General features: G+C 72.7%; 106 protein-coding genes and 1 riboswitch (1 of these 107 running past the window's edge). Of the genes, 78 read left to right on the top strand and 28 right to left on the bottom strand.

Annotation, left to right across the window (positions count from 1 at the left end):
- From G514_RS27075 to G514_RS0115550, 7 genes are all read left to right on the top strand, one after another.
- On the top strand, positions 1–672 hold the 3' portion of the coding sequence (locus tag G514_RS27075) for a lipase family alpha/beta hydrolase (RefSeq protein WP_051247528.1). 462 nt of this gene lie to the left of the window's left edge; the window shows 672 of its 1134 coding nt (coding positions 463–1134); the start codon falls outside the window, past its left edge; the stop codon is at positions 670–672.
- A 25-nt stretch (positions 673–697) separates the two neighbouring features.
- Positions 698–1183, top strand: coding sequence for an SRPBCC family protein (locus tag G514_RS0115575; protein ID WP_028652513.1), 486 nt, complete (start codon positions 698–700; stop codon positions 1181–1183).
- Between the two features lie 89 nt (positions 1184–1272).
- On the top strand, positions 1273–1914 hold the full coding sequence (locus G514_RS0115570; RefSeq protein WP_028652512.1) for an ATP-dependent Clp protease proteolytic subunit: 642 nt from the start codon (positions 1273–1275) through the stop codon (positions 1912–1914).
- A gap of 20 nt (positions 1915–1934) precedes the next feature.
- Positions 1935–2570 carry an ATP-dependent Clp protease proteolytic subunit gene (locus tag G514_RS0115565; RefSeq protein WP_084152141.1) on the top strand — a complete coding sequence of 212 codons (636 nt, stop codon included), beginning with the start codon at positions 1935–1937 and terminating at the stop codon, positions 2568–2570.
- Positions 2571–2663: 93 nt separating this feature from the next.
- Positions 2664–3947, top strand: a complete 1284-nt coding sequence (gene clpX, locus G514_RS0115560; protein WP_028652510.1) for an ATP-dependent Clp protease ATP-binding subunit ClpX — start codon at positions 2664–2666, stop codon at positions 3945–3947.
- A gap of 166 nt (positions 3948–4113) precedes the next feature.
- A complete protein-coding gene (locus G514_RS0115555) occupies positions 4114–4647 on the top strand; it encodes a hypothetical protein (RefSeq protein WP_028652509.1) in 534 nt (177 codons plus the stop codon).
- Positions 4647–7358, top strand: coding sequence for an ATP-binding protein (locus G514_RS0115550; protein WP_028652508.1), 2712 nt, complete (start codon positions 4647–4649; stop codon positions 7356–7358). Before G514_RS0115555 ends, G514_RS0115550 begins: the two co-directional genes overlap by 1 nt.
- Positions 7359–7397: 39 nt before the next feature.
- Here G514_RS0115550 and G514_RS0115545 read toward each other — a convergent pair whose 3' ends face one another.
- Both G514_RS0115545 and valS read right to left on the bottom strand, forming a co-directional pair.
- Entirely contained in the window at positions 7398–7649 is a 252-nt protein-coding gene (locus G514_RS0115545; protein WP_028652507.1) for a DUF4242 domain-containing protein, read from the bottom strand.
- 119 nt (positions 7650–7768) lie between these two features.
- Complete coding sequence (valS, locus tag G514_RS0115540) at positions 7769–10399, bottom strand: valine--tRNA ligase (RefSeq protein ID WP_028652506.1); 2631 nt, start codon at positions 10397–10399, stop codon at positions 7769–7771.
- Between the two features lie 117 nt (positions 10400–10516).
- On the opposite strand from valS, the gene G514_RS27070 reads away from it, so the two are divergent.
- From G514_RS27070 to G514_RS27050, 8 genes are all read left to right on the top strand, one after another.
- Positions 10517–10960 carry a holo-ACP synthase gene (locus tag G514_RS27070; RefSeq protein ID WP_051247527.1) on the top strand — a complete coding sequence of 148 codons (444 nt, stop codon included), beginning with the start codon at positions 10517–10519 and terminating at the stop codon, positions 10958–10960.
- Positions 10957–11229, top strand: a complete 273-nt coding sequence (locus G514_RS0115530; protein ID WP_036565017.1) for an acyl carrier protein — start codon at positions 10957–10959, stop codon at positions 11227–11229. Before G514_RS27070 ends, G514_RS0115530 begins: the two co-directional genes overlap by 4 nt.
- Positions 11229–12389, top strand: coding sequence for an acyl-CoA dehydrogenase family protein (locus G514_RS0115525; RefSeq protein WP_036565015.1), 1161 nt, complete (start codon positions 11229–11231; stop codon positions 12387–12389). The genes G514_RS0115530 and G514_RS0115525 overlap by 1 nt, the downstream gene beginning before the upstream one ends.
- Complete coding sequence (locus tag G514_RS27065; protein WP_051247526.1) at positions 12389–13330, top strand: amino acid--[acyl-carrier-protein] ligase; 942 nt, start codon at positions 12389–12391, stop codon at positions 13328–13330. The genes G514_RS0115525 and G514_RS27065 overlap by 1 nt, the downstream gene beginning before the upstream one ends.
- A gap of 9 nt (positions 13331–13339) precedes the next feature.
- A complete protein-coding gene (locus G514_RS0115515; protein WP_028652503.1) occupies positions 13340–15082 on the top strand; it encodes an alpha/beta hydrolase family protein in 1743 nt (580 codons plus the stop codon).
- A complete protein-coding gene (locus G514_RS27060) occupies positions 15075–16031 on the top strand; it encodes a DUF1839 family protein (RefSeq protein ID WP_036565010.1) in 957 nt (318 codons plus the stop codon). The genes G514_RS0115515 and G514_RS27060 overlap by 8 nt, the downstream gene beginning before the upstream one ends.
- A 174-nt stretch (positions 16032–16205) precedes the next feature.
- Positions 16206–18062, top strand: coding sequence for a glycoside hydrolase family 2 protein (locus G514_RS27055; RefSeq protein WP_051247525.1), 1857 nt, complete (start codon positions 16206–16208; stop codon positions 18060–18062).
- Positions 18059–18985 carry a GNAT family N-acetyltransferase gene (locus G514_RS27050; RefSeq protein ID WP_036565008.1) on the top strand — a complete coding sequence of 309 codons (927 nt, stop codon included), beginning with the start codon at positions 18059–18061 and terminating at the stop codon, positions 18983–18985. Before G514_RS27055 ends, G514_RS27050 begins: the two co-directional genes overlap by 4 nt.
- On the opposite strand, the gene G514_RS0115495 is transcribed toward G514_RS27050, so the two are convergent.
- Positions 18963–20060 (bottom strand): NAD(P)-dependent alcohol dehydrogenase, encoded by a 1098-nt coding sequence (locus tag G514_RS0115495; RefSeq protein ID WP_028652502.1) that lies wholly within the window; start codon positions 20058–20060, stop codon positions 18963–18965. The two genes, G514_RS27050 and G514_RS0115495, sit on opposite strands and share 23 nt — an antisense overlap.
- Positions 20061–20124: 64 nt before the next feature.
- Between G514_RS0115495 and folC the strand changes: the two genes are divergently transcribed.
- From folC to G514_RS0115445, 10 genes are all read left to right on the top strand, one after another.
- The gene (gene folC, locus G514_RS0115490) at positions 20125–21507 is read left to right on the top strand and encodes a bifunctional tetrahydrofolate synthase/dihydrofolate synthase (RefSeq protein ID WP_051247524.1); all 1383 of its coding nucleotides are present in this window, start codon (positions 20125–20127) and stop codon (positions 21505–21507) included.
- Complete coding sequence (locus G514_RS0115485) at positions 21504–21881, top strand: DUF4233 domain-containing protein (RefSeq protein WP_028652500.1); 378 nt, start codon at positions 21504–21506, stop codon at positions 21879–21881. Before folC ends, G514_RS0115485 begins: the two co-directional genes overlap by 4 nt.
- Entirely contained in the window at positions 21878–22519 is a 642-nt protein-coding gene (locus G514_RS0115480; protein ID WP_028652499.1) for a pyridoxamine 5'-phosphate oxidase family protein, read from the top strand. Before G514_RS0115485 ends, G514_RS0115480 begins: the two co-directional genes overlap by 4 nt.
- A 26-nt stretch (positions 22520–22545) precedes the next feature.
- Positions 22546–22953, top strand: a complete 408-nt coding sequence (gene ndk, locus G514_RS0115475) for a nucleoside-diphosphate kinase (protein WP_028652498.1) — start codon at positions 22546–22548, stop codon at positions 22951–22953.
- 156 nt (positions 22954–23109) lie between these two features.
- Complete coding sequence (locus G514_RS0115470; RefSeq protein ID WP_036565004.1) at positions 23110–24162, top strand: rod shape-determining protein; 1053 nt, start codon at positions 23110–23112, stop codon at positions 24160–24162.
- A 7-nt stretch (positions 24163–24169) separates the two neighbouring features.
- A complete protein-coding gene (gene mreC / locus G514_RS27045) occupies positions 24170–25138 on the top strand; it encodes a rod shape-determining protein MreC (RefSeq protein ID WP_036565001.1) in 969 nt (322 codons plus the stop codon).
- The gene (gene mreD / locus G514_RS0115460; RefSeq protein ID WP_051247523.1) at positions 25135–25659 is read left to right on the top strand and encodes a rod shape-determining protein MreD; all 525 of its coding nucleotides are present in this window, start codon (positions 25135–25137) and stop codon (positions 25657–25659) included. Before mreC ends, mreD begins: the two co-directional genes overlap by 4 nt.
- Positions 25660–25675: 16 nt before the next feature.
- The gene (mrdA, locus tag G514_RS30380) at positions 25676–27790 is read left to right on the top strand and encodes a penicillin-binding protein 2 (protein ID WP_028652495.1); all 2115 of its coding nucleotides are present in this window, start codon (positions 25676–25678) and stop codon (positions 27788–27790) included.
- Between the two features lie 3 nt (positions 27791–27793).
- A complete protein-coding gene (gene rodA / locus G514_RS30375) occupies positions 27794–28957 on the top strand; it encodes a rod shape-determining protein RodA (RefSeq protein ID WP_051247522.1) in 1164 nt (387 codons plus the stop codon).
- Positions 28958–28966: 9 nt separating this feature from the next.
- The gene (locus G514_RS0115445; RefSeq protein WP_028652494.1) at positions 28967–29404 is read left to right on the top strand and encodes an SRPBCC family protein; all 438 of its coding nucleotides are present in this window, start codon (positions 28967–28969) and stop codon (positions 29402–29404) included.
- 620 nt (positions 29405–30024) lie between these two features.
- Here G514_RS0115445 and G514_RS0115440 read toward each other — a convergent pair.
- Entirely contained in the window at positions 30025–30504 is a 480-nt protein-coding gene (locus G514_RS0115440) for a DUF4188 domain-containing protein (RefSeq protein ID WP_028652493.1), read from the bottom strand.
- Between the two features lie 58 nt (positions 30505–30562).
- Here G514_RS0115440 and G514_RS0115435 point away from each other — a divergent pair, with 58 nt between their 5' ends.
- Positions 30563–31336: a LamB/YcsF family protein gene (locus G514_RS0115435; RefSeq protein ID WP_028652492.1), complete on the top strand. Its 774-nt coding sequence runs from the start codon at positions 30563–30565 to the stop codon at positions 31334–31336.
- A 21-nt stretch (positions 31337–31357) separates the two neighbouring features.
- Here the strand turns inward: G514_RS0115435 and G514_RS0115430 are convergent, their stop codons facing one another.
- Positions 31358–32455: a calcium:cation antiporter gene (locus G514_RS0115430; protein ID WP_028652491.1), complete on the bottom strand. Its 1098-nt coding sequence runs from the start codon at positions 32453–32455 to the stop codon at positions 31358–31360.
- Positions 32456–32589: 134 nt separating this feature from the next.
- On the opposite strand from G514_RS0115430, the gene G514_RS0115425 reads away from it, so the two are divergent.
- From G514_RS0115425 to G514_RS0115415, 3 genes are all read left to right on the top strand, one after another.
- Entirely contained in the window at positions 32590–34587 is a 1998-nt protein-coding gene (locus tag G514_RS0115425; protein WP_051247521.1) for a TIGR03960 family B12-binding radical SAM protein, read from the top strand.
- A gap of 86 nt (positions 34588–34673) precedes the next feature.
- A complete protein-coding gene (locus G514_RS0115420; RefSeq protein WP_028652489.1) occupies positions 34674–35516 on the top strand; it encodes a hypothetical protein in 843 nt (280 codons plus the stop codon).
- Entirely contained in the window at positions 35513–36217 is a 705-nt protein-coding gene (locus G514_RS0115415; RefSeq protein ID WP_028652488.1) for a hypothetical protein, read from the top strand. Before G514_RS0115420 ends, G514_RS0115415 begins: the two co-directional genes overlap by 4 nt.
- 64 nt (positions 36218–36281) lie before the next feature.
- On the opposite strand, the gene G514_RS0115410 is transcribed toward G514_RS0115415, so the two are convergent.
- The 3 genes from G514_RS0115410 to G514_RS0115400 form a co-directional block, all read right to left on the bottom strand.
- Complete coding sequence (locus G514_RS0115410; protein ID WP_028652487.1) at positions 36282–36725, bottom strand: hypothetical protein; 444 nt, start codon at positions 36723–36725, stop codon at positions 36282–36284.
- Between the two features lie 4 nt (positions 36726–36729).
- On the bottom strand, positions 36730–37605 hold the full coding sequence (locus tag G514_RS29360; protein ID WP_051247520.1) for a DUF4190 domain-containing protein: 876 nt from the start codon (positions 37603–37605) through the stop codon (positions 36730–36732).
- A gap of 97 nt (positions 37606–37702) precedes the next feature.
- Complete coding sequence (locus G514_RS0115400; RefSeq protein ID WP_281167623.1) at positions 37703–38836, bottom strand: MFS transporter; 1134 nt, start codon at positions 38834–38836, stop codon at positions 37703–37705.
- Positions 38837–39145: 309 nt separating this feature from the next.
- On the opposite strand from G514_RS0115400, the gene G514_RS0115395 reads away from it, so the two are divergent.
- The 16 genes from G514_RS0115395 to G514_RS0115320 all read left to right on the top strand — a co-directional run bounded on the left by G514_RS0115395 (position 39146) and on the right by G514_RS0115320 (position 55882).
- Positions 39146–40279: a winged helix DNA-binding domain-containing protein gene (locus G514_RS0115395; protein WP_245582232.1), complete on the top strand. Its 1134-nt coding sequence runs from the start codon at positions 39146–39148 to the stop codon at positions 40277–40279.
- A gap of 10 nt (positions 40280–40289) precedes the next feature.
- Entirely contained in the window at positions 40290–41006 is a 717-nt protein-coding gene (locus G514_RS0115390) for a TIGR03936 family radical SAM-associated protein (protein WP_028652484.1), read from the top strand.
- Between the two features lie 278 nt (positions 41007–41284).
- The gene (locus tag G514_RS27025) at positions 41285–44218 is read left to right on the top strand and encodes an Rne/Rng family ribonuclease (protein ID WP_051247519.1); all 2934 of its coding nucleotides are present in this window, start codon (positions 41285–41287) and stop codon (positions 44216–44218) included.
- A gap of 150 nt (positions 44219–44368) precedes the next feature.
- Positions 44369–44677: a 50S ribosomal protein L21 gene (gene rplU, locus G514_RS0115380; RefSeq protein WP_028652483.1), complete on the top strand. Its 309-nt coding sequence runs from the start codon at positions 44369–44371 to the stop codon at positions 44675–44677.
- 38 nt (positions 44678–44715) lie between these two features.
- Positions 44716–44976 carry a 50S ribosomal protein L27 gene (gene rpmA, locus G514_RS0115375; RefSeq protein ID WP_028652482.1) on the top strand — a complete coding sequence of 87 codons (261 nt, stop codon included), beginning with the start codon at positions 44716–44718 and terminating at the stop codon, positions 44974–44976.
- Positions 44977–45091: 115 nt separating this feature from the next.
- On the top strand, positions 45092–46729 hold the full coding sequence (gene obgE / locus G514_RS0115370) for a GTPase ObgE (RefSeq protein ID WP_028652481.1): 1638 nt from the start codon (positions 45092–45094) through the stop codon (positions 46727–46729).
- A complete protein-coding gene (gene proB / locus G514_RS0115365) occupies positions 46719–47828 on the top strand; it encodes a glutamate 5-kinase (protein WP_028652480.1) in 1110 nt (369 codons plus the stop codon). Before obgE ends, proB begins: the two co-directional genes overlap by 11 nt.
- A complete protein-coding gene (locus tag G514_RS0115360) occupies positions 47828–48790 on the top strand; it encodes an endonuclease/exonuclease/phosphatase family protein (RefSeq protein ID WP_028652479.1) in 963 nt (320 codons plus the stop codon). The genes proB and G514_RS0115360 overlap by 1 nt, the downstream gene beginning before the upstream one ends.
- A 4-nt stretch (positions 48791–48794) precedes the next feature.
- Positions 48795–49475 carry a nucleotidyltransferase domain-containing protein gene (locus tag G514_RS27020; protein WP_211222160.1) on the top strand — a complete coding sequence of 227 codons (681 nt, stop codon included), beginning with the start codon at positions 48795–48797 and terminating at the stop codon, positions 49473–49475.
- A 69-nt stretch (positions 49476–49544) separates the two neighbouring features.
- Complete coding sequence (locus G514_RS0115350; RefSeq protein WP_028652478.1) at positions 49545–50744, top strand: cysteine desulfurase family protein; 1200 nt, start codon at positions 49545–49547, stop codon at positions 50742–50744.
- Positions 50745–50749: 5 nt separating this feature from the next.
- The gene (mnmA, locus tag G514_RS0115345) at positions 50750–51880 is read left to right on the top strand and encodes a tRNA 2-thiouridine(34) synthase MnmA (RefSeq protein ID WP_211222177.1); all 1131 of its coding nucleotides are present in this window, start codon (positions 50750–50752) and stop codon (positions 51878–51880) included.
- 151 nt (positions 51881–52031) lie between these two features.
- The gene (locus G514_RS27015; protein ID WP_051247518.1) at positions 52032–52748 is read left to right on the top strand and encodes a serine hydrolase; all 717 of its coding nucleotides are present in this window, start codon (positions 52032–52034) and stop codon (positions 52746–52748) included.
- Complete coding sequence (locus G514_RS0115335; RefSeq protein WP_084152139.1) at positions 52745–53767, top strand: dipeptide epimerase; 1023 nt, start codon at positions 52745–52747, stop codon at positions 53765–53767. Before G514_RS27015 ends, G514_RS0115335 begins: the two co-directional genes overlap by 4 nt.
- Complete coding sequence (locus tag G514_RS29355; protein ID WP_051247517.1) at positions 53764–54306, top strand: C40 family peptidase; 543 nt, start codon at positions 53764–53766, stop codon at positions 54304–54306. The genes G514_RS0115335 and G514_RS29355 overlap by 4 nt, the downstream gene beginning before the upstream one ends.
- On the top strand, positions 54303–55307 hold the full coding sequence (locus G514_RS0115325) for a uroporphyrinogen decarboxylase/cobalamine-independent methonine synthase family protein (protein WP_028652475.1): 1005 nt from the start codon (positions 54303–54305) through the stop codon (positions 55305–55307). Before G514_RS29355 ends, G514_RS0115325 begins: the two co-directional genes overlap by 4 nt.
- Positions 55308–55342: 35 nt before the next feature.
- Entirely contained in the window at positions 55343–55882 is a 540-nt protein-coding gene (locus tag G514_RS0115320) for a type 1 glutamine amidotransferase domain-containing protein (protein ID WP_028652474.1), read from the top strand.
- On the opposite strand, the gene G514_RS0115315 is transcribed toward G514_RS0115320, so the two are convergent.
- The 4 genes from G514_RS0115315 to G514_RS0115300 form a co-directional block, all read right to left on the bottom strand.
- Positions 55879–57510: an MFS transporter gene (locus G514_RS0115315; RefSeq protein ID WP_036564996.1), complete on the bottom strand. Its 1632-nt coding sequence runs from the start codon at positions 57508–57510 to the stop codon at positions 55879–55881. The genes G514_RS0115320 and G514_RS0115315 overlap by 4 nt on opposite strands.
- A gap of 41 nt (positions 57511–57551) precedes the next feature.
- A complete protein-coding gene (locus G514_RS0115310; protein WP_028652472.1) occupies positions 57552–58169 on the bottom strand; it encodes a TetR/AcrR family transcriptional regulator in 618 nt (205 codons plus the stop codon).
- Positions 58170–58326: 157 nt separating this feature from the next.
- Complete coding sequence (locus tag G514_RS0115305; RefSeq protein WP_028652471.1) at positions 58327–59934, bottom strand: MFS transporter; 1608 nt, start codon at positions 59932–59934, stop codon at positions 58327–58329.
- Positions 59935–59966: 32 nt separating this feature from the next.
- A complete protein-coding gene (locus G514_RS0115300; protein ID WP_028652470.1) occupies positions 59967–60569 on the bottom strand; it encodes a TetR/AcrR family transcriptional regulator in 603 nt (200 codons plus the stop codon).
- A gap of 163 nt (positions 60570–60732) precedes the next feature.
- Between G514_RS0115300 and ligA the strand changes: the two genes are divergently transcribed.
- On the top strand, positions 60733–62811 hold the full coding sequence (ligA, locus tag G514_RS0115295; protein WP_028652469.1) for an NAD-dependent DNA ligase LigA: 2079 nt from the start codon (positions 60733–60735) through the stop codon (positions 62809–62811).
- A complete protein-coding gene (locus G514_RS0115290; RefSeq protein ID WP_036564994.1) occupies positions 62811–63938 on the top strand; it encodes a phytanoyl-CoA dioxygenase family protein in 1128 nt (375 codons plus the stop codon). The genes ligA and G514_RS0115290 overlap by 1 nt, the downstream gene beginning before the upstream one ends.
- A 12-nt stretch (positions 63939–63950) precedes the next feature.
- Here G514_RS0115290 and G514_RS0115285 read toward each other — a convergent pair whose 3' ends face one another.
- Positions 63951–64958 (bottom strand): LacI family DNA-binding transcriptional regulator, encoded by a 1008-nt coding sequence (locus G514_RS0115285; protein ID WP_028652467.1) that lies wholly within the window; start codon positions 64956–64958, stop codon positions 63951–63953.
- 170 nt (positions 64959–65128) lie between these two features.
- Between G514_RS0115285 and G514_RS0115280 the strand changes: the two genes are divergently transcribed.
- The 6 genes from G514_RS0115280 to G514_RS0115255 all read left to right on the top strand — a co-directional run bounded on the left by G514_RS0115280 (position 65129) and on the right by G514_RS0115255 (position 71243).
- Entirely contained in the window at positions 65129–66109 is a 981-nt protein-coding gene (locus G514_RS0115280) for a substrate-binding domain-containing protein (RefSeq protein ID WP_028652466.1), read from the top strand.
- A 74-nt stretch (positions 66110–66183) separates the two neighbouring features.
- Positions 66184–67233: an ABC transporter permease gene (locus tag G514_RS0115275; RefSeq protein ID WP_245582231.1), complete on the top strand. Its 1050-nt coding sequence runs from the start codon at positions 66184–66186 to the stop codon at positions 67231–67233.
- Positions 67230–68069 (top strand): ATP-binding cassette domain-containing protein, encoded by an 840-nt coding sequence (locus tag G514_RS0115270; protein WP_084152137.1) that lies wholly within the window; start codon positions 67230–67232, stop codon positions 68067–68069. Before G514_RS0115275 ends, G514_RS0115270 begins: the two co-directional genes overlap by 4 nt.
- 2 nt (positions 68070–68071) lie before the next feature.
- Positions 68072–69238, top strand: a complete 1167-nt coding sequence (locus tag G514_RS0115265; RefSeq protein ID WP_028652463.1) for a Gfo/Idh/MocA family protein — start codon at positions 68072–68074, stop codon at positions 69236–69238.
- Positions 69235–70296: an inositol 2-dehydrogenase gene (gene iolG, locus G514_RS0115260; RefSeq protein WP_084152136.1), complete on the top strand. Its 1062-nt coding sequence runs from the start codon at positions 69235–69237 to the stop codon at positions 70294–70296. The genes G514_RS0115265 and iolG overlap by 4 nt, the downstream gene beginning before the upstream one ends.
- A complete protein-coding gene (locus tag G514_RS0115255) occupies positions 70293–71243 on the top strand; it encodes an SDR family oxidoreductase (RefSeq protein WP_028652461.1) in 951 nt (316 codons plus the stop codon). The genes iolG and G514_RS0115255 overlap by 4 nt, the downstream gene beginning before the upstream one ends.
- 13 nt (positions 71244–71256) lie before the next feature.
- On the opposite strand, the gene G514_RS0115250 is transcribed toward G514_RS0115255, so the two are convergent.
- The gene (locus tag G514_RS0115250) at positions 71257–72018 is read right to left on the bottom strand and encodes a GntR family transcriptional regulator (protein WP_036564992.1); all 762 of its coding nucleotides are present in this window, start codon (positions 72016–72018) and stop codon (positions 71257–71259) included.
- A gap of 73 nt (positions 72019–72091) precedes the next feature.
- Between G514_RS0115250 and G514_RS0115245 the strand changes: the two genes are divergently transcribed.
- The 7 genes from G514_RS0115245 to G514_RS0115215 are packed head-to-tail and all read left to right on the top strand — an operon-like array spanning position 72092 to position 79399.
- Positions 72092–72973 (top strand): TIM barrel protein, encoded by an 882-nt coding sequence (locus G514_RS0115245; RefSeq protein WP_028652459.1) that lies wholly within the window; start codon positions 72092–72094, stop codon positions 72971–72973.
- A complete protein-coding gene (locus G514_RS0115240; protein WP_028652458.1) occupies positions 72970–74478 on the top strand; it encodes a CoA-acylating methylmalonate-semialdehyde dehydrogenase in 1509 nt (502 codons plus the stop codon). The genes G514_RS0115245 and G514_RS0115240 overlap by 4 nt, the downstream gene beginning before the upstream one ends.
- Positions 74478–75455, top strand: a complete 978-nt coding sequence (iolC, locus tag G514_RS0115235; protein WP_028652457.1) for a 5-dehydro-2-deoxygluconokinase — start codon at positions 74478–74480, stop codon at positions 75453–75455. The genes G514_RS0115240 and iolC overlap by 1 nt, the downstream gene beginning before the upstream one ends.
- Complete coding sequence (locus G514_RS0115230) at positions 75452–76366, top strand: Cgl0159 family (beta/alpha)8-fold protein (RefSeq protein ID WP_245582230.1); 915 nt, start codon at positions 75452–75454, stop codon at positions 76364–76366. The genes iolC and G514_RS0115230 overlap by 4 nt, the downstream gene beginning before the upstream one ends.
- On the top strand, positions 76363–77256 hold the full coding sequence (iolB, locus tag G514_RS0115225; RefSeq protein ID WP_051247513.1) for a 5-deoxy-glucuronate isomerase: 894 nt from the start codon (positions 76363–76365) through the stop codon (positions 77254–77256). Before G514_RS0115230 ends, iolB begins: the two co-directional genes overlap by 4 nt.
- Complete coding sequence (iolD, locus tag G514_RS0115220; RefSeq protein ID WP_036564988.1) at positions 77256–79136, top strand: 3D-(3,5/4)-trihydroxycyclohexane-1,2-dione acylhydrolase (decyclizing); 1881 nt, start codon at positions 77256–77258, stop codon at positions 79134–79136. Before iolB ends, iolD begins: the two co-directional genes overlap by 1 nt.
- A gap of 26 nt (positions 79137–79162) precedes the next feature.
- Positions 79163–79399: a DUF1272 domain-containing protein gene (locus tag G514_RS0115215; protein ID WP_028652453.1), complete on the top strand. Its 237-nt coding sequence runs from the start codon at positions 79163–79165 to the stop codon at positions 79397–79399.
- A 3-nt stretch (positions 79400–79402) separates the two neighbouring features.
- Here the strand turns inward: G514_RS0115215 and G514_RS0115210 are convergent, their stop codons facing one another.
- Entirely contained in the window at positions 79403–79906 is a 504-nt protein-coding gene (locus G514_RS0115210; RefSeq protein WP_036564986.1) for a DinB family protein, read from the bottom strand.
- Between the two features lie 110 nt (positions 79907–80016).
- Here G514_RS0115210 and G514_RS0115205 point away from each other — a divergent pair, with 110 nt between their 5' ends.
- Entirely contained in the window at positions 80017–80292 is a 276-nt protein-coding gene (locus G514_RS0115205; protein WP_028652451.1) for an HU family DNA-binding protein, read from the top strand.
- Positions 80293–80749: 457 nt separating this feature from the next.
- Here the strand turns inward: G514_RS0115205 and G514_RS0115200 are convergent, their stop codons facing one another.
- From G514_RS0115200 to G514_RS26995, 6 genes are all read right to left on the bottom strand, one after another.
- Positions 80750–81850, bottom strand: a complete 1101-nt coding sequence (locus G514_RS0115200) for a hypothetical protein (protein WP_028652450.1) — start codon at positions 81848–81850, stop codon at positions 80750–80752.
- Positions 81843–82358, bottom strand: a complete 516-nt coding sequence (locus G514_RS27005; protein ID WP_036564984.1) for a SigE family RNA polymerase sigma factor — start codon at positions 82356–82358, stop codon at positions 81843–81845. Before G514_RS27005 ends, G514_RS0115200 begins: the two co-directional genes overlap by 8 nt.
- 85 nt (positions 82359–82443) lie before the next feature.
- Positions 82444–83880, bottom strand: coding sequence for a PepSY-associated TM helix domain-containing protein (locus G514_RS0115190; RefSeq protein ID WP_036564982.1), 1437 nt, complete (start codon positions 83878–83880; stop codon positions 82444–82446).
- Between the two features lie 82 nt (positions 83881–83962).
- Entirely contained in the window at positions 83963–84658 is a 696-nt protein-coding gene (locus tag G514_RS29350; protein WP_051247512.1) for a hypothetical protein, read from the bottom strand.
- A gap of 36 nt (positions 84659–84694) precedes the next feature.
- Positions 84695–85726: a ribonucleotide-diphosphate reductase subunit beta gene (locus G514_RS0115180; RefSeq protein WP_028652448.1), complete on the bottom strand. Its 1032-nt coding sequence runs from the start codon at positions 85724–85726 to the stop codon at positions 84695–84697.
- Positions 85723–88071, bottom strand: coding sequence for a ribonucleoside-diphosphate reductase subunit alpha (locus G514_RS26995; RefSeq protein WP_036564980.1), 2349 nt, complete (start codon positions 88069–88071; stop codon positions 85723–85725). The genes G514_RS0115180 and G514_RS26995 overlap by 4 nt, the downstream gene beginning before the upstream one ends.
- Positions 88072–88200: 129 nt before the next feature.
- A riboswitch (cobalamin riboswitch) is annotated at positions 88201–88427 on the bottom strand.
- A 282-nt stretch (positions 88428–88709) separates the two neighbouring features.
- Between G514_RS26995 and gatC the strand changes: the two genes are divergently transcribed.
- From gatC to G514_RS0115125, 9 genes are all read left to right on the top strand, one after another.
- Positions 88710–89012, top strand: coding sequence for an Asp-tRNA(Asn)/Glu-tRNA(Gln) amidotransferase subunit GatC (gene gatC / locus G514_RS0115170; RefSeq protein ID WP_028652447.1), 303 nt, complete (start codon positions 88710–88712; stop codon positions 89010–89012).
- Positions 89009–90532 carry an Asp-tRNA(Asn)/Glu-tRNA(Gln) amidotransferase subunit GatA gene (gene gatA, locus G514_RS0115165; protein WP_028652446.1) on the top strand — a complete coding sequence of 508 codons (1524 nt, stop codon included), beginning with the start codon at positions 89009–89011 and terminating at the stop codon, positions 90530–90532. Before gatC ends, gatA begins: the two co-directional genes overlap by 4 nt.
- Entirely contained in the window at positions 90529–92031 is a 1503-nt protein-coding gene (gatB, locus tag G514_RS0115160) for an Asp-tRNA(Asn)/Glu-tRNA(Gln) amidotransferase subunit GatB (protein ID WP_028652445.1), read from the top strand. The genes gatA and gatB overlap by 4 nt, the downstream gene beginning before the upstream one ends.
- A 326-nt stretch (positions 92032–92357) precedes the next feature.
- Entirely contained in the window at positions 92358–93968 is a 1611-nt protein-coding gene (locus G514_RS0115155) for a prenyltransferase/squalene oxidase repeat-containing protein (RefSeq protein ID WP_028652444.1), read from the top strand.
- Positions 93965–94951 carry a hypothetical protein gene (locus G514_RS0115150; RefSeq protein ID WP_028652443.1) on the top strand — a complete coding sequence of 329 codons (987 nt, stop codon included), beginning with the start codon at positions 93965–93967 and terminating at the stop codon, positions 94949–94951. The genes G514_RS0115155 and G514_RS0115150 overlap by 4 nt, the downstream gene beginning before the upstream one ends.
- A 90-nt stretch (positions 94952–95041) precedes the next feature.
- Entirely contained in the window at positions 95042–95806 is a 765-nt protein-coding gene (locus tag G514_RS0115140) for a hypothetical protein (RefSeq protein WP_157544845.1), read from the top strand.
- Between the two features lie 40 nt (positions 95807–95846).
- The gene (locus tag G514_RS26990; protein WP_036564979.1) at positions 95847–96929 is read left to right on the top strand and encodes an energy-coupling factor transporter transmembrane component T; all 1083 of its coding nucleotides are present in this window, start codon (positions 95847–95849) and stop codon (positions 96927–96929) included.
- Positions 96930–96931: 2 nt separating this feature from the next.
- A complete protein-coding gene (locus G514_RS0115130; protein ID WP_028652440.1) occupies positions 96932–98497 on the top strand; it encodes an ABC transporter ATP-binding protein in 1566 nt (521 codons plus the stop codon).
- The gene (locus G514_RS0115125) at positions 98494–99327 is read left to right on the top strand and encodes an ECF transporter S component (protein ID WP_028652439.1); all 834 of its coding nucleotides are present in this window, start codon (positions 98494–98496) and stop codon (positions 99325–99327) included. Before G514_RS0115130 ends, G514_RS0115125 begins: the two co-directional genes overlap by 4 nt.
- 4 nt (positions 99328–99331) lie before the next feature.
- Here G514_RS0115125 and G514_RS26985 read toward each other — a convergent pair whose 3' ends face one another.
- The 3 genes from G514_RS26985 to G514_RS0115110 are packed head-to-tail and all read right to left on the bottom strand — an operon-like array spanning position 99332 to position 102316.
- Positions 99332–100471 carry a PQQ-dependent sugar dehydrogenase gene (locus G514_RS26985; protein ID WP_036564978.1) on the bottom strand — a complete coding sequence of 380 codons (1140 nt, stop codon included), beginning with the start codon at positions 100469–100471 and terminating at the stop codon, positions 99332–99334.
- On the bottom strand, positions 100471–101385 hold the full coding sequence (locus G514_RS0115115; RefSeq protein ID WP_028652438.1) for an alpha/beta fold hydrolase: 915 nt from the start codon (positions 101383–101385) through the stop codon (positions 100471–100473). The genes G514_RS26985 and G514_RS0115115 overlap by 1 nt, the downstream gene beginning before the upstream one ends.
- A gap of 28 nt (positions 101386–101413) precedes the next feature.
- Positions 101414–102316, bottom strand: coding sequence for an EamA family transporter (locus G514_RS0115110; RefSeq protein ID WP_028652437.1), 903 nt, complete (start codon positions 102314–102316; stop codon positions 101414–101416).
- Positions 102317–102365: 49 nt separating this feature from the next.
- Here G514_RS0115110 and G514_RS0115105 point away from each other — a divergent pair, with 49 nt between their 5' ends.
- Entirely contained in the window at positions 102366–103451 is a 1086-nt protein-coding gene (locus G514_RS0115105) for a WD40/YVTN/BNR-like repeat-containing protein (RefSeq protein ID WP_028652436.1), read from the top strand.
- 16 nt (positions 103452–103467) lie between these two features.
- Here the strand turns inward: G514_RS0115105 and G514_RS0115100 are convergent, their stop codons facing one another.
- The gene (locus G514_RS0115100; protein ID WP_028652435.1) at positions 103468–105153 is read right to left on the bottom strand and encodes an APC family permease; all 1686 of its coding nucleotides are present in this window, start codon (positions 105151–105153) and stop codon (positions 103468–103470) included.
- A gap of 137 nt (positions 105154–105290) precedes the next feature.
- Here G514_RS0115100 and ilvD point away from each other — a divergent pair, with 137 nt between their 5' ends.
- From ilvD to G514_RS26980, 4 genes are all read left to right on the top strand, one after another.
- Positions 105291–106982 carry a dihydroxy-acid dehydratase gene (gene ilvD, locus G514_RS0115095; protein ID WP_028652434.1) on the top strand — a complete coding sequence of 564 codons (1692 nt, stop codon included), beginning with the start codon at positions 105291–105293 and terminating at the stop codon, positions 106980–106982.
- A 221-nt stretch (positions 106983–107203) separates the two neighbouring features.
- Positions 107204–107569, top strand: a complete 366-nt coding sequence (locus tag G514_RS0115090) for an ArsR/SmtB family transcription factor (protein WP_036564977.1) — start codon at positions 107204–107206, stop codon at positions 107567–107569.
- Positions 107566–108063 (top strand): SRPBCC family protein, encoded by a 498-nt coding sequence (locus G514_RS0115085; RefSeq protein WP_028652432.1) that lies wholly within the window; start codon positions 107566–107568, stop codon positions 108061–108063. Before G514_RS0115090 ends, G514_RS0115085 begins: the two co-directional genes overlap by 4 nt.
- Positions 108064–108129: 66 nt before the next feature.
- On the top strand, positions 108130–109212 hold the full coding sequence (locus tag G514_RS26980) for a PT domain-containing protein (RefSeq protein WP_051247511.1): 1083 nt from the start codon (positions 108130–108132) through the stop codon (positions 109210–109212).
- 44 nt (positions 109213–109256) lie between these two features.
- Here G514_RS26980 and G514_RS0115075 read toward each other — a convergent pair whose 3' ends face one another.
- A complete protein-coding gene (locus tag G514_RS0115075) occupies positions 109257–109913 on the bottom strand; it encodes an ABC transporter substrate-binding protein (RefSeq protein ID WP_157544843.1) in 657 nt (218 codons plus the stop codon).
- Positions 109914–110060: 147 nt separating this feature from the next.
- Between G514_RS0115075 and G514_RS0115070 the strand changes: the two genes are divergently transcribed.
- Positions 110061–111302 carry a kynureninase gene (locus G514_RS0115070; protein ID WP_028652430.1) on the top strand — a complete coding sequence of 414 codons (1242 nt, stop codon included), beginning with the start codon at positions 110061–110063 and terminating at the stop codon, positions 111300–111302.
- A 4-nt stretch (positions 111303–111306) separates the two neighbouring features.
- Positions 111307–112317 carry a S66 family peptidase gene (locus tag G514_RS0115065; protein ID WP_028652429.1) on the top strand — a complete coding sequence of 337 codons (1011 nt, stop codon included), beginning with the start codon at positions 111307–111309 and terminating at the stop codon, positions 112315–112317.
- 818 nt (positions 112318–113135) lie between these two features.
- Here G514_RS0115065 and G514_RS0115055 read toward each other — a convergent pair.
- Entirely contained in the window at positions 113136–113486 is a 351-nt protein-coding gene (locus tag G514_RS0115055; RefSeq protein ID WP_028652428.1) for a UBP-type zinc finger domain-containing protein, read from the bottom strand.
- Positions 113483–114166 carry a Pr6Pr family membrane protein gene (locus tag G514_RS26975; protein ID WP_051247509.1) on the bottom strand — a complete coding sequence of 228 codons (684 nt, stop codon included), beginning with the start codon at positions 114164–114166 and terminating at the stop codon, positions 113483–113485. The genes G514_RS0115055 and G514_RS26975 overlap by 4 nt, the downstream gene beginning before the upstream one ends.
- A 107-nt stretch (positions 114167–114273) precedes the next feature.
- Between G514_RS26975 and G514_RS30715 the strand changes: the two genes are divergently transcribed.
- A partial coding sequence (locus G514_RS30715) for a hypothetical protein (protein ID WP_211222158.1) occupies positions 114274–115343 on the top strand: 1070 nt, incomplete at its 3' end.

Genomic DNA, 115343 nt, shown 5'->3' with positions numbered 1-115343 from the left:
CGGCGCCACCGCGACCGAACCGGCACGACGTACGCCGAGATGCTGGCCGAGCGCGGCTGGACGCCGCTGATGCTGCGGGCCAACACCGGCCTGCCGCTGCGCGAGAACGGCGCCGCGCTCACCGCCCTGATGCAGCGGGTGGTCGAGGCGTGGCCGGTCCCGGTCACCCGGATCGCGCTGGTCGGCCACTCCCTGGGCGGCCTGGTGGTGCGCGCCGCCGGCGCGGTCGCGAGCGAGGTGGAGGAGCCGTGGAGCGGCCGTGTCACCGACGTCGTCACGCTCGGCACGCCCCACCTCGGAGCCCCGATCGCGTGGGGGATCGGGCACGGCAGCCGGGGGCTGCAGGCGCTGCAGGAGACGGCGGCGTTCGGCCGGGTCCTCGACTGGCGCTCACGCGGTGTGCACGACCTGGTCGCCGGGCTGGCCGAGGACGTCCCGCCGCTGCCGCACGCGCGCTACCACCTGGTGGCGGCGACGCTGACGCGCAGCCGGCGCCACCCGGTCGGCAGCCTCGTCGGCGACCTGCTCGTGCGGCCGCAGTCGGCGTACGGCCGCAGTCGTGGACGCACGCTGTTCCCCGACGCCGACGTGCTCCACGTCGGCCGCACCGACCACTTCGGGCTGCTCAACCACCCCGAGGTCCACGCGGCGCTGCAGCGCTGGCTCGCCTGACAGTCCGGCTGCCAGACTGCCGCCCGTGACCAAGGCTGCCCCGAACGAGACAGCCGAGCGTGAGCTGCGCGTCGAGACCACGATCGACGCACCGCCGGAGGTGGTGTGGGAGGTGCTCGGCGACGTACGCCGGATGCCCGAGCTCTCGCCCGAGCTGGTGCGGATGATCCCGCTCAAGCGGGGCGGGCTGCGGCCCGGCCAGTGGTACGTCGGCGTCAACCGGCGCAAGGGCGTGGTCTGGCCGACGCGCAACGTGGTGGCGGACGTGGAGGCCGGCCGCACGGTCGCCTGGGACACGACGTCGAGCGGGGCGCGGTGGATCTGGGAGATCGCCCCGGAGGGGACCGGCACCCGGGTCGTGCACCGCCGGCCGGTGCCGCGCCGGCTCACGCCGCTCAGCAAGGTGTTCGCGTCGGCGTTCCTCGGCGGCGTCGGCGGGCACGCCGACGAGCTCGAGGAGGGCATGGCCGAGTCGGTCGCCCGCCTCAAGCGCGCAGTGGAAGGGCGCTGACCTCACGCGCGCCCGGCGTTCATCTGCCCTGAGCGAACATCGCGGGACACGCCGTGGATGTGCCACCCGCCCCGGCTAAGGTCGACGACGTGACTGCTCAGACTTCCGGGCTGCCCGACCCGACCGCCGGTGGCGGCGCGGGGATCGCCGTCCTCGACGACCACATCTACCAGCGGCTGCTCCGCGAGCGCATCGTGTTCCTCGGCTCCGAGGTCCGCGACCAGAACGCCAACGCGATCTGCGCCCAGCTGCTGCTGCTCTCGGCGGAGGACCCCGAGACCGACATCTTCCTGCACATCAACAGCCCCGGCGGCTCGGTCGACGCCGGCATGGCGATCTACGACACGATGAACTACATCCCCAACGACGTGGCCACCGTCGGCATGGGGCTGGCGGCCTCGATGGGGCAGTTCCTGCTCTGCGCCGGCGCCAAGGGCAAGCGCTACGCCCTGCCCCACTCGCGGATCATGATGCACCAGCCGTCCTCCGGCATGGGTGGTTCGGCGTCCGACATCAAGATCCAGGCCCAGCAGTCCCTGCACATCAAGAAGGTGCTGCTCGAGCTGATCGCCCAGCACACCGGCCAGAGCGTCGAGCAGATCGAGGCCGACGCCGACCGTGACCGCTGGTTCACCGCGGAGCAGGCCAAGGACTACGGCCTGGTCGACCAGGTCATCACCAACGCTCGTGAGGCCGCCGACGACGGCCGCCCCGCGCGGAAGAAGGACTGACCCCTCCCATGAGTGAGCACATGAGCGACCCGAGCCCGTCGATGAACTACTACATCCCCCAGTGGGAGGAGCGGACGTCGTACGGCTTCCGCCGCATCGACCCCTACGCCAAGCTCTTCGAGGACCGCATCATCTACCTCGGCACCCCGATCTCCGACGACGTCGCCAACGCCGTCATCGCGCAGCTGCTGTGCCTGCAGTCGATGAACCCCGACCAGGACATCAGCATCTACATCAACAGCCCCGGTGGCTCCTTCACCGCGCTGACCGCGATCTACGACACGATGAAGTTCATCAAGCCCGACGTCCAGACCGTGTGCATCGGTCAGGCCGCCTCGGCTGCTGCGATCCTGCTGGCGGCCGGCACCGCGGGCAAGCGCCTCGCGCTGCCCAACAGCCGGATCCTCATCCACCAGCCCTACACCGAGGGCACCTTCGGCCAGACCTCCGACATCGAGATCCAGGCCAACGAGATCCTCCGGATGCGCGAGCTGCTCGAGAAGATGATCAGCGACCACTCCGGCAAGACGATCGAGGAGGTCAGCCGCGACATCGAGCGCGACAAGATCCTCACCGCCGAGGGCGCGGTCGAGTACGGTCTGATAGACGCCGTGCTGCAGTCGCTCAAGACCACTCCGGCGCTCACGGCCGGCTGACAGACACTCCGTGTCCCGCCACCGAATGGGGGGACGACGGGGTACCGTTCGGGACGCGCTGGGTTATCTGCGCGGTTGAGGAGGAGGAACCTCGTGGCACGCATCGGTGACGGTGGCGACCTGCTGAAGTGCTCCTTCTGCGGCAAGAGCCAGAAGCAGGTCAAGAAGCTCATCGCCGGTCCCGGCGTCTACATCTGCGACGAGTGCATCGACCTGTGCAACGAGATCATCGAGGAGGAGCTGAGCGAGGGCACCGAGGTCAGCCTCGACGAGCTGCCCAAGCCCAAGGAGATCTTCGAGTTCCTCAACTCCTACGTCATCGGCCAGGAGAACGCCAAGAAGTCCCTCGCGGTGGCGGTCTACAACCACTACAAGCGGGTCCAGGCCGGCCTCCAGCCCGTCACCGGGCGGCACAGCAAGGAGGAGGTCGTCGAGGTCGCGAAGTCCAACATCCTCGTGATCGGCCCCACCGGCTGCGGCAAGACCTACCTCGCCCAGACGCTGGCCCGCATGCTCAACGTCCCGTTCGCGATCGCCGACGCCACGGCCCTGACCGAGGCCGGCTACGTCGGCGAGGACGTCGAGAACATCCTCCTCAAGCTGATCCAGGCCGCCGACTACGACGTCAAGAAGGCCGAGACCGGCATCATCTACATCGACGAGATCGACAAGGTGGCCCGCAAGGCGGAGAACCCCTCGATCACGCGCGACGTCTCCGGCGAGGGCGTCCAGCAGGCGCTGCTGAAGATCATCGAGGGCACCACCGCCTCGGTGCCGCCGCAGGGGGGCCGCAAGCACCCCCACCAGGAGTTCATCCAGATCGACACCACCAACATCCTCTTCGTGGTGGGTGGTGCCTTCTCCGGGCTCGAGCACATCATCGAGCAGCGGGTCGGCAAGAAGACCCTGGGCTTCACCGCGGAGGTCCGCGGCAAGGAGGAGCGCGACGCCGACGACCTGCTCCTGCAGGTGCGTCCCGAGGACCTCACGAAGTTCGGCCTGATCCCCGAGTTCATCGGCCGCCTCCCGCTGATCGCGAGCGTCTCCAAGCTCGACCAGGAGGCGCTGGTCCAGATCCTCACCGTGCCGCGCAACGCGCTCATCAAGCAGTACCAGAAGCTCTTCGAGCTCGACGGTGTCGAGCTCGAGTTCACCGACGACGCCGTCAAGGCGATCGCCGACAACGCCATGGAGCGCGGCACCGGCGCCCGCGGCCTGCGCGCGATCATCGAGGAGGTCCTCCTCCACGTGATGTACGACGTCCCCTCCCGCGGCGACATCGCCAAGGTGATCGTGACCGGCGAGGTCGTCACCGACGACGTCGCGCCCACCCTCGTCCCGCGCGAGACCGAGGCGAAGAAGAAGAAGAGCGCCTGAGCCTCCGGACCCTCGAGTCCGCCCTCGAGGATCCGGCGGTCTCGTCCTGCGGGTGACGGCACGCTCTCTGGGGTCGGCGCGGTCGACGGACCGACGCCGTGTCCCGAGCAGGACGTACTCAATGCAGGCGACGGCATGCGAGGCGCCGCGAAATACGCTGCCCATCATGGACGCAGCGACGGTCGGCCTGCTCAGCGGCGGGATCGGCGTCGGCGGGACCCTGCTCGGCACGGTCTTCACCCAGATCCGCTCCGACGCTCGCGACCGGGTCCGGCTGGCGTCCGAGGAACGCCGCGAGGAGCAGCGGATGGCGGTCGACGCGCGGCGAGAACGGGAAGCGCGCCTCTTCGACCACCGTCGCGCCGCGTTGCTCGCCGTCATCGAGAAGTACCACGGACATGCCGAGCTGGCGTGGCAGCTGGAGCACCACCAGGCAGACCACCAGCCCGGCGACGAGGAGCTCGAGCCCTTCTGGCAGCTGCTGAGCGAGGTCGACCTCTACTGCGGCGCGGAGCCGGCGAAGATCGCTCGCGCGCTCTACTCGGCCGTCTCGGCGTGGCTGCACGGGACCGGGGCCGGGTCGTTCGTGACACGGCAGGAACGGGCCGAGCAGCTCTTCCAGGCGTTTCTCGCAGCTGCCCGCGCTGAGCTCGGGGTGCCGGTAACCGTCGCGGATGTCGGAGCCGTCGGGGCCGGCTGATGGGTGGCAGGGACGACTGGCCGGAGTCGACGACCTTGCTCGCCGTCGAGCTCGAGAACGTCGCGGCTCTGCAGTCGCGACCCGCCGAGGACTGGCACACCGTGCGCGACCGCGCCCGCCGCGTGTGTCGTGAGGTGTGGACATCCTTCGGTGCGGACCAGGCGCCTGACAGCGATGGCTCGTTCGCAGTGTTCCGCAGCCCGGGCGTGGCGGTGCAGGCGGCGATAGAAGCGCTGCGCAGGCTCTCCTCGGAGGTCCACTCCTCCGGACATGGAGGAGTGGCCCCCCGGGTCGGTCTGCACTGCTGCGCGCCTCGTCGGCACGAGGCCGGCTACGCCAGGCTCGACAAGCACACGGTTGCTCAGGTGGCATCGGCGGCTCACGGCGGGCAGGTGCTCGCCTCGGAGATCGCAGCCCGTGTCCTCGAGTCGGGTGGCTCGCCCGTCGAGCTGCGAGACCTCGGGCTGCACCAGCTGCCCGATCTGCCCGACCGCGTCCGGCTCTTCCAGGTGCTGACGCCCGGCTTGGCCGACGTCCATGGACCACCGCGGACCCAGGGTGGCGCGGGCCGGCTACCGACGATGCTCACGCCGACCGTGGGACGCGACGGCGAGCTCGAGGAGCTCGCTGCCGCACTCAGCGAGGAGGGTGTCCGGCTGGTGACGCTCACAGGCCCGGGCGGGAGCGGCAAGACGCGCCTCGCCACCGCGCTCGCGGCCAAGGTCGCGCCAGCGTTCCCAGACGGCGTGCACTTCGTACCTCTCGCGGCGGTGACCGGTGCCTACGCGATGTGGGCGACGATGGCGCAGGTGTTGGACGTCCCCCCGGACGGACACATACCGCCGGGATTCTTCGACTACGTCGGCGAGCGGCAGGCGCTGGTGATCCTGGACAACGTGGAGCAGATCCCGGACGCGGACGTGGTCGTGCGGACCCTTCTGGCGTCGGCTCCACACCTGAGCCTCCTGCTCACGTCCCGACGACCCCTGCACGTCACCGGCGAGCACGAGCACAAGGTTCCCCCGCTGCTGCTCCCTACCGGGTCCTCGTTCGAGGCTGTCGCGGCCTCTGGGGCGGTCCGGATGCTCGTGGATTCCGCTCAGCGAGTGCGCAAGGACTTCGGCCTCACCCCGGACAACGCCTCCGACGTCGCGGCCCTCGTCGTCGCCCTCGACGGTCTCCCGCTGGCCATCGAGCTCGTGGCGGCGCGGCTGAAGGTCTTCTCACCCAAGGCGATCCTCGGCCGCATCGACAGCGCGCTGGATCTCCGGTCCGCCGACCGGTCGGTCCCAGAGCGGCAGCAGACGATCCGCGACACGATCGCGTGGAGCTGTGCCCTCCTCACCACCGCGGAACAGACGGTCCTCGACCACCTGGGTGTCTTCGACGGCGGTGCCGACCTGCCGGCCGTCGAGGCCGTCGTACCCCGGGACGAGCTTGGCGGCGCCGACGTGGTCGACCTCGTCCTGAGCCTCGTTGACGCGAGTCTCGTGGTCGTCAGCGAGTCGTGGGACGGCGAGCCGAGATTCACCCTGCTGGAGACGATCAGACGCTTCGCCCTCGATCGCCTGGAGGCAAGAGGTGAGCTCGCGTCGGCGGCCCAAGCGCACGCCCAGCACTACTTCGAGGTCGTGCACTCGTTGAACAAGGCCATCGGTGCCGGCGAGCGGGCCTCGGTGAGGCGGCGGTTCACACTCGACGTCGACAACCTGACGGCGACCGTCGCACGAGGCGCGGCGGGCATCAAGGACCTGGGGTTCGAGGGGACTGAGGGCATGCCTGCAGTGCGCGTCATCGATCGCTTCCTCCGGCTGGCGGTCGAGTGCAGGCGTTTCCAGCTCGGACTCGAATGGGCGGAGAGGGCCTCGCGTGACGCATCCTGGGCTACCGATCCGCTCGGCGCCGCGGCGTGTCTCCAGGTCTTGGCCGAGATCAAGGAACGTCTAGGCGAGGTGGACGCGGCCATCGAGCACGCGCGGACCAGTGTGGCGCTGCTGCGGGACTCCGCCGGTCCGGAGGAGGACTGGCCCCGGGCCACCCCGGGTCGCCTCAGCCCACCCGACCTCCTTGTCATCGACCTGTTCCTGATCACGTCGGGCGAGATCGAACGACGCGACCTGGACGGTGCGCAGCAAGCGGCGCAGGAGTGCCTGGAGGTCAGCACCCGGCTGCTCGCCGCCGGGAAGATCAGCGGCGGCATGCACTCGGACGCACTCAGGCAGCTCGCCTTCGTCGCGCTCGAACGCGAGGACTTCGAGACCGCCGAGCGCTACCTCACGGAGGTCGGGGCACTGCTGCGCGAAGCCGGGAACGACTTCTGGCTCACCATGTGGGCCTATGAGTTCGCGCAGCTCGAGGCGTTCCGCGGAGACACCGCGGCCGCCCATGCGCGACTGAGGGACATCACGGAGCCGATCCTGGCCTACGACGAGCCGGAGACCACCGTGCTGATCGCCGAGCTCCTTGCGGACGTGGTCGGCCGGAGCTATCCGCTCCTGGCCGCCCGCGCCTTCGGCGCATCGTCGATGGTCCGCTTCGTCGAGGGCATGCCCGCCATGGCTTCGGAAGCGCGCTACAACGCCCGCGCGATCGAGCGTGCCCGCGAGCTGGTCCCGGACGAGTGGGACGCCGCCTTCACGCAGGGGCGCACCGAGGATCTCGGGGGGCTGATGCGGGAGATGGCAGCCCTCCCCGTCGTGGAGCCGAGCTGACTGCTGACTGGGCCGCGACCGGGGCCGCCGGCCGGGCCGTCAGTGGCCTTCCTGGACCGGGATCACGGCGTCGGCGACCAGACCGTGCGCCTCGCGGTGCACCCGGGTCGCGGTCTCGGCGTCGGGTGCCTCGACCAGGCAGAACACCTTCCCCGACGCCTCGTCGAACCAGTACTGCTTGTAGTTGACGCCGTAGGCGCCCTGGGTCTCGAGGTCGGCCTTGTGCGCGCCCGCCACCGCCTCGGCGGTGAGCCCCTCGACCTTCTCGTGCACGTCCATGAACAGCGGCATTGTCGTGCCCTTCTCTCGGTGGTGCGTCCACCACACAGCAGCCGCCCGCCGGGCGCCGCGGAGGTACGTGGAACCACCCAGATCTCGGTACGGCGACCAGCCAGGTGTCAGGGCGTGCCCTACTGAGGCTGCTCGACCGGCGCCAGGTCGGCCTCGACGGCCAGCTCGGTGGCCGACTCGTCGACCGCGAACGTCAGGTCACCGGTGACCCGGCCGGTCTTGCGCAGGTCGTCGGCGGCGAGCTCGGCGGCCCGCACCAGCGCCTCGGGACCGCTGATGCGGACCCCGGTGAGCTCGTGGCGCATCGAGACCTTCGCCTGCGACTTGGCGCCCCGGATGCCGATGAGCGCGGCCGCGACCGCGTCGAGGCTGGAGGCGTCGGCGGCCGCGGCGGCGCCGAGGTCGGTCTCGGTCGGCCAGGCGGCGCGGTGGATCGAGCCCTCCTGCCACCACGACCAGACCTCCTCGGTCACGTAGGGCAGGAACGGCGCGAGCAGGCGCAGCTGGACCTGGAGCGCGATCGCGAGCGTGGCCCGCGCCGAGGCGGTCGCGTGACCGCCCTCGGCGTCGTAGGCCCGCTCCTTGACCAGCTCGAGGTAGTCGTCGCAGAACTCCCAGAAGAACCGCTCCGTCGTCTCCAGCGCGGTCGAGTAGTCGTAGGCCTCGAACGCCTCGGTGGCGGCGCTGACGACCGTGGCGAGCCGCGCCAGGAGGGCGCAGTCGACGGGCTCGGAGACCTCGAACGCGTTGAGCTCGGTGGCGCCGACGTTGCCGAGCACGAACTTGGAGGCGTTGAGCACCTTCATGGCGAGCCGGCGACCCACCTTCATCTGGGCCTCGTCGAACGGCGAGTCCATGCCGGGGCGCACGGCGGCGGCCCGCCAGCGGACGGCGTCGGCGCCGTACTTGTCGAGGATCTCGGTCGGCACGACCACGTTGCCCTTGGACTTCGACATCTTCTTGCGGTCGGGGTCGAGGATCCAGCCCGACAGCATCGCGTGGGTCCACGGCGTCGCGTGGTTCTCGTAGTGGGCGCGGACGACGCGCGAGAACAGCCAGGTGCGGATGATCTCGTGCGCCTGGGTGCACAGGTCCATCGGGAAGACGCGCGAGAACAGGTCGTCGTCGACGCTCCAGCCGCCCGCGATCTGCGGCGTCAGGGAGGACGTGGCCCAGGTGTCCATGACGTCGGGGTCGCCGAGGAAGCCGTGGGGCTTGCCGCGCTGCTCCTCGGTGTAGCCGCGCGGGGCGTCGGTCGAGGGGTCGACCGGGAGCTCCGCCTCGGACGGCATCAGGGGGTGGGCGTAGTCGGGCTCACCGTCGCCGTCGAGGGGGTACCAGACCGGGAACGGGATGCCGAAGAACCGCTGCCGCGAGATCAGCCAGTCGCCGGTGAGCCCGGAGACCCAGTTGTCGAAGCGGATCTTCATGTGCGCCGGCAGCCAGGTGATGTCGGCGCCGTGCTGGAGCATCTCGGCACGCACGTCGGCGTCGCGCCCGCCGTTGCGGATGTACCACTGCCTCGTCGCGACGATCTCGAGCGGCTTGTCGCCGCGCTCGTAGAAGTTCGCCATGCGGGTCGTCGGCTTGGGCTCGCCGTCGAGGTCGCCGGTCTCGCGCAGCATCGCGACCATCTCCTCGCGCGCCGAGAAGACGGTCTTGCCCGCGAGCCGCTCGTACGCCGCGGCCGAGCCCCCGCCCGCGGCGCCCTCCTCGAGCCACGCAGGCGTCTCGCGGGCCAGGCGGCCGTCGCGGCCGATGACGGTGCGGACCGGCAGGTCGAGCTCGCGCCACCACACCACGTCGGTCAGATCGCCGAAGGTGCAGCACATGGCGATGCCGGCGCCCTTGTCCATCTCGGCCAGGTGGTGCGCGACGACCGGGATCTCCACGCCGAAGACCGGCGAGGTGACGGTGGTGCCGAACAGCGGCTGGTAGCGCTCGTCGTCGGGGTGCGCGATCAGCGCGACCGCGGATGGGATCAGCTCGGGACGGGTGGTCTCGACGTGGACCGGGGTGCCGTCGGGGCGGTGGTAGGCGACACGGTGGTAGGCGCCGGGGTACTCCCGCGCCTCGATCTCGGCCTGCGCGACGGCGGTGCGGTCGGTGACGTCCCAGACCGTGGGGGCCTCGGCGAGGTAGGCCTCGCCACGGGCGAAGTTGCGCAGGAACGCGCGCTGGCTGACCGTGCGGGCGTGGGTGCCGGCGGTCGTGTAGGTGAGCGACCAGTCGACCGACAGACCGAGCGTGCGCCACAGCGACTCGAAGACCTTCTCGTCCTCCTCGACGAGCTGCTCGCAGAGCTCGACGAAGTTGGGCCGGCTGATAGGCATCTGGCGCTTCGGGTCGGGCTTCTCCGGCGGCGTGAAGTCGGCCTGGTAGGGCAGCGACGGGTCGCAGCGGACGCCGAAGTAGTTCTGCACCCGCCGCTCGGTCGGCAGCCCGTTGTCGTCCCAGCCCATGGGGTAGAACACGGACTTGCCGCGCATCCGCTGGAACCGCGCGACGAGGTCGGTGTGGGTGTAGGAGAAGACGTGGCCCACGTGCAGCGACCCGCTGACGGTCGGCGGGGGCGTGTCGATCGCGTAGACGTTCTCCCGCGGCTGGGTGCGGTCGAAGGCGTAGGTCTGGTCGGACTGCCAGCGCTGTGTCCACTTCGCCTCGAGCCCCTCGAGGGCCGGGCGGTCGGGTACGGCGACGGCGCGCGGTGCCGTCGACGTCTCCACCTGGTCCTGCTGGGTCTCGGTCATGACCAAATGTTAGGTGTCAGCGCGCCTGCCCCGGAAAACGAGAAAGCTCACCACCTGCACCGTTAGCATTTCCAGCGCGCATCATGGGGTGCGACAGATCGGGGGTTGGAACCACCCATGCGGGCACCCATCACTGCGCCCCGAGCTCGGACGGGGTGTGACCTGCAGCGGATCGACGACGTCACGGACGCGATCCGCGACTTCGGCGACCGCTACCTCGACCGCGTCTACACCCCCGTCGAGCAGGAGGCCGGCCGCCTCGGCGGCGCCGCCTCGCTGGCGGCCCGCTTCGCCGCGAAGGAGGCGGTGCTCAAGGTGATCGGCACCGCTGACGGGGTCGACCCGCGCGAGGTCGAGATCGCCACCGCCGCCGGCCGGCCCGTCGTCCACCTCTCCGGCCTGGCGGCCACCCTGGCCGCGGCCGCGGGCATCGGCCCGATCGACGTCAGCCTGAGCCACACCGGCGACTGCGCGCTGGCGGTCGCCGTCGCCCTCACCGATCCAGCCCAGCCCACCGAACCCACCCCGGCACCCACCACCGAACCGAGAGACGCACCATGACGCAGTCAGTGACCGACACCATCCGCGGGCTCCTCGCCGAGCACGCCCGGCTCGGTGTCGACGTCTCGTCCCTGTCCGACACCGACGACCTGTACGGCGCGGGCATGACCTCGCACGCCTCGGTCACGGTGATGCTGGCCTGCGAGGACGAGTGGGACCTGGAGTTCCCCCAGCAGATGCTGAAGAAGAGCACCTTCGCCTCCATCGCCAACATCCGCGACGCCCTGAGCGAGCTCGGGGTCGACGGCGCGTCCGTGGCGAGCGCGTGATGGCCCAGGCGTCGCTCGAGGAGGTCACCGCCCTCGCCCACCGCATCGGCAGGGAGACCGCGGCAATCCACGCAGCGGACGTCGACGTCCAGGCGCGGTTCCCGAAGGAGACCATCGACGCCTTCCGGGCCGAGGGGCTGCTCGGCGCGCTGGTGCCGACCGACCTCGGCGGCCTCGGCCACGACCTGCGCACCGCGGCCGCGGTGGTCCGCACCGTCGGCCGCTACTGCGCCTCCTCGGCGATGATCCTGGCGATGCACCACATCCAGGTGGCGTGCCTGGTCCGGCACGGCCGCTCGGAGGCGCTGCGCGACTACGCCCGCCGGGTCGCCGCCGACCAGCTGCTGCTCGCGTCGGCGACGACCGAGATCGGCATCGGCGGCAACACCCGCAGCTCCAGCTGCTACGTCGAGCGCGACGACGCCGGCGGGTTCACGCTGACCAAGCAGGCGCCGGTCATCTCCTACGGGCAGTACGCCGACGCGATCTTCACGACCGCGCGCCGCGACGCCGACAGCCCGCCCAGCGACCAGGTGCTCGCGGTCTGCGAGAGCAACGCGGTGACCCTCGAGCCGCTCAGCGGCTGGGACACGATGGGGTTCCGTGGCACGTGCTCGCTCGGCTTCACGCTCACGGCCTCGGGCGACGCGATGCTGATCCTCGACGACCCGTTCGGCGACGTCTCGGCCCAGACGATGCTCCCGACCGCCCACCTGCTGTGGTCGTCGCTGTGGCTCGGCCTGGCCGAGGAGGCCTCGTGGCGGGCCCAGCGCTTCGTCCAGAAGGCCGCGCGCAAGGACCCCGGCACGGTGCCGCCGGGCGCGACCCGGCTGGCGGCGCTGATGGTCACCCGCCAGGAGTTCGCGGCGACCGTCGACTCCCTGATGACCCGCTACCTCTCGATCATGGACGACCCCGAGGCGACCAGCGCGATCGACTTCATGGTGGCGATCAACACCTTGAAGATCTCGGCGTCCACCGAGGTGGTCGACGTCGTCAACCAGGCCCTGCTGATCTGCGGCATCCAGGGGTACCGCGAGGACTCCGAGTACTCGCTGGGCCGCATCCTGCGCGACGCGCACGGTGCCGCCGTGATGGTCAACAACGACCGGATCGCCGGCAACACCGCCCAGCTCGCGCTCATGCAACGGGAGTCCTGATGTCGGTGGCGGGGGAGCAGGTCGAGCGCACGCCCGCGCCGTACGCCACGCCCGACGACCTGCGCGAGGCGCTGGTCGACGGCGGCGTCATCCACCTCACGGCCGTCGACGGCGTCCACCACCGCTCCTGGGCGTGGGAGCGGGTGCTGCGCGGGGTCGAGGGCCACGTGATGGGCAAGCGGGTCGCCACCCACGCGACGCAGCGCTGGTTCCCGCCGATCATGCCGCGCGAGGAGTTCCTCAAGACCGACTACGTCCGCTCGTTCCCCGACCTGGTCGGGTCGATCGACGTGTTCACCGGCGGCGACAAGGAGCACCGCGCGCTGCTCGAGGTGCTCGAGCAGGGTGGCGACTGGACGGCCCACCTGACGCCGGCCGAGGTGGTGCTGCCGTCGTCGGTGTGCCACCCGCTCTACGGCACGCTGGCCCAGGACGTGCCGGCCGAGGGGGTCGACGAGGAGTGCAGCGGCTGGTCCTTCCGCCACGAGCCGAGCCTCGACCCGGCCCGCATGCAGATCTTCCGGATCTACGAGTTCGTCCGGATCGGCACGCCCGAGCAGTCGCTCGCCCACCGCGACGACTGGCTGCAGCGCGGCCTCGCGGCGCTGACCGAGCTCGGGCTCCCGGTGCGCTCCGAGGCCGCCAACGACCCGTTCTTCGGGCGGGTGGGCCGCATGCTCGCCGCCAACCAGCTCGAGTCCGCGCTGAAGTACGAGATGTGCGTCGACCTCACCGAGGTGCGGCCGACCGCTATCGGGTCGTCGAACTACCACGAGGACCACTTCGGGCACACCTTCGGCCTGCACCTGGCCGACGGGACGCCGGCGCACAGCGCGTGCATCGGCTTCGGCCTCGACCGGATCACGCTGGCCCTGTTCGCCGTGCACGGCACCGACCTCGACGCCTGGCCCGAGGAGGTGCGGTCCGCGCTGGCTCTCTAGCGCGCCGCGATGCCCATGGGGGGACACGAGCAGGACGCCGACGGACCCGAGCACACCCAGGTCTGGTTCGGGCCGGAGTCGCGCCCGCTCCACGGCTGGGTCTCGCGCCCGGCCGGCGGTCTCGCCCGCGGCGGGGCGGTCCTGTGCCCACCGATGGGGGAGGAGGGGCGCGCCGCGCACCGCACCTTCCGGCGCCTGGCCGAGCAGCTCGCCGAGGCGGGCATCGTCGCGCTGCGCTTCGACTACGACGGCACGGGCGACTCCGCCGGACTGCAGGACGACCCCGACCGGGTGCCGGCCTGGCTGGCGAGCATCGAGGCGGCCCGGCAGTACCTCCTCGACCTCGGCGCGCCCGGCGTGGCCGCGGTCGGCATGCGGCTCGGCGCGACCCTGGCGGCGGTGCAGGCCGCGGCGTCGGCGCCCTTCTCGTCGCTGGTCTGCTGGGACCCGTGCCTGTCCGGCCGCACCTTCCTCCGCGAGGGCGAGGCACTCCACGGCTTCGGCGAGACCGCCCTCGAGGCACCCGACGACGGGCTCCGTCACACCCCCGGCTTCCAGTACGACGCCGCGACCGCCGCACAGCTGCGTGACGTCGACCTCGGAAAGCTCACCAGCGAGCGTCAGCTGGCCGACCGGGTGCTGCTGCTGGCCCGCACCGACCGGCCGGCGCCCCCGGCGATCGTCGCGCGTCTCGAGCAGGAGCGGCTCGAGACCGGTGCGGCGACCGCCCAGGGCCAGCTGCTCGACGTACCTCCCGAGCTCAGCGTGGTGCCCCAGGACGCCCTGCGGCAGGTGGTCGGGTGGCTGACCGCCGGCGTCCAGGACGAGCCCGCGGTGCCGGTCAAGGCGCCCGACGGCGAGCACGCCGTGCTGGTCGGCTCCGGGCCCGACGGCTCCGTGCCCGTCCGCGAGCGCCTCGTCCGGCTCGGACCCGACCGCATCGTCGGGTTCGCGGACGAGCCGGCAGACCTGCGCCCCGAGGCCGGGCCGGCGCCCTGGGTGGTGCTCGTCAACGTGGCGGCCGAGCACCACATCGGCCCGGGTCGGCGCTGGGTCGAGTGGGGACGCCGGTGGGCGGCGCTGGGCTACCGCGTCGTCCGGATCGACCAGAGCGGTGTGGGCGACAGCCCGACCCGGCCGGGGGCGGTCGACGACCGCGCCTTCGCGCCGGAGTGGATCGACGACATGCGCCACGTCGTCACCGAGCTCGCGGGCGACGGCGCGCAGGTCGGCATCGTCGGGCTGTGCTCGGGCTCCTACTCGGCGTTCGAGGTCGCCATGTGGGAGCACGTCGACGCGGTCTTCGCGATCAACCCGCGGCTGACCCTCTACCCCGCGGCCAAGGGATCCCCGGTCTACACCGACCGGCGGCGCGCGGCGATGCTGCCCAACCGGCCGTTCGCCGCGCTCGCGCGCCGGCGGCGGATCCTCGCCGGCGGGCTGTGGCGGATCTACCGCGAGGTCGCGCTCTGGCACGCTCCGCTGCTGGTGCCGTGGCGAGTGCTGAGCCGCGGCACCGCGGTCGAGATCATCGCCTGCCCCGACGACGCGCAGCACTTCACCGAGGTCTACGCGCTGCGTCCGCTGCTGTGGTGGATGCGGCGCCGGCGGGGCTTCGGATTCGAGTCCCGGCGCGACCTCGACCACTCCCTGCTGACCAGACCCGCGCAGCTCGTGGGCTACGAGAAGGCGACGATGTTCCTCCACCGATCCCTGACCGGCCACCGCACCGAGGACGCCCGCCGTGGGTGAGCGCGTCAGCCTCCTCGACCTCGACCCGGCGACCTATGTCGGGCACCCGATCCACGGCGACGAGCGCACCTACTCCGAGACCAACTGCTACGTCGACTGCCTCGTCGAGCTCGTGCACGCCGCCGGTCTCGAGGCCGACGCGATGATGGGCGGCGCGGTCGCCGCCGACTTCGAGCTCGACCAGTGGACGTTCTTCAAGCCGACGCCCGACGACCTCTTCCGGCTCTACGGCATCGACCTGCACGAGGTGCAGCCCTATCGCGGCTTCCCGACGCTGATCGCCACCCGGCTGGCGGCCGGGCAGACCGTGATGCCCGAGGTCGACTCGTTCTACCTGCCCGACGTGGCCGCGACGGCGTACCGCACCGAGCACGTGAAGTCGACGATCATCGCGGAGTCGATCGACGATGAGGCGCGCGTGCTGCGCTACTTCCACAACACCGGCTACCACGAGCTCTCCGGCGAGGACTACGACAAGCTCTTCGCGACCTACTCCGGCGACGGCCACCTGCCGACGTACGTCGAGCTGCTCCGCCTCGGCGCGGGGCCGGTGCCGACCGGCGGCGCGCTGCGCGACGTCGCGCGCGAGGTGCTGGCGGGCTACCTCGCCCGCCGGCCGGCGGACAACCCGTTCGCCCGCTTCAGCGCCCGGCTCGAGGCGGACCTGCCGGCCCTGATCGAGGGCACCACCGCCGACTACAACGCCTACGCGTTCCACAACCCGCGGATGGTCGGCGCCTCGATGGAGCTGCTGGCCGGGCACGTGCGCTGGCTGTTCGGTCCGGACGGCGAGAAGGCCGCCGCCCAGCTCGACGACGTCGTCGGCGGCTCGAAGATGCTGCTGTTCCGGCTGGCCCGCCAGCGCGCCTTCGACGTGGCCGGCGTGGTCGGCCCGATGGCCGAGGCGTACGACGCCGCGGTGCGTGAGCTCGACTCGCTCGTGGGCTGACCCGTTCCACGACAGTGCAGCATCTGGGCGCCCTGGACGCCCCAATGCGGTGCAGTCGTGGCCTGGCGGAGGCCTCGCGTGCCTCGTCACGGATCTGCACCACATCTGAGCCGTGGAGGGTGTCGGATGCGGTGCAAACCGGCGGTGGGGGAGCAAGCGTGGTTTCCTGCTCACGTGCGGCAGGAGCTCCGGTTCGAACGGCTGACCCCCGAGCCGGGGCCGGACGCCGACGCGGTCAGGCACGAGTACGTCGCCCGGATCACGCTGGACGCCGAGCCGGCGAGGCTCGAGGTCGACGGCATCGCAACCGTGTGGGAGCTGCTCGTCGACGGGATGCCCGTGGCCGAGGGCCGCTCGATGTTCGAGCGCCAGGTGGTCGCCCTGAGCGGGCTCGGGCCCGGGGAGCACGAGGTGCGCATCGTCGTGCACCCGCTCACCGAGGTGCTCGACGCGCTGCCCGCCAAGCCGCGCCAGCGCTGGCGGACCATGCTGGTCGAGGACGCCCGGTTGCGCTGGGTCCGCACCCAGCTGCTCGGCCGCGCGCCCGGGTTCTCACCCGGCCCGCCGGTGGTCGGTCCCCACCGCCCGGTCACCCTCGTCACCGGACCGCCCGCTCCCAGGCTCCGCTCCTGGCTCGAGGGCACGACGGGGGTGGTCGAGGTCGGCGGACGGGACCGGATCGCGATCCCCGACGCGGAGCTCTGGTGGCCCCACACCCACGGCACCCCGAAGCTGCACGACGTGGTGGTGGACGGCGAGGTCGTCGGCCGCGTCGGGTTCCGCACCGTCGAGAACCGATCGGAGGACTCGCTCGACCTGTGGGTCAACGGGGTCCGCATCTTCTGTCGCGGCGCGATCTGGACGCCGGGTCCGCTCGACGCGCTCGACTCCGCGGTCGACCTCGGGCTCAACCTGGTCCGCGTGCCCGGCGTCGCGGCGTACGAGTCCGACGCCTTCCACGACCGCTGCGACGAGCTGGGGCTGCTCGTGTGGCAGGACCTGATGTTCGCGACGTTCGACTACCCGCTCGCCGACGAGACCTTCGCCGCGACCGCGTGCGACGAGGTGCGCGACCAGTGCGGACGGCTGGAGCGCCACCCGTCGACGGTCGTGGTCTGTGGCTCGGCCGAGCACGAGCAGCAGGCGGCGATGTTCGGGGTGAGCCCGTCGACCGGGTACGCCGCGGAGCTGGCCGGGCTGCTGCGGCCGGTCGTCGAGGCGTCGGGTCTCGACGCGGTCTGGGTCGACTCGTCGCCGTCCGGTGGCGACCCGGTGACCCGGGTGGACACCGGGATCGGGCAGTACTTCGGTGTCGGCGCCTACCTGCGCGACCTGCCCGACGTCCGGCACAGCCGCGTCGGGTTCGCCGCCGAGTGCCTCGCCTTCAGCAACCTCACCGACCCGGTGGTCGAGGGCGGCGTGCCTCGCGACAACGGCGCCGACTGGGACTTCGCCGACGTGCGCGAGCACTACCTGCGACAGCGCTACGGCGCGGACGTCGACCCCGACGGCCCCCAGGCGCAGCGGGTCAGCGGCGAGGTGATGGCGGACGTATTCGGCGAGTGGCGGCGCCCCGACTCCGGCTGCGGCGGCGGCATCGTGCTGTGGTTGCGCGATGTGGTGCCGGGCGCCGGCTGGGGACTCCTCGACGCCGATGGCAGACCGAAGCCGGCCGCCCTCGCCCTCGCGCCGACGTTGCAGCCGACCGCGGTGTGGCTCGTCGACGAGGGCCTCAACGGGCTCGACGTCCACGTCGCCCACGACGGCTGCGAACCCGACGAGGCGACGCTGCTCGTCGAGCTGCTCCGCGACGACGGCTCGGCGGGGGAGTCGGCCGAGGAGGCCTGGGAGCTCGCGCCGCACAGCCACCGGGTGCGCTCGGTCGAGGCGCTGCTCGGACGGTTCGCCGACGTGACCTACGCCTACCGCTTCGGTCCGCCGCAGCACGCGGGCGTGCGGGCGCGGCTGACCACCGCGAGCGGGATCACCCGCGAAGCCGTCTGGACGATTCCACTAACGTCGCCCGGGTGACGTTCGCCCTCGAGTTCACCGAGGACCCGCGCACCTTCCTCCTCCGCTCGGGCGGGCTGCTGGAGCGTGACCCGGTGCTCAGCACGGTGGTCTCCACCGTCACGGCGCACGCCGTCGAGGCGGTCGAGCGCGCCGACGAGCCGCCCGCACACCCGCGCTGGTGGCTGACCGTCGTGGACGAGGGGTCGGGGCAGCCGGTCGGGGTGGTGATGCGGACCGCGTCGTTCGCGCCGCACCCCCTCTTCGTGCTGCCGCTGCCCGAGCCCGCCGTCGAGCTCGTCGCGGCCGCGTTGGTCGAGCGGGGTGACGACGTGAGCGCCATCAACGGCGCGCTGCCCGCGGCCCGGCTGCTCGCAACCGAGCTGGCCCGGCGCACCGGTCGCCGCGCGCACGTCCACGAGCACACCCGGCTGCACGTGCTGGAGCGGCTCGTGGAGCCGCGGGTGGCGCCCGACGGACGGGCCCGGGTCGCGCTGCCGGGCGACGCCGAGCTCGCCCTCGCGTGGTTCCGCGCGTTCCACACCGACGCGGCCGCGCAGGCGGGCCGGCTGGCGCCCGAGGGCGGCGGCGAGGTGTTCGTGGAGGCCGACATCGACGAGCGGATCGCCGGCGGCCGGATCTGGCTGTGGGAGGACATGCTCGGCACGCCGGTCAGCCTGGTCGGCTTCAACGCGCCGAGCTTCGGCGTCGCGCGGGTGGGTCCGGTCTACACGCCGGGGCCGCAGCGCGGGCGGGGCTACGGCAGCGCGCTCACCGCCCACGTCTCGCGGCTGCTGCGCGACGCCGGGTCGCGGGTCTGCCTCTTCACCGACCAGGCCAACCCGACGTCCAACAAGATCTACGCCGCCATCGGCTACCAGCCGGTCGTCGACATGGCCAACCTGGTGATCACCCGGACCGTCACCACAGCAGCACGGGCTTGACGACCGCGCCACTGGTCACGTCAGAGACGGCCTGGTTGACCTGGTCGGCCGGGTAGGTCGTGACGAGGTCGTCCATCGGGAACGTGCCGGCGGCGCGCATCGCGAGCAGCCGCGGCACCATCTCCTGCGGGTCGGCGTCGCCCTCGATCGACGACATCACCCGCTTGCCGCCTTGGAGCAGGTCGATCGCGTCAAGGACGTACTCCTCGGCCCCGAGGCCCAGCGCGACCAGCGTCCCGCGCGCGGCCAGCGACTGCTGCGCCTGCTTGACGACCGCCGGGAGCGCGGTGGTGTCGATCGCGTACGCCGCGCCGCCGCCGGTCAGCTCCTTCACCCGGTCGACCACGGTCTGCTCGCCGGTGTCGGTGGGGTCCACCGCGGTCGCCCCGAGCCGGGCCGCGACCTCGCGCCGGCTCGCCAGGGGGTCGACGGCGACGATCGACTCCACGCCCTCGGCCACCGCCGCGGCGATCGCCGCGAGGCCGACCGCCCCCACGCCGTAGACGACCAGGCTGTCGTCGGTGCGGGGCCGGAGCACGTTGAGCACCGTGCCGGCGCCGGTCTGGAAGCCGCAGCCGTACGGCGCGACCAGGGTCAGGTCGAGCTTCGGGTCGACCTTCACGCAGTTGTCGGCGTACGCCAGCGCGTGCGCGGCGAGGCTGGACTGGCCGAAGAAGCTGCCGAACACCGGGGCGCCGTCGCGCGAGATCGGCATCGAGCCGTCCATCCGCATGCCCATGTAGTTGAGCAGGAGGGTCTGGTCGCAGTAGCCCACCAGCCCGGCCCGGCACTTCGCGCAGGCGCGGCAGGACCGGAAGCTCATCACGACGTGGTCGCCGGGCTCCAGCCCGCGCACGCCGTCGCCGACCTGCTCGACCACGCCGGCGCCCTCGTGGCCGAAGACGTTGGGGAACATCTCCGGCGGCAGGAAGCTGCCCATCGTGATGTCGGTGTGGCACAGGCCGGTCGCCACCATCCGCACCAGCACCTCGTCGTCGCGGGGGTCCTCGAGCTCGACGTCCGCCATCGTGAACGGTTGGCTCTGGCTCTCGACGACGGCGGCTCTGGTCTGCATGGCGTCAACCTAGAACCTGTTCTAGAAGTTGTCACCGCGGCTCGGCCCATAGGCTGGACGCCTCATGACCGACCAGCCGAACGCCGACACCTCCACGCCGCCCGCCCCACGACTGGCGGAGACCTTCGACGAGGCCGAGGACGCGCTGCTGTCGCGCTGGCCCGAGACCCGCCTCGAGCCGTCGCTCGAGCGGATCACCGCGCTGCTCGACGTGCTGGGCAACCCGCAGGCGGGCTACCCGCTCGTCCACCTGACCGGCACCAACGGCAAGACCTCGACGTCGCGGATGATCGACACCCTGCTGCGGGCCCTCGACCTGCGCACCGGGCGCTTCACCAGCCCGCACGTCGAGCGGATGACCGAGCGCATCTCGGTCGACGGCGAGCCGCTGAGCGACGAGGAGTTCGTGGCGGCGTTCAACGACGTGGCGCCGTACCTCGCGATCGTCGACGCCGAGCAGGAGCACCCGCTGTCGTTCTTCGAGACCGTCGTGGCGATGGCCTACGCACGGTTCGCGGAGGCACCGGTGGACGTGGCCGTGGTCGAGGTCGGCATGGGTGGCTCGTGGGACGCGACGAACGTCGCCGACGGCGCGGTCGCGGTCGTGCTCCCGATCGCGGTCGACCACACCCGCTACCTCGGCACCTCGCCGGCGGAGATCGCGGTCGAGAAGGCCGGCATCATCAAGCCCGGTGCGGTGGCGGTGCTGGCCGAGCAGCAGCCGGACGTGGCCGAGGTGCTGCTCGCGCGGGTGGCCGAGACCGGCGCGAGCGTGGTGCGGGAGGGCCTGGACTTCGGCGTGGTGACGCGGGTGCCGGCGGTGGGCGGTCAGGTGGTGTCGCTGCAGGGGCTGCGCGGGCGCTACGACGAGGTGTTCCTGCCGCTGTACGGCGCGCACCAGGCGCAGAACGCCGCGATCGCGCTCGCCGCGGTCGAGGCCTTCGTCGGCGGCAGCGACGCGCTCGACGACGAGCTCGTGCGGGCGGCGTTCGCCCAGGTCAGCTCGCCGGGACGGCTCGAGATCGTGCGCACCGGCCCGACGATCCTGCTCGACGCGGCCCACAACCCGCACGGCGCCGAGGCCGTCGCGGCCGCGCTCGAGGACTCCTTCACCCTCGATCCGCTCATCGGCGTGATCGGGGTGATGGGCGACAAGGACGCCGAGGGGCTGCTGGCGGCGTTCGAGCCGCACCTGGCCTCCGTCGTCTGCACCCAGAACTCCACCGTGCGCGCGATGCCCGCCGCCGAGCTCGCGCAGATCGCGGTCGAGGTCTTCGGCGAGGACCGCGTGGTCGTCGAGCCGCGGCTGGCCGACGCCATCGACCTGGCCGCCGGGCTCGCCGAGGCCGAGTCGGGCTCCTCGATCGGCGCGGGCGGGGTGCTGGTCACCGGCTCGGTCGTCACGGTGGGCGAGGCCCGGGCGATGCTGCGGCGGGGGCGCTCGTGAGCGCGCCGACGCCGGAGCGGTCGCCGCGGCGCGGGATGTGCGCCGCGGTGCTCTCGCTCGAGGCCGTGACGCTGGGGCTGACCACGCCGGTGATGATCAAGGTGGCCGACGTGCCGACCGGCGTGGCCGTGGGGGTCGGGCTGGGGCTCGCCGTGCTCTGCCTGCTCATCGCCGGGCTGCTGCGCTCGGAGTGGGCCTACGCGCTCGGGTGGCTGGTGCAGCTCGGCGCCATCGGGCTGGGCTTCGTCATCGGCCTGATGTTCTTCCTCGGCACCGTCTTCGCGCTGCTCTGGGCGACCGCCTACCTCCTCGGCCGCAAGATCGAGCGCGAACGGGCGGCGGCGTACGCGGCGTACGACGAGGAGGGGTCGTGAGCGACCGGACCCGGCTGACGCGGCTCCGCGAGCGCGGGGTCGAGAACCGCGAGGAGCTGCTCGACTTCCTCGCGGGGCAGTTCATCGCGCACCTCGCGGTCGACGCCGGCGGCTACCCGGTCGCGCTGCCGGTGGCCTACGCGCTCGACCGCGAGGGCGACCAGCTCTACGTGCACGGCTCGGTCGGCGCGGGCTGGATGCGCAGCGCTCCCGGGTCGCCGGTGTGCGTCACGGTCACGTCGGTCGACGGGCTGGTGCTGGCGCGGTCGGGGTTCCACCACTCGATGAACTACCGCTGCGCGGTCGTCATCGGTGACGCGCGGCTGGTGGAGCCGGAGGAGGAGCGGGCCCGGGCGCTCGACCTGGTCGTCGACCAGATCGTGCCCGGCCGGGTGTCGACCCTGCGCGCGAACACCCGCAAGGAGCTCGCCGCGACCTCGGTGCTCGCCGTACCGCTGGCTGAGGCGTCGCTGAAGAGGCGCGAGGGCGGGGTCGGCGACGAGCCCGAGGACGTCGAGGCCGGCACGTGGGCCGGGGTCCTCCCGCTGCGGCTGGCCGCGGGCGAGGTCGAGACCGACCCCCTGACCTCGCGACCGGTGCCCGAGGACGTCGCGCGTCGGGCCGCGGAGCTGCGCTGACGGCGCGGTCAGTAGGGTCTGGGGCCATGTCACGCACGCTGGTCCTGCTCAAGCCCGACACCGTCCGCCGCGGGCTGGTGGGAGAGGTCCTGTCGCGGTTCGAGGCCAAGGGGCTCACCATCGTGGCGATGGAGCACCGCACCATCGACGCCTCGCTCGCCGACCAGCACTACGCCGAGCACGTCGACAAGGACTTCTACCCGCCGCTGCGCGACTTCGTGACCAGCGGCCCGCTCGTCTCGCTGGTCCTCGAGGGCGACGAGGCGGTCGAGGTTGTCCGCGCGCTCAACGGCGCGACCGACGGCCGCAAGGCCGCCCCCGGCACGATCCGCGGCGACCTGTCGCTCTCCAACCGCGAGAACCTCGTGCACGGCTCCGACTCGGCCGAGTCGGCCGACCGGGAGATCGCGATCTGGTTCCCCGGCCTGGGCTGACGGCCTCCGCCGCCGGAGAGCGACGAGATCTCCTGAGTCACATCAGTCACATCAGCCCCGGCGTGCCTGCCGGGGTATGACGCGGTCCTTCCTTAGCCTCGAGGTGCCGAGACCGGTGGTCCGCCGGTCTTCTTCCCCGCGCAAGGACTAGGACGGATGGCGACTGCATTCCCCGCTGGCCTCGTCGGCCGCGACATGGCCGTGGACCTCGGCACCGCCAACACGCTCGTCTACGTGCGCGGGCGGGGTGTGCTGGTCGACGAGCCGAGCGTCGTCGCCGTCAACGAGAAGACCGGTGAGCTGGTCGCGGTCGGCCACGACGCCAAGCGGATGGTCGGGCGCACGCCGGAGGACATCACCGCGATCCGGCCGCTCCAGGACGGTGTGATCGCGGACTTCGAGGCCACCGAGCAGATGCTGCGCCACTTCATCGCGCTGGTGCACCGCCGCCGCTACCTCGCCAAGCCACGGATGGTCGTCTGCGTGCCGAGCGGGATCACCGCGGTGGAGCAGCGGGCGGTCAAGGAGGCGGGCTACCAGGCCGGCGCGCGCCGGGTCTACATCATCGAGGAGCCGATGGCGGCGGCGATCGGCGCCGGGCTGCCGGTCCACAAGGCCACCGGCAACATGGTCGTCGACGTCGGCGGCGGCACCACCGAGGTCGCCGTCATCAGCCTCGGCGGCATCGTCACGAGCCTGAGCGTCCGCACCGCCGGCGACGAGCTCGACCGCGCGATCACGAGCTGGATGAAGAAGGAGCACGCGCTGCTCCTGGGCGAGGCCACCGCCGAGGAGGTCAAGACGACCCTCGGGTCGGCGTTCCCCGGCCCCGCCGACCGCGAGGCCGAGATCCGCGGCCGCGACCTCGTCTCGGGGCTGCCCCGCACCGTGGTGCTGACCAGCGCCGACGTGCGCACGGCGATCGAGGAGCCGCTGCACGCGATCATCGACGCCGTCCGTGTCACCCTCGATCAGACCCCGCCCGAGCTCGCCGGCGACATCATGGACCGCGGCATCGTGCTCACCGGCGGTGGCGCCCTGCTCCGCGGGCTCGACGACCGGCTGCGCCACGAGACCGGCATGCCCGTGCACGTCGCTGAGGACCCGCTCCGGTCGGTCGCGCTCGGCGCGGGCCGCTGTGTGGAGGAGTTCGAGGCGCTCCAGCAGGTCCTCGTGACCGAACGCCGCGGGATGGCGCGGACCGCGTGATCGAGCCATGACCGACCTCCTCAGCAGACCGGCCCCGCGGCGTACGCCCGCGCGCCCGGCTGAGGACCGGCTCAACCGCCGCGGGAGCCTCGAGCCGCGCGAGCCCGGCCGGCCCCGACGCTCGCTGGTGGTGGCCCTCGTCCTCGCCTGCGTGACGCTGATGACGCTCGACCACGTCAACGACGGCGCCGCGGTCGACCCGCTCCGGCGCCTGGTCGGCGAGGTCTACGGCCCGGTCGAGTCCGGCGTCAGCGCCGTCGTCGACCCGGTCGTCGCGGTCCCGCACTGGCTGCGCAGCCGCCACGACCTGGCGTCCGACCTCGACCGGCTCCAGACCGAGAACGACCAGCTCCGCTCCGAGCTCGGCACCGTCGACTACGACCGCAACCGGCTGCAGGAGTACGACGACCTCACCGCGACCGCCGAGTCGATCGGCTACGCGTTGGTGCCGGCGCGGGTGATCGGCATCGGGCCGGCGCAGTCCTTCTCGCGGACGGTCACCATCGACGCCGGCGCGCGGGCCGGGCTGGCCCCGGACATGACCGTCGTCAACGGTCGCGGCCTGGTGGGCAGGGTGCTGCGGGTCACCTCGAGCACCGCGACGGTGCTGCTGGTCGTCGACGCCGACTCCACGGTCGGCGGCCGGGTCGGCCGCAGCATGAAGGTCGGCTTCCTGCACGGTCGCGGCGACCTCGGCCAAGGCGCGCGGCTCGACCTCGAGCTGGTCGACCAGACCTACGTCCCGGCCGCAGGCGAGTCCGTGGTGACCTGGGGCAGCCAGGACGGCGCGCCGTACGTCTCCGGCATCCCGGTCGGCCGCGTCGACTCGGTCTACTCCAGCCTCCGCGAGACCACGCAGCGCGCCGTGATCGAGCCGTACGTCGACTTCTCGGCCCTCGACGTCGTCGGCGTGGTGGTGCCGTCCGGCACGACCAGCGACCGTGGCATCATCGAGGCCGACGGGAGCCTGCGATGACCCCTCTCCTCACGATGCCGCGCGCGCTGGCCGCGCTGCTGGCGGTCTCGACCGCGCTGGTGCTGCAGGCCTCGGTGTTCCCGCACGTCGCGGTGGGCGGAGTGGTGCCCGACCTGGTGCTGCTCGTCGTCGTCGCCGCCGGGCTGGCCCACGGCTCGGAGGCCGGGCTGGTGCTCGGCTTCGGCTCCGGGCTGCTGCTCGACCTCGCGCCGCCGGCCGACCACTACGCCGGTCGCTGGGCGCTCGCGCTCCTCGTCGTGGGCTACGTCGCCGGGCGGCTCGCGTCGGCGGGTCGCCCGCGCGTGGCTCAGTGGCTGCCGGTCGCGGCCGCGGCGGCGTTCGTCGGCACGTCGGTCTTCGCGCTCACCGGGCTGCTCCTGAGCGACCCGGCCGTCGGTGTCGGCGAGCTGCTGCGGGTCGAGGTCGTGTCCCTCGTCTGGGACGTCGCGCTCGCGCTGGTCGTCGTGCCCCTCACCCTCGGGCTGTTCGCGAGGGTCGAGCCCGACCGGGCGTTCGCATGACCACCCCACGAGACGCATGAGCGCCGCGACGGGCGAGCGCCGCAGCCGCCTGCGGCTCGTGGTGATCCAGGCGCTGGTGTTCTCGCTGTTCGCGACGCTGATGGTGCGGCTCTACTACCTCCAGGTCGTGAGCGGCGACGAGTACGCCGCCCAGGCGGCGTCGCAGTCGGTCCGCGAGATCGTCGTGCAGCCCCAGCGCGGGCTGATCGTCGACGACGAGGGCCGGCCGCTTGTCGCCAACCGCACCTCGTGGGTCGTCTCGATCGACCGCGGAACCCTCGCCAAGCTCTCCGACCACGAGCAGCGCGCGCTGCTGCACCGCGTTGCGCGGGTCACCGACGTCGCGGTGCCGCGCATCCACCGGCTGCTGACCACGTGCGGCGAGGAGAAAGCGGTGCAGGGCGACTGCTGGAACGGCTCGCCGTTCCAGCCGGTGCCGGTGGCCGTCGACGTGCCCCAGCCGATGGCGCTGCGGGTGCTCGAGCAGCCCGAGGACTTCCCCGGCGTCACCGCCGAGCAGCAGAGCCTGCGTGCCTACCCCGCGCCGTACGGCATCAACGCCGCGCACCTGCTCGGCTACCTCAGCCCGATCACGGGCGAGGAGTACGACGCCGCCAAGCGCGACGGCGACCGGTCCGTCAACGGCGCCTCGGTGGTGGGCCGCGCCGGCGTCGAGAAGGAGTACGACGCGTGGCTGCGCGGCATGCCGGGCTACCAGCAGGTCGCGGTCGACTCGATGGGCCGGGTGATCGGCGACGAGGCGGAGGTGTCCGCGCAGCCCGGCGACACGCTCGTGACCTCGATCGACGCGCGCGTGCAGTCCATCGTCGAGCAGCAGCTCGCCACCACCATCCAGACCGCGCGGCAGACCTACGACAAGGTCACCCACAAGAACTACGTCGCCGACTCCGGCGCCGCGATCGTGATGGAGGCGAAGACCGGGCGGATCGTCGCGATGGCGAGCCAGCCGACGTACGACCCCTCGGTGTGGGTCGGCGGCATCTCGAAGAAGGAGCTCGCCCGCCTCTACTCCGAGAAGGCCGGCACGCCCCTGCTCGGGCGCGCGATGCAGGGGCAGTTCGCGCCCGGATCGACGTGGAAGCCGATCATGACCGTCGGTGCCCTCAACAACGGGTTCTCGACCGACACCCGGCTCGACTGCTCCTCGGGGCTCCAGGTCGGCAACCGGCTGTTCAAGAACTACGAGTCGGCGGCGTTCGGCTTCATCGGGTTCGACCAGGCCCTGCAGATCTCGTGCGACACGTTCTTCTACCGGGTCGGGCTGAAGTACTGGCAGCAGTACGGCAGCGACGAGACCGACGTCGACGCCAAGGACCCGCTGGTCGAGGAGGCCAAGGCCTTCGGCTTCGGGTCGCGCACCGGCGTGGACCTGCCGGGGGAGGCCCCCGGGCGGATCGCGGACCGCGAGTGGAAGTTGGCGTACTGGAAGTCGATGCGGTCCTACTACTGCAAGATCGACCGCGAGAAGTCGGCGAAGAACGACTACCTGCAGCTGTTCGCCCACGAGTTCTGCCTCGACGGCAACCGCTACCGGGCCGGCGACGCGGTCAACTTCGCGATCGGCCAGGGCGACACGATCGTGACCCCGCTGCAGCTCGCTCGCGCGTACGCCGCGCTCTCCAACGGCGGCACGCTCTACGAGCCGCGCGTCGCGAAGGCGATCGTGTCTCCCGACGGCACCGTCCTCAAGCGCATCCCGCCGAAGGTGGCCGGCAAGGTGCCGTCGACCAAGGCAGCGCTGGACTACGTCGACACCGCGCTCCAGGGCACGCCGAGGATCGGCACGCTCGCCTGGAAGTTCACCGACTTCCCGCTCGACAAGGTGCACGTCCGCGGCAAGACCGGGTCGGCCGAGGTCTACGGCAAGCAGTCGACGTCGTGGGTCGCGACCTACGACGAGAACTACGTGGTCGTGATGATGGTGTCGCAGGCCGGCACCGGCTCGGGCACGTCGGGTCCCGCCGTCCGCGCGATCTGGGAGTCGCTCTACGGCATCGACGGCGAGGACGTCGTACCTGCCGACTCGGCCATCCGCGGCGTCACCCCGCCCGCCTCGCTGCCGACGTTCATGGACGACGGCTCGATCCTGCCGCCCGGCCGGAAGGACTGACCCGTGACCCTCTCGCTGCGCCGGCTCGACTGGATCCTGCTGCTCGCCGTGCTCGCGCTCGTCGCGCTGTCGGCGCTGCTGGTGTGGTCGGCCACCTCCCACCGCGTGGACCTGACCGACGGCGACTCGACGGCCTACCTGCGCAAGCAGCTGGTCAACATCGTCATCGGGCTGGTGCTGATGCTCGGCGTCACCGTCGCCGACCACCGGTGGGTGCGGATCGTGGCGCCGTTCGTCTACCTGCTCTCGGTCTCGGGGCTGGTGCTCGTGCTGACGATGGGGTCGACCATCAACGGGTCGCGCTCGTGGCTGCGGGTGCTCGGGCTCTCGATCCAGCCCTCGGAGCTCGCCAAGCTCGCGGTCGTCATCGGCATGGCGCTGGTGCTGGCCGAGCGCTCCTCGGCCCGGTGGCAGCGCCGGGTCGGCACCGTCGACGTGCTGCTCATGCTGCTGATCGCCGGTGTGCCGGCCGTGCTGATCCTGCTCCAGCCCGACCTCGGCACGATGCTGGTGCTCTCGGCCACGGTGTTCGGCGTCCTCGCCGTGTCGGGCGCCCGGCGGCGCTGGCTCGTGCTGGTGCTGCTCTCCGCGGGGTCGGTCGCCGCGCTCGCGCTCGCCGGAGGGGTGCTCAAGGCCTACCAGGTCGACCGGTTCCTGGCCTTCGTGAACCCCGACCTCGACCCGCGCGGCGCCGGCTACAACGTCGAGCAGGCGCGGATCGCGATCGGCAATGGCGGACTGTTCGGGCAAGGGCTCTTCCACGGCTCGCAGACCCGCTCCGGCTTCGTGCCCGAGCAGCAGACCGACTTCGTGTTCACGGTCGCGGGGGAGGAGCTCGGCCTGCTCGGCGCGGGCGTCCTGATCGCGCTGCTGGCGCTGGTCATCTGGCGGGCCCTGGTGATCGCGCGACGTGCCGAGGACGTCTTCGGCCGGGTCGCTGCCGCCGGCATCGCCTGCTGGTTCGGCTTCCAGGCGTTCCAGAACATCGGCATGTGCCTCGGCATCATGCCGGTGACCGGCGTGCCCCTGCCGTTCGTGTCCTACGGCGGCTCGTCACTCTTCGCCGGCATGCTCGCCGTCGGCCTGCTGCAGAACATCCACGTGCGCTCGCAGGCGCCGTCGTACGTCGTACCGCTGGCGGAGCGGCGGGTGCTCGTCGGGCGGTAGCGTCCGGCCATGGTGTCGACACGGTTCACCGTCCACACGACCTTGTCGCCGGACGACGTGCTGTCGCTGCTCACCGACTTCGGGCCCGGTCGCGCCGAGCGGTGGCCGAACGTCTCCGAGAGCCACTTCGAGGTCCACGAGGTCGGCCCGGACTGGGCGGAGGTGACCGAGGGCAACTCGATGGGCTGGGAGCGCGAGCGCTACTCCTGGGACGCCGCGGCCGGCACCGTGTCGATCGACACCCTCGACTCGAACCTCTGGGACACCGGCAGCGGCTGGCGCTACGAGCTCGAGGCCACCGACGGTGGCACCGACGTGCACGTCGCGCTGACCCGCGTGGGCAAGGGCCTCCGCGGTCGCCTGGTCGGCGCGCTCATCCCCGTCGCGGGCTCGCGCCTGCTCGCCTCGCAGCTCCGGTCGCTGCTCGCCAAGGCCGAGGCTCGCTGACGTCGGCGGTGGAGGAGGTTGCGCAGCAACCGTCTCGAGACCTCTGAAGCCCGCGCTGGGACTGGACCACCGCTCATCGAGCTTGTCGAGATGGCCGCAGCCAGCGCAGGGCCCGCTCGGCTCGGGTGCCTTCGCTGCGGTGGTCTCGACAGGCTCGACCAGCGGTGGTCCAGCGGGTGCCTTCGCTGCGGTGGTCTCGACAGGCTCGACCAGCGGTGGGTCCGGTTGGGTGCCTTCGCTGCCCCTTGAAGCCCGCGCTGGGACTGGACGACCGCTCGTCGAGCTTGTCGAGATGGCCGCGGCCTGCGTGGGGGTCGCTTGGCTCGGGTGCCTTCGCTGCGGTGGTCTCGACAGGCTCGACCAGCGGTGGTCCAGCGGGTGCCTTCGCTGCGGTCCGGTCGGTGGTTGAGGAGAGCGGCGACCACGAATTCACCTGTTGGGGGAAGGATCCGGGCGCGCGGGGCCGGTCACCGCTTTGGTGATGGGTGCGCACACATCGCGCACGCGTCTCGGGGGTTGCGTTTCGGGGGATTCGTGACTCCGGGGGATCGCGGCAGCAATCCTGCCGTGAGGTGAGTGAGCTGTCGCGGTCCCCACCAGCGCCTCGGCGCGGACCCGGGTCAGCGAGCGAGGCGCTTGAGGCGCCCGCGGGCGGAGGAGTCCGCGCCGATCGGCACCACCTCGCTCGCGCGGCCGAGGCCGTGGGGTGGCATGTTGCCGTAGACCGCTTCGTACTCACCGGCGCGGACGAGGAAGGTCTCGTGCCAGATGCCCGAGCGCGGGTCGCGACCGACCCGTTTCCAGTAGCGACGCCACACGCTCAGGTGCGGATCCGACTCATCCTTGGCGAAGCGCTCGAGGTGCCCGAAGGAACGCCAGTACTGCACGTTCATGAACAGCCCGTAGGTCTCGTAACCCAGCAGCCCCTTCTCCGGGTGCTCGGTGAGGTAGTCGAGCATGTGCGGCATCCCCCGCATCGCGCCGTAGTCGCGGAAGGACCGGATCGGGTGCAGCGTGTCCGGCCGGGCGCCGATCAGGAAGACGACGAAGTCGCCCTCGATCCGCGCACCGCGCCGGCCCTGGTTCACCTGGCTCGCCATGCCCGGAGTGTGCGTCAGGACCGGCCGCCGCGCCAGAGTCGTGCGTGATACTCGACGCGTGGCTGGACAGGCGGCGGCACGGGTGGCGCTGGCGACCGACGTCGGAGAGGGGCTCGGTCCGTGGCGGATCGCGGACGACGAGGCCTTGCTCGGGATCGTCACCAGCGCGAACGTCGCCTGCGGGTTCCACGCCGGCGACCCGGTGATCATGCGGCGTACGTGCGAGCAGGCGGTGGCGAACGGCGTCGCGATCGGCGCCCAGGTGAGCTATCGCGACCTGCACGGGTTCGGGCGGCGGTACGTCGCCGTGCCCAGCTCCGAGCTGACCGCCGACCTGGTCTACCAGCTCGGGGCGCTCCAGGCGTTCGCGCGGCTGGCCGGTGGCGGGGTGGGCTACGTCCGCGCGCACGGCGCGCTCTACAACGCCTCCGCGACCGACACCGAGCACGCCCGGGCGATCGTCGACGCGACGCTCGGGTTCGGCCCCGAGCTGCCCGTGCTCTGCCAGGCGGGCACCGAGGTGCACCGGCTGGGCGAGGCGGCCGGACTGCGGATGGTCTCCGAGGCGTTCGTCGACCGGGGCTACACCGCTGGGGGCCTGCTCCAGCCGCGCAGCGAGCCGGGCGCGCTGCTGACGGACCCGGACGAGGCGGCCGCACGTGCGGTCCGGATGGTCACCGAGGGCCGGGTCGCCGCCGTCGACGGCACCGAGGTGGAGGTGCGGGCCGACGTGCTCACGGTGCACTCCGACACCGACGGCGCGGTGGAGATCGCCCGGGCGACGAGGGCGGCGCTCGAGGACGCCGGCGTCGAGCTGGTCCCGCTGCGGTGACGCACCACGCGCCGCGAACGCTCAGGGCTTGAGCGACAGGAACACGAAGGTCGCCAGCAGCACGAGGTGCACGCCGCCGTTGAGCGGCTTGGCCCGGCCGGGCACGACGGTGAGCACCGAGACGACAGCCGTGATCGCGAGCAGCACCATCTGCATCGGCTCGAGCCCCAGCTCGAGCGGGTCGTCCAGCCAGATCGTGGCCACCGCGATGGTCGGGATCGTGAGGCCGATGGACGCCATGGCGGAGCCGTAGGCGAGGTTGAACGACGTCTGCGCGTCGTCGCGCCCGGCCGCCCGCACGGCGGCGATCGACTCGGGAAGCAGCACGAGCAGCGCGATCACGACGCCGACCGAGGCGGCCGGGAAGCCGAGGGCGTCGATGCCCGACTCGATCGAGGGCGACTCCACCTTGGCGAGGCCCACGACCGCCACCAGCGCGAGCAGCAGGAGAGCGAGCGAGGCCAGCGCCCGGGACGTCGACGGGGGATCGGCGTGCCCGTCGCCGTCCGCGTCGTGCCCCGCTCCGGAGTGCAGGAAGAAGTCCGTGTGCCGGATCGTCTGGGTGAACACGAAGAGCGCGTAGAGAGCCAGGGAGCACACCGCGGCGAACGCGAGCTGGGCAGGGGAGAACTCCGGGCCGGGCGTCGTCGTGGTGAACCGCGGCAGCACCAGCGTCACCGAGGCGAGCGTGATCACCGTGGCCAGGGCCGATCCGGTGCCCTCCGGGTTGAACCGCGCCAGGTGGTGGCGCAGCGCGCCGTAGAGAAGGGCGAGCCCGACGATCCCGTTCGCGCTGATCATCACGGCGGCGAACACCGTGTCGCGGGCCAGCGTGGCCGTGTCCTTCCCCGAGCCCCCGACCATGAGCGTGACGATCAGCGCCACCTCGATGACGGTGACGGCGACCGCGAGAACCAGCGACCCGAACGGCTCGCCGACGCGGTGCGCGACGACCTCCGCGTGGTGCACGGCGGCCAGCACCGCGACCACGAGGAACGCCGCGAGCACGCCGGCGACCAGGGCCGAGGGGTGGCGACCCCAGGACGCCGCCAGCGCGGCCAGCCCGAGCACGGGCGCGGCGACGGTCCACCAGGGCGGCGACCCCGTCGCTTGGCTCACACGGTGACCCTACGGAGCGGCACCGGCCGGGTCGGGGCTCACCCCGCCTGGCGGACCGCCTCGCCATTCGGCGCGCGGCCCACCAGCGCCGTACCCTTGTGGGCTGACCCGTTCTCGTTCCCCGGAGTGTCTGCATGCCCGCCACCGCGACCGCGCCTGCGTCGCTGACCGGATCCATCTTCGACCGTCTCGAGCCGCTGCTCCCGACGGTGTCGAAGCCGATCCAGTACGTCGGCGGTGAGCTCAACTCGACGCTGAAGGACTGGGACTGCGGCGCGGCCGCCGACGGGACGGGCGAGACGGTCCGGTGGGCGCTGATGTACCCCGACGCCTACGAGGTGGGGCTGCCCAACCAGGGCGTGCAGATCCTCTACGAGGTCCTCAACGAGCGCGACTGGATCGTCGCCGAGCGGACCTACGCCGTGTGGCCCGACATGGAGAAGGTGATGCGCGCCGGTGACGCGCAGGGGCCGATCCCGCAGTTCACGGTCGACGCGCACCGGCCGGTCCGCGACTTCGACGTCTTCGGGCTGAGCTTCTCCACCGAGCTCGGCTACACCAACATGCTCACCGCGCTCGACCTGGCCGGCATCCCGCTCCACGCCGCCGACCGCACCGAGGACGACCCGGTCGTCCTCGCCGGCGGCCACTCGGCGTTCAACCCCGAGCCCATCGCCGACTTCATCGACGCCGCGGTGCTGGGCGACGGCGAGGAGGTCGTGCTCGCCATCTCCGAGGTGGTCCGCGAGTGGAAGGCCGAGGGACGACTCGGTGGCCGCGACGAGCTGCTGCGCCGGCTCGCGGTGAGCGGCGGGGTCTACGTGCCGAGGTTCTACGACGTGGCCTATGCCGCCGATGGCACCATCGAGGCCGTCGTGCCCAACCGCCCCGGTATCCCGTTCCGGGTCCGCAAGCACACGCTGATGGACCTCGACGCGTGGCCCTATCCCGCCAAGCCGCTGGTGCCGCTCGCGGAGACCGTGCACGAGCGGTTCTCGGTCGAGATCTTCCGCGGCTGCACGCGCGGCTGCCGGTTCTGTCAGGCGGGCATGATCACCCGGCCGGTGCGCGAGCGGTCGATCGAGACCATCGGCGACATGGTCGAGAACGGCATCCGCCAGACCGGCTTCGAGGAGGTCGGCCTGCTGTCGCTGTCGAGCGCCGACCACACCGAGATCGGCGACGTGGCGAAGGGCCTGGCCGACCGCTACGAGGGCTCCAACGTCTCGCTCTCGCTGCCCTCGACCCGTGTCGACGCCTTCAACATCACCCTCGCCAACGAGTTCTCGCGCAACGGCCGGCGCTCAGGCCTCACGTTCGCACCCGAGGGTGGCTCGGAGCGGATGCGCAAGGTGATCAACAAGATGGTCACCGAGGAGGACCTCATCCGCACCGTCGCCACGGCGTACGGCAACGGCTGGCGGCAGGTGAAGCTCTACTTCATGTGCGGTCTCCCCACCGAGACCGACGACGACGTGCTGGCCATCGCCGAGCTCGCCAAGCAGGTGATCGCCAAGGGCCGCGAGGTCTCGGGCCGCAACGACATCCGCTGCACGGTCTCGATCGGCGGCTTCGTGCCCAAGCCGCACACGCCGTTCCAGTGGGCCGCGCAGCTCGACCACGAGACCACCGACGAGCGGCTGCGCAAGCTGCGCGACGTGGTCCGGGCCGACAAGAAGTACGGCCGCGCGATCGGCTTCCGCTACCACGACGGCAAGCCCGGGATCATCGAGGGACTGCTCTCGCGCGGTGACCGCCGGGTCGGTGCGGTCATCGAGCAGGTCTGGCGCGACGGCGGCCGCTTCGACGGCTGGAGCGAGCACTTCTCTTACGAGCGGTGGGTCGCCGCCTGCGAGCAGGCGCTCGAAGGCGTGGACCTCGACTGGTACACCACCCGCCAGCGCGACTACGACGAGGTGCTCCCGTGGGACCACCTCGACTCCGGCCTCGACAAGGACTGGCTCTGGTCCGACTGGGAGGACGCGCTCGCCGTCGCCGACGGCTCCGCGGACGTCGAGGTCGAGGACTGCCGCTGGACGCCGTGCTACGACTGCGGCGTCTGCCCGGAGATGAACACCGAGATCCAGATCGGCCCGACCGGGCGACAGCTGTTGCCGCTGTCGGTCGTCTAGCGATCTGTCTGGCGCGGCGAGCGGAGGATCCCGCGTCGTACCGCAGGGGGACCCGCGGATCCGGGTCGCGTGCCAGACTCCACGGCGTGCCGCACCTCCTCGACCTCGGGTCACGGAAGTTCTGGCGGCTCGCCGGCCGGGAGGTCGACCTCGGCGGGGCGGAGGCGTGGCTCGACGCGCCGATGAGCCGGTCGCCGGAGGTCACCGACGAGTGGCTGGAGGCCGAAGCGGCGCGACACGGCGGCGTCCTGGCGCAGGACGACCCGCGGGCCGGGCTGCTCGAGTCGATGGGCCTGCTCGACGGCTCGGGGTTCGACGCCGGTGGGCTGCGGCCGGAGATCCGGGACTTCTACGAGCACACCGCCGCCTGGCAGATGGAGGTGTGGACGGGCTGGTCGCCGGTGTTCTGGCCGGGAGGGGAGCTGGTGGCGCGGCTCTTCGGGCGCCGGGTCGAGCAGCTCGCGCTGCCGATGCGGCCGCTCGACGTGGCGCACGGCATGGACAGCCGGGTCACGCCGATCCGCGATGGCGACGGCGCCCAGCTCGCTGCCGCCTGGATGCGCACGCTGCGCGGCAGCGGGAGGCGCGTGTTCAGCGGCAGCTACTCGGCCCGGACCCTCCCCGGCGCCGACAGGCCGAGCGTGCACGCGGCGTTCCCGCTCGAGTCGGGCAACGTCCAGGTGTTCCTGCGCCCCTCTCTCGTCGACGACGGCGGGCTCGTGCTGGAGTCGCCGAGCGGCCGGTTCGGGCAGGACGGCGCGTACGTCGTCGTCCGGGACGGCGGGCGCGACCACGCGGCGCGGGTCCCGCTGCACGAGACCTTCCGGATGTACGTCGACCCGCACGGGGTGCTGCGCACCGACCACGAGCTCCGGCTCTGGGGCGCGTGGGCGGTCCGGCTCCACTACAAGCTGGAGCGCGCCGCATGACTCTCCACTCCTTCCACCTCGCCGAGGTGCCGCGTGCGGTGGGCGCCCGGGCGCTGCTGCGCCAGCCGTCGTCCGCGACCGTGCCCGGCCTCGACCACGCCGAGTGCCTGGCGCTGATGCGGCTCGGGGCGCCCACGCTCTCGCCGGCGAGGCTGCAGCTACGGCGGGTGGCCGTCTTCGCGCAGTGGCGCGACGAGGACGCCCTGGAGCGGTTCCTGGCCGACGACCCGCTCGGCCGCCGGCTCGCCCACGGCTGGCACGTGCGTCTGGAGTTCCTGCGCCGCTGGTCGACGATCGCGGCGCTGCCCGGACTGCCGGTGCGCGCCGGCACCTGGGACCGGGAGGAGCCGGTCGTGGCGGTAACGCTCGCCCGGATGCGCATCCCCGAGGTGCCGCGCTTCCTGCACTGGGGCAAGCCGGTCGAGCGGCTGGTGCGCGACCATCCCGGCACCACCCTCGCGCTGGCGGCGTTCCGGCCACCGCGCACGATCTCGACGTTCTCGGTCTGGCGCACGGTGCGCGAGATGGAGGAGATGGTGCACGGCCACTCCGGCGTAGCCGACCCCCAGCGGCACGCCGCCGCGATGGCCGAGCGCGAGCGCCGCGACTTCCACCACGAGTTCGCGACCTACCGCTTCCGGCCGCTCTCCGAGCACGGCGCCTGGGACGGCCGCACGGCCATCGTCCCGGTCTCGGGATAGTCCCTGACGTTCGTGTCCGCGTCCCGCCGGTCCGTGGGGCCAGAACGTCAGGGACTATCCGGCGTCAGCGCGGCTTGACGTGGCCGTCGAGGCGGGTGCCGTCGGCGGCGAAGCCGAAGCACGCGAGGGTGTCGCCCGTGGCAGGCTCGCGGGTGTCAGCGACCCCGGCCACGAGCAGCCGCTCGTCGCTGACCGCGGCGTCCGCCTCGTCGCCGAGCGCGTCGAGGCAGATCTCGTCGGGCACGACGGGCCGGTAGCCCGCGGCCTGCCGGGCGTCGAGCCGGACCAGGAGCAGCACCTCCGCGTCGTGGGGGCCGTCGCAGTCCGCCCGGGCGAGGTCGGCCAGCGCGGGCTGCTGCCCGGCCTGGAACGGCGCCGCGTCGACGCAGTCACCGCGCTCGAGGTCGCGGACCGAGCCCAGGTCGCCGTCGTGGCGGACGACGACCACCACGGCGACGGCCACGGCGGCCAGGGCCACCGCGACCGCCGTCAGGACGGCGCGACGCAACGGCTCAGCCGAGCTTGGAGGTCAGCTTGGACCCGTCGGCGTTCGCGATCACGCAGACGAGCTTGTCGCCGGAGCTCGGCGAGGCGTCCTGGGTGAGGGCGATGAGGACCTTCTCGGGGTCGGCGAGCAGGTCCGCGCTGCCGGCGGCGCTCACCGACGGCGTGCAGATCTCCACCGGGGAGGCCTGGCCGTAGCTGGCGGCCTGGTCGGAGCTGAGGTTGCTGGTGGCCAGCACCTCGCCGTCGTGCTTGTCCGAGCAGCCCACGGACCGGATCTGCGTGACGCCGCTCTCGGAGTCGTCGGTGAGGCCCTTGGCGGTGAAGCAGTCGCCCGCCTTGAGGCTGTCGACGTCCTTGAAGTCCTTGGCGTAGTTGACCAGCGCCACGCTGCCGGCGATCGTCGCGACCAGCGTGATGACGCCGATGACGAGGGCGGCGATCGCGAGGCCCTTGCCGCGGTTCTGGCCGTCGCGGCTGCGCACCAGCACGACGATCGCGAGGATGATGCCGACCACGTCGAGGCAGCAGATGAACGACAGGATCAGCGCCGTGATCGCCATGCCCTTGCCCGGCTGGGCCGGCCCGGGCATCGGCGAGGGGTAGCCGGGCACGCCGTAGGCGGGCTGCCCGGGCTGGCCGTACGACGGCGCGGCGGGCTGGCCGTACGACGGCGCGGCGGGCTGGCCGTAGGCCGGCGCGGCAGGCGGCACGGCGGGCGGCGGCGGCTGCTCGCCGTACGGCGGAGGCGTGGAGGGCGCCGCGGACGGGGGCGGCTGCTCGCCGTAGGGCGGCGGCGGAGGCGGTGGCGTGCCGTAGGGGTTCTGCGGGTCGCTCGGATCCTGCGGCGTCTCGCCGTCGCCAGGATTCTGCGGAGTGGTCATCGGGTTCCCCCTCGGGTGCCGCCGTGGTCGGTGCGCGTAGCGTTCCACATCCCGGCCGGTCGCGTGGTGCGCCGGGGGATTCGCCCGAGCCGGACCCTCAGGCCACCCCGGTGCCAACGTCGTCCCGGGTGCGGAGCTGGTCCTCGATGTGGGCCGGCCTGCCGACGTAGAGGCCCACGACGAAGAGCGGGACGCTCAGCGCCAGCAGCACCACCAGCGGCACCGTCCAGCCTCCGCTGGCGTCGTGCAGCACGCCCACGCCGAACGGACCGATCGCCGCCACCAGGTAGCCCGTCGACTGCGTCCAGCCGCTGAGGGCGGCGGTCGCGGCCGCGGTGCGGGTCCGCAGGCCGAGGAAGGTCAGGACCACCGGGAACGTCGTGAGCGCGGCCCCGAGCACCACCGCCCACAGGACGGCGAGGGAGTGCGGCGCGACCAGCAGCCCGACGTAGGCGACCGGGTAGCAGCTCATCACCATGATCAGCACGAGCCGCTGGTCGCCGGGGCGCGCGACAGCCTGCGGCAGGTAGAGCGAGAGCGGGATCGACATCGCGGCGACGATCCCCACCAGCGCGCTGGCCGTGCCCGCGCCGAACCCGGCGTCGCGCCACAGGGTCGCGAACCAGCCGAAGACGGCGTACGCCATCAGCGACTGCAGCCCGAAGAACGCCGTCATCGCCCAGCCCAGGCGGGTGCGCGCGATGTCGCGGAAGCTCACGTCGCGGGCCGGCGTGGTGAGCGCAGCGTCGCGCCGGACCAGCGCGACCCACGGCACCGCCGCGACGGCCGCCAGCACGGCCCAGGCGCCGATCCCGTAGCGCCAGCTGCCGAACGCGTCCGCCACCGGGACGGTCAGCAGGAACGCCGCCGTCAGCCCGACGGCGAGCGAGGTCGTGTAGACCGCGGTCATCAGCCCGATGCGGGTGGGGAAGTGCAGCCGGACCAGCGAGGGGATCAGCACGTTGGCCATCGCCATGCCCGCGACGGCGACCAGCGAGAGGGCGAGGAACGCCGCCTCCGAGCCGACGGTCGCGCGGCCGGCCAGGCCCACCACCACGGCGAGCAGCGAGAGGAGGGTGACGCGGTGCGGGCCGAGCCGCGCCGCGGCCGCCGGCGCCAGGGCACCGAAGACCGCGAAGGCCAGGACCGGCAGCGAGGTCAGCAGGCCCGCAGACGCGGGACCCATGCCGAGACCGTCGCGCAGCTCGGACAGAACCGGCCCGACGCTCACCGCGGCAGGACGCAGGTTCAGTGACAGCAGGACGACCCCGGCCAGGACCAGGACAGTGGAGCGGCGGGGCACTAGTGCCCCGCACCCGAAGCTCGGCACACGACTTCGCGCCCCAGGCACCCACCTCGCGGCGTTGCCGTCGCTTGCTGGACGAACAAGTAGAGCCGCGCTCCGGCGCCTTGCGAGGCACGCACCTGGAGCACGGATCCGTGCGCTGAGCTTCGGGTGCGGGCCACTAGAGGGAAACTAGTTCCCGTGCGCCATATTCCCGATTCCGAGCGGCGGGCCAGGCTGGCACGGCGCCATGCCGTGGCGCCGGGGCACCGTGCCACCGACCCCGAGGCGGCGACCCGCGCGGTCACGGTCCTGCACTCGACCGAGCCCGCGAGCGTCTACCTCTCGCTCCAGGCCCGGGTCGACGGGCTCTCGGTCGCCGAGGTCGACCGGGTGCTCTACGAGGACCGCACGCTGGTCAAGCAGCTCGCGATGCGGCGCACGCTGTTCGTCTTCCCGCGCGACCTGCTGCCAGCTGCGTGGGGGAGCGCGTCGGCGCGCGTCGCCACGACGATCGGCGCCCGGCTGGTCAAGGAGGTCGAGGCGCACGGGGTGGCTCCGGACGGCGCGGCCTGGCTGGAGGAGGCCAAGGCGGCGGTGGTCGACGCGCTCGCCGGGGGCGTGGCCCTGACCGCCCAGGAGCTCCGCGAGCGGGTTCCCGAGCTCGAGGGCCGGCTCCAGCTCGCGACCGGGAAGAAGTACGCCGCCAACGTGTCGGTCGCGCCCCGGGTGCTCACGCAGCTCGGGGTCGAGGGCGTGCTGGTGCGCGGCGAGAACGCCGGCCACTGGCGCCTCTCCAAGCCCCGCTGGACCCTCATGTCGGACTGGCTGGACGACGTCCCTCCCGCCGCGAAGCCGGACGAGGGGTACGCCGAGCTCGTCGGCCGCTGGCTGCGCTCGTTCGGACCCGGCACCGAGGACGACCTCGTCTGGTGGCTGGGCGCGACCAAGGGCGCCGTCCGGTCCGCTCTCGCCGCGGTCGGCGCCGTCGAGGTGTCGCTGGACGGCGGCGCGACGGGCTGGGTGCTGCCCGACGACGTCGACCCGGTGGACGAGGTCGAGCCGTGGGCGGCGCTGCTGCCGGTCCTGGACCCGACCGTGATGGGCTGGAAGCAGCGCGACTTCTACCTCGGCGGGCACGGGCCGCAGCTCTTCGACACCAACGGCAACGCCGGGACGACGGCGTGGTGGGACGGGCGCATCGTCGGCTGCTGGGTGCAGGACGACGCGGGCGTGGTCGAGGTCCGGACGCTCGCGAGGCTCCCGAAGGCCGCGCTCGCCGCGCTGGAGGTCGAGGCCGCCCGCCTCACCGACTGGCTGGACGGGGTGCGGATCGGCACGGTCTACCCTTCGTCGGCCATGAAGACCGTCGACTGGGTGAAGCCGTGAGCGCGCCGTGGTGAGGGAGCAGCCCAAGCAGGCGCCGCCGCCGGTGCAGCGCCTGAGGGTGCGCTACGCCAAGCGGGGCCGGCTGCGCTTCACCAGCCACCGCGACTTCAGCCGCGCCTTCGAGCGCGCGGTGTTCCGCGCGCGACTGCCGATGGCGTACAGCTCGGGGTTCAACCCGCACCCGCGCATCTCCTACGCCGGCGCGGCGCCCACCGGGTCGGCCAGCGAGGCGGAGTACCTCGAGCTCGCCCTGGCGGAGATCGTGGACCCTGCGGCCGTGCACGCGGCCCTCGACGCGGCGATGCCCGACGGCCTCGACGTCGTGGAGGTGGTCGAGTCGCCCGGCTCGGGCCTGAGCGACCTGCTGCAGGCCAGCCGGTGGCGGATCGTGCTCCCGGTCGCGCTCGAGGAGGTGCAGACGGCCGTCACGGCGTTCCTCGCCGCCGGGGAGGTGCCCGTCGAGCGGATGACCAAGAAGGGGCTCCGGTCCTTCGACAGCCGGGCGGCGGTGCTCTCGCTGGTCGTCGTGCCCGAGGAGGACGGCGCCGCGCTCGACCTGGTGCTGCGCCACCTCGAGCCGGCCGTGCGGCCCGACGACGTGCTCACCGGGTTGACCTCGCTGCACCCGCTCGACCTGGTCGGCGTGCCGCTGCTCACCCGGCTGGCCCAGGGCCCGCTCGACCCCGCGACCGGGGAGATCGGCGACCCACTGCGGACGACGAAATGAGTTGCCCCGAGGACGGCTGTGCGATACTCGCGAGTGGTTGACGCCACGTCGACCCGATGACGTTCTCATGTGCGAGCTCGTCGGTTCCAGACCGCGACGCGGCCGGGCCGGTCGGTGACAGCGACCGAAGCCAGGCAGGCGACCGCGGCAGGGACCGGCCGGACTCGATGTGACACCACGAGGGTGTCGTCGCCAATGAAGGCTTGATGCTGCGCCCGGACTCCGGGCCGCGGCGATGACCACCCGGCTGCCGAGGCAGCCGGGTCGAGGAGCAGTACATGCCCGAGGACGAGACGACCACGGAGTCGGTCGCCGGCTCGACCAGCGAGTCGACCCCCCAGTCGACCCCCGAGCCGACCCCGTCGGCCGAGGCACCCGAGGCCGCGCCGGCCAAGAAGGCCGCCGCCAAGAAGACGGCGAAGAAGGCCGCGGCCAAGAAGACCGCGAGCAAGACCACCGCCAAGAAGACGGCGGCCAAGAAGACCGCCAAGAAGGCCGAGGCCGCGCCGGACCCGGTGTCGGACCCGACGCCCGAGGACTCGTCGGCGCCGTCCGCGCCGGCCGTGCTGTTCCAGGTGCCCGACCCGGTCGAGGCGCCCCGGAAGAGGTCGACCAGGAAGGCGGCGGCGAAGGCACAGCCCGCCGAGGAGCCGACCGACCGGACCGAGCAGCCCGGTCAGCCCGAGCAGACCGAGCAGGCCGGCGAGACCGCTGCTGGCGACGAGCCGGCCAAGAAGACCGCGAAGAAGGCCGCCAAGAAGGCGGGCGCGAAGAAGTCCACCAAGAAGTCCGCGAAGAAGGCCGCGGCCGACGAGCCCGCGGACGACGAGCAGGCGACCGCTCCCGCCGAGGGCGACGCCTCCGAGGGCGGGGACGCCGACAGCGGCGACTCCGGCGACGGCGGCGACTCCGGCGACGGCGAGGGCACCGGTGCGCGACGTCGTCGGCGCCGCGGCGGCCGGCGCCGGCGCAAGACCTCCGACTCGGGTGACGACGCGAGCGAGGACGGCGACGACGAGGCCGACCAGGGCGACAGCGACGACGAGGAGGCCGGCGACGGCACCTCGCGACGCCGTCGGCGTCGCCGGCGTTCGGGCGACGACGGTGGCGGCAGCTCCGACGACCCCTCCAACACCGTCACCCGGGTGCGTCGCAGCCGCACGGGCGAGGACCAGATCACGGCCGTCTCCGGGTCCACCCGGCTCGAGGCCAAGAAGCAGCGCCGCCGCGAGGGCCGCGAGGCCGGACGCCGGCGGGCGCCGATCGTCAGCGAGGCGGAGTTCCTGGCCCGTCGCGAGGCGGTCGACCGGGTCATGGTCGTGCGCCAGCGTGAGGAGCTCACCCAGATCGGCGTGCTCGAGGACAAGGTGCTCGTCGAGCACTACGTCGCCCGCGAGTCGCAGACCTCGCTGATCGGCAACGTCTACCTCGGCCGCGTCCAGAACGTCCTGCCTTCGATGGAGGCGGCGTTCATCGACATCGGCCGCGGTCGCAACGCGGTGCTCTACGCCGGCGAGGTCAACTGGTCCTCCCTCGGCCACAAGGACGGCCAGCCGCGCAAGATCGAGTCGGTGCTGTCCTCGGGCCAGTCGGTGCTGGTGCAGGTCACCAAGGACCCGATCGGCCACAAGGGCGCCCGGCTGACCAGCCAGGTGAGCCTGGCCGGGCGGTTCCTGGTCTACGTGCCCGACGGCACCACCTCCGGCATCTCCCGCAAGCTGCCCGACACCGAGCGCAACCGGCTCAAGTCGGTGCTCAAGGAGATCGTCCCCGACACCGCCGGCGTCATCGTCCGCACGGCCGCCGAGGGCGCCAGCGAGGACGAGCTGACCCGCGACGTCGAGCGCCTCAAGGCCCGCTGGGAGGACATCGAGAAGAAGTCCAAGGGCAGCGCGCCCCAGCTGCTCTACGGCGAGCCGGACCTCACCCTCAAGGTGGTCCGCGACCTGTTCACCGAGGACTTCGCCAAGCTCGTGATCCAGGGCGACGACGCCTGGGAGACCGTGCAGCAGTACGTCGCCCACATGGCGCCGGACCTCGAGGACCGGCTCGAGAAGTACGACCCGCAGGAGCACGGCGGCCACGACCTCTTCGCGACGTACCGACTCGACGAGCAGATCGCCAAGGGCCTGGACCGCAAGGTCTGGCTGCCCTCGGGCGGCTCGCTGGTCATCGACCGCACCGAGGCGATGACGGTCGTCGACGTCAACACCGGCAAGTTCACCGGCTCCGGGGGCAACCTCGAGGAGACGGTCACCAAGAACAACCTGGAGGCGGCCGAGGAGATCGTCCGGCAGCTCCGGCTGCGCGACATCGGCGGCATCATCGTTGTCGACTTCATCGACATGGTGCTCGAGTCCAACCGAGACCTGGTCCTGCGCCGGCTGGTCGAGTGCCTCGGGCGCGACCGCACCCGCCACCAGGTCGCCGAGGTCACCTCGCTGGGGCTGGTGCAGATGACGCGCAAGCGGATCGGCACCGGGCTGCTCGAGGCCTTCAGCGAGACCTGCGAGCACTGCCAGGGCCGCGGGCTGGTCATCCACGAGCACCCGGTCGAGCCGAAGCGCTCCGACGACGACGGCGGCCGCGGTGGTCGCTCGGGCCGACGCAGCCGCGGTGGCCGGGGTCGCGGGTCCGACGACGGCGACCACGCCAACGGGAACGGCAACGGCAACGGCAACGGCTCCAAGGCCCCCTCGCCCAAGGACGTCGCCGCGATGGCCCGGCCGCCGGCCGACGAGCCCGACGAGCCTGCTGAGGCGATCGGTGACGTCGACGAGACCGAGGCGCCTGACGGCGAGGTGCGTGACGACCTCGAGTCACTGACCTCCGAGGTCGTCGAGTCCCTCGACGACCGCGGCGACGCCGACGAGAGCGCCCCTGCACCGGACGCCGAGCAGGTGGAGCCCGAGCCGGAGCCCGAGGCGGAGCCCGTCGTCCAGCCCGAGCCCGAGCCCGAGCCCGAGCCGCAGGCGGAGCCGGAGCCGGAGAAGCCCACGGTGGTCACCCGGACCAGGCGCCGCAGCGCGAGCCGCCCGGCTGGCCCGCCGCCCGCGCCGGTCGCCGCGCCCGCGGAGGTCGCCGCACCCGAAGGCGCCGACGCCGACGCCGACGGCGGTGGCGAGGGTTCGGCGGACGGGTCGGCGGAGGGCACCGAGGCGCCCCAGGTCGAGCACGTCCCGATCAAGCGGAAGCGCTCGCGCAAGCGCTGACCAGCGTGGTCGGGTGGTCCGTGCGGTTTTGCGGCTGACCCCGGTGGTCCGTACTATTGACCCTCGGTGCGCGCTCGGCGCGCCCAGCTCTGTGCGGCGCCCAGCGTTGCGCCCCAGATCATGCTCAGCTCAACGACCAAGGAGACCGCGGTGTACGCGATCGTGCGCGCAGGCGCCAAGCAGCAGAAGGTGGCCGTCGGCGACGTCATCGAGATCGACACGATCACGACCGCCGTGGGCGACGAGGTCTCGCTGCCCGTCGTGCTCGTGGTCGACGGTGACGACGTCACGTCCGACGCGACGAAGCTCGACAAGGCGACGGTGACCGCCGAGGTGCTCGGTGCCACCAAGGGCCCCAAGATCGTGATCCAGAAGTTCAAGAACAAGACGGGTTACAAGAAGCGCCAGGGCCACCGCCAGAAGTACACCCAGGTCAAGATCACCGACATCAAGGCCTGACGGCCCACCGACTCGACAGCGCAGCAGGAGACACAGCGATGGCACACAAGAAGGGCGCGGCGTCCACCAAGAACGGCCGCGACTCCAACTCCCAGCGCCTCGGCGTCAAGCGGTACGGCGGCCAGGTCGTCAACGCCGGCGAGATCATCGTCCGCCAGCGCGGCACCCACTTCCACCCCGGCGCCAACGTCGGCCGGGGCGGCGACGACACGCTGTTCGCGCTGGCCGCCGGTGCCGTGCAGTTCGGCACCCGCCGGGGCCGCCGGGTCGTCAACATCGTCCCGGGTGACGACGCCTGACGTCGTCACGACAAGACTTGACGAAAGGCGTCCCGGTTCGGGGCGCCTTTCGTGGTTTCGAGGCTCGTCGCTAGCGCTCCTCGCACCTCAACCACCGACATAGAGGATCACCCAGATGGCCGTCCCGACCTTCGTCGACAGGGTGACGCTGCACGTCAGCGGCGGCCGCGGCGGCAACGGGGTGGCGTCGGTGCACCGCGAGAAGTTCAAGCCGCTCGGCGGGCCCGACGGCGGCAACGGCGGGCCTGGCGGCTCGGTGATCCTGCGGGTCGACAACGACGTGACCACCCTCCTCGACTACCACCACAGCTCGCGCCGCAGGGCCGAGCACGGCGGGCACGGCGCGGGCGCGCACAAGAACGGCAGCCACGGCGCCGACCTCGTGCTCCCCGTCCCCGACGGCACGCTCGTCACCGACCGCGCCGGCACCGTGCTCGCCGACCTGGTCGGCCCCGGCACCGAGCTCGTGGTGGCGCAGGGCGGTCGCGGCGGCCTCGGCAACGCCGCGCTGGCCAGCAGCAAGCGGAAGGCGCCCGGCTTCGCCCTGCTCGGCGAGCCCGGCGACGAGCTCGAGATCGTGCTCGAGCTCAAGGTGGTGGCCGACGTCGGCCTCGTGGGCTTCCCGAGCGCCGGCAAGTCCAGCCTCATCGCGGCGATCTCCCGCGCCCGCCCCAAGATCGCCGACTACCCGTTCACGACCCTGGTGCCCAACCTCGGCGTCGTGACCGCCGGCGAGACGACCTACACCGTCGCCGACGTGCCCGGGCTGATCGAGGGCGCCAGCGAGGGCCGCGGGCTCGGTCACGAGTTCCTCCGCCACGTGGAGCGCTGCGCGGCGCTCGTGCACGTGGTCGACACGGCGTCGATGGAGCCGGGCCGCAACCCGGCCGACGACCTGGCGGTCATCGAGAACGAGCTGACCCGCTACGGCGGCCTCGACGACCGGCCTCGGCTGGTGGCGCTCAACAAGATCGACGTCCCAGACGGGCGCGACCTCTCCGACATCGTGATCGACGACCTGCGCGCGCAGGGGCTGCGGGTCTTCCCGGTCAGCGCCGCCTCTGGGGAGGGCCTGCGCGAGCTGTCCTTCGCGATGGCCGAGATCGTCGCGGCGGCCCGCGAGGCCAAGGAGGTCGTCGAGGCGACCCGGATCGTGCTGCGCCCGCCCTCCGCCGACGGCGGCGACGACTTCACGGTGACCCCGACCGACGTGTCCGGCGAGCCCGGGTGGCACGTCCGCGGCGCCAAGCCCGAGCGCTGGGTGCGGCAGACCGACTTCAGCAACGACGAGGCGGTCGGCTTCCTCGCCGACCGGCTCAACCGGCTCGGCGTCGAGGCCCGGCTGGTCCAGCTCGGGGCCGTCGAGGGCGACACCGTGCTCATCGGCGACCCGAACAACTCCGTGGTCTTCGACTTCAAGCCGGGCATCGACGCCGGTGGCGAGAACCTCGCCCGGCGCGGGGAGGACACCCGGTTCATGGAGCAGCGCCCGGCCACCGCCCGCCGCCGCGCCATCCACGAGGCGATGGCCGACCGCGCCGAGGGCGAGGAGCGCGCCGACGTCGCACGCCGGCTCGACCGCGGAGAGACGGGACCGGAACTGCCGACCGGCCCCTCGTCGTACGAGATCGGCTCGGACGACGACCCCGACGCCCTCGACGATGACCAGCCACCCCAAGAAGTTCTTCGACAGGGGCGCTCCGCGCAGAGGACGAACAACTCCGCGGGGACCCCGGAAGAACATGAGGGCTGAGGTCACCGCCGCCCGCCGGATCGTCGTGAAGGTGGGCTCGACGTCCCTGACCTCCGCCGAGGGCGGCATCGACCCGGCCCGCGTGCGGCACCTCACCGAGGTGCTCGCCGGCGCGCGCGCCCGGGGCGCCGAGGTGGTGCTGGTGTCGTCCGGGGCGATCGCCGCCGGCCTGGCGCCGCTGGGGCTCGCGCGCCGACCCCGGTCGCTGCCCGCGCAGCAGGCCGCGGCGTCGGTGGGCCAGGGGCTGCTGGTGCACCGCTACACCGAGGAGCTCGCGCGGCACGGCGTCGTGGCCGGCCAGGTGCTGCTCACCGTCGACGACGTGACCCGGCGCTCGCACTACCGCAACGCCTACCAGACCTTCGCCAAGCTCCTCGAGCTCGGCGTGCTCCCGATAGTCAACGAGAACGACACCGTCGCCACCAGCGAGATCCGGTTCGGTGACAACGACCGGCTGGCCGCGCTCGTCGCCCACCTGGTGCACGCCGACCTGCTGGTGCTGCTCTCGGACGTCGACGGGCTCTACGACGCGGATCCCGGCACACCCGGGAGCTCCCTGGTGAGCGACGTGCGCGACGCCGCGGACCTCGCGTCGGTCAAGGTCGGCAGGGCCGGCGCCGCGGGGCTCGGCACCGGCGGCATGCAGACCAAGCTCGACGCCGCCCGGATCGCGACCGGCGCCGGCATCCCGGTCGTGCTCACCGCGGCCGAGCGGGTCGCGGAGGCGTTGGCGGGGGAGCAGGTCGGCACGCTCTTCCACGCCACCGGCCGCCGCCGGCCGACCCGCCTGCTGTGGCTGGCGCACGCCACCGAGCCCGTCGGCACCCTGCTCCTCGACGACGGGGCGGTCGCGGCCGTCACCCAGCGCCGGGCCTCGCTCCTCGCGGCCGGGGTCACCGGTGTGGTCGGCACCTTCCACGCCGGCGACCCGGTCGACCTCGCCGGCCCCGACGGCGCGCCGGTCGCTCGCGGGCTGGTCAACTTCGACTCCGACGAGCTCCCGGCCCTGCTCGGCCGCTCGTCGAAGGACCTGAAGCGCGAGCTCGGCGCGGCGTACGAGCGTGAGGTCGTCCACCGCGACGACCTGGTGCTGCTCTGATGTGGCGGGTCCTCTTCTGGGTCGCCGCCGGCGTGCTGGCGGCGCCCGCGCTGCTCCTGACGACGGCCCGCGCGCTGGACACCGACAACGGCTCGCTCATCCGGGTCGAGGCGTTCACCCCGCTCGCGCTGCCGATCTACGCCGTGCTGCTCGTGCTCTGCGCCTCCGGGGCCGCCGGTGAGAGCAGCGACCGCCCGGCCCGACTCGTCGCTGCGGTGCTCGCGCTGGCCGGGCTGGTCGTGCACGCCTGGTGGTTCGCGCCGCAGGTGCTCGGCGACGTCCCGGAGCCCGCGGACGGGGCCGAGCGGATCACGGTGATGAACGCGAACCTCTTCGAGGGCCGCGCCGACGCCGGCGAGCTCGTCGCCGCGGTGCGCGACAACGACGTGGACATCCTGGTGCTCGAGGAGATCACCCCCGACCTGCTCGCCGAGCTGGACGCCGACGGGCTCGCCGAGCTGCTGCCCGAGCGCGTGGGGGAGCCCGACTACATGGTCGCCGGCACGATGATCCTGGCCAACCGCCCGCTCACCGACCACGTCCGGCTGCGCACGACGTTCCAGGGCTGGCAGGCGACGTACGGCGACCTGACCGTGCTCGGTGTCCACCCCGTCGCTCCGGTCGACCCGGCGGGCTGGCGGGCCGACCACGCCGCGATCCTGCGGCAGGCCGAGGCGGGCGACGCCGACCTCGTCGTCGGCGACATGAACGCCACCGCCGACCACGAGCCGATGCGCCGGCTCGACGACGCCGGGTTCCGCGACGCGGGCGAGGTCGCCAACGAGGGCTGGCAGCCGACCTGGCCGGCCAACCACGTCGGGGTCTTCCCCTTGCTGCCCCCGGTCGTCAGGATCGACCACGTGCTCATCGGCGACCGGCTGGCCTCCCTCGGGACCCACACCGTCGACATCGACGGCACCGACCACCTCGCGCTGGTCGCCACCGTGGCAACCCGGGGCTGATCCCGTGGCCGACCCCGCGCTCGCGCCGATGGACGACGAGGAGTTCAACCGGTGGTACGGCGCGTGGGAGCCGCTCGAGCCGCCGGGCCTGGCCGAGCTGATGCGCGGCTTCGACCGGTCGTGGTGGATCGTCGGCGGCTGGGCCGTGGAGGCCTTCACCGGCGTGGCGCGCGAGCACGAGGACGTCGACCTGTCGATCCTCGCCTGCGACGTGCCGGCGTTCCGCGAGCACCTCGGCACCGACTGGACCCCGTGGTCCAACCACGGCGGCACGCTGCGCCCGCTGAGCGACCGGTCACCCGAGCCGCTCTCGGTCGAGAGCCAGATCTGGATCCGCCGCGACTCCCGCTCGCCGTGGGTGGTCGACCTCCCGATCACCCCCGACCGCGACGGCCTGTGGACCAACAAGCGCTGGCCCGAGCACGCGGTGCCGGTCGAGGAGGCGACGTGGGTGGCCGGTGACGGCCTGCGCTACGTCCGCCCGGAGATCGCCCTCCTCTACAAGGCCGCCCTCGACCGGGAGAAGGACCGCGCGGACCTCGAGGCGGCGTGGCCGCTCCTCGACGGCGTGAGCCGCTCCTGGCTGCGCGACCTCGTCGACCGGACGCTCGGCGCCGACCACCCGTGGCTGGCCCTGACCGGCGCCTGGGACGCTCCCGCAGCCGGAGCGGGCAATCTGAGGTAGCGCCGGGCCGGATCTGAGGTGATCGGCGGTGTCCGGAAGTTCGTGGGCGGGCCGTACGCTGGGAAGGCTATGGACATCACGTCACGCACGGTCTACCTCGACCACGCGGCCACGACGCCGATGGTGCCGGCGGCCGTCGACGTGCTGACCGCGCACCTGCGGGAGGTCGGCAACCCGAGCTCCATGCACGCCTCCGGGCGGCACGCCCGGCGGGTGGTGGAGGAGTCGCGGGAGACGATCGCGCAGGCGCTGGGCTGCCGGCCGGGCGAGGTGGTGTTCACCTCCGGCGGCACCGAGGCCGACAACCTCGCGGTCAAGGGCATCCACTGGGCCCGGCTCGCGGAGGACCCCCGCCGCACCCGCATCCTGGCGTCCGCCATCGAGCACCACGCGGTGCTCGACCCGCTCGACTGGCTGCGCGACTCCGAGCAGGTCGACGTCGAGCTGCTGCCGGTCGACGACCGCGGCCGGCTGCGCGTCGACGCGCTGCGCGAGGCGGTCGAGCGCGACCCCGCGTCGGTGTCGTTGATCTCGGTGATGTGGGCCAACAACGAGGTCGGCAGCCTCCAGCCCGTCGAGGAGGTCGTGGCGGTCGCCGCCGAGCACGGCATCCCGGTGCACACCGACGCGATCCAGGCGGTCGGTGCGGTGCCCGTCGACTTCGCGGCGAGCGGGGTCGACGCGCTGAGCCTCACCGGCCACAAGCTGGGTGGCCCCTACGGCGTGGGTGCGCTGATCGTGCGCCGCGAGCTGGGCGTCACGCCGCTGATGCACGGCGGCGGCCAGGAGCGCGACATCCGCAGCGGCACCATCGACACCCCCGCGATCGCGGGCTTCGCGGCGGCGGTCGAGCTCGCGGTCAAGGAGCAGGCGTCGTACGCCACCCGGGTCGGCGCCCTGCGCGACGACCTGGTGCGCCGCGTGATCGAGCAGGTGCCCGACGCCCACCTCCACGGCGCGCCGCTCGAGCCGCTCGGCGAGCACCGCCTGCCCGGCAACGCCCACCTCGGGTTCCCGGGCTGCGAGGGCGACTCGCTGCTGATGCTCCTCGACGCCCGCGGCATCGAGTGCTCCACGGGCTCGGCCTGCTCGGCCGGCGTGCCGCAGCCCTCGCACGTCCTGCTCGCGATGGGCTGCGACGCCGAGGCGGCGCGGCACTCGCTGCGGTTCTCGCTCGGCCACACCTCGACGCAGGCCGACGTCGACGCGGTGGTGGAGGCGATCGGCCCCTGCGTGGAGCGCGCCAGGGCGGCGAAGGCTCCTCGATGACCCCGCTGAAGGTCCTCGCCGCCATGTCCGGCGGCGTGGACTCCGCGGTCGCCGCCGCCCGGGCGGCGGAGGCTGGCCACGACGTCACCGGCATCCACCTCGCGCTCTCGCGCAACCCGGCGTCGTACCGCTCCGGCGCGCGCGGCTGCTGCACGATCGAGGACGCCAACGACGCGCGCCGGGCGGCCGACGTGATCGGCATCCCGTTCTACGTCTGGGACCTCTCCGACCGCTTCCACGACGACGTGGTCGAGGACTTCATGGCGGAGTACGCCGCGGGGCGGACGCCGAACCCGTGCCTGCGCTGCAACGAGAAGATCAAGTTCGCCGCCGTCCTCGACCGGGCGCTCGGCCTCGGGTTCGACGCGGTCGCGACCGGTCACTACGCGCAGCTGCGCACCGGCGCCGACGGGCTGATCGAGATGCACCGCGCGGTCGACGACGGCAAGGACCAGTCCTACGTCCTCGGCGTGCTCGACCAGGAGCAGCTGCGGCACGCGCTGTTCCCTCTCGGCGGGTCGACCAAGTCCGACGTGCGCGCCGAGGCCGCGGAGCGGGGGCTGCTCGTCGCCGACAAGCCGGACAGCCACGACATCTGCTTCGTCGCCGACGGCGACACCCCCGGGTGGCTGCGCGAGAAGCTCGGCGACCGCGCCCCCAACCAGGGCGGCGCGATCCTCGACGAGGCGGGCGTGGAGCTCGGGCGCCACGACGGCACCTACGGCTTCACGATCGGCCAGCGCAAGGGGCTGCGACTCGGCGTCCCGGCGCCCGACGGGAAGCCGCGCTTCGTGCTCGACATCGAGCCCGTGGCGGGCACGGTCACGGTCGGCCCCCGCGAGCGGCTCGCGGTGCACGGCCTGACCGCGATCCGCCCGCGCTGGTGCGGCACCCCGCCGGCGCGACTGGACGGGCCGGGCGTCACCGTGCAGCTGCGCGCGCACGGCGACGAGCACCGCGCCACGGTCACGGTGGTCGACGGCACGGTCGAGGTCGAGCTGCTCGACCCGGCGTACGGCATCGCGCCCGGCCAGGCCGCCGTGATCTACGACGGCACGCGGGTGGTCGGGAGCGCGACGATCGTGAGCACGTCCCGCGCGCCCCTCGAGTCACGCGTTTCACCGGTTACCCGGTGAAACTGCCGCTGACCCGATGGAACTCCAGCCGGGAAGCGGCAGATTCACCGGGTACCCGGTGAAACTGCCGCTGACCCGATGGAACTCCAGCCGGGAAGCGGCAGATTCACCGGGTACCCGGTGAAACACCCCCGCGGCCTAGGCTCGCCCCATGCGCGACGTCGTCGGGATCTGGCTCGGCGGGCTCGACGGCACCACGTGGTGGGAGCAGGACGCCGACGAGCCGGTGCTGGCGGCCAGCCTGATGAAGGTGCCGGTCGCGATCGCGGCGGAGGCGCTCGACCTCGACGCGCGGGTAGCTGTCCACCCCGACTTCGGCTCGGTGGTCGCGGGGGAGCGGTTCGAGCTCGACGAGGACGGCGACCAGGACCCCGACACCTGGGCCGAGGTCGGAGCTACCCAGACGCTGCGCGAGCTGCGGCGGCGCTCGATCGTGTTCTCCGGCAACCTCGCGACCAACCTGGTGATGGAGCAGACCGGCGTCGACGCGGTCACCGCCGCGATGCCGCAGGTGCGCCGGATGATCAGCGACCTGCCGGCCACCGACGCGGGCATCGTCAACGCAGCCTCGGCCCGCGACTGGGGGCTGCTGCTCGGCCGGGTCGCCACCGCCCACCCCGAGGTGGAGGACGTGATGCGCGGCCAGACCTACCGGTCCGGCATCCCCGCGGGGCTGCCACCCGGCACGCCCGTCGCCAACAAGACCGGCTGGATCGACGACCACACCCACGACATGGCGATCGTGCGCCCGGACGGTGCGACGCCGTTCGCGCTCGTCGTGCTGACCCGGCTGGCGGGCGTTCCGACCGACGACGGCAATGCCCGCATCGCCGAGGTGGCGCGCGAGGCGTGGGGGCGCCGACAGTGAACGCCGCAGCGACCATCGAGCGGATCGAGGTCGAGCGCCTCAGCCTGCCGCTGCACTCGCCGTTCGCGACGGCGCGGCGCAGCGCGACGACCGCCGACAGCGTCATCGTGCGGGTGACCGACAGCGATGGCAGGGTCGGGCTCGGCGAGGCGCCGCAGAACTGGCCGGTGCTCGGCACCTCGGTCGCCGGCTCGGCCGCCTGCCTGGAGGGGCCGCTGCGCGACGCCCTGCTCGGCCGCTCCGCCGACCCGGTCGCGGCGTGGCCGCTCATCGACCGCACGGTGGCGGGCAACGGCCCGGCCAAGGGCGCGCTCGACAGCGCGCTGCACGACCTCGTGGGCCACCCGCCGTTGCGGCTCCCGACGCTGGTCACGGTGCCGGTCGGCGAGCCCGACGAGGTCGCGGCGAACGCCCGGGCGAGGGTCGCCGAGGGCTTCCGCACGCTCAAGCTCAAGGTCGGCACGGACGCGGCCACCGACGTGGCGCGGGTCCGAGCCTGCCGCGAGGGCGCCGGGCCGGACGTGGCGCTGCGCGTCGACGCCAACACCGGCTGGGACTGCTTCGAGGCCGTGCGCGTCATCCGCGCCCTCGAGGACGCCGGCCTCGGCGTGGAGGTCGTCGAGCAGCCCGTCGGGCGGCGCGACCTGGCCGGGCTGGCCCACGTGCGGCGGCACGTCGCGACGCCGATCATGGCCGACGAGTCGGTGTTCGACCTCGACGACCTCGTCGAGATCGTCCGCCACGAGGCCGCCGACCTCGTCAACCTCAAGGTCTCCAAGACCGGCGGCATCACGCCCGCGCTCGAGCTCGCCGCTGTCGCGCGGCAGCACGGTCTCGGCGTGAGCGTCGGCTGCATGGTCGAGAGCGCGGTCGGGGTGAGCGCCGCCGCCCTCGTCGCCGACCGCGCCGGTTGCGACCTCGACCCCGACCTCGACGGCGCCTGGTGGCTCGCCGCCGGTGCGCCGTACGCCGACCGGGTGACGTACGCCGACGGGCACCTCGTCAGGATGGTGGCATGAGGGCGGCCCGCGAGACCGGCATCCACCGCGAGCCCGAGGAGGCGTCCGAGCGGGTCACCTCGCTGGCCTTCGGCGAGGAGGTCTTCGTCGTCGAGGCGCGCGGGGAGTGGACCCAGGTGATCGCGCCCGACCAACCGACCCACCTCGACCCGGCCGGCTACCCCGGCTGGGTGCGCACCGACGACCTCGCCGCCGACCCGCTCGCGGCGGCCCGTGGGTTCCTCGGCACGCCGTACGTCTGGGGCGGCCTGGGCCGCGACGGCATCGACTGCTCGGGCCTCGTGCACCTCGCGTTCCGCGCCTTCGGCGTCCGCGTGCCGCGCGACGCGGCCGACCAGGCGGCGGCCGCCACCCCGGTCCAGGACCCGCGGCCGGGCGACCTCTACTTCTTCGGGCGGCCCGACGAGGCGGTCAGCCACGTCGGCTTCGTGACCGACGCGGGCCTGCTGCACGCGAGCGACGGCGTCGGCGTGGTCGAGCAGCCGATGCCCGAGGAACGCCGCGCCACCCTGCTCGGCGCCGGCCGGCTCACCTCATGACGCTGGCCTCGGGCGTCGGGTCGCACCCGGGCGCCGACCAGCGCGCCCTCGACGACGCGGTGCGGCTCGTCCTCGGCGAGCTCCCGCAGCTGCCCTACCTCCCCGAGGTGCCCGGCCGCGGAGCGACCGCGTCGATGACCGGCCGCGCGCTCGCCGTCATGGCCGAGCTCGGCGCCGACCTGCAGCCTGCCGGCTGGCGGCTCACCGGGCTCGGCGGCACACCCGGCGTCGACCACCGCCGCGCCCGCAGCCTGCTGGCCCGGGACCTCGACACGCTCGAGGAGCAGGCGCAGGAGTACACCGGCGCCTTCAAGGTCCAGGTCGCCGGTCCGTGGACGCTGGCCGCCACCGTCGAGCGACCGCGCGGCGACAAGGTGCTCGCAGACCCGGGCGCGCGGAGGGAGGTCGCGCAGGCGCTGGCCGAAGGACTCGGCGTGCACCTCGCCGACGTGCGCCGCCGGCTGCCCGGCGCGGACCGGCTCGTCGTCCAGGTCGACGAGCCCGCGCTCGCGGGAGTGCTCGCGGGCTCGGTGCCGACGGCGTCCGGCTTCGGCCGGCACCGCAGCGTGCACCCGCCCGAGGCCTCCGAGGCGCTCGGGTGGGTGCTCGACGCGGCCACCGCGGCAGGTGCGGAGCCGTGGGTGCACTCGTGCGCGCCAGGCACGCCCCTCGACCTGGTCCGGGGCGCGGGCGCGCGCGGGCTGTCGGTCGACCGGGCCCAGCTGTCGGCCCGCGACCTCGACGAGGTGGCGGGCGCCCTGGAGGCGGGTGAGACGGTGGCGCTGGGTGTCGTCCCGGCGTCGGACCCGAGCCTGGCGCCGTCGGACACCGAGGTGACCGAGGGCGTCCTGCGCTGGCTCGACATGCTCGGCCTCGACCCCGAGGCGGTCGGCGACCTGCTGGTGCTCACGCCGGCGTGCGGGCTCGCCGGGGCGTCGTACGACTGGGTGCGGCGGGCGCTGACCCTGGTGCGGGAGAGCGCCGCTCACCTGTCGGGGTGAGGCGTCATCTGCGCCGGCACGGGTACCACCCGGCCATGCCTGACCTGACTGGGAAGAACGTCGCGATCATCGCCGTCGACTTCGTCGAGGACGCCGAGCTGACCACCCCGCGCGACCGCCTGCGCGAGGCGGGCGCCGCGGTGAAGGTCTACTCACCGGACGGCAGCCCGATCCAGGCCGTCGAGGGCGACACCGAGCCGACGCGGAAGATCGACGTCGACGGGTCGTTCGACGACCTCGACGCCGACACCATCGATGCGCTCGTCGTCCCGGGCGGCACCGTCAACGCCGACAAGCTCCGCGTAGAGACGGCAGCCCAGACGTTGGCCCGCCAGGTCGCCGGCTCCGGCAAGCCGCTGGCCGTGATCTGCCACGGGCCGTGGCTGCTCGTCTCGGCCGGGCTGGTCGAAGGTCGCCGCCTCACGAGCTACTCCTCGCTGGCCGAGGACATCAAGAACGCCGGAGGCACCTGGGTCGACGAGGAGGTCGTCGTCGACCAGAACCTCATCACCAGCCGCAACCCCGGCGACCTGGACGCGTTCGTCGGTGCCATCTCGGACGCCTTGGGGAGCTAGACGCCGGCCCCCATCGTCTCGGGGTTGTCGGTGGCCATCTCGTCCTTCTTCACGTTGAGGAAGATCCACACGATCGCCGACGCGCCCCACAGCATGAAGGCGCCGACGAGGAACGCGTGGGTCGCGCCCGAGGAGAACGCCGCGAAGTAGGTCTGCTGGCTCAGCGCGCCCGCGTCGACGCCGGCCAGCTGGCCGCCGAGACCCTGGACGGCGGCGCCGATCGAGCCGAGGTGCGCGGTGGTGTAGTGCGCAGACACCGTCGACAGGATCGCCAGGCCGAGCGCGCCGCCGACCTGCTGCATGGTGTTGAGCACCCCCGAGCCGATGCCGGCGTCCTGCTCCCTGACGTGGTGCACGGCGGCCATCATCATCGAGACGAACGTGAGCCCCATCGCGAAGGACATGAGCACGATCCAGGGCATCAGGTCGAGCCAGTAGCTCACCGTGTGACCCAGGGCGTCGCCGCCGCTGGCCGCGTCCAGCACGTCCTCGGCGCCGGTGGCCGGGTCGAGGCGGTTGAACATGAACAGCGCGACGCCGCCGAGCAGCGTGCCCGTGCCGGCGATGAACCGCGGGTCGACCAGGCTCAGCAGCTTGGACCCCAGCGTCGCCCCGAAGACCATGCCGAAGCAGAACGGCAGGAACGCGAAGCCGGCCTTGAGCGGTGAGTAGCCCATGACGTTCTGCACGAACAGCGACAGGAAGAAGAACATCGCGAACATGGCGGCGGGCGTGATCATCATGGCCAGGAACGCCGTCGCGCGGGTGCGGTTGGCAAAGATGCTCAGCGGCATGAGCGGGTGCTTGATGCGGGTCTCGAGGAAGACGAAGGCCACCAGGAGCACGACCGCGAGACCCATGCTGGTGAGCGCCAGCGGGTCGCCCCAGCCGTAGGTGTCGCCTGACGAGTCGCGGTTGCCGGTGCGCGTGATGCCGAAGACGAGGGCGAGCAGCCCGACCGTGCCGAGCAGGGCGCCAGGCACGTCGAGCTCGCCGGCGTGGTGATCGGAGTCGGGCAGCACCTTGGGGGCGAAGTATGCCGCCGCGAGGCCGATCGGGACGTTGATCAGGAAGGTGAGCCGCCATCCCCAGATGGGGTCGATGCCGGTCAGCCAGCCACCCAGGATCAGGCCGATCGCCGCACCGACCCCGGACATCGCCGCGAACACCGAGAAGGCCCGGTTGCGCAGCGGTCCGGCCGGGAAGGTGGTGGTGATCAGGGCGAGGGCCGTCGGGGAGGCCATGGCGGCGCCTACCCCCTGGAGCCCGCGGGAGGAGAGCAGCATCGCCTCGTTCTGCGCCAGGCCGCCGAGGGCGGACGCGAGGGCGAACAGGATCACGCCGGCCATGAAGATCCGCCGGCGCCCGTAGAGGTCGCCGAGGCGCCCGCCGAGCAGCAGCAGCCCGCCGAAGGCCAGCGCGTAGCCGGTGACGATCCACGAGAGGTTCGTGCTGTCGATGTCGAGGTCGGTCCCGATGTAGGGGAGCGCGATGTTGGCGATGGTGCTGTCGAGCACCACCATGAGCTGCGCGACGCAGATCAGCACCAGCGCCCACGTCGCGTGCGTCGGTGCCTTGACCGGCTCGTCGTCGAAGGCGCTGTCCTCGGGAGCGGTCAGCTCGGTCATGGGCACTCCTTGCCCTCGCAAGGGCGGTTCGGCGGGACGGGTCAGCGGACGACGCCAGCGGCCGGCAGGATGATCTGGTCGATGACGTTGGTGACGAGCTCCCGGGTGGGGCGCTCGCCGACGAGGAAGAAGCGGTGCAGCACGATGCCGGCCAGCGCCGGCGCGAGCAGCTCGATGTCGAGGTCGTCGCGGATCTCTCCCCGTTCGCGGGCGCGCTCGAAGAGCGCCTTGGTGCCCGCCAGCTTGGGGGCCAGGACCTGGGTGCGGAACGCCTCCGCGAACTCCGCGTCACGGCTGATCGCGGTGAGGATCGCGCCGAACGCGTCCACCTCCGGCTTGTCGGTCAGTCCGCCCTCGCCGCAGAACGCGGCGATGAGGTCCTCGCGCAGCGAGCCGGTGTCGACCGGCCGGTGCTCGGTGTAGTGGTGCTGCTCGTGGTCGTGGTGCAGCGCGTCGATCACCAGCTGCACCTTGCCGTTCCACCGGCGGTAGAGCGTGGCCTTCGAGGCCTTGGCGCGCAGGGCCACGGCGTCCATCGTGAACCGGTCGTAGCCGACCTCGCTGAGCACGGCCAGCGCGGCCTCGAGGATCTCGGACTGGCGGTCGCCCTCGATGCGGGGTCGAGCCTGGGGGCTCGTGGCCTCGTTCTGCACCGACATCGGCATGCGCTCCAGTACGACGAAACGAAACGGTTTCGTTTCACATGGTGGCACGGAGAGCGACCGGGGGACAAGCCCCTCTACAGGACCTCAACGCGAGGCGCGGCGGCCGCTCGCACTGCTGCGAACGACCGCCGCGCCGACGGGTACGACGGGATCAGACCCCCGCGTGCGCCACCTCGGGTCCGTCGGTGGCGAGCTCCTCGTGCTTCACGTCGAGGAACAGCCAGATCACCAGCGAGCCGGCCAGTGCCATGACCGACCCGACGAGGAAGGCCTGCGACGCCCCGTCGGCGAAGATCTGCAGGCCGATCACGTGCTGGATGCGGTCGAGGGTGGACGGGTCGGGTGCCGGCCCGCCGGCCGCCTGGGTGGCGGCGGCGATCCGGTCGCCGGAGCTGGTGAACACGTGGCTCGCCACGGTGCTCAGCGTCGCGAGACCGAGCGCCCCACCGACCTGCTGCATGGTGTTGAGCACGCCCGACCCGATGCCGGAGTCCTCCGCGCGCACGTGGTGCACGGCGGTGAGGGTGACCGGGACGAACGTCGCGCCCATGCCCAGCGACATCAGGACGATGCCGGGCAGGATGTCGGTGACGTAGGACGCTTGGACGTTCTCGGTGATCGGGAACGTCGTGTCGTACGGGATCCGCGAGAACCAGAACAGCGCCGCCGCGGCCATCAGCGTGCCGATCCCGGCGAGGTACTTCGGGTCGACCCGGTTGACCAGGTTGGAGGAGATGCCCGCCGCCACCACGATGCCCGCCGAGAACGGCAGGAACGCGAAGCCCGCGTGCAGCGGGCTGTAGCCCATGACGTTCTGGATGTACTGGCTGAGGTAGAAGAACATCGCGAACATCGCCGCCGGCAGCAGCATCATCGCCACGAAGCTGGCCGCCCGCGTGCGGTTCTGGAAGATCCGGATCGGGAGCAGCGGGTGCTCCGTGCGCGACTCGATCACCGCGAAGGCGACCAAGAGGGCGGCTCCGGTGGCCAGGCTCAGCACCGTCCAGACGTCGCCCCAGCCCTCGGTCGCGGCCCGGGAGAGGCCGTAGACCACACCCAGGAGGCCGAGCGTGCCGGTGACCGCGCCGGGGACGTCCAGCGCGCCGGTGTTCTTCTCCGACTCGTCGAAGAAGCGCGGGGCGAGGGCGGCCGCGGCCAGGCCGATCGGGGTGTTGATCAGCAGGGTCAACCGCCAGCCGTCGATGGTGGTGCCGAGAACGTCGAGCGACGTACCGGTCAGCCACCCGCCGAGGATCAGGCCCACGGCCGCGCCGGCGCCGGACATCGCGGCGTACACCGCGAAGGCGCGGTTGCGCGCCGGACCGGCCGGGAACGTGGTGGTGATGAGGGCGAGCGCGGCCGGGGAGGCCAGCGCGGCGCCGAGGCCCTGGAGCCCGCGGGCGGCGAGCAGCATCTCGGCGTTGGCCGCCACGCCACCGAGCAGCGAGGCGACGCCGAAGATCGTGAGCCCGAGGGCGAAGATCCGCCGGCGACCGTAGAGGTCTCCGAGTCGTCCGCCGAGGAGCAGCAGGCCACCGAAGGCCAGCGCGTAGCCGGTGACGACCCAGGGCAGGTTCGCCTGGCTGAAGCCGAGGTCGGCCTGGATGTAGGGGAGGGCGATGTTCACGATCGTGCCGTCGAGCACGACCATCAGCTGTGCCACCGAGATGAGGACGAGGGCCCAGCCGAGGCGCTTGCCCACCCCGGACTCGGAGCTCTCCTCCGGCGCGATGGCCTCGGGAGTCGTGGTGTCGGTCATGGTGATCTCTCTGTTTCGGGGTCGATGGGTGGTCAGGCGGCCGCGGCTGCGGCCGGCAGGATGATCTGGTCGATGACGCTCGTGACGAGGTCGCGGGTGGGCGCCTCGCCGACGAGGATCAGGCGATGCATGACGATCCCGGCGAGGGCCGGGGCCAGGAGCTCGATGTCGACGCCGGGCGGGATCTCGCCGCGCTGGACGGCCCGCTCGAAGACCGCCGAGGCGGCGGCCAGCTTGGGGGCGATCACGTCGCGCCGGAACGCCGCGGCGAACTCGGGGTCGCGCATGATCGCAGTGAGGACCGCGCCGAACGCGGCGACCTCGGGCTTGTCGGTCAGGCCGCGAGTGCCGCAGTAGGACTCGATCAGGTCACCGCGCAGGGTGCCGGTGTCGACGACCGGCTCCTCGGGCAGCTGGTGGTGGTGCTGCAGCCCCTCGATGATCAGCGCGACCTTGCCGTTCCAGCGGCGGTAGAGCGTGGCCTTGGAGGCCTTGCCCCGCAGCGCCACCGCGTCCATCGTCAGCCGGTCGTAGCCGACCTCCGCAAGCACCTGAAGCGTCGCCTCGAGGATCTCCGCCTCGCGGACGCCGTCGACCCGGGGACGGGTCTGGGCGGTGTCGGTCTGCGTGGACATCGGACGTGGCTCCTCGTTGAAACACGTATGAAACGAAACGGTTTCGTTTCATCGCGAACAGCGTGCCACGGCGACCTGTTCCGGCCCAAGCGAGTTTTCTGCGAGCGGTCTGGACCACTGCCCGTCCCACGGCGGTGTCGGCGCTCGCAGGCAGAATGAGCGCGTGAGCGACCCCACCCCGGCCACTCCCGAGGCCCGCGAGGAGCACCAGCGGATCGCCGAGGAGGTCGAGGACGCGCGCTGGCGCTACTACGTCCTCGACGACCCGACCCTCGACGACGCCGACTTCGACCGGCGGTTGCGCCGCCTCGAGGCCCTCGAGGAGGAGTTCCCCGAGCTCCAGACCCCCGACTCGCCGACCCAGAAGGTCGGAGGCGCGGTGTCGACCGAGTTCACCGCGGTCGACCACCTGCGGCCCATGGAGAGCCTCGACAACGCGTTCTCCTACGACGAGCTGGCGGCGTGGTACGCCCGCATCGAGCGCGACGGGGTGCACGAGCCCGCGCTGCTGTGCGAGCTCAAGGTCGACGGGCTGGCGATCAACCTGCTCTACGAGGACGGCCGGCTGGTGCGCGCCCTGACCCGCGGCGACGGCCGGACCGGCGAGGACGTCACCCCCAACGTCAAGACCATCGAGGCGATCCCGCACCGGCTCAAGGCCACCAAGGAGTTCCCCGTCCCCGCGCTGCTCGAGGTGCGCGGCGAGGTGTTCCTGCCCGTCGAGGCGTTCGAGCGGCTCAACGAGTCACTGCTCGAGGCGGGCAAGCAGCAGTTCGCCAACCCGCGCAACTCCGCGGCCGGCTCGCTGCGGCAGAAGGACCCGCGGGTGACCGCGTCGAGGGCGCTCGGCATGGTCTGCCACGGCATCGGAGCCCGCGAGGGCTTCGAGCCCGAGGCGCAGTCCCACGCCTACGAGGCGCTGGCCGCCTGGGCGCTGCCGACCTCGAGCCAGGTGCAGGTGCTCGGCACCCTCGACGAGGTGCAGGCCTACATCGAGAACGCCGGCGAGCACCGGCACACGATCGTCCCCTACGAGATCGACGGCGTCGTGGTCAAGGTCGACGACGTCGCCCTGCAGCGGCGGCTCGGCTCGACCAGCCGCGCGCCCCGGTGGGCGATCGCGTTCAAGTACCCACCCGAGGAGGTCAACGCCAAGCTCCTCGACATCCGGGTCAACGTCGGGCGCACCGGCCGGGCCACGCCCTACGGCGTGATGGAGCCGACCCTCGTCGCCGGCTCGACGGTGGAGAACGCCACGCTCCACAACGCCCACGAGGTCAAGCGCAAGGACGTCCGCCCCGGCGACACGGTCATCCTGCGCAAGGCCGGCGACGTGATCCCCGAGATCCTCGGCCCGGTGCTGGCGCTGCGCCCGGAGGGGCTGCCGGAGTGGGTGATGCCGACCGAGTGCCCCGCCTGCGGCACGCCGCTGGCCCAGCAGAAGGAGGGCGACAAGGACCTCCGCTGCCCCAACCACCAGTTCTGCCCGGCCCAGGTCCGCGAGCGCGTCTTCCACGTCGCCGGCCGCGGTGCCTTCGACATCGAGGGCCTTGGCTACGAAGCCGCCGCGGCGCTGCTCGACGCCGAGGTGATCGCCAACGAGGGCGACCTGTTCGACCTCGACGAGCCCCGGCTCCTCCGGGCCGCGCTGTTCACCCGCGCGCCCAAGAAGGGCGAGGACGGCCCCCAGCTCTCCGCCAACGGCGAGCGGCTGCTCGCCAACCTGCGGCGCCGGCTCGACGTGCCGCTGTGGCGGGTGCTCGTCGCGCTCTCGATCCGCCACGTCGGTCCCACGGCGGCCCGCGCGCTGGCCCAGGAGTTCGGCTCGATGGCCGCGATCCGTGAGGCCTCCGAGGACGAGCTGGCGGCGGCCGAGGGCGTCGGACCGACCATCGCCGAGGCGGTCATCGAGTGGTTCAAGGAGCCGTGGCACGTCGAGATCGTCGACAAGTGGGGCGCCGCGGGTGTGCGCATGGAGGACGAGCGCGACGACTCGGTGCCGCGCACTCTCGAGGGGCTCACGGTGGTGGTGACGGGCTCGCTGGTGGACTTCTCCCGCGACTCGGCCAAGGAGGCGATCCTGGCCCGCGGCGGCAAGGCGGCGGGCTCGGTCTCCAAGAGCACCGACTACGTCGTGGTCGGCGACAACGCCGGCTCCAAGGCCGACAAGGCCGAGCAGCTCGGAGTCCCGATCCTCGACGAGGACGCCTTCAAGGCGCTGCTCGCGGGCGGCCCGTCGTGATGGAGGTCCGGCTCGACGACCTCGCCGCCGTCGTCGAGCAGACCACCGACCCGGCCGGCTTCCCCCACGCCGCGCGGGTCGAGCGCAACGTGCTCGTCTACGACGCGGCACAGGCCCGTGCGACCTCCAGCTCCGACCGCGCCGCCCTGGCCGCCGAGCTCGTCCGCGCGCTCACCGACGGTCCCGGCATCGTCGTTTTCGAGGGCGCGTTCCCCGACCTCGCCGTGGTCGACCGGGTCACCGAGGTCTTCGACGCGATCATCGCCGAGGAGGCCGCGACCGGTGCGGCGGCCGGCGACCACTTCGCCCCGCCGGGGGCCAACAGCCGGGTCTGGAACGCGCTGGAGAAGCTCGCCGTCCGCGACCCGGAGGCGTTCGTCTCCTACTACGCCAACGACGTTATCGCGCTGGTGTCCTCGGCCTGGCTGGGGCCGGGCTACCAGCTCACCTCGCAGGTCAACGTCGTCCGCCCCGGCGGCCGGGCGCAGGAGCCCCACCGCGACTACCACCTCGGCTTCCTCTCCGACGAGCAGGCCGCGCGCTACCCCGACCACGTGCACGCGCTCTCGCCCGTGCTGACCCTCCAGGGCGCCGTGGCGCACACCGACATGCCGCTCGAGAGCGGGCCGACCCTCTACCTCCCGTTCTCCCACCAGTACCTCCCCGGCTACCTCGCCTGGCGGCGCGACGACGTCAAGGCCTACTTCGCCCAGCACCACGTCCAGCTGCCGCTGCACAAGGGCGACGCCGGCTTCTTCAACCCCGCGGTCCTCCACGGCGCCGGGTCCAACGTCTCGCGCGACATCCAGCGGATGGCCAACCTGCTCCAGGTCTCCTCGGCGTTCGGCCGGGCCATGGAGCAGGTCGACCGGGCGCGAGTGGTGAGTGCGGTCTATCCCGTGCTCCGACGCGGCGGCCTCCGCGGCGACGAGCTGGAGGCCGCGGTCGCCGCGGCTGCCGAGGGCTACCCGTTCCCGACCAACCTCGATCTCGACCAGCCGGTCGACGGGCCGACGCCGCTGAGCCAGGCCGAGCTCGTGCGCCACGCGCTGGCCGAGGGCTGGGAGCCCGCCGCGCTCGACGCCACGCTCGACGCCCACGCCGCCCGACGGCGCACGACGTCCTAGGCACCTCTCAGGTCACGCGACGACCGAGGAGCTCCGCGGCGGACAGGTGGTGCGCCGGACGACCAGGGTGGTCTCGATCCGCTCGACCGCGCGCGAGGTCTCGGGGTCGTCGATCCGCCGGAGCAGCAGCCGGACCGCCGCGGAGCCGAAGTGGTCGACGCCCTGGCACACGCTCGTGAGCTGCACGAGGTCGAGCCGGGCGATCTGCGAGTCGTCGTAGCCGACCACGCTGAGGTCGTCGGGCACCCGCAGGCCGTGGGACTCGAAGACCCCCATCGCGCCCACGGCCACCAGGTCGTTGGCGGCGACGACCGCCGTGGGCCGCGGCGCCATCGTCAGGATCTCGCGCGCGGCCACCTGACCGGCCTCGTGGGAGAACGCCCCGGGGAGCTCGCGCGACTCCAGGCCGAGCTCGCGCATCGCGGTGCGGTAGCCCGATGCCCGGTCGCGCGCGGACCGGTTGGCGCCACCGGTGACGTGGACGATGTGGCGGTGGCCGAGCTCGGTGAGGTGGCCGAGGACCAGCCGCGCGGCCTGCAGTTCGTCGGTGGTGACGACGTCGACGCCGGGCAGCGCGGCGTCGCGCCCGATCAGCACCGTGGGCCAGGACGACGTGAGGCTGCGCAGCTCCTTGGTCGTCATCAGCGGACTGAGCAGCGCCAGCCCCGCGACGCGGTGCTCGAGCAGCGTGCGGACCAGCGCCGCCTCCTTGTCGGCCGAGCGGGTGCCGGGCGCCACCAGCAGGTCGAAGCCCGCCGCCTCGGCGGCCGTCGCGAGTGAGGAGTAGACGCCCCCGAAGTAGGGGTTGGTGACGTCGTTGATCAGCACGCCGATGGTGTGGAGGCGCTTGCTCGCGAGGGACCGGGCGAACGCGTTGGGCCGGTAGCCGAGCTCCTCGGCCGCCCGCAGCACCCGGCGGCGGCGCTGCTCGGAGACGTTGGGGGAGTCGCGCATGACCAGCGACACCAGCGCGCGCGAGACCCTGGCCCGCTTGGCCACGTCTTCCTGCGTGGGTCCCACAGCCACCTCGTGCGTCGAAATGTCAGGACTTTGTGTAACGGTTCGATAACGGGCCCTTGTGGTGCCTGTGTGATCGGCACCACAGTACCCGATTAGCGCGCTCTAATCAGTAGCGCGCGCTAACGCGCAGAGGGCGCAGTGCGGGCCAGCCCCGCGACCAAGGAGGAAGCATGAAGGCTCCGAAGTTGGGTCTGGCCGCCGCAGTGGCGGCCGTCCTGGTCCTGTCGGCCTGCGGGAGCGGGCAGGACTCCGACGACGACAGCGGCGACGGCGACAGCAAGAGCGCCGACATGAAGATCTGCATGTACACCCACGGCGACGGCGGCGGGTTCTGGTCGGTCGCCAAGAAGGGTGCCGAGAAGGCCGCTGACGACCTCGGGGTCGAGCTGGACTACCAGGAGTCGAACAACGACCCCGAGGCGCAGGCGCAGCTCATCGAGGCCGGCGTCAGCGGCGGCTGCGACGGCATCGCCGTCTCCGCGCCCAACCCCGACGCCATCCAGGGCGCGATGGACAAGGCCAACGACGCGGGCATCCCGCTGGTGACGATGAACTCCGGCTCCGCGGTCTTCCAGGACCTCCACGCGTTCACCCACGTCGGTCAGGACGAGTTCATCGCGGGCCAGGAGGCCGGCAAGAAGTTCAAGGAGCTCGGCGCGACCAAGGTCCTCTGCCCGCTCCAGGAGGCCAGCAACATCGGCCTGCAGCAGCGCTGCGACGGCGCGAAGGACACCTTCGGCAACGTCGAGAACCTCCAGCTGTCGGCCGGCCTCGCCGACCTGACCAAGAGCGAGGCCGAGATCCAGGCCAAGCTCGAGTCGGACCCCGACATCGACGCGATCTTCTCGCTCAACGCCGACATCGCGACCGGCTCGTCGATGCCGGCCTCCGAGGCGGCGGGACGCGACATCATCAACGGCACCGTCGACCTGTCCGGCGACGCGGTGCAGGCGATCGCCGACGGTGACCTCGCGTTCGCGATCGACCAGCAGCAGTTCGCCCAGGGCTACCTGCCGGTCGTGCTGCTCTACCTCAACAAGCTCAACGGTCACGTGCTCGGCGGCGGTCAGCCGATGTACACCGGCCCGGGCTTCGTGACGCAGGAGAACGCGGAGCTGGTCCAGAAGCTCGCGGAGCAGGGCACCCGCTGACTCCTTCTCCGTGGTGGGGCGGCGCACGCCGCCCCACCACGGAGACCATCCGCCACCGCACCCAGGAGGACTCCGTGGCTGAAGTGTCCGTCCAGGCCGACGAGCGCCTGCTCACGACGTCGCGTCTCACCCGCCTGCTCCGGCGTCCCGAGCTGGGTGCCCTCATGGGCGCGATCGTCATCTACATCATGTTCGCCACGGCCGACTCCACGAGGAACGGCGTCTTCATCACGATCACCGGCACGGCCCGCTGGACCGACTACGCCTCGGGCGTCGGCATCGTGGCCGTCCCGGTCGCCCTGCTCATGATCGCCGGCGAGTTCGACCTCAGCTCCGGGGTCATGGTCGGCACCTCGGGCCTGCTCTGCGGCCTGCTGACCACCGAGTACGGCATCCCGATGTGGCCCGCGATCGCGCTCACCTTCGCGTTCGCCGCCGGCATCGGGCTCATCAACGGCTGGCTGGTGATGCTGACCGGCCTGCCGTCGTTCATCGTCACCCTGGCGATGTTCTTCTCCCTGCGCGGGATCAACCTCGGCGTGACGAAGGCGCTCACCGACACGGTCCGGGTGGCGGGCGTCGACGACGTCGACGGCTTCGACTCGGCGGCGAAGGTCTTCGCCACCACGCTCTGGGAGCCGTACAACTACCGCATCTCGGTGGTGTGGTGGATCGGCATCACGATCGTCGCGACGATCGTGCTGACCAAGACCCGCTTCGGCAACTGGATCTACGCCGTCGGCGGCGACGCGAACGCCGCGCGCAACGCCGGCGTGCCGGTGCGGCGCACCAAGATCACCCTCTTCATGATGACCTCGATGAGCGCGGCGCTCGTCGGCATCATCAGCCTGACCCGGCTGCACTCGATGCAGGCCGGCCAGGGCATCGGCGACGAGTTCACCTTCATCATCGCCGCGGTCGTCGGCGGCTGCCTGCTGACCGGCGGCTTCGGCTCGGCCATCGGGGCGAGCATCGGCGCCTCGATCATCGGCATGGCGTTCATCGGCATCTCCTACGCCGGCTGGAACACCGACTGGACCTGGCTGTTCCTGGGCGTGATCCTCTTCGTCGCGGTCCTGGTCAACACCCTCATCAGCAAGCGCGCGGCGGGAGCGAAGCGATGACGACCTTCGACGAGATCCCCGAGCCGGACCTGCCGCCGCCGCCCGCCGCGGGGACGGTCGTCCCCGCGCTGCAGCTGAGGAACGTCACCAAGTACTTCGGCAGCGTGCTCGCGCTGCGCGACATCTCGCTGCACGTCGACCCGGGCACGGTCACCTGTGTGCTGGGCGACAACGGCGCCGGCAAGTCGACGCTCATCAAGATCCTCAGCGGCGTGCACCAGCCCAGCGAGGGCGACCTGCTCGTCAACGGCGAGCCGACCTCGTTCGGCTCGCCGCGCGCGGCCCTCGGCGCCGGCATCGCGACGGTGTTCCAGGACCTCGCGACGGTGCCGCTGATGTCGGTGTGGCGCAACTTCTTCCTCGGCAACGAGCCGCGCCGCGGGGTCTGGCCGCTGAGGTTCCTCGACACGCGGACGGCGAAGCGGACCTGCCGCGAGGAGCTGTTGGCGATGGGCATCGACATCCGCGACCTCGAGCAGCCGGTCGGCACCCTCTCCGGCGGCGAGCGGCAGGCGGTGGCCATCTCGCGCGCGGTCTACTTCGGCGCCAAGGTGCTGATCCTCGACGAGCCGACCAGCGCCCTCGGCGTCCGGCAGTCCGGCGTCGTGCTGAAGTACATCCTCCAGGCCCGCGAGCGGGGGATCGCGGTCGTCTTCATCACCCACAACCCGCACCACGCGCATCTGGTCGGCGACCGCTTCTACCTGCTCAACCGCGGTCAGATGACCCACGAGTTCGAGCGCGCGACGGTCAGCCGCGAGGACCTGGTCAAGGCCATGTCCGGCGGGGCCGAGCTGGAGGCGCTCGCCCACGAGCTCGAGGGCTCGGGGAGGTAGCCGTGGAGACGCTCGCGGTCGGCATCGTCGGTGCCGGCTGGATGGGGCACGTGCACGCCCGCGCCTACCAGCGGCTCGCCCAGCACTGGCCGGACCTCGCGGTGCGCCCCGAGGTGGTGGCGGTGGCCGACTCGTCCGCGGCGGCGGCCGAGACGTTCGCCCGGGCGCACGGCGCCACGACGCCGGTGCGGTCCTTCCCGGACTGGCGCGACCTGCTCGCCGACCCGGACGTCGCGGCGGTGAGCGTGACCGCGCCCAACTTCCTGCACCGCGAGCTGGGGGTCGCGGTCGCCGAGGCAGGCAAGCACCTGTGGATCGAGAAGCCGGTGGGCCTCACCGCGGCCGACGCCGGGGCGGTGCGCGACGCCGTGCACGCCAACGGCGTCGTCGCGTGCGTCGGCTTCAACTACCGCCACGTGCCGGCCGTGGCCCGGGCACGGGCGATCGTCGCGTCGGGCCAGATCGGCGTGCCGACGCACGCGCGGGTCCAGCTGCTCACCGACTACGCCGCCCACCCCGGCAGCCCGCTGTCGTGGCGCTACGCCGTGGAGACCGGCGGTCACGGAGCCCTCGGCGACCTGGCCTCCCACGGCGTCGACCTCCTGCGCTTCGTGCTCGGCGACGTCGTCGGCGTTGTGGCGCGGACCGCGGTGCACATCCCGCAGCGGCCGATCGCCGACACCGCCGGGCACTACGCGGTCCTCGACGTCACCGAGCCGGGCCTCGCGTTCGGGGAGGTCGAGAACGAGGACTACGTCGTGGCGATCCTCCGGATGGCGAACGGCACCCTGGGCGTCTGCGAGGCCGACCGGGCCGCGGTGGGGGAGCAGAACAGCTACGGGTTGGAGGTGCACGGCACCCGCGGCCTGGTGCGCTGGGACTTCCGCCGTCCCGGCGAGCTGCAGGTGTCTGCTGGGGACCACTACTCGGGCCAGCCCACCAGCACCGTCTTCAGCGAGCCCGGCGACGGCGAGTACGCCGCGTTCCAGCCGGGCGCCGGCATCGCCATGGGCTACGACGACACGAAGGTGGTGGAGGCCCGCAACTTCGTGCGGGCGATCTCGGGCGAGCCGGTGGAGCTCGCGACGCTCGACGACGCCGTCGCCTCGGCGGCCGTCCTCGACGCCATGGTCGCGTCGCACGACACGGGAGGGTGGGTCGACCTGTGACGCAGCCGAAGCAGGGCGACGCGGGGTTCGCCGTCGACACCGGCCCGCAGCTCCCGCTGCGCCGGATCGGCGTGATCGGGTGCGGCCGGATCGGTCGCATGCACGCCTCGCTGCTCGCCCGCGAGGTCCCCGGCTGGGTGGTCGCGGCGGTCGCCGACGCCGTACCCGCGGCCGCGGAGGGCGTCTCGGAGGCGACCGGAGCGCCGGTGCGCTCGATCGAGGAGGTGCTCGGCTCCGACGACGTCGACACCGTCGCGATCTGCACGAGCACCGACACCCACGTCGACCTGGTCGTGGCGGCCGCGCGGGCCGGCAAGGCGATCTTCTGCGAGAAGCCGGTCAGCCTCGACCTCGCCCAGGTCGACCGCGCGCTCGCGGCGGTCGAGGACTCCGGCGTGCCCTTCATGATCGGCTTCAACCGTCGCTTCGATCCCGGGCACCGCTCGGTGCGCGACCGCGTGGCCGACGGCTCCGTCGGTGACCTGCACGTCCTGCGGATCACCAGCCGGGACCCCGCTCCGCCGCCCCCGGAGTACGTCGCCGTGAGCGGCGGGATCTTCCTCGACATGGTGATCCACGACTTCGACATGGCCCAGTACGTCGTCCAGAGCCCCGTGGCGGAGGTGTTCGCCCGCGGCGCGGTGCGGGTGGACCCGAGGATCGGCGCGGCGGGCGACGTCGACACCGCGGTCACCGTGCTCACCCACGACGACGGCACGCTGACGACGATCGACAACAGCCGGGAGGCGGTCTACGGCTTCGACCAGCGCGTCGAGGCGTTCGGCAGCGCGGGCCTGGCCGTCTCCGACAACCCGGCCCGGCACGCGGGCTGGCACCTGGGCCGCGAGGTGCGGACGGGCGAGCCGCTGCCGTGGTTCTTCCTCGACCGCTACCTCGAGTCCTACCGCCAGGAGTGGGCGGCGTTCCACTCCTACCTCGTCGACGGCGGCCCGTCGCCGGTCGGGACCGACGCCGCCCGGCACTGCACCGCGGTGGCGCTCGCCGCGGGGCTCTCGCTGCGCGAGGGGCGTCCGGTCCGCGTCGAGGAGGTCGGGTGAGCAGGATCGCGGTCACCGGGGCGACGGGGTTCGTCGGCGGCACGGTCGCGGCGGTGCTCGCGGCGAGGGGCCACGACGTGCTCTGCCTGGTGCGCCGCGACCCCGGTCCTGACCTGCCATGGCCGAGCCGCGTCGTCGACGTGCAGGACGTCGACTCGCTCACGGAGGCCCTCGACGGCGCCGACGCCGTCCTCCACCTGGCGATCTGGAACGACCTGATCGCCATGTACGCCGACCGGCAGCGCGCGTGGGACGGCTACGTGGGCCTCACCCGCCGCGTGGTCGACGCCGCCAACGAGACCGGCGCGCGGGTCGGCCTGGTGTCCACCGACTGGGTCTTCGACGGCACCGGCCACCTGGTCGACGAGGAGGAGCCGCCCAACCCGGTGAACCTCTACGGCTTCCTGAAGGCCGCGTCGGAGCTGGTGGTCCTCGAGCGGGCCAGGGCGGGTTTCGTGGCCCGGGTCGGCGGGGTGCAGGGCCTCCACCAGACCCAGGCGAGCGGCCCGCGGTCGCAGGACTGCGGGTTCGGCTACTTCGTGCTGGCGCTGGTCGACGCGCTCCGCGCCGGTGGCCGGTTCACGGTCTGGGAGGACCCCGACATCAACTGCGTGGCCACCCCGATCGTCTCGCCCGAGATCGGCGCGCTGCTCGGGCTGGCCGTCGACAAGAGGGTCGACGGCGTCCTCCACCTGGCCGGAGCCACAGCGGTGACGCGGCGCGAGCTCGCCCTCGCCACGTGCGAGGTCTTCGGCCTCGACGCAGACCGGCTCGACTTCGGACCGCCGCCCGACGAGGCACGGCTGCCGGCCCCCGTGCCCCACGACACCAGCATGGCCGCGGGCGCGACGATGGCGCGTCTCGGCGCCACCGCCCACCCGATCGAGGCTCAGCTGGCCGCGCTCAGGGCCGAGCTGGAGACCGGCGCGCCCGCGCCGCTGAGCTGAGTAAGAGGCAGGCCTAGCCGTGGACCAGGTGGATCTCGAAGCTGTAGCGGCTGGCGGCGTAGAGGTGGCTCGCGAGCTCCACCACGGTGCCGTGGTCGTCGAGCGTCTCCCGCTCCATGGTCAGCAGCGCCGCCCCTCGGGGCTCGCCGAGCTCCCGGGCCTCGGCGGCGGTCGCCGTGCGCGCGCCGACGGTCTGCGAGGCGGAGTGCAGGTGCACCCCGGTGCGCCGGAGCAGGTCGTAGAGGCCCGAGGAGACGAGGGCGTCCTCCTCGAACGTCACGACGGAGGCGGGCAGCCAGTTCGTCATCCGGGCGATCGGCTGGTCGCGCGCGGTGCGCAGCCTCTCGACGAGCACCACCGGCGAGCCGGGCTCCACGCGCAGCCGCCCGGCGACCTCCGCGCCGGCCCCCAGCGTCTCGAAGCGCAGCACCGTCGTGGCGGGCTGCTGGCCGGTGCTGGCGAGGTCGTCGTGGAGGCTGGTCAGCTCGAGCGGGCGGCGCACCTTGGGCTGCACGACGCGCGTGCCGATGCCCCGCCTGCGGACGATGAGGCCCTGGTCGACCAGCTGCTCCATGGCCCGACGCATCGTCGGCCGGGAGATCCCGAGACGCTGGGCGAGCACGACCTCGTTGTCGAGCAGCATGCCCGGTGGGAAGTCGCCCGACGCGATCGACCGCTCGAAATGCTGCGCGACCTGGAACCACAGGGGGATCGGGCTGGTGCGGTCGGGCGCCAGCGTCGTGAGTGCGTCGTCGGCGGAACGGCGGGCGGACATGGGTGCGAGTATGTCAGATGATCTAATGTTAGAACAAAGTCGTTTCGCCGTTCGTCGAGGAGATCCGGTAGTTGTGACCACATCACTGGCGGTAGGCCGCATCGCCGGCGCGCCGATCTCGTGGGGGCTGTGCGAGGTGCCCGGCTGGGGCCACCAGCTCGCACCGAAGCGCGTGCTGGCGGAGATGCAGGAGCTCGGCCTCGTGGCCACGGAGTTCGGGCCGCCCGGCTTCCTGGAGGCCGACGGGGAGTCGCGGGTCGCGCAGCTCGCCGGGCACGGTCTGCGCGCGGTGGGCGGCTTCCACGTGGCGGTGCTGCACGACCCGGGCCACGACCCCGTGCCGGCGGTCGACGCGTTCATCGACGAGTGCCTGGCCGCGAAGGCCGGCATCGTCGTGCTGGCGGCCGGCACCGGTCAGGCCGGCTACGACGCCCGCCCCGAGCTCGACGAAACCGGGTGGCAGGCCCTGCTCGCCAACCTCGACCGCATCGCCGACCACGCCGCGAGCCGCGGGGTCGAGGCCGTCCTCCACCCCCACATGGGGACGATGGTCGAGACCGGAGCCGAGACGGCGCGGGTCCTCGAGGGCTCGCGCATCGGCCTGTGCGTGGACACCGGCCACCTCGCCGCCGCGGGCGCCGACCCCGCGGCGATCGTCGCCGCGCAGCCCGGGCGGGTCCGCCACGTCCACCTCAAGGACGTCGACGCGAGCCTCGCCGCGCAGGTCGCGGCGGGCTCGCTCACCTTCGCCGACGGCGTGCGTGCCGGGATGTTCGTGCCGCTCGGCACCGGCGACGTCGACGTCGACGGGATCGTCGAGATCCTCGAGGCGGCGGGCTACGACGGGTGGTACGTCCTGGAGCAGGACGTGATGCTCCCCGGCGAGCCGGACGGCGAGGGACCGCTGGCCGACGTACGCACCTGCCTCCACTACCTGACAGGCTCCCGGTCATGAGCACAGGAACGACCACCATCCGGCACTGGATCTCGGGCTCCCTGACCGACGCGGGCTCGACCCGCACGTCTCCCGTCTACAACCCGGCCACCGGCCAGGTAGCGGCCGAGGTGCTGCTCGCCGAGGCCGCCGACGTCGAGCGCGCGGTCGACGCCGCGTGGGAGGCGTTCCCGGCCTGGTCGCAGACGTCGATCAGCGCCCGGACCAAGATCATGTTCGGCTTCCGCGAGCTGCTCAACGCGAACGCCGGCCGGCTCGCCGAGGCGATCACCGACGAGCACGGCAAGGTGCTCTCCGACGCGCTCGGCGAGGTGCAGCGGGGGCTCGAGGTCGTCGAGTTCGCGTGCGGCATCCCGAGCCTGCTGAAGGGCGACTACTCCGACCAGGTGTCGAGCGGGGTGGACACGTTCTCGTTCCGCGAGCCGCTCGGCGTCGTCGCCGGCATCACGCCGTTCAACTTCCCGGCGATGGTGCCGATGTGGATGTTCCCGGTCGCGATCGCCTGCGGCAACACGTTCGTGCTCAAGCCGAGCGAGCGCGACCCCTCGGCGTCGCTCGTCATCGCGGAGCTCTGGCGGCAGGCGGGCCTGCCCGACGGCGTCTTCAACGTCGTGCACGGCGACAAGGTCGCCGTCGACGCGATCCTCGACTCGCCGCGCGTCGCGGCCGTGTCGTTCGTCGGCTCGACCCCGATCGCGCGCTACATCCACGAGCGCGGCAGCGCGAACGGCAAGCGGGTGCAGGCCCTCGGAGGCGCCAAGAACCACGCGATCGTGATGCCGGACGCCGACATCGACTTCGCGGCCGACCACCTGTCGGCGGCGGCGTTCGGCTCCGCCGGCGAGCGCTGCATGGCGATCTCGGCCGCGGTCGCCGTCGGCTCCGGAGCTGACCTGGTCGTCGAGGCGGTCTCGGCGCGCGCACGCGCGGTGAAGGTGGGCCCGGGTCGCGAGGCGGGCAGCGACATGGGCCCGGTCGTGACCCGCGAGGCGCAGCAGCGGATCGTCGGCCTGATCGGCAGCGGCGAGGAGCAGGGCGCGGAGGTCGCGGTCGACGGCCGCGGGCTCGTGGTGCCGGGCCACGAGGACGGGTTCTTCGTCGGGCCGACGGTCATCGACCGGGTCGGCACCGAGATGGACGTCTACACCCAGGAGATCTTCGGCCCGGTGCTCTCCGTGGTGCGAGCCGACGACGCCGACGAGGCGATCGCGCTCATCAACGCCAACCCCTACGGCAACGGCACCGCGATCTTCACCTCGTCGGGCGAGGCGGCGCGCCGGTTCCAGCGGGGCGTCAACGTAGGCATGATCGGCATCAACGTGCCGGTCCCGGTGCCGATGGCGTTCTACTCCTTCGGGGGCTGGAAGGACTCGCTGTTCGGCGACAAGCACGTGCACGGCCCGGAGGGCGTGAGCTTCTACACGCGCGCCAAGGTCGTGACCGCTCGCTGGCCCGAGCAGGCGCAGGCCAGCGGGGCCAGCCTCCACTTCCCGACGTCGAGCTGATGCCGGCCCTCGAGCTGCTCACCGTCGGCCGGGTGGGGGTGGACCTCTACCCCGAGCAGTCGGGCGTGCCGCTCAAGGACGTCGCGACGTTCGCGAAGTCCCTCGGCGGCACCGCGACCAACGTGGCGGTCGGCGCGACCAGGCTCGGTCGGCGCGCGGCCGTGCTCACGAAGGTGGGGGCCGACGGGCCTGGCGGCTTCGGCGACTACGTGCGTGAGGCGCTGACGGGCTTCGGCGTCGACGCGTCGTACGTCGGCACGGCCGACGGCCTGCAGACGCCGGTGGTGTTCTGCGCGCTCGACCCGCCCGAGGACCCGCCACTGACCTTCTACCGCGCGCCGATCGCCCCCGACCTCACGCTGACCGTCGACGACGTGCCCTGGGACGTCGTGCCGGACGTGCCGGTGCTGTGGGTGACCGGCACCGGGGTGAGCGTCGAGCCGGCCCGCGGCACCCAGCTCGAGATGCTGGCCCGGCGGCCGCGCCCGGCGCCCGGCTCGGGCCGCTGGACCATCCTCGACCTCGACTGGCGCGAGATGTTCTGGCCCTCGCCGGAGGAGGCGCGGGAGGAGTACGCCGCCATGCTCGGCCACGTCACGGTCGTGGTCGGCAACCGGGCCGAGGTCGAGGTCGCCGTCGGCACCGGCGACCCGCACGAGGCGGCCGCCCGGCTGCTCGCGCGCGGTGTCGAGCTCGCGCTGGTGAAGCTCGGCGGCGACGGCGTGCTGGTCGCCACCGCCGACGGCAGCACCGTCGTACCCCCTCATCCGGTCGAGGTCGTGTGCGGTCTCGGCGCCGGCGACGCGTTCGGCGGCGCCCTGGTGCACGGGCTGCTGTCGGGCTGGGAGCCGGCGCGCTGCGCCGAGTACGCCAACGCCGCCGGCGCCATCGTCGCCTCGCGGCTGGCCTGCGCCGACGCGATGCCGGACCTCGCCGAGCTCGAGGAGCTCGTCGCCTCGCGGGGGGCCGCGACGTGAGCGTGCCGACCCTCACCGACGAGCAGTGGCGAGACCTGCTCGCGACCCGCGCGGGCGACCCGGGCGCCATCGCGCGGGCCTACTCCGCCCGGCGACGGCCGGGCCGGGTCCTCAACGACCGCGGCACGCTGTTCCTCGTCGCGGCCGACCACCCCGCCCGGGGCGCGCTGGCCTCGGGCGGCGACCCGATGGCGATGGCCGACCGGCGCTCGCTCCTCGCGCGGCTCGCCGAGGCGCTCAGCCACCCCGACGTCGACGGGGTGCTCGGCACCCCCGACGTCGTTGAGGAGCTGCTGCTGCTCGGCGCACTCGAGGGCAAGGTCGTGATCGGGTCGATGAACCGCGGCGGGCTCGACGGCGCCGCGTGGACGATGGACGACCGCTTCACCGGCTACGACGCCGCGAGCATCGCCGACCGCGGGCTCGAGGGCGGCAAGATGCTGCTGCGCATCGACGACAGCGACGACGGCACCGCCGAAACCCTCGAGGGCTGTGCCAGGGCGGTGACCGAGCTCGCGGCTCACGGGCTCGTGGCGATGGTGGAGCCGCTGCCCTACCACCGTGAGGAGGACGGCTCGCTGCGCCTCCTCAAGGACGTCGCGTCCCTCGCCCGCGCGGTCGCGGTCGCGAGCGGCCTCGGCACGACCAGCGCGCACACCTGGCTGAAGATGCCGTCCTGCGACGACCCGGAGGCGGTGTTCGCCACGACCACGCTGCCCTGCGTCGTGCTGGGCGGGGTGCCGCACGCCGACCCCGCCCAGGACCTCGCGTCGTGGGGGCGCGCGCTGGTCCAGCCCGCGGTGCGCGGTCTGGTGGTCGGCCGGGCGCTCCTCTACCCGCCGGACGGCGAGGTCTTCGCCGCGGTCGACGCCGCGGCCGCCGTGTTGCGGGCGGCGGGGGAGGAGCCGTGACGCTGGTGCGCCCGGCGCCGGCCGGGCCGGTGGTCGTGGACCTGACGCCGGCGGACGCCGGGTGGGAGTGGACCGGTCTGCGGGTGCTGCGTCTCGCTGCCGGAGCGCCCACGACGGTGCGCACGGGCGACTCGGAGCTGTTCGTGCTGCCGCTGTCCGGTTCGCTGGAGGTCCGCGCCGAGGGCCGGGAGTTCGGGCTTGAGGGCCGCGACTCGGTGTTCAGCCGGGTCACCGACTTCTGCTACGTCGGCCGCGACAGCGAGCTGACGCTGGTGTCGCAGGAGGGCGCGGAGGTCGCGCTGCCGTCGTCGCGGTGCGAGCGCGCGCTCCCGCCGGCGTACGGCGCCGCGGAGGACGTGCCGGTCGAGGTGCGCGGTGCCGGGCCGGCCACCCGTCAGGTGGCCAACTTCGGCATCCCAGGCGTGTGGGACCACGCCGACAAGCTGGTCTGCTGCGAGCTGCTGACGCCGGACGGCAACTGGTCGAGCTACCCGCCACACAAGCACGACGCGAGCGAGCCGTGCCGGGTGGTCAACGAGGAGATCTACTACTACCGGATCCACGCCGGCGCGGACGGGTCGAGTGGCTTCGGCTACCACACGACGTACACCGGGCCCGAGCACGAGGCGGCCGGGCTGGCGGCGCTCGACGAGACGCACCGCGTGCGCGACCACGACGTGGTGCTGGTGCCGCACGGCTACCACGGACCGTGCGTGGCGGCGCCGGGCTACGAGATGTACTACCTCAACGTGATGGCCGGGCCGGGCGCCGAGCGCGAGCTCGCGTTCTGCGACGACCCCGACCACGGCTGGGTGCGCGACACCTGGGCCGACCTGACGACCGACCCCCGCTGCCCGATGACCTCGGCGGCCGGGCGGAGGGAGAGCTGATGCCTCGTCTCACCACCGCGCAGGCGCTGGTGCGCTGGATGACCGCGCAGCGGTCGGAGCTGCTCGACGGCACGCAGGTCCCGCTCTTCGCCGGGGTGTTCGCGATCTTCGGCCACGGCAACGTGCTCGGCCTCGGCACCGCGCTGCACGAGGCCGGCGACGAGCTGCCGACGTGGCGGGGGCAGAACGAGCAGGGCATGGCGCTGGCCGCGGTCGCCTACGCGCGGGCGACCGACCGGCGCCAGGTGATGGCGGCGACGTCGTCGATCGGACCGGGAGCGCTCAACATGGTCACCGCCGCCGGCGTCGCGCACGCCAACCGGCTGCCCGTGCTCCTGCTGGCCGGCGACACCTTCGTCGGCCGCGCGCCCGACCCGGTGCTGCAGCAGGTGGAGCACTTCGGCGACCCGACCCTCTCCGTCAACGACTCGTTCCGGGCCGTCTCGCGGTACTTCGACCGGATCACCCGGCCCGAGCAGCTGCTGGCGTCGCTGCCGCAGGTGGCGCGAGTGCTCACCGACCCGGCCGACTGCGGACCGGTCGTGCTCGCGCTGCCGCAGGACGTGCAGGCCGAGGAGTGGGACTTCCCCGAGGCGTTCTTCGAGCCGCGGCTGCACCGCGTGCCGCGACCGCGGGCCGACCGGTCCGCGCTGGCGGACGCCGTCGAGGTGGTCCGCGCGTCGTCCCGTCCGTTGCTGGTGCTGGGAGGTGGCGTGCGCTACTCCGGCGCGGCGGCGCAGGCCCTCGAGCTCGCGGAGGTGCACGGCGTACCGGTCGTCGAGACCGTCGCCGGGCGCACTCTCGTGCCGCACGACCACCCGCTCCACGCCGGCGCCCTCGGCATCGTCGGCTCGGCGTCGGCCAACGCGCTCGCGGCCGAGGCCGACGTGGTGGTCGCGGTCGGCACCCGGCTCCAGGACTTCACCACGTCGTCGTGGACCGGCTTCGCCTCCGGCGTGCGGATCGTCAGCGTCAACGCCGCGCGCTTCGACGCGGTCAAGCGCGGCGCGCACGAGGTCGTGGGCGACGCGCGCGAGGTGCTGGTCGAGCTCGCGGCCGCCCTGGGCGACTTCGCCGCGCCGCCGTCGTGGGCCGACCGGGCGCGTGCCGTGAAGGCAGACTGGGACGCCGAGATCGACCGGCTGCGCGCAGGGGTCGAGCCGGGAGTGCTCACCTACGCCCAGGTCACGGGCGCGGTCAACGACGCGTCGGGGCCGGACGACTACGTGCTCACCGCCTCGGGCGGCATGCCGGGCGAGCTGCACGGCGGCTGGCGCACCGGCGCGGTGACTCCGGGCGCCACGTCCGGCGCCACCATGGACCTGGAGTACGGCTTCTCCTGCATGGGTTACGAGATCGCCGCGCCGTGGGGCGCCGCGATGGCCCGGGCGCGTACCCACCCCGACGGGCTGGTCACCTCGATCTTCGGCGACGGCTCCTACCTGATGCTCAACTCCGAGCTCTACTCCGCGGCGTTCGCGGGCGTGCCGTTCGTCGCCGTGCTGTGCGACAACGGCGGGTTCGCGGTCATCCACCGGCTGCAGACCGGGCAGGGCGCCGACGGCTTCAACAACCTGTTCGCCGACTCCCGCGGTCCCGGCGCGTCCGCCGGGCTGACGGTCGACTTCGCCGCGCACGCCCGCTCGCTGGGCTGCCACGTCGAGACCGTCGCGGACGGCCACCTCGACGGCTTCCGGACGGCGTACGCCGCCGCGCGGGAGGCCGCGGTGGCCCAGCAGCGCCCGGCCGTCGTCGTCTGCCGGGTGGCGCCGTCGGCCTGGACCGAGTCGGGCGCGTGGTGGGAGACCGGCACCCCTGGGTCGCTGTCCGGCCGCCCGGCGTACGACGAGGGCAAGGCGCGGCAGGTGCGCTGGCTCTGAGGCGCCGCTGCTGCCACGCTGGGCGCATGCTCGACCTGCGACCCGGCTGCGAGTGCTGCGACCGTGACCTGCCGCCCGACTCGCCCGACGCGATGATCTGCACCTACGAGTGCACGTGGTGCCGCGACTGCGTCGACAACGTCCTGCACGGCGTGTGCCCCAACTGCGGCGGCAACCTCCAGCCCCGGCCGATCCGACCGGCCGAGCTGCTGGCCACGAACCCCGCGTCGACGCAACGGGTCGTGCGCGAGCACTGCCCCTGAGCGCTAGGCCGTCTCCCTGGCCAGCACCTGCTCGCGCAGGATGTCGCCGTGGCCGGCGTGCCGGGCGAGCTCCTCGACCATGTGGACGTAGATCCAGCGCAGCGTGAGCGGCCCACGGCGGTTGTGCACCGCGAGGTCGTAGAGGTCGTACGGCGCCGCGATCTCGTCGGCCTCCGCCCACGCGGCCCGGTAGTCGGCCACGACCGACGCGACGGTGTCGTCGTCGCGCAGGACCCAGCTCTCGTCGGCGTCCTCCGGGATGCCCACCTCCTCGCGGCTGCGCCCCGCCAGCGAGACGTGGAACCACACCCGCTCGACGAACGCGCAGTGCTTGACCAGGCCCAGCAGCGTGGTCGCCGAGGGCACCAGCCCGGCCCTCGCCTGCTCCTCGGTGAGGCCGTCGAGCAGCCGCGCGATCTCGGTCCGGGTGTCGTGCACGAAGGCCAGCAGCTGAGCTCGTTCGCTGCCGATCAGGGCGTCCTCACTGAGGTACTGCGTCTCGGTCACGGGGCACGAGCCTAGGCTGCGACAGGCCGCGCCATAGGTGCGCCTCCGCACGCTGGGGCACCCCTCGTGCAGGATGGACCCGCACAACACACACCGAGAAGGGTTGAACATTGAACAAGGGAGAGCTCAAGGACGCGGTGGCCGAGGCCGCCGGGCTCAGCGGCGCCGACGCGGAGCGCGCGCTCGACGCGGTCCTCGACACGATCACCAAGACCGTGGCCAAGGGCGACAAGGTCACCATCCCGGGCTTCGGCACGTTCGAGAAGCGCGAGCGTTCGGCCCGGACCGGTCGCAACCCGCAGACCGGCGCCGAGATCAACATCGCGGCGACCAGCGTGCCCGGCTTCAAGGCCGGCGCGAAGTTCAAGTCGGCCGTCGCAGGCTGACGCCGTACGCCGGCCCCGCCGGCCAGGAGTAGCTGCGCAGCAGCCACTACCAGGCCGGCGGGATCCGGCGCGGAATCCCGCACGCGCGCCACTGCCCCCCGCGTGCGTCCCAGCCCCGGCGTGCGAGGTTTCGAGACGGTCGCTGCGCGCCCTCCTCAACCAGCGGTGGTCGAGCGGGTGCCTTCGCTGCGGTGGCTTCGAGGCTCGTCGCCAGCGCTCCTCGCACCTCAGCCAGCGTCTGGGCGCGCGTCGTACGGTGGCTGAGGTGCAAAGGCGTGCTGCGCCTGAGCCTCGAAGCCAGGTGGCCTGGGAGCCGGGGCCGACCTCGACGGGCACGCATCGCTGGTTGAGGAAGGCGCGCTAGCGCCTGTCTCGAAACCTCCGCAGCGTTGGCACCTGCTGGATCGGGCTCGGTTGCCTCCCAGCCCCGGCGGGGCGCGAGTCCGGCGGTCCGGCCTCAGGACTCGTACGGCGCGCCGCCCAGCCGGACCGTCCCGGTGTCGTCGAAGGCCCGCACGGTGCAGGCGTCCGACAGCGGCTCGCAGACCCGGACGGTCTCGCCGTCGAGCACGAGCAGGTTGCCGTCGGGCGTCCAGCCGAGGTCGTAGCCCGCGTGCGCGTGCTCGAACCGCGAGCCGGCGGCGACGTCGTGCACGAAGGCGCTCGGCACCGCCTCCGCGTCGGGGACGTCGTCGGGGAAGCTGCGCATCAGGCGCCCGTCGGGGGAGAAGAACGCGTACCAGCCCTCGGGCGTCCGCACCTCGCCGACGAGCGACTGGTCGGACATGGCGCGGACCTCCCAGACGCTCCCGCGCTGGACGGCGTAGTGGCCGTTCTGCAGCTCGTAGGTGTCCTCGGTGCCCGGCACCGCTCGGGTCGCGCCGGTGCGCCAGTCGACCTCGGTCCAGCCACGGCCGGTCCGCACCCAGACCACGTCGCCGTCGATCGACACCGGCGGCGCCTCCCAGCCGGTCTCGACGGGGTGGTCGAGGACGACGACCCGGGCGAGCTCGCGGTTTGACACCACGTCGTGGACGACCACCTCGAGCCGGCCGGAGTCCTGGGTGGCGTAGGCGAACCTCGAGCTGTCCGGCTCGAAGCCGGGGATGCGGTCGCCCATGGCGACGTCGACGGGGGAGCGCGCGCCGGTCGGGGTGACGAGCTCGTAGTGCGATCGGCCGTCGTTGGTGTCGCTCGACGTGCCGCTGCGGACCACGACGCCGGCGGAGGTGTAGTAGATCGCCTTGATCGACTCCTCCCAGTGGACGACCTCGTCCCCGAGGTAGAGGTCACGGCCGACGGCGAACGCACCCTGGGACGCGAACGCCTCGGCGGCGCGGGCCGGGTCGACGATGTCGTCGTCGGCCTGCAGCCGGTGCGCACCGGTCGCGCCGCCGGCGACCACCACGGCGGCCACGAGGGCGCCGGTCGCGGCCTGGGTCCACCGGCGACGACGGCGCAGCCCGTGGCCGCGCTCCAGGATCGCGGCGGTCGACGGCGACGGGACCTCGAGCCCGTCGGCCTCCTCCCGCAGCAGCACGCTCAGCCGCTCAGTCATGTCGGGCTCCCGTCTCCTGAGGCACGACCGCGTCGCCGAGCTGCGCCCGCAGCTTGAGCAACGCGGCCGAGGTCTGGCTCTTGACCGTGCCCTCGCTGATGCCGAGGGCGTGCGCGACGTCGCGGACGCTGAGGTCGTCGTAATAGCGCAGCACCACGACCGCCCGCTGCCGCGGCGGCAGGGTGGCCAGCGCCGCGAGCACCGCCGGCCGGTCCGACGGCTCGGCGCTGGTCGGCAGCTCGGGCAGCGCCGAGGACGGCAGCTCGTTGCGCCACGAACGCCGCCGGAACCACGACGCCGCCGTGTTGGCCAGCACCACCCGGGCGTACCCGGCGGCCGCGGCCGGCTCGCGGACCTTGCCCCATGACGCGTAGGTCTTCGCGAGCGCGGTCTGCACGAGGTCCTCGGCGAGCTGGTGCTCGCCGAGCAGGAGGTACGCCGTGCGGTAGAGCCCGGGCCACGCGGCGTGCACGAGCTCGGCGAACGCCTCGTCCGAGGGTGCCGGCACGACGTACCTCCTGCTGCTGGTTGCGGTCCTGTGCCCTCCAAGATGCGCCAGCCCGGCGATCGGTTGGACGCCGGGCCGGAGTTCCTCAGGTCACGCCGAACCACCGAGCCAGCACGGGCAGGCGTCGCAGGGCCACCTGGTCGAGCAGCAGCGCGACCACCAGCGTGAGTCCGAACAGCGGCAGGAGGACGCCGAGAGCGACGAGCACAACAGCGAGCAGAGGGGTGGCGCGCACCGGCATCCGGCCCCGCGGAGCGCCCATGACCGCGGCGCCGCGTGGTCGGCGGCGCCACCACATCAGCGGCCCGGTGACGCACATGAAGACGACCGACAGGCACATCGCCGCCGAGCCCCAGAACGACCACAGCCCGAGGCTGCGGCCCTCGTGCAGACCGATGCCCTGCGCGACGACCTTGGCGAGGAGCGGGTAGTCGTCGAAGCCGTACGTCGACTCGACCTCGCCGCCGTAGCGGCCGACGTGCACGGTCCGCTCGTCCGACGGCGCGTCGAACGCGTAGCCGATCACCGAGAACACGCCGGTCGCGTCGTCGTCAGCGGGGAGCGCCACTGTCATCGGGTGCCGCAGCCCCTCCCGGTCGGCGACGGCGATCGCCGTGTCGACGTTGGCGACACTTCGGCCGTCATCCTCGGTCGCACCGTCGGGGACGGGTGAGTCGCCCTGGCCCCAGGGCACGTCCTGCGCGTGGCTGTGGGGCAGCGACTCGTCCAGGGTGGAGCTCGGGTCGCTCTGCGCGCCGGGGTCGAGGCTCCACAGCGACGAGCCATGGTCGGTCGCGATCGACTGCACCTTCTCGCCCCAGAAGCCGGTCCACGGCAGGCCCGTCACCAGGAGGGTGAGCAGGCCGACGCCCACGAAGGCACCCACCATCCCGTGGCGGTAGCGGAGCCGGGCTGTCCGGCGCTCGGCCCTCTTGGCCCGGCGCCGGGCCTGGAAGCCGCGGACGAACAGGTAGTAGCCCGTCAGCGCCATCACCAGCGCCCAGCAGACGCCGACCTCGATCACGCGGTCGCCCCAGGTGCCGGACATCAGCTCGCCGTGCAGCCGGATCGCCCGGCCGGAGAGCGTGGTGTCGGGGTCGACGGAGCCGAGCACCCTCAGCCGGTAGGGATCGACGAACACGTCGCGCCCGGCGCCGTCGGCGGTGGTGACCGAGACGATCGTCGGGTCGCCGGTGTCGCGCGGCTCGGCCAGCGACACCGCGGTCGAGCCGGGGACGGCCTCCTCGACCACGGCGAGCTGACTGACGTAGGGCTGCGCGATCCCGCCCGACGCACGTGTGTCGACGTCGTACAGGCCGGGGTGCAGCAGCGGCTCCAGCTGGAACCGGAGCAGGTAGATCAGCCCGGTCGTCGCCAGCAGCAGCAGGACCGGGACGACGAGGAAGCTGGCGAAGAAGTGCCAGCGCCAGGCCGCACGGAACCAGCCGGAGCCGCGTGCCGGCGTACGCCGTGGGTCGGGTGGGGGTGCATGAGGGCGCGAGGGCGCCGCAGAGGTGGTCATGAGTGCTCTCCTCGAGCAGATGATGGGAACGCAGGACAGCCCGCCCGGGGACCGGGCGGGTCAAGGACGGATCAGGAGCCGATCAGCCTGCGAGGAGAGGTGGGCCGCGTCGGGAGACGGACGGGCCGAGGAGCACGGAGCGGAGGCCCGCGGCGACCGCGTCGGCGACCCAGCCGGGCCGCGGAGCCGGACGGACGGTGACGATGAGAACCGGCCGCGCGAGCCGGAGCAGCACGCGGGCCGTGAGCTGGACGACGCGGACCAGGCAGCGCTCGCCGTAGGCCAGCCAGAGCCCGACGAGCGTCGCGGCGGCGAGGTGGGCGGCCATCATCGGCGCGTGCGCCGACAGGTCCGCGACGAGGTGGTGGACCGGGAGCGTCGGGGTCTGGTGAGGCATCGCGTCGGAGCCCACGAACGCGTCCTGCAGCGAGCCGACCCGGCGGCCGTCGACCTCGGGCAACGGGGCGAACCCGGTGCCGCGCGGCACAGACGCCGCCGACGCCTCGGGATCGCCGACGTGGCCGGCGCTCAGGGTGAGGCACAGGTGGATGACCGTCTGCCCGCCGACCAGCACCCCGAGCGTCCGGAGCCGCGACGCCGGCCGGGCGAGCACCGGGACGCTGAGCCCCACGAGCACGACGTAGAGCATCACCAAGAAGGCCGGACCGGGCAGCAGCCCGTCCGCCATCAGGTGACCGGCGGTGCCGAGGAAGAACGCGAAGGTCCCGGCGAAGAGCGCGCGCAGCCACAGGACCGACGCGCTCCTCCCGGGTTCCATCACGTCACAGTCTGGCAAAGGAGGCGGAGGCGCGCGTCAGAAGTCCTCGTCGAACCCGACCGCGCCGGTGACGCCGACCTGGTACGCCGACACCTTCCGCTCGAAGAAGTTCGACAGCTCCTGCACGTCCTGGAGCTCCATGAACGCCAGCGGGTTCTTCGAGCCGTAGATCACAGGCAGCCCGAGGCGCTGCATGCGCTGGTCGGCGACGTACTCGAGGTAGCTGCGCATGTCCGCGGTCGACAGGCCGGCGACGCCCCGGCCCAGGAGGTCCTCGGCGAACTGCGCCTCGGCGTCCACCCCCTCGACGAGCATCTGCCGGATCTGGGCGCCGAGCTCGTCGTCGAAGAGCTCGGGCTCCTCCTCGCGCACCGTGTCGACCACGTCGAACGCGAACGCCATGTGCATCGACTCGTCGCGGAAGACCCAGTTGGTGCCCGAGGCCAGTCCGTTGAGCAGCCCGCGGGAGCGGAGGAAGTAGACGTAGGCGAACGCGCCGTAGAAGAACAGCCCCTCGATCACGGCCGCGAAGCAGATCAGGTTGAGCAGGAACGCTCGTCGGTGCTCGCGGGTCTCGAGCCGGTCCAGCTCGAAGACCGAGTCGATCCACCGGAAGCAGTAGTCGGCCTTGGCCTTGATCGACGGGATGTTCTCGACGGCCGCGAACGCCTGGTGCCGCTCGGCCTCGTCGGGCACGTAGGTGTCGAGCAGGGTCAGGTAGAACTGCACGTGCACGGCCTCCTCGAACAGCTGCCGCGACAGGTAGAGCCGGCCCTCGGGGGAGTTGACGTGCTGGTAGAGGTTCAGCACCAGGTTGTTGGCCACGATCGTGTCGCCGGTGGCGAAGAACGCGACCAGCCGCGAGACCAGGTGCCGCTCGGCCTCGGTGAGCCGCTGCAGGTCCTTGAGGTCGGAGTGCAGGTCGACCTCCTCGACGGTCCACGTGTTCTTGATGGCGTCGCGGAACCGGTCGTAGAAGTACGGGTAGCGCATCGGCCGCAGGGTCAGGTCGAGCCCGGGGTCGAGCAGGTTCTTGGCGGTCGTCTGGGCGTCGGTCGTGGTGGTCACTGGCAGGCCTCGCAGCTCTCGGGGTTCTCCAGGGAGCACGCGAGTGCCTCCTGGTCGGTGGTGTTGGGGACGGCGGTCGGCTCCGACAGCACGGTCGTCTGCTGGATCCGGGTCGCCGGGCGCGACCGCAGGTAGTAGGTCGTCTTCAGCCCGGACTTCCAGGCGTGGAGGTACATCGACGAGAGCTTCCCGATCGACGGACCTGCGATGAAGAGGTTGAGCGACTGGCTCTGGTCGACGTACGCCGCCCGCGCGGCCGCCATGTCGATCAGCGCCCGTTGTGGCAGCTCCCACGCCGTGCGGAACAGCAGCCGCACGTCCTCGGGCAGCGCTGCGACGCCCTGCACCGAGCCCTCGGCCCGCTTGATGGCGTCGCGGACCTCCGCGGTCCACAGTCCCCGCTCCTTCAGCTCCCGGGTCAGCGCCGCGTTGACCTGGAGGAACTCACCGGAGAGCGTCTCGCGCTTGAACAGGTTGGACACCTGCGGCTCGATGCACTCGTAGCAGCCGGCGATCGACGCGATGGTCGCGGTCGGCGCGATCGCCACGAGCAGCGAGTTGCGCAGCCCGTGCTCGGCGACGTCGGCACGCAGTGCCGCCCAGCGCTCGGGCTGCGCGGGTGCTGAGTCCGGCCAGAAGTCCGGCTGGAGGTGGCCGGCGGCAGCCCGCGTCGCGGCGTACGCCGGATGGGGGCCGTGCTCGCGGGCGAGCTCGCACGACACCTCGAGCGCGGTGAGGTAGACGTCCTCCTGGATCCGCGTCGACAGCTCCCGCGCCTCGGACGAGTCGAACGGCAGGCGCAGGGCGAAGAAGACGTCCTGCAGGCCCATCAGCCCGAGGCCGACCGGGCGCCACTGCGGGTTGGACGCCGCCGCCTCGGGGCTCGGGTAGTAGTTGACGTCGATCACCCGGTCGAGCAGCGGCAGGGCCGTCCGGACGGTCGCGCGCAACCGCTCCCAGTCCATGCCCGACGGGGTCACGTGTCGCGCGAGGTTGATCGAGCCGAGGTTGCAGACCGCGGTCTCGGCGTCGGAGGAGACCTCGATGATCTCGGTGCAGAGGTTGGAGAGGTGGACGACGGGTCCACCCGGCTCGTCGGAGGTCTGGTTGCAGGTGCGGTTGGCGGCGTCCTTGAACGTCATCCAGCCGTTGCCGGTCTGCGCGAGCGTGCGCATCATCTTGCCGAACAGCTCGCGCGCCTTGACCTTGCGCACGAACCGGCCCTCCTCCTCGGCCCGGCGGTACGCCACGTCGAAGGCCGCGCCCCACAGGTCGAGGAGCTCCGGCGCCTGGTCGGGGTCGATGAGCGACCAGTCGGCGTCCGCCTCGACCCGGCGCATGAACTCGTCGGGGACCCAGTTCGCGAGGTTGAGGTTGTGGGTGCGCCGGGCGTCCTCGCCGGTGTTGTCGCGCAGCTCGAGGAACTCCTCGACGTCCGGGTGCCACGGCTCGAGGTAGACGCACGCGGCGCCCTTGCGCCGGCCACCCTGGTTGACCGCGGCCACCGACGAGTCGAGCGTCCGGAGGAACGGCACGATGCCGTTGGAGGCGCCGTTCGTCCCCCGGATCAACGCACCGCGCGAGCGCACCCGCGAGAAGCCGATGCCGATGCCGCCGGCGAACTTCGAGAGCCGTGCCACCTGCTGGTAGCGCGCGTAGATCGAGTCGAGGTCGTCGCGCGGGCTGTCGACGAGGTAGCAGCTCGACATCTGGGTGTGCCGGGTGCCGGAGTTGAACAGCGTCGGGCTGCTCGGGAGGTAGGCGAGCGACGCCATCAGCCGGTAGAAGTCGACGGCCTCGCCCGGCGTCCGGGCCAGCCCGCAGGCGACGCGCAGCAGGAAGTACTGCGGCGTCTCGATCACGAGCCGGTCCGAGGGGTGCTTGAGCAGGTAGCGGTCGTAGACCGTGCGCAGCCCGAAGTACTCGAACCGACGGTCGGCGCCTGCCGCCAGCTCCGCGTCGACAGCGAAGTCGAGCTTCCGGGCGTTGTCCTTGACGAACCTCGCGGTGTCGTCGCCGATCAGCCCTTCGGCGTGGCCGAGCGCGACCGACTGGCTGAACGACATGACGCCCTGGTTGCGGACCTCCTTGTCGATGTAGCCCGACAGCAGCCGCGCGGCGAGCCGGGAGTACTCCGGCTCCTCGCCGATCATCTCGGCGGCCGTCTGGATCGACAGCCGGTCGAGCTCCGCGGTGGTCGCTCCGTCGTACAGCCCGCTGATGGTGCGGGTGGCGACCCGCATCGGGTCGACGTCGGCCAGGTCGTTGCAGACCCGGTCGACCGCTCGCACGATCTTGTTGACGTCGACGTCCTCCGGGTCGCCGTTCCTCTTGCGTACCTGCATCGTCTCTCTCCTCGCGAGGCGCTTCCAGAAGGCCCGAGGTCGCGCAGGGGAGACGGTCGTACGCCGCGGAGTAGGGGCCGCGTCGTCCCAGCCGTCGGCCGTCCCACGCGGCCTCGGACCACCGCACCCGGCGGGTGCGGTGCGCTGGCAGGTCTTCGGACTCGTGGGCGCGCCGGACCCTGGTCGCCCAAGGTCCGATCCCTACTGGCCGTCGCTTCCCAGGTCTGGTTGACCCAGTGCGTCTGACGGCGGTCGTTCCCACTCACCGCTGCGGGGCAGTCCCGGAGTCCCACCGGGTTCCCTCTTGCCTCCGAACCTCTGGATGAGGTCCGGAACCAGCTGCGCCGACCACCGTATGTAGTGGTCGCCGCGAAGTTCGGGACCACATGTTGTGTCGGCGTGTCGTGGGGTCTCGATGGCGTACCTGCCGCGGTCGCGTCCCAGCGCGGCCTTCAGGGGCTTCGAGGCTCAGGCGCAGAACGCCTTCGCACCTCAGCCACCGTGATTCGGCCCGCGGCACGGTGGCTGAGGTGCGAGGAGCGCCAGGCACGAGCCTCGAAGCCTCCGCAGCGCAGGCGCCGGACGTATGCCAGTGGGCGAGCGAGAAGCCGGATGACGGCGTCCATAGGATTGACCGCATGTCCGCATCGCTGTCCCGCGACGAGGTGGCGCACCTGGCCACGCTCGCGCGGATCGACCTCACCGAGGCCGAGCTCGACCACCTGGCGCCGCAGCTGTCGGTGATCCTCGACTCGGTCGCGTCGCTCCAGGGGGTCGCGTCCGCAGACGTGCCGCCCACCTCGCACGCGCTGCCGCTGACCAACGTCTTCCGCGAGGACGTCGTCGAGCCGTGCCTCACCCCCGAGCAGGCGCTGTCGGGCGCGCCCGAGCAGGAGCTGCAGCGGTTCTCGGTCCCGCGGATCCTGGGCGACGAGCAGTGACCGCCGACATCCGGCGGACCGCGGCCGAGCTGGCCGACGACCTTGCCTCCGGCGCCACCACGAGCGTCGAGCTGACCCAGGCGTCCCTCGACCGGATCGGCGCGGTCGACGGCGCCGTGCACGCCTTCCTCCAAGTGGACGCCGAGGGCGCACTGGCCGCCGCGCGGGCCTCCGACGAGCGCCGCGCGGCCGGGCAGGTCGCCTCGGCCCTCGACGGCGTGCCGATCGCGGTCAAGGACGTGCTCGCGACCGAGGGCCTGCCCACCACCTGCGGCTCGCGGATCCTCGAGGGCTGGGTGCCGCCGTACGACGCGACCGTGGTCGCCAAGGTTCGTGCGGCCGGGCTGCCGATCCTCGGCAAGACCAACATGGACGAGTTCGCGATGGGGTCCTCCACCGAGCACTCGGCGTACGGCGTCACGCACAACCCGTGGGACCTCACCCGGATCCCCGGCGGCTCGGGCGGCGGCTCGGCCGCCGCGGTGGCCGCCTTCGAGGCGCCGATCGCGCTCGGCACCGACACTGGCGGCTCGATCCGCCAGCCCGGCGCGGTCACCGGCACGGTGGGCGTGAAGCCGACCTACGGCGGTGTCTCGCGCTACGGCCTCGTCGCGCTCGCCAACTCCCTCGACCAGGTCGGCCCGGTCACCCGCACGGTGCTCGACGCGGCCCTGCTGCACGAGGTCATCGGCGGCCACGACCCCAAGGACTCCACCTCGATCGACCAGCCGTTGCCCGCGCTGGTCGAGGCGGTCCGTCAAGGCGCGTCGGGCGACCTGACCGGCGTCCGGATCGGCGTGGTGAAGGAGCTCGGCGGCGAGGGCTACCAGGCGGGCGTGCTGGCCCGGTTCCAGGAGTCGGTCGAGCTGCTGACCAAGGCGGGTGCGGAGGTCGTCGAGGTGTCGTGCCCGCACTTCGTGCACGCGCTGGCGACCTACTACCTCATCTTGCCGGCCGAGGCGTCGAGCAACCTCGCGCGCTTCGACGCGATGCGCTACGGACTGCGGGTGCTGCCCGAGGGGGTCGACGCGCCGTCGGCCGAGGACGTCATGCGGGCGACCCGCGAGGCCGGGTTCGGCGACGAGGTCAAGCGGCGGATCATCCTCGGCACCTACGCACTCTCGAGCGGCTACTACGACGCCTATTACGGCCAGGCCCAGAAGGTTCGGACGCTGATCTCGCAGGACTTCGCCCGCGCCTTCGAGCAGGCCGACGTGCTGGTCTCGCCGACCGCGCCGACCACGGCGTTCCCGATCGGCGACAAGGTCGACGACCCGATGGCGATGTACCTCAACGACCTCGCCACGATCCCGGCCAACCTCTCCGGCGTCCCGGGCATCTCGGTGCCGAGCGGGCTGGCCGACGAGGACGGCCTGCCGGCGGGCTTCCAGATCCTGGCGCCGGCGCTCGCCGACGACCGCGTCTACCGGGTCGGCGCCGCCCTGGAGTCGCTGCTGCTGGAGCAGTGGGGCGGCCCGCTGCTCGACCGCGCGCCGGACCTCGAGGGAGCGAGCGCATGACCACCACGACCGACACGCTGGTGCCCTTCGACGAGGTGCTCGAGCGCTACGACCCGGCGCTCGGCCTCGAGGTGCACGTCGAGCTCAACACGGCGACGAAGATGTTCTGCGGCTGCCCCGCGGCGTTCGGCGGCGAGCCCAACACGCACGTCTGCCCGACCTGCCTGGGCCTGCCCGGCTCGATGCCGGTGGTCAACCGCCGGGCCGTGGAGTCGGCGATCCGGATCGGGCTCGCGCTCAACTGCTCGATCGCGGAGTGGTGCCGGTTCGCCCGGAAGAACTACTTCTACCCGGACATGCCGAAGAACTTCCAGACCTCCCAGTACGACGAGCCGATCTGCTTCGACGGGTTCATGGACGTCGACGTGGACGGCGAGACCGTCCGGGTCGAGATCGAGCGCGCCCACATGGAGGAGGACACCGGCAAGTCCACCCACGTCGGGGGGCTCACCGGCCGGATCCACGGCGCCGACTACTCGCTGGTCGACTACAACCGGGCCGGCATCCCGCTCATCGAGATCGTGACCAAGCCGATCGTCGGCGCGGGGGAGAAGGCGCCGGCCGTCGCGCGCGCCTACGTCAGCCAGCTGCGCGACCTCATCGTCGCGCTCGGCGTCTCCGAGGCGCGGATGGACCAGGGCAACCTGCGCGCCGACGTCAACCTCTCGCTCGCGCCGAAGGGGTCCGGCACGCTCGGCACCCGCACCGAGACCAAGAACGTCAACTCGTTCCGCTCGGTGGAGCGCGCGGTCCGCTACGAGATGCAGCGGCACGCCGGCGTCCTCGACGCGGGCGGCTCGATCCTGCAGGAGACCCGGCACTGGCATGAGGACACCGGGATCACCACGAGCGGCCGCGAGAAGTCCGACGCGGAGGACTACCGCTACTTCCCCGAGCCCGACCTGGTGCCGATCGCGCCGCCGCGGGAGTGGGTGGAGGAGCTGCGCGGAACGCTGCCCGAGAACCCCACCGAGAAGCGCGCCCGGCTCCAGGCGGAGTGGGGCTTCAGCGACCTCGAGATGCGCGACACCGTGGGCGCGGGCGCGCTCGGGCTGGTCGAGGAGACCATCGCCGCCGGGTCGTCGCCGCAGGCGGCGCGCAAGTGGTGGCTGGGCGAGCTGGCCCGCCGCGCCAACGACTCCGGTGTCGACCTCGCCGACCTCGGCGTCACGCCGGCCGACGTCGCCCGCATCCAGGCCCTGGTCGACGAGGGCGCGCTCAACGACAAGCTGGCCCGCCAGGTCTTCGACGGTCTCTTCGCCGGCGAGGGCACCCCCGACGAGATCGTCGCCGCCCGCGGGCTCGCGATCGTCTCCGACGAGGGCGCGCTCTCGGCCGCCGTCGACGCCGCCATCGCCGCCAACCCCGACGTCGCCGACAAGATCCGCGACGGCAAGGTCGCCGCGGCCGGCGCGCTCATCGGCGCGGTGATGAAGGAGATGAAGGGCCAGGCCGACGCCGCCCGCGTCCGTGAGCTGATCCTCGACAAGCTCTCCTGAGCCGCCGAGTCGGCGTTGCTGCTGACGAGTAACCGGCCGAGTCGGCGCTACTGCTCATCAGTAACGCCGACTCGGCGGATCGGTCCGGTCGGCGCTAGGCTCCGCCACGAGAAGCACGAACAACTTCATTCATCACGCCCGCCGTGGGGGAAGCCGGTCCAAGTCCGGCGCTGACCCGCAACCGTAGGCCGCACCACCTCGGTGGTGCTGCGAGCCGGAGCACCTGCTGCGACGCGTCCTGACCAGTCGCTGTCGAGGAAACTGCAGCGGGTCGAGCCCGGATCTCCGGGGCCGTTCCCGCTGTCTGCAGCGGGAAGGAACCATCCATGCGCATCACCTTCGTCCACGGCGCCGCCGTGGTCGCCGGCTCTGCTCTGGCGGCGGGGCTGTGCCTCGTCGCGCCGAGCGCACAGGCATCCGCCATCCCGGCACCGGCCGGGGCCGACCCCGCTCCTGCCGCGGGCGCCGCGTCGTACCTCGCCGCCCAGCGCCAGGCCAACGACATCCTGCGGACCACCTGGGGCCAGGGGCCGGGGGAGTTCTACGACGACTACGGGCTCACCATCGACGCCGGCTTCGCGCTCGACGCGGTGGGTGGGCAGGCGGCCGCGCTGACCGCGATGACCAACGCCCTCGTCGCCAGCTCGAGCAGCTACTACAACGACTTCTCCGGCACCGGAGCGGCCGCCAAGCTGTCCGCGTTCCTGCAGTCGCAGGGACGCAGCGGCGCGCTCGTCGACGACCTCGTCGCCGCGGTGGAGGCCCACATCGAGGCCGTCGACACCGACTACCTCGGACGGCTCGTCGACGCCGACGACCCCGCCACGGAGTGGGACGACGACTTCAACAGCCCGCTGACCCAGGCCTTCGCCGTCGCGACGCTCCACGACGCGGGGTCGTCACTGGCGGCCTCGGCCCTCGCGTTCGACCTGCGCCAGCAGTGCGCCGCGGGCTTCTTCCGCGAGGCGTTCTCGCCGAAGGCCGACACCGAGCAGGGCTGCACCGACGACGCCCCCACGGGCGGCAGCATCGACGTCACCGGTCTCACCGTCCTCATGCTCCAGGACCAGAAGGCCGCGCCGGCCGTCTCGGCCAGCATCACCAAGGCGCTCGACTGGCTGGTCTCCCAGCAAGGGGCCGACGGCTCGTTCAACGGCGGCAACGCCAACAGCACCGGCGTCGCGGGCTGGGCTCTGGGCGTCGGGGGCCGCACCGCGGCCGCGGCCAAGGCCGCGCAGTGGCTGCGCGGCCAGCAGCTGGTCAACGCCGGGTCGTGCGTCGCGTACGCCGCCAAGGACGACGGCGCGGTCGCGCTCGACGCTGCCGCCCTCGTCAAGGCCAGGTCGGGGCCGCTCGGAGCCGTGGACACCAGCGTGAACACCAGGGCCACCACCCAGGCCCTGCCCGCGCTGCTGTGGGCGCCCGGCGGCTCGGCGGCGGGTGCCACCACGCTGACCGGACCCGCCGACTTCGTGAAGGCCGGCAGCACCCAGTCGGTCGGCGTCAGCGGCGCTCCGGGCAACACCCTGTGCGTCACCGTGGGCAGCACCTCGAGCCGGGTCGTCCTCGACGCCGCGGGCACCGCGACGATCGCGGTGGCCATGCCCAAGAAGACGGCGGACGTGACCGTGTCGGCGGTCGACGCCGGCGGTGAGACCGACTCCGTCACCGTCGCCGGGCTCGCGAAGGCCACCTTCAGGCTGAAGGGCCGCACCTCCGTCCACCTGGGCGCGAAGCTCACCGTGAAGGTCACCGGCCTGGCACCGCGGGAGAGCGCCGTCGTGACGTTCCTGGGCAAGAAGGTCAAGAAGCAGGCCAACGCCAAGGGCGTCGTCAAGGTCAAGCTCAAGGCGACGAGGCTCGGCACGTCGAAGATCAAGGTCAAGGGCGAGTTCCGTGGCCGCAAGGGCGTCCGAGCGGTGACGGTCACGCGATGACCGGTCCGAAGGGGCTGGTCGCCCGACTCGCCGTGGTCCTCGCGACCGCGACGGCGGGCCTGGGCATCGTCGCCGGCTCGCCCGCACCCGCGACGGCGGCCGCCTGCTCGGGGGCGACCGGCGTCACGGTCGTCGTCGACCACGGCGCCCTCGGCGGCGGTGTCGACCAGGTGTGCGTCACCAGCGGCGGCCAGGACGGCGCCTCGCTGTTCGCGTCGGCCGGGTTCTCCCTCACCTACGTGCAGCGCCAGCCCGGGTTCGTGTGCCGGATCGACGGGCAGCCGGCCTCCGACCCGTGCGTCAACACCCCGCCCTCCAACGCCTACTGGGGCCTGTGGTGGTCCGACGGCAGGTCCGGTTCGTGGAGCTACTCCTCGCTGGCCGCCGGGGCGCTGTCGATCCCGAGCGGCGGGTACGTCGCGTTCGCGTGGCAGACCGGCTCCAGCAACCCGCCCGGCGTCCCGCCCGCGCCGCACGCCAGCACCCCGACAGCGGCGCCGTCCACGACCGCACCGCCCGGTGGTGGCGGGTCGGGCGGCGGGTCGGGCGGCGGCCACGGTCAGGGCGGCGGCAACGGCGGTGGCAGCGGTGGCGGGAACGGCGGCGGCTCGGGCGCTCACGCCTCGCCCACGCCCACGGCCCCGCCGAGCGGGAGGCCGTCGGCGAGCTCGGCCGCCACCCCGACGGTGGCGCCCACGCAGAGCGCGGTGCCGACCTCCGCCACGCGGTCGGCCTCCGAGGAGCCGACCCCGACGGGCTCGCCCGCGACGACCAGCGCGCCGTCGAGCCCGTCGGAGACCGCGCCCGCGGACGCGACGGCGTCGCCGTCCGAGGTGGCGGCGCCCACGGCGTCGGAGCCCCCGGACGACGCGGCCACGTCGGGCACGCTGCCGGGCTGGGCGGTGCTGCTGGTGCTGCTCGCGCTGGCCGGCGGCAGCGCGGCGGCGTACGTCCTGCGCGGTCGTGGGCGGACTAGCCCATAGATGTCCGAACTTTCTCCGGGGCACCCGGCCGTGCTGTATTTTTCATGATGGACGCGGAGGCATGTCGCGTGGGGGCCTCAGGAGGACGTCGTGACCAGCACCAGGACGAACATCGTCCGCATCGCCGTGGCGGTGCTGCTGGGTCTTGCCGCGTGCTTGGTCGCCTGGTGGCCGCAGAGCGCGGCCGGTTCGGGCCAGACCAGCGTGGGTGCGCCGTCGGTGGCGGCGCCGACCCAGAAGACGCCGACGCCGACCAGGCCGCCCACCGCGACGGTCGCGCCGACCACCCAGGCCCCGCCCCCGCCGCCGGCCTCACCGACCAAGAAGCCCACCAAGAAGCCGACCAAGAAGCCCACCAAGAAGCCGACGAAGAAGCCGTCGACGCTGCACAACGGCGGCAACAACGGCGGCAGCAACGGCGGCAAGCCCCACAACCAGGGCTCCGGTGGCTCGCAGCAGAGCAAGCCGCCACCGGCGTCGACGAGCGCGCCGTACGTGCCGCCCGCGGCGTCGAGCACGCCCGCCGCACCGGCGACCACCCGCTCGCCGTCGGCACCCTCGACCGCGCCGACCTCCGCGCCGACGTCCGCGCCGACCAGCGCCGACCCGACGCTCGAGGCGCTCGCCACCCCCAACGGTGGCGACCAGGGCAGCACCGACGCCGAGACCTACGACTCCTACCTGAGCAGCTCGGCGCCGGTAGAGACCAAGAGCGCCCCCGTCTGGGTGGTGCCGGGCATCCTGCTCGTGCTCACCTCGATGCTGGCACTGCTCGGTGGGGTGCTCGGCCGGGGCAACCGCCCGGCCCTCGCGCCGGCGAGGTCCGACGACACCCCGAGCGGCGACGACTCCTAGGCCGTGGCCTAGCCCGGCCGGCTGGGCCCGTGGTGCCCCGATGAGCGCCGCGCGGCTGCCCCGCGACCTGCACCCGGTCGCGTGGTGGGTGTGGGCGCTCGGGCTGGCGACCGCGGCGTCGTTCACGACCAACCCGCTGGTGCTGCTGACCATCGTCGCGGTGGCCACGCTGGTGGTGCTGGCGCGGCGCTCCCACCAGCCGTGGGCCGACGCGTTCCGGCTCTACGTCGTCGTCGCGGTCGTCATCGTGGCGATGCGGGTGCTGTTCCGGGTCGTCCTGGGCGGCAGCGTCGGCGGTGGGCACGTGCTGCTCGACCTGCCCCAGGTGCCGCTGCCCGACTGGGTGCTGGGGCTGCAGCTGCTGGGCCCGGTGACCCGCGAGGCCCTGCTGGCCGGGCTGTACGACGGACTGCGGCTCGGCACGATCGTCATCTGCGTCGGCGCCGCCAACGCGCTCGCGAACCCCAAGCGCCTGCTCCGGTCGGTGCCGGCGGCGCTGCACGAGGTCGGCACCGCCCTGGTCGTGGCGGTGACGGTGCTGCCGCAGCTCGTCGACAGCGCGCGCCGGGTCCGGACCGCGCAGGCGCTCCGGGCGGGCGACTCCCGGCGCACCGGCCGGCTGCGCCGCTACCTCGTCCCGGTGCTCGAGGACGCGCTCGAGCGGTCGCTGGCGCTGGCGGCCGGCATGGACACCCGCGGCTACGGCCGCTCGGCGGGTGCGCCGCCGAGCGAGCGCCGCGTCACCGGCGGCCTCATGCTGGTGGGGCTCTGCGGCGTCGCCGTCGGGGTCTACGCCGGCCTCGACCACACCGCGCCGCGGGTCCTCGCGACCCCGATGCTGGTGCTGGGCGTGCTCGCGGCGTTCGCGGGGCTGGCGCTGGCCGGCCGCCGCGTCGCCCGCACGCGCTACCGGCCCGACCCGTGGCGCTGGCCGGAGGTGGCGGTGATGCTGTCGGGCGTCGCCACCGGCGTCGTCGGGTGGTGGGTCAGCGGGCACCAGATCCTCGTGGCCTACCCCGGCCTCACGTCGTTCCCGCAGGTCACGCTCGTCGCGCTGGCCGGCTCCGTCCTCGGCCTCGCCGCGGCGGCGGCCGCACCCGAGCCCCGGACGGTCGCGTCGTGACCTTGCTGGAGCTGCGTGACATCACGTTCGGCTACGGGTCCGCCCCCGTGCTCGACGGTGTCTCGCTGTCGGTCGAGGAGGGCGAGCTCGTCCTGGTCACCGGCCCGACCGGGTCGGGGAAGTCGACGCTGCTCGGCGTGGTGACCGGACTGGTGCCGAGGTTCTCCGGCGGCACGCTCCGCGGCGACGTCCTGCTCGACGGGGTCTCCGTCCTCGAGGCGCCGCCTCGGGAGCGCGCACACGCGATGGGGTACGTCGGCCAGGACCCGCTCGCCGGGTTCGTGACCGACACGGTCGAGGAGGAGCTCGCCTACGGCATGGAGCAGCTCGGCCTGCCCCCCGAGACCATGCGGCGCCGGGTCGAGGAGACCCTCGACCTGCTCGGCATCGCCGACCTGCGCGACCGCGACCTGCGCGCCCTCTCCGGCGGCCAGCAGCAGCGGGTCGCGATCGGCGCGGTGCTGACCATGCATCCCAGGCTGCTGGTGCTCGACGAGCCGACGTCCGCCCTCGACCCGACCGCGGCCGAGGACGTGCTGGCGACGATCACCCGCCTGGTGCACGACCTCGGCGTCTCGGTGCTGCTCGCCGAGCACCGTCTCGAGCGGGTGGTGCCGTTCGCCGACCGGATCGGCCTGGTCGGCGGCGACGGCAGCCTCGTCGTGGGCGACCCCGCCTCGCTGCTCGCGACCTCGCCGGTCGTCCCGCCGCTCGTCGAGCTGGGCCGGGCCGTCGGCTGGTCCCCGCTCCCGCTGACCGTGCGGGAGGCGCGACGGCGGGCGGCGACGCTGGCCCTGCCGCCCCCGGCGGCCGAGGCGCCTGCGGCCGGGGAGGCCGGTGTGGTCGTCTCCGGCCTCACCGTCGTCCACGGCCGGACGGTCGCCGTGCGCGAGGTGTCACTGACCCTCGCGCGCGGCCGGGTCACCGCGCTGATGGGCCGCAACGGCTCCGGCAAGTCGTCGCTGCTGTGGGCGGTGCAGGGGAGCGGCGCCCGCCGGTCGGGGCGCGTCTCGATGGGCGACCTCGACCCCGCGGGGCTGCGGCCGGCCGAGCGTCGCCGCGCCGTCGGGCTGCTGCCGCAGCAGTCGGCCGACCTGCTCTACCTCGAGACCGTCGACGAGGAGTGCGCGGCCGGCGGCCCGGACACCCGGGCAGTCCTCGACACCCTGTCGCCCGGGATCCCTGGCGACCAGCACCCGCGCGACCTCTCCGAGGGTCAGCGGCTGGCTCTCGCCCTGTCGCTCGTGCTGGCCGGACGTCCTCCTGTCGTGCTCCTGGACGAGCCGACCCGCGGCCTCGACTACCGCGCCAAGCGCGCGCTCGCCACGATCCTCCGCAGGCTCGCCGCGGAGGGCCGCACGGTGCTGGTCTCCACCCACGACGTGGAGTTCACCGCGCTCGCGGCCGACGACGTGGTGGTGCTCGCGGAGGGCGAGGTCGTCTCGTCCGGGCCGGTACGCCGCGTCGTGGCCGAGTCGCCGGCGTTCGCGCCCCAGGTGACCAAGGTGCTCGGGGCGCCGTGGCTGCGCGTCGACGAGGTCACCGACGCCCTGGCGGAGCTGCCGTGACCGACCACGCCCTCCCCGTCTCGCGCCGAGCCGCGCTGATCCTGGCCGTTGCCTCCCTGGGCGGGCTGATGATGCTCGTCTGGCCGCTGCTGCTCCGGGTGCAGCCCACCGACCGGGTCGACCCGCCGTTCCTGTTCCTGGCGCTGCTGCCGGTCGTGATCGCGGTGGTGCTGGCCGAGCTGAGCGAGGGCGGCGTCGACACCCGGGTGCTCGCCGTCCTCGGAGTGCTCAGCGCGATCATCGCGATCCTGCGCGGGCTCTCGCCGGGCCTGGGCGGGGTGGAGCTGACGTTCTTCCTGCTGGTGCTGGCCGGCCGGGTGTTCGGCCCCGGCTTCGGCTTCGTCCTTGGCGTGACCTCGCTGTTCGCCTCCGCGCTGATGACCGCCGGCGTCGGACCCTGGCTGCCGTTCCAGATGCTCGTCTCGGCGTGGGTCGGCATGGGTGCCGGGCTGCTGCCGCGCCGGGTCACCGGTCGCTGGGAGATCGCGATGCTCGCGGCGTACGGCGTCGTCGCCGCCTACCTCTACGGCCTCCTCATGAACCTCTCGGGCTGGCCGTTCCTCCTCGGCATCGTGATCCCCGGCCACGAGCAGACCGCGCTGTCTTTCGATCCCGCGGCGCCTCTCTGGGAGAACCTCCAGCGCTTCGGCGCCTACACGCTCATCACGTCGACCGGGTCCTTCGACACCGGCCGCGCGATCACCAACGCCATCGCGATCGTCGTCGTCGGCCCGGCCGTGCTCACCACGCTGCGTCGTGCCGCCCGCCGCGCCACCGTCGTCGGGACCGCGCACCGACCGGATCCGTCTGCGGCCGCCAGCGGCGGGTGACAGGTCAACCGGCCGACGCATCGCCTGGGGTCGGGTCGACCACCAGGATCTGGTCGTCGTCGTCGCCGGGGGAGCCGCGGCCGTCGCGGTTGCTGGTGGTGACCCACAGGTTGCCGTCGGGGGCGACGACGACCGTGCGCATCCGGCCGTAGGCGCCCACGAAGTAGGGCTCGGGCTCGCCGGCGGTCTGGTCGGCGCCGGAGCCGGTCAGCGGGATCTTCCAGAGCCGGTTGCCGCGGAGCGCCGCCATCCAGAGGGCACCGTCGGCGTACGCGAGCCCGGACGGCGAGGCGACGTCGGTGCCCCAGGTGGCCTGCGGGTCGGTGTAGCCCTCGGAGGCACCGCCGGTGCCCTCGTGGACCGGCCAGCCGTAGTTGGCGCCGGCGTCGATGCGGTTGAGCTCGTCGAACGTGCTCTGCCCGAACTCCGAGGCCCACAGCTGGCCGTCGACGAACGCGAGGCCCTGCACGTTGCGGTGCCCGAACGACCACACCTCGGTGTCGAACGGGTTGCCCGGCGCCGGCTTGCCGCCGGGCGTCATCCGCAGGATCTTGCCGCCGAGCGAGTCGCGGTCCTGGGCCAGGTCGCCGTCACCGGTCTCGCCGGTCGAGGCGTAGAGCATCCCGTCGGGGCCGAACGCGAGCCGCCCGCCGTCGTGGATCGCGCCTAGCGGGATGCCGGTGAGGACGGGCGACACCGGGCCGAGCCGGTCGCCGCGGAGCTCGGCCTTCACGATCCGGTTGTCGTCGGGCGCGGAGACGTAGAAGAACACCAGGTGGTCCTGGTCGTACGCCGGCGAGACCGCGACGCCGAGCAGGCCGCCCTCGCCCTGGGGCGCGGCCGCGCCGACGGAGCCGACCTCGGTGACCTCGTGGTCGGGCCCGGAGATGACGAGCACCCTCGCCGAGTCGCGCTCGGTGACCACCGCGTCGCCGCTGGGCAGGAACGCGAGGCCCCACGGCACCTCCAGGCCGGTCGCGATCGTGTCGACGACCTCGGGCGCCGGCCCGGACGCACCCGCGGTGGCGGTGCCGGACGGCGGCGTGCCGTCGCCGCCCACGTTGACCCGCACTTCGTCACCGCCCTGCGAGCAGCCGGCCGCCACCAGGAGCAGTGCGACGGCCGAGAGGGCGGCGCGGGCCATCAGGGGATCCGGGCCAGGAACTCGAGCAGCAGATCGTGCACCTTCTCGGGCTGCTCCATCTGCACGAAGTGGCTGCCGCCGAGCTCGACGTACGTCGCACCGGGGATCCGGGCGGCGGCCGAGGCCATGTCGCGCGAGCCGGCGAGGACGTCCCACCTGGCGGCGACGAACGCCGCCGGCACCGCGATCCTGCTGAGCGAGACCCGGCCGTGCTCGGAGGTGGCGATCGCGAGGTGCATGTACCACTCGATGGGGGTCTCGAGGAACTCGCGCACCGCGTTGGCGGCGCCCTCGGTGTCCGGCACGGGGAACATGAAGCCGGTGTGCGTCAGCACGCCGATCGCGCGCGACCCCACCGGCAGCCGGGTGGTGACGGGCGTCAGCGCGCGCCCGGTCAGCCTGAGGGCACGGGCGAAGCTGACCGTGAGCCCGTGGGCGACCTGGCGAGGCAGCCGCAGCGGCGCCAGCATCGTCGCGAAGGTGTCACCGGGCACGCCCGCGACCGCGAACAGGCCGGACACCCGCTCGGGGTGCCGGAAGGCCAGCTCGAACATCGTGTTGACGCCCATCGACCAGCCCATCAGCGGCGCCCGGTCGACGCCGAAGTGGTCCATCACCGACAGCGCGTCCTCGACGAAGGCCTCGATGCCGCAGTGTGAGGCGTCGTCGGGGCGGTCGGAGCCGCCGGTGCCGCGGTGGTTCCACGAGATGACCCGCACCCCGCAGTCGGGCCGCAGCAGGGCCGGCCAGGCCCACGGGCCGGTGCCGAGCCCGTTGCAGAGCACGACCGTGGGGCCGTCGATGGTCCCGTCGGTGTCGTTGGTCCAGGCAGTGAGGCGGGTGCCGTCGTCGGACAGCACGTCGTGGAAGCTGATGCTCGGCGCCGGCGCGACCCGCGCCGCAGAGGTCGGCATGACGTCGATTCTGCCGGAGGCGGTGGGTTCAGTCCGGCACCGGCTCGGAGAGCGTGCCGCTGCGCGTCGCGCCGACGCTTGCGGCGACCACGCAGGCCATGGCCACCAGCTGCACCGGTCCGAGCAGCTCGTGGACGACGACGAGGCCGGCCAGCGCGGCCGCGGCCGGCTCGAGGCTCATCAGGATGCTGAACACGGCCGGGCGCATCGTGCGCAGCGCGACCAGCTCGCAGGTGTAGGGGATGACCGAGCTGAGCAGGCCCACGAGCGCCCCGAGCACGATGATGCGCACGTCCGCTACCTGGTCGGCGTACCTCCCGAGCGCGAGCGGGGTGAGCACCACCGCCGCCACGACGCTCGCGACTGCGAGCCCGTCGATGCCCTGCCAGCGGCGGCCGGTCGCACCGCTGAGCAGGATGTACGCCGCCCAGCAGCCGCCGGCCAGGAGCGCGAAGCCGACGCCGGCCCAGGTCAGGTCGCCGGGCTGGAGGCCGAGGAGCAGGACGCCGAGGCCGGCCAGCGCGACCCAGACCAGGTCGCGCGCCCGCCGCGAGCCGAGCACCGCCAGGGTCAGCGGGCCGACGAACTCCAGCGTGACCGCCAGGCCGATGGGGATCCGGGCGAAGGACTGGTAGATCGCCCAGTTCATCAGGCCGAGGACCAGCCCGAACGCGACCACCACGAGCCAGTCGCGACCCGTCCGGCCGCGCAGGGCGGGCCGGGCGACCGCCAGCAGCACGAGCGCGCTGGTGGCCAGCCGAAGCCAGACGATCGTGGTGGGCTCGACCTCGTCGAAGAGCGTCTTCGCGACGCCGGCGCCGAACTGGACCGACAGGATGCCGGCGAGCACCAGCCAGAAGGGCGGGACCCGGGAGACCCGGGAGACCCGGGAGACCCGGGTGGCGCGGACCGATGAGTCGCGCGCCGCCACCGGGTCAACCTATCGACGCACGTCCCCGCCTCGGACAAGGATGCACACCATGAACCACACCGTCCTGCTGGTCGGCACCCGCAAGGGGCTCTGGGTCGGCACGTCCGACGAGACGCGCGAGGAGTGGCAGTTCACCGGACCGCACTTCGACATGGAGGAGGTCTACTCCTGCCTGGCCGACACCCGGTCCGACCCGCCACGCCTCTACGCAGGCGCCTCCTCCAGCTGGCTGGGCCCGCGGGTCCGCCGGTCCGACGACCTGGGCGCCACCTGGGCGGAGAGCGCCGACGGCGGCATCCGCTTCCCCGAGGGCAGCGGCGCGAGCGTCGAGCGGATCTGGCAGCTGGTCGCCGGCCACGAGCCGGAGACGGTCTGGGCCGGCACCGAGCCGGGCGCGGTCTGGCGCTCGTCCGACGGCGGGCACACCTTCGCGCTCGAGCAGCAGCTCTGGGACCACCCGCAGCGGCAGGAGTGGGGGGCGGGGTTCGGCGGGCAGGCCTTCCACACGATCCTCCCGCACCCCGACGACCCCGACTCGGTCACCGTGGCGATCTCGACCGGCGGCGTCTACCAGACCTCCGACGGCGGCGCCTCGTGGCAGGCGCGCAACGCGGGCATCCGCGCCGAGTTCCTCCCGGAGGGCCAGCAGTACCCGCCGTTCGGCCAGTGCGTGCACAAGGTCGCCCGGCACCCCGCGCGCCCCGACCGGCTGTTCCTCCAGAACCACGGTGGCGTCTACCGCTCCGACGACCACGCCGCCTCGTGGACCTACATCGGCGACGGGCTGCCCGCCGACTTCGGGTTCCCCGTCGTCGTCCACCCCCACGAGCCCGACACGGTCTTCGTCTTCCCGATCAACGGCGGCGACCGCCGCTACCCGCCGGACGCCAAGGCGCGGGTGTGGCGCTCGCGCGACGCCGGCGAGAGCTGGGAGGAGCTCGGCGACGGGCTGCCCGACGACTTCTTCGTCGGCGTCATGCGCGACGCCATGTGCGCCGACAGCCACGACTCCGCGGGTCTCTACGTCGGCGCACGCAACGGCGCCGTGTGGGCCTCCGCCGACGCGGGGGAGAGCTGGCGCCAGGTCGTGGCCAACCTCCCGGACGTCATGGTCGTCCGGGCCGCGGCGTACTGACCCCGGGGTCGGCGGCTCAGGCGGGCGCGCTGCCCTCCAGCTGCTCGTCCTCGACAGCGGCCTCCTCGCGCACCTTCTCGATGTGCTCACGCGCGTCCTCGGGGGAGAGCCGGACGGCGTACGCGATCACGTAGATCAGCACCGAGAAGGCGAGGATCACCGCGATCGAGGACTCGAAGTTGAGCCAGCCGCGGTTCCCCTTGAGTGGGTCCTCCGGGAAGCTGCCCATCCACGAGATGACCGTCAGGCCGCCGAGCCAGGGCAGCAGCCACGACGCCCCCGCCTTCAGGTCCAGCCGCGGTGCAGTGACCCGCCCGGTCGCGGCGAAGACGCCGAGGAGCACGAACCCGAGCACGACCGAGACCATCAGCTTCCAGACGATGTCCCAGCCCGACCAGTAGATGATCAGGTTGGAGCCGAAGAAGGCCAGCAGCGGGATGGCGTGGCCGCCGGGCAGGCGGAACGGCCGCTCCTCGTCGGGCACCTGCTGGCGCAGGGCGACCATGACCAGCGGGCCGGACGCGAAGGACAGCACCGTGGCCGAGGTGATGAAGCCGACCAGCTGCTGCCAGCTCGGGAAGGGCAGGAACACGATCAGGCCGACGAAGAAGGTGACGATCAGGCTCAGCAGCGGCACGCCGCGGTCGGTGGTGCGGGCCAGCGCCTTGGGGGCGTTGCCGTTGCGCGCCATCGCGTAGGAGATCCGGGCGGTGATCGTGGTGTAGATCAGGCCGGTGTCGCCGGGGGAGACGATCGCGTCGATGTAGAGGAGCACCGCCAGCCAGCTCAGGCCGAGGATGGTGGCGAGGGCCGCGAGCGGACCGAAGTCGTTCTCGAAGCTGAGGTCGGCCCAGCCGCCGGAGTCGGCGAGGATCGACGGCTTGAGCGAACCGATGAACGCGACCTGCAGCGCGATGTAGATGACGGCGGTCAGCAGCACCGAGCCGATGACGGCCAGCGGCACGTTGCGCCTCGGGTTGTCGGTCTCGCCGGCGAGCTCGATGCCCTGACGGAAGCCGAGGTAGGAGAACACGATCCCCGAGGTGGCGACCGCCGTGAAGACGCCGTGCACGCCGTTGGGGGCGAAGCCGTGGTCGCTGAAGTTGCCCGGGTGGAACGCCGAGATCAGGAACGCCGCGATGACCAGCAGGATGATGCCGATCTTCCACCAGACCAGCACGTTGTTGACGCGGGCGAACCACTTGATGCCGTAGTAGTTGACGACCACGAAGACCGCCATCAGCACGACCGCGGCGCCGTACCCCAGCGCGGTCAGGGTGTGCACGGCCTCACCGTCGACGGTGTGCTCGCTGGTGAACGCGGCGTACTTCGTGCCGTACTGCAGCGCCGCCTCGACCTCGATCGGCGCGGTCGTCGCGACGGCGACCCACGTGATCCAGCCGGTGGTGTAGCTCGCGAACGAGCCGAAGGACATGTGGGGGTAGCGGACCACGCCCCCGGAGAGCGGGAACATCGTCCCGAGCTCGGCGTAGACGAGCGCGATGAGCAGGATCATGAACCCGCCCAGCGCCCACGAGATGATGGCGGCCGGGCCCGCCTCGACCGAGGCGTTGAGGGCGCCGAAGAGCCAGCCGGAGCCGATGATCGAGCCCACGCTGGCGAAGAGGAGCCCGACGACGCCGACGTGGCGCTTGAGGTGGTGCTCCTGCTGTCCGGGTGCTTCCTGGGTGGTGGTGGCCATCCCCCGCTCCTTCCGTGGGGTTGCCCGGACGGTTGCCCAGAGCAACGTCAAGGAGTACCCACACCGGGTCGCGCACTCACCCGGCCACATTCCAAGCCGTGACCGGAGAGCCCCTCCGCACGCCGTACGCTCGGCCCATGGCACAGGTTCCAGGTGGCACCCCGGACATCAAGCCCCGGTCGCGCGACGTCACCGACGGGCTCGAGCGCGCCGCCGCGCGGGGGATGCTCCGTGCGGTCGGGATGGACGACGACGACTTCCTCAAGCCGCAGATCGGCGTCGCGTCGAGCTGGAACGAGATCACGCCCTGCAACCTGTCGCTGCAGCGCCTGGCGCAGGCGGTCAAGAACGGCGTGCACGCGGCGGGCGGCTACCCCTTGGAGTTCGGCACGATCTCGGTGTCCGACGGCATCTCGATGGGCCACGAGGGCATGCACTTCTCGCTGGTCAGCCGCGAGATCATCGCCGACTCGGTGGAGACCGTGATGAGCGCGGAGCGGCTCGACGGATCGGTGCTGCTCGCCGGCTGCGACAAGTCGCTGCCGGGGATGATGATGGCCGCCGCGCGGCTCGACCTCGCCAGCGTGTTCCTCTACGCCGGGTCGATCATGCCGGGCCAGGTCGACGGCCAGGACGTCACGATCATCGACGCGTTCGAGGCGGTCGGCGCCTGCCTGGCCGGCAAGATCAGCCGCGAGCAGGTCGACCGGATCGAGCGGGCGATCTGCCCGGGCGAGGGCGCGTGCGGCGGGATGTACACCGCCAACACAATGGCCGCGGTCGCCGAGGCGATCGGCATGTCGCTCCCGGGGTCGGCCGCGCCGCCCGCGGTGGACCGGCGCCGTGACGGCTTCGCGCACCGGTCGGGGGAGGCCGTGGTCGGGCTGCTGCGGCAGGGCATCACCGCGCGCCAGATCATGACCCGCGAGGCCTTCGAGAACGCCATCACCGTGGTGATGGCGCTCGGCGGCTCGACCAACGCCGTCCTGCACCTGCTGGCGATGGCCCGCGAGGCCGAGGTCGAGCTGAGCATCGACGACTTCAACCGGATCGGCGACAAGGTGCCGCACCTCGGCGACCTCAAGCCGTTCGGCCGCTACGTGATGAACGACGTCGACAAGGTCGGCGGCATCCCCGTCGTGATGAAGGCGCTGCTCGACGCCGGCCTGATGCACGGCGACTGCCTGACCGTGACCGGCCGGACGATGGCCGAGAACCTCTCCGAGCTGGACCCGCCCGCGATCGACGACGACGTGATCCGCTCGCTCGACCGTCCGATCCACAGGACCGGCGGCCTCACGATCCTCAAGGGGTCGCTGGCCCCCGAGGGCGCGGTCGTGAAGACCGCCGGCTTCGACGACTCGGTCTTCACCGGCACGGCGCGGGTCTTCGACGGCGAGCGCGCCGCGATGGATGCCCTCGAGGCAGGCCGTATCGCCGCCGGCGACGTCGTGGTGATCCGCAACGAGGGCCCCAAGGGCGGTCCCGGCATGCGCGAGATGCTCGCGATCACGGGCGCCATCAAGGGCGCGGGCCTGGGCAAGGACGTCCTGCTCATCACCGACGGCCGGTTCTCGGGCGGCACCACCGGCCTGTGCGTCGGCCACATCGCCCCCGAGGCGGTCGACGGGGGACCGATCGCGTTCGTCCGCGACGGCGACCAGATCACCCTCGACGTCCTCAACCGCTCGCTCGAGGTCGAGATGGGGGACGACTGGGAGTCCCGCAAGGACGGCTGGGAGCCGCTGCCGTCGCGCTACACCTCCGGGGTGCTGGCGAAGTACCGCAGGCTCGTGTCATCCGCCGCCGACGGGGCCGTCACCGGCTGATTCGGCGTGCTGGCCGGCGTACGTGCGGCCGGCTCCAAGACCGTTTCGGCGCAATTGCGCCGGATCGGTCTTGTTTCACGCGTGGAACAAGACCGAATGGGCGCGAATGCGCGGAATCGGTCTTAGCAGCACGTCCTCAACCATGTGGTTGACAACTACCAGGGCGGCGTGGCAACCTGCTCGTGTTCAACCGATCGGTTGAACACGATCGAGAGGCCGAGATGACCGCCGACCCGCTGTCCCAGGTGTTCGCCGCACTGGCGGACCCGACCCGGCGCGACATGGTGGCCCGCCTGTGCGCGGGCGACGCGACGGTCGGCGAGCTGGCGGCGCCGTACGACGTGAGCCTGCAGGCCGTCTCCAAGCACCTCAAGGTGCTCGAGGGTGCGGGGCTGGTGACCCGGGGCCGCGACGCGCAGCGCCGGCCGGTGCATCTCGAGGCAGAGGTGTTCGACCTGATGACGAAGTGGATCGAGCGCTACCGCCGCGAGGCGGAGGCGCGCTACCAGCGCCTGGACGCCGTCCTGGCGGAGCTCAACGACGAGACCGACGGCAACGACCGTTCCGAGCAAGGAGAGACCGCATGACCACCACGACCACGACCGCCGACGGCACCACGACGATCGAGGCGCCCGCCGACCTGCCGCTGATCCGGATGACCCGCGAGTTCGCGGCGACTCCGGCGCAGCTCTTCCGCGCCCACACCGAGGCCGACCTGTTCTCGCGCTGGACCGGCCCGGACGGCACGGAGGCCACCATCGACCACTGGGACGCGCGCAACGGCGGCAGCTGGCGCTGGCACGGCACCGCGGGCGGGGAGGAGTACGCCTTCCGCGGCTGCTTCCACACCGTCCGCGAGGACCGGCTCGTGCAGACCTTCACCTACGAGGGGATGCCGGACAGCGTGGCGCTGGAGACGATGGTCTTCGAGGACCTCGGCGGCGGCCGCACCCGGCTCGTCGCGACCTCGCTATGCGACAGCTTCGAGGAGCGCGACGCCTGGCTCTCCTCCGGTATGGAGGTCGGCGTGAACGACGGCTACGCGAAGCTCGACGCGCTGCTGGCCGACGGCACTCTCTAGAACCCCCGACGACGCGGAGGGGCGTCGGGTCGCAACCGGGGGCGATCGCATATCGTCTCCTGTCCGATGGACAAATCCGATCGCCCCGTCCTCGTCGGCGTCTTCCTCGCGATGGCCGCGCTGATCGGGCTCGCCGCCGCCGTCCCGGACGCCGCGAACCTGCCGGCCTGGGGCGCGATGCGCGAGGCCGGTACGACGGCGACCACCGTCTCCTCGACGTCCGGGCTGTCGGCCACGGCGCACACCGACACCGGCAGCGGCACCACGGTGACCGACCCCCAGTCGCAACCGCCGGCGTCGGAGCCGACGTCGGAGCCGACGCAGCAGCCGACCCAGGAGCCCGCGGAGCCGCCCCAGCCCACCCAGACGCTGCCCGGTGGCGCCACCAAGATCTTCGGCGACGGCCGGTTCCTCGTCGCCTACTACGGCACCGCCGAGACCGGCGCGCTCGGCGTCCTCGGCGAGACCCGACCCGACGAGATGCAGCGCCGGGTGCACCGCGCGGCCAAGCCGTTCGCCCGCAAGAACCAGCCGGTCCAGGTCGTCTACGAGCTGATCGTCAGCATCGCCGACCGCTACGCCGGCCCCGGCGGCAACTACTCCCACGACATCCCGCGCGCCGAGGTGCAGAAGTACATCGACGCCGCCCACCGGCACGATGCCCTGCTCCTGCTCGACATCCAGCCCGGCCGCTCCGACTTCCTGACCGCCGCCAAGCGCTGGGCCTGGGCGCTCAAGGACCCCTACGTCGGCCTGGCGCTCGACCCCGAGTGGCGGATGGGCAAGCACGGCGTGCCCGGCACGCGCATCGGCTCGGTCGGTGCCGGCGAGGTCAACCGCGTCTCCGCCTGGCTCCGCGACCTCGTCGCCCGCCACTCACTCCCGCAGAAGCTGTTCGTGCTCCACCAGTTCCGCACCGACATGATCAACGACATCGGTGCCATCGAGCCGCGCCGCGGCCTGGTGATGGTGCAGCACGTCGACGGCTTCGGCACCCCGGGCCAGAAGCTCGACACCTTCCACGCGGTGGCCCGGCCGAGCCAGTTCTTCATGGGCTTCAAGCTGTTCTACGACGAGGACGTCCACCGGATGTCGGCGGCCGACGTCCGCCGGATCAGGCCGAAGGTCCGGTTCGTCAGCTTCCAGTGACCCCCTGGTGAGGCCCGCCCGGCCGGAGCCGGACGGGCCCCCGTTCAGGCGCCGAGCCGCAGCGCGGCGAGCACCTGGTTGAGCAGGTTCGCGAGCTGGCCGAGCAGGCCCGCGGCCGGGGTGCCGTCGAGCAGCCCGGTGATGGCGCACAGCAGGTTACCGAGCAGGTTCCCCGCCCCGGTGGCCGCGACGATGTCGAGGACCACGCGGTTGAGGTGGATCTGGAGCCCGAGCAGATCGAGGTCCAGCGGCCCCAGCACGAGGTGCAGGATGTCGCACGCCGCGGCACGACCCGCGACAGCGCCGCTCGCCGCGTCACGGCTGAGCGAGTGCCCGGCGGCGGACCTGACCGGCACGCTGCGGATCGAGGTGAACGTGCTCGTCCGGCCGGCCTCGTGGACGACGCCCTGGACGATCCCCTTCATCATGAGCCGGCCGTGCTTGCTCTTGACGCGGAGCGGGGTGAAGGTGCCGGTGACCCGCTCACCGTGGGAGGTCTTGCCCTTGATGCGAGAGGTCATCGACCCCTGGTCGGTGTGCGCGACGGTGGCCGGACGGGTGCGATCGGCAGTGGTCGCGGAGACCGCCCCCGGCTGCCCGGCCAGGGTCAGTGCGGCGGACAGCAGGACCGCGACGAGGGCGGCCCAGCGCACCGGCAGGCGCCCGCCGGGTTCTGTCGAGTGGTGACGAGGAATGGACATCGGTCTTTCCCTTCTGAGCTCGAGAACCCGATCCCCAGACCAATCTCCCCGTGAGGTCCAGACGGGCGTTGGACCCGTCTTCAAGTCCTGTGTCCGAGGGGTCGCGGGCTAAACCCCCCAGGGTGTCGATTCGGGTAGACATGCACGGTGAGCTCTGCCGGCGCCGCCCTCGATCCCGCCCCCCGCGACGCGGCGGATCCACTCGCGGCCTACCGCGACCGCTTCGTCGGCGCCGAGACACCGCTGGTCTACTTCGACGGCAACTCGCTGGGCCGGCCGCTGAAGGTGACCGGTCCCCGGATCGCCGAGTTCGTCGAGCGCGAGTGGGGCGGCCGGCTGATCCGCGGCTGGGACGAGCGGTGGTTCGACCTGCCGCGCACCCTCGGCGACCGGCTCGGCGAGGTCTGCCTCGGTGCCGCGCCCGGCCAGGTCGCCATCGGCGACTCCACGACGGTGCTGCTCTACAAGCTGATGCGGGCCGCGGTCGAAGCCCAGGAGCAGGCCGGGGCCGGCCGGACCGAGATCGTGCTCGACCGCGACCAGTTCCCGACCGACCGCTACGTCGCCGGCGGAGTCGCGCGCGAGACGGGGCTGACGCTGCGCTGGATCGAGGTCGACACCTCGGCCGGCGTCACCGCCGAGCAGCTCGCCGAGGTGGTGGGGCCGCAGACGGCGCTCGTGGTGCTCAACCACGTCGCCTACCGGTCGGCGTGGCTCGCCGACGTGCCCGCCCTCACCCGGATCGTCCACGACGCCGGGGCGCTCGTGCTCTGGGACCTGTGCCACTCGGCGGCTGTGGTGCCGGTCGAGCTCGACGCCTGGGAGGTGGACCTCGCCGTCGGCTGCACCTACAAGTACCTGAACGGCGGCCCCGGCTCGCCGGCGTTCCTCTACGTCGCCGAGCGCCTCCAGACCGGGCTGACCCAGCCGATCCAGGGATGGATGGGGGCGGACGACCCGTTCCTGATGGGGCCGTCGTACATCCCGGCGACGGGCATCCGACGCTTCCTCTCGGGCACACCGTCGATCGTCGGCATGCTGGCCCTCGAGGACATGGTCGACCTGGTCGCGGAGGCCGGCCTCGACGCCGTGCGCCGCAAGTCCGTGGCGCTGACCGAGCACGCGGTGGAGGTCTCGGGCGAGCTGCTCGCGCCCCTCGGGGTCGTGCTCGCCTCGCCCCTCGACCCGGAACGGCGTGGCGGCCACGTCACGCTCAACCACCCGCTGATGCGCGAGGCCACGGCCGCGCTGTGGGAGCGCGACGTGATCCCCGACTACCGCGACCCGCACGGCCTGCGGATCGGGCTCTCGCCGCTGTCCACGTCGTACGCCGAGGTGACCGCCGGGCTGGAATCCGTTCGCGAGGTGCTCGCCGAGTTGGCATCCTGAGGCGATGACCCGCTTCCCGCGCCCGCTGACGCCAGGTGACCGCATCGCGGTCACCTCGCCGTCGAGCGGGGTGGAGGAGGCGGGCCTGGCGCGGCTGGAGTTCAACCTGCAATGGCTCCGCGACCGAGGTTACGAGGTCGTCGTCGGCGAGTGCATGTCGGGCGACCTCGTGCGGTCCGCGCCCAAGGAGCAGCGCGCCGCCGAGCTCGTCGACTTCCTGTGCGACCCCGAGGTAGCGGCCGTGGTGCCGCCGTTCGGTGGCGAGCTGGCGATCGACCTGCTCGACCAGCTGGACTGGGACCGCTTGGCGGCCGCCGAGCCGACCTGGCTGGTCGGGTGGAGCGACATCTGCACGCTCCTGGTGCCGCTCACCACCCGCCTCGGGTGGGCCACCGCCCACGGCTGGAACCTGATGGACACCGCGCTCACCCCGCCCGAGGGGCTCGTGCACTGGACCGACCTGGTCGGCGCGACCGGCGAGGTCGTGCAGCGCAGCCCGGGCCGCACGCGCGAGGGCTGGGGCGACTTCCGGGTCGCCGACACGACGACGATGTCGCTGGATCGGACGACGGACTGGGTCGTGCTCGGCGGGGGAGAGGTCGATGTCTCGGGCCGCCTGGTCGGAGGCTGCCTCGAGGTGCTGAGCCCGATGGCCGCCACGCCGTACGCCGACGTGCCCGCCTACGGCCGTGCGCACGCCGACGAGGGGCTGCTGGTCTACCTCGAGGTGTGCGAGCACGGCGCGTACGACGCCTGCCGCCTGCTCCACGGGCTGCGCCTCGCCGGGTGGTTCGAGCACGCCGCCGCGGTGCTCGTCGGCCGCACCCCGGCGCCCGACGCCCCCGACCTCACCCAGCTGGAGGCGGTCGAGGACGCGCTCTCCGACCTCGGCGTGCCGGTCGTCGCGCAGATGGACATCGGCCACACCCAGCCGTTCCTCCCGCTCGTCAACGGCGCGTCCGCGCGCGTGGTCGTCGCGCCCGGCGTCCGCGAGGTCACGCAGCGGCTGGGTTGAGCCGTCACAGGCAGCCGCTGACCGAGCCCGCGAGGGTCAGTCCCAGCAGGTCCCCGGCGCCGAACAGGTGGTTGCCCGCCCCAGCCGAGGCGGCCATCAGCTGGTCGTCGCCCCCGGGCGTGCCCGAGCCCGACGACGTGACCGATCTCGTGCTCCATCACCTGGCCCCACGTCGGCATCCCGCCGGTCGCGAACCCGCCGTTGAGCAGCTCGGCGCGGTCGAGCACGACGTAGCCGGAGACGATCTCGTTGGCCACGCCAGGGCCCGAGACGGGGTAGGCCCAGCCGACGCCGACCACGCCGCCTGCGAGCGAGCCGAGGTGGGCGGCGTCCGACCAGCCGACGACGACGTCGACCCCCGCCGGGTTGTCGTTGCCGCCGTGGTAGACGAAGCCGGTGGCGCCGACGTACTTGAAGTGCAGCCCGGTGCGGCCGGCCACCTTGGCGAAGGCCCGCTGCACGTCGGCGAGCGACCCGGCGTAGCCCGCCCCCGGGTTGTAGGCCCAGGTGATCACCCGGCACGGGTTCCACCGCGCCCCGCCGTTCCACAGCCACGTCCAGTCCAGCGGGTTGCCCAGCGCGAGGGGCAGACCCAGAGCGGGGTACTCCGCCGGGTCCCAGTCGCCGGACGGGACCTCCATCGGGCCGGTCGGCTCCACGCCGGCGCCGCCGCCCGTGCCGCCGGTCGGTGCCCCGACCTGGACGGTGAACGGCGCGGACCTCGCGGCGCCCAGGACCCGGCTGAGCCGCCCGGAGAGGCTCGGGACACGTGCATGCGAAGGCGTCACGACCGCCTGGTGCCTGGGGACCAGTGGTGCCTAGTGCACGTGCGAGCGCCAGTCGGCGGGCACCCGGTCGGCAGGGCCGGGAACGGTCTGGTCCACCGGGTGGGCGGTCGGCGGCGCGAGCTCGGGACCGTCGAGGGGCTGGTCGGTGCGGTAGTCCCAGAACCACTCCTCGCCCGGCTCGAAGCTCTGGATCACGGGGTGCCCGGTCGCCCGGAAGTGCGCCGTGGCGTGCTGGGCCGGCGAGGAGTCGCAGCACCCGACGTGGCCGCACCGGGCGCAGCGGCGCAGGTGCACCCACCAGCCTCCGGCCGGGTCGCACTCCGCGCAACCCGCGCCGCTGGGCGGCACGCTGGGGTCGATCTCGCTCTGCTCGGTCGTCATCGGCGTACGCCGCCTCCTCGGTAGGGGTCCCACCCCTGCGGGGCCGGTGGGGTGCGCTGGTCGACCTGGCGCGCCAGCGCGAGCAGCAGCACGAAGAACACCGTGATGGCCGCGCTCGTCAGCACGACCCCCATGGTGCCGTGGTCCTCGCGGTGGTCGAGGAACGGGTAGGGGTACCAGCCGCTCAGCCCGCCGACCACGAGCGTCCAGACGAGCCAGGCCAGCGGCCAGACGAGCGTCCACGCCACGTCGCGGCTCTCGATCCTCGGCCGCGGCCCGAACACGGCCCACCCGACGACCGCCAGCACCGGCACCACCTGGTGCAGGAGCGTGTCGGCGACCCGGTCCGCGCCGTCGAGGTCGAGCAGGGGCCGGAGCAGGATGAAGTGCACCACGCCGGTGACGAGGATCCCCGAGACCGCGGCCAGCCGCAGCACCCGCCACCAGGCGCCGTCTCGCAGCGGGTCGCGGGCCAGCTGCACGGTCACCACCGCCACCAGCAGGTTGCTCTGGATCGTGAAGTACGAGACGAGCCTCCCCAGCCGGATGCCGAGTCCCGGCTGCTCGGTCTCGTCGAGCACCCGGCCGCCCCGGAGCACGAGCACCAGCTGCAGCACCAGCGCAGCGACCGCGACCGCGGCCGTCAGCCCGTGCCAGATCCGGGCGCTGCGGGGGGTCACGAGGTCGAGCGTAGGGCTCTTCGGAACAACGCCAGCCGTCGTCGCTCCACCGTGGCATGATGACGCGGTCTCGGGACCCCGCCGGTCCGTCAGAAGGATGGCTACTCGTGTCGTTGTCGCGTCGTCTGCTCGTGCTCGTGATCGCCGTCCTGCTCGCGGGACCGGTGAGCCCCTGGGGGCAGGCCCCCGCCGCTGCCGAGTCCGTCGGCGTGGTCGTCGATGGTTTCGACAGTGCCGGCGCCGGCCCGCTCGGGCCACGCACCGCGACCGGCGCGGGCGGCGCGACGTTCAGCGTCTCGGGCAGCGCGGGTCACATCTCGTTGCCGGGTGCCAACGGGGTGTCGATGAGCGTGGCCTACACGTTCAACACGCTGCAGAACCTCGGCGCCAACGGAGCCACCGTGCTCCAGTTCGACTTCGACTCGGTGACGAGCCCCAACCCCGGTGGCCAGGCCGGCAACCTGGCGGTCACCGCGACCGACAACACGGGCCAGTCGGACCAGGCCTTCTTCGGGGTCTCGGCCGGCCAGACCGTCGGGGTGATCTCGCTGACCGGCACCGAGAGCTACGAGCTGCACGGCCCCGGCGACCAGACCAAGATCGCGTCGATGACGTTCCAGTTCTTCCCCGGGTCGAACGTCAACGGTCCGCACAACTTCAACATCGGCCGGATCGCGACGGTCAACCCGAGCGGCAGCGGCGGCAACCAGCCCCAGGCGATCAGCTTCACCACCACGCCGCCCAACCCGGCCTCGATCGGCAGCACCTACAGCGTCAGCGCCACCGGTGGTGGGTCGGGCAACCCCGTGACCTTCTCGGTCGGGTCCGGCACGACCAACGCCGCCTGCACGGTCGCGGGCAGCACCGTCACCTTCGTGCACGCCGGCACCTGCCAGATCGCGGCCGACCAGGCCGGCGGTCCGGGCTACGACCCCGCGCCCAAGGTGACGCAGTCGACCAGTGTCGCCAAGTCCGGCCAGTCGATCTCCTTCACCTCGACGGCCCCGACTCCCGGCTCGGTCGGCGCGACCTACACGGTCACCGCGACGGGTGGCGGGTCGGGCAACCCCGTGACGTTCTCGGTCGGGGCCGGCACGACCAACGCCGCGTGCACGGTGGCGGGGAGCACGGTGACGTTCGCGCACGCCGGCACCTGCGTGGTGGCCGCCGACCAGGC

It is taken from the genome of Nocardioides halotolerans DSM 19273, from assembly GCF_000422805.1.
Lineage (GTDB): Bacteria > Actinomycetota > Actinomycetes > Propionibacteriales > Nocardioidaceae > Nocardioides > Nocardioides halotolerans.
This window is presented reverse-complemented; position numbering and strand designations above follow the sequence as displayed.

Excerpts from the sequence above, each read along its gene's own strand:
- mreD (WP_051247523.1), top strand. The coding sequence starts at position 25,135 with ATGACCCCTCTCCTCACGATGCCGCGCGCGCTGGCCGCGCTGCTGGCG.
- rpmA (WP_028652482.1), top strand. The coding sequence starts at position 44,716 with ATGGCACACAAGAAGGGCGCGGCGTCCACCAAGAACGGCCGCGACTCC.
- G514_RS27070 (WP_051247527.1), top strand. The coding sequence starts at position 10,517 with ATGCGGGCACCCATCACTGCGCCCCGAGCTCGGACGGGGTGTGACCTG.
- G514_RS0115550 (WP_028652508.1), top strand. The coding sequence starts at position 4,647 with ATGGGTGGCAGGGACGACTGGCCGGAGTCGACGACCTTGCTCGCCGTC.
- G514_RS0115425 (WP_051247521.1), top strand. The coding sequence starts at position 32,590 with ATGCCCGCCACCGCGACCGCGCCTGCGTCGCTGACCGGATCCATCTTC.
- folC (WP_051247524.1), top strand. The coding sequence starts at position 20,125 with ATGACCGACCAGCCGAACGCCGACACCTCCACGCCGCCCGCCCCACGA.
- G514_RS0115470 (WP_036565004.1), top strand. The coding sequence starts at position 23,110 with ATGGCGACTGCATTCCCCGCTGGCCTCGTCGGCCGCGACATGGCCGTG.
- G514_RS0115270 (WP_084152137.1), top strand. The coding sequence starts at position 67,230 with ATGACGACCTTCGACGAGATCCCCGAGCCGGACCTGCCGCCGCCGCCC.
- proB (WP_028652480.1), top strand. The coding sequence starts at position 46,719 with ATGAGGGCTGAGGTCACCGCCGCCCGCCGGATCGTCGTGAAGGTGGGC.
- G514_RS0115515 (WP_028652503.1), top strand. The coding sequence starts at position 13,340 with ATGCCCATGGGGGGACACGAGCAGGACGCCGACGGACCCGAGCACACC.
- G514_RS26980 (WP_051247511.1), top strand. The coding sequence starts at position 108,130 with ATGGACAAATCCGATCGCCCCGTCCTCGTCGGCGTCTTCCTCGCGATG.
- G514_RS26985 (WP_036564978.1), bottom strand. The coding sequence starts at position 100,471 with ATGGCCCGCGCCGCCCTCTCGGCCGTCGCACTGCTCCTGGTGGCGGCC.
- mreC (WP_036565001.1), top strand. The coding sequence starts at position 24,170 with ATGACCGACCTCCTCAGCAGACCGGCCCCGCGGCGTACGCCCGCGCGC.
- ndk (WP_028652498.1), top strand. The coding sequence starts at position 22,546 with ATGTCACGCACGCTGGTCCTGCTCAAGCCCGACACCGTCCGCCGCGGG.
- valS (WP_028652506.1), bottom strand. The coding sequence starts at position 10,399 with ATGACCGAGACCCAGCAGGACCAGGTGGAGACGTCGACGGCACCGCGC.
- G514_RS0115075 (WP_157544843.1), bottom strand. The coding sequence starts at position 109,913 with ATGTCCATTCCTCGTCACCACTCGACAGAACCCGGCGGGCGCCTGCCG.
- G514_RS0115530 (WP_036565017.1), top strand. The coding sequence starts at position 10,957 with ATGACGCAGTCAGTGACCGACACCATCCGCGGGCTCCTCGCCGAGCAC.
- G514_RS0115555 (WP_028652509.1), top strand. The coding sequence starts at position 4,114 with ATGGACGCAGCGACGGTCGGCCTGCTCAGCGGCGGGATCGGCGTCGGC.
- G514_RS0115215 (WP_028652453.1), top strand. The coding sequence starts at position 79,163 with ATGCTCGACCTGCGACCCGGCTGCGAGTGCTGCGACCGTGACCTGCCG.
- G514_RS0115300 (WP_028652470.1), bottom strand. The coding sequence starts at position 60,569 with ATGTCCACGCAGACCGACACCGCCCAGACCCGTCCCCGGGTCGACGGC.
- G514_RS0115065 (WP_028652429.1), top strand. The coding sequence starts at position 111,307 with ATGACCCGCTTCCCGCGCCCGCTGACGCCAGGTGACCGCATCGCGGTC.
- G514_RS0115280 (WP_028652466.1), top strand. The coding sequence starts at position 65,129 with ATGAAGGCTCCGAAGTTGGGTCTGGCCGCCGCAGTGGCGGCCGTCCTG.
- mrdA (WP_028652495.1), top strand. The coding sequence starts at position 25,676 with ATGAGCGCCGCGACGGGCGAGCGCCGCAGCCGCCTGCGGCTCGTGGTG.
- G514_RS0115200 (WP_028652450.1), bottom strand. The coding sequence starts at position 81,850 with ATGACTGAGCGGCTGAGCGTGCTGCTGCGGGAGGAGGCCGACGGGCTC.
- G514_RS0115290 (WP_036564994.1), top strand. The coding sequence starts at position 62,811 with ATGGAGGTCCGGCTCGACGACCTCGCCGCCGTCGTCGAGCAGACCACC.
- G514_RS29350 (WP_051247512.1), bottom strand. The coding sequence starts at position 84,658 with ATGGAACCCGGGAGGAGCGCGTCGGTCCTGTGGCTGCGCGCGCTCTTC.
- G514_RS27065 (WP_051247526.1), top strand. The coding sequence starts at position 12,389 with ATGTCGGTGGCGGGGGAGCAGGTCGAGCGCACGCCCGCGCCGTACGCC.
- G514_RS0115495 (WP_028652502.1), bottom strand. The coding sequence starts at position 20,060 with ATGCAGACCAGAGCCGCCGTCGTCGAGAGCCAGAGCCAACCGTTCACG.
- G514_RS0115360 (WP_028652479.1), top strand. The coding sequence starts at position 47,828 with ATGTGGCGGGTCCTCTTCTGGGTCGCCGCCGGCGTGCTGGCGGCGCCC.
- G514_RS27015 (WP_051247518.1), top strand. The coding sequence starts at position 52,032 with ATGCGCGACGTCGTCGGGATCTGGCTCGGCGGGCTCGACGGCACCACG.
- G514_RS0115305 (WP_028652471.1), bottom strand. The coding sequence starts at position 59,934 with ATGACCGACACCACGACTCCCGAGGCCATCGCGCCGGAGGAGAGCTCC.
- G514_RS0115325 (WP_028652475.1), top strand. The coding sequence starts at position 54,303 with ATGACGCTGGCCTCGGGCGTCGGGTCGCACCCGGGCGCCGACCAGCGC.
- G514_RS0115150 (WP_028652443.1), top strand. The coding sequence starts at position 93,965 with ATGACCGGTCCGAAGGGGCTGGTCGCCCGACTCGCCGTGGTCCTCGCG.
- gatC (WP_028652447.1), top strand. The coding sequence starts at position 88,710 with ATGTCCGCATCGCTGTCCCGCGACGAGGTGGCGCACCTGGCCACGCTC.
- G514_RS0115090 (WP_036564977.1), top strand. The coding sequence starts at position 107,204 with ATGACCGCCGACCCGCTGTCCCAGGTGTTCGCCGCACTGGCGGACCCG.
- G514_RS0115055 (WP_028652428.1), bottom strand. The coding sequence starts at position 113,486 with ATGACGACCGAGCAGAGCGAGATCGACCCCAGCGTGCCGCCCAGCGGC.
- G514_RS0115190 (WP_036564982.1), bottom strand. The coding sequence starts at position 83,880 with ATGACCACCTCTGCGGCGCCCTCGCGCCCTCATGCACCCCCACCCGAC.
- G514_RS0115250 (WP_036564992.1), bottom strand. The coding sequence starts at position 72,018 with ATGTCCGCCCGCCGTTCCGCCGACGACGCACTCACGACGCTGGCGCCC.
- obgE (WP_028652481.1), top strand. The coding sequence starts at position 45,092 with ATGGCCGTCCCGACCTTCGTCGACAGGGTGACGCTGCACGTCAGCGGC.
- G514_RS26990 (WP_036564979.1), top strand. The coding sequence starts at position 95,847 with ATGAGCGCCGCGCGGCTGCCCCGCGACCTGCACCCGGTCGCGTGGTGG.
- G514_RS29360 (WP_051247520.1), bottom strand. The coding sequence starts at position 37,605 with ATGACCACTCCGCAGAATCCTGGCGACGGCGAGACGCCGCAGGATCCG.
- G514_RS0115310 (WP_028652472.1), bottom strand. The coding sequence starts at position 58,169 with ATGTCGGTGCAGAACGAGGCCACGAGCCCCCAGGCTCGACCCCGCATC.
- G514_RS26995 (WP_036564980.1), bottom strand. The coding sequence starts at position 88,071 with ATGCAGGTACGCAAGAGGAACGGCGACCCGGAGGACGTCGACGTCAAC.
- G514_RS0115445 (WP_028652494.1), top strand. The coding sequence starts at position 28,967 with ATGGTGTCGACACGGTTCACCGTCCACACGACCTTGTCGCCGGACGAC.
- ilvD (WP_028652434.1), top strand. The coding sequence starts at position 105,291 with ATGGCACAGGTTCCAGGTGGCACCCCGGACATCAAGCCCCGGTCGCGC.
- G514_RS27025 (WP_051247519.1), top strand. The coding sequence starts at position 41,285 with ATGCCCGAGGACGAGACGACCACGGAGTCGGTCGCCGGCTCGACCAGC.
- G514_RS29355 (WP_051247517.1), top strand. The coding sequence starts at position 53,764 with ATGAGGGCGGCCCGCGAGACCGGCATCCACCGCGAGCCCGAGGAGGCG.
- G514_RS0115440 (WP_028652493.1), bottom strand. The coding sequence starts at position 30,504 with ATGGCGAGCCAGGTGAACCAGGGCCGGCGCGGTGCGCGGATCGAGGGC.
- G514_RS0115115 (WP_028652438.1), bottom strand. The coding sequence starts at position 101,385 with ATGCCGACCTCTGCGGCGCGGGTCGCGCCGGCGCCGAGCATCAGCTTC.
- G514_RS0115100 (WP_028652435.1), bottom strand. The coding sequence starts at position 105,153 with ATGGCCACCACCACCCAGGAAGCACCCGGACAGCAGGAGCACCACCTC.
- G514_RS0115320 (WP_028652474.1), top strand. The coding sequence starts at position 55,343 with ATGCCTGACCTGACTGGGAAGAACGTCGCGATCATCGCCGTCGACTTC.
- iolD (WP_036564988.1), top strand. The coding sequence starts at position 77,256 with ATGCCTCGTCTCACCACCGCGCAGGCGCTGGTGCGCTGGATGACCGCG.
- G514_RS0115315 (WP_036564996.1), bottom strand. The coding sequence starts at position 57,510 with ATGACCGAGCTGACCGCTCCCGAGGACAGCGCCTTCGACGACGAGCCG.
- G514_RS0115350 (WP_028652478.1), top strand. The coding sequence starts at position 49,545 with ATGGACATCACGTCACGCACGGTCTACCTCGACCACGCGGCCACGACG.
- G514_RS0115415 (WP_028652488.1), top strand. The coding sequence starts at position 35,513 with ATGACTCTCCACTCCTTCCACCTCGCCGAGGTGCCGCGTGCGGTGGGC.
- G514_RS0115240 (WP_028652458.1), top strand. The coding sequence starts at position 72,970 with ATGAGCACAGGAACGACCACCATCCGGCACTGGATCTCGGGCTCCCTG.
- gatB (WP_028652445.1), top strand. The coding sequence starts at position 90,529 with ATGACCACCACGACCGACACGCTGGTGCCCTTCGACGAGGTGCTCGAG.
- G514_RS0115545 (WP_028652507.1), bottom strand. The coding sequence starts at position 7,649 with ATGCCGCTGTTCATGGACGTGCACGAGAAGGTCGAGGGGCTCACCGCC.
- G514_RS0115565 (WP_084152141.1), top strand. The coding sequence starts at position 1,935 with ATGAGCGACCCGAGCCCGTCGATGAACTACTACATCCCCCAGTGGGAG.
- G514_RS0115525 (WP_036565015.1), top strand. The coding sequence starts at position 11,229 with ATGGCCCAGGCGTCGCTCGAGGAGGTCACCGCCCTCGCCCACCGCATC.
- G514_RS0115085 (WP_028652432.1), top strand. The coding sequence starts at position 107,566 with ATGACCACCACGACCACGACCGCCGACGGCACCACGACGATCGAGGCG.
- G514_RS0115155 (WP_028652444.1), top strand. The coding sequence starts at position 92,358 with ATGCGCATCACCTTCGTCCACGGCGCCGCCGTGGTCGCCGGCTCTGCT.
- iolC (WP_028652457.1), top strand. The coding sequence starts at position 74,478 with ATGCCGGCCCTCGAGCTGCTCACCGTCGGCCGGGTGGGGGTGGACCTC.
- G514_RS0115105 (WP_028652436.1), top strand. The coding sequence starts at position 102,366 with ATGAACCACACCGTCCTGCTGGTCGGCACCCGCAAGGGGCTCTGGGTC.